Consider the following 98,348-nt stretch of genomic DNA (forward strand, 5'->3'; position numbering starts at 1 on the left):
TGGGCCAGTGCGGCCAGAGACGCCTTCTTGACGATGCGGTCGACCTGCTCCTGGGTGAAGTCGGCGTACTTCCGAAGAGCCGTCAGGGCGTCGGCGACCAAGGCGTCGACGGTGGAAACCGGGGTCTCGGCAGGAGGAGTCTGCTCCTCGGCCTGCGGGCGGCGGGGCATGGCGGGACCACCTTTCGGTTTGTCATCCGGGGATCGGGCGCCGGCGGGCATCGCCCGCGCTTCCACCGACAGCCTTCCCGGGCGGTGCTGGGCAGGGAGGTGGCCGTTGGGGTACGCCTGCGGGCCGAAGGTCCCCTCGTCCGACCGCGGCCGGGCCACACACGCCGGTGGCCGTGACAAGACCGGGTGCTGCCGGTCCTGCCACGGCCACTACGGCCTTACCTCTCAGTCGTGCGGCACCACCGCGACCGGGCTGTGCGTGTGATGCAGCACTGCGTTGGCCACGGCACCCAGCCCGGGCACGGCCGGCCGGACCCTCGGGGTCCGCCGACCCACCACCACCAACGAAGCGCCGCGGGATGCCTCCACCAGTGCCTTCCCCGCCGACCAGCCGGTCACCTCGGCCTCGACGCGCGCCTCGGGAAACTTCTCCCGCCAAGGCGCCAGCGCATCCTGGAGCCGGACCAGCGCAGCCGCCGCCAGGGCATCCGTGATCTGCGGCGGGTCTATCGGAGCAGCCGTCAGGTACCGCCCGGTGGGTATGTTCCGGCTCTCCAGCGCCCGCAGCTTCGCTCCCCGTTCGGCGGCCTGCTCGAAGGCGAAGGAGATGACCTCGGCACTGGGCCGGGCGCTGTCCACCCCCACCACCACGTCGGACTGCACACCGCCGTCGCCGTCCGCGCCGCCCCGGAGCAGGACCACCGGGCAGGCGGCGTGCGCCGCCGCGCGCAGCGCGACCGACCCGGCCAGCAAACCGGTGAGCCCGCCCTGTCCGCGTGTGCCGAGCACGAGCAGGCCCTCCCGGTCTCCGGCAGCGACAAGTGCGTAGGCCGGGTGACCGGGGACGTGCTCGCAGGAGATCTGCAGGCCCGGCAGCACGTCGGCGAGATGGTCCCGTAGTTCGAGCACCGGCCGGGGCAGCGACTGCTCCGGCTCCGCGGGCTCCACCGAGAACGGCTCCGCGGCACCGGCGTGGATCATCCGCAGCGCCCGGCCGCTCCGGTGGGCCTGGTAGGCCGCCCACTCGGCCGCGGCCGCGCTCTGCGCTGATCCGTCAACTCCCACCACCACTGTGTGAGACATGATCACGACCTCTTTCGTTCTGCGGTCGCGGACCGATGTGCGCGACCTCGTGTCTGATGGACAGGCTGGCGGCCAGCGACGGCCGGTCCCAGGGGCCGAGCAGCCCTGACCGGTCCCGAAGGTCCCGGTCAGGGCTGCGCTCATGCCTCGGGTACGACCGCCACCGGGCAGTCGGCGTGGTGCAGGACCGCATGGGCCACCGGTCCGAGCAGGCCGACCTGATCGGTCGGCCGGCGGCCGAGCACCAGCAACCGGGCCTTGGCCGACGCCTCCACCAGTGCCGGGCCCGGTGCGGCGCCCTCCGTGTCAGCGACCACCTCGACCTCGGGATAGGCCGCCTTCCAGGGCTCCAGGACCCGGGTGAGCAGCGCGGTCCCGACGCCGTGTCCCTGGTCGGCCCCCGCCGCTGCCGAACCTGCCTCGGCGTGCACGATCCGCAACGGCAGGCCGTAGCTTCGTGCGGCCAGGAACGCGAAGAGCAGCGCCGCCTCGGCAGGACGGCGGGCGTCCAATCCCACGACCACCTGCTCGCGCGGGTGCGCGCCCGGGCTGTCCACCGGCAGCAGCACCGTGGGACAGCCGGCCCGGGCCGCGACGTGCAGGGCGGTGGAGCCGACGCGCAGCTCCGGGAAACCGTCGCTACCGCGCGCCCCGAGCACCAGCAGCTCGGCGTCCTCCCCCGCGGCGACCAACGCAGCGGTGACGGCCTCGTGGACCTCGTCGGTGCGGACCGTCACCTGCGGGTGGCGCACCGCGAGGACGTGCCGGACCTCGTGGAGCAGGTCGTAGCTGGACTGGGTCGGCCGGCTCCAGCTGGGGAGCAAGTGCGGCATCAGGGGCTGGGCGTGCAGGACCCGCAACGGGCGGGCGCGCAACAGTGCCTCACGTGCGGCCCAGTCGGCGGCGGCCAGGCTGGCGTCGGAGCCGTCTACCCCGACGGCGATGGGCAGGTCCATGGTGGTGGTCTCCTTCGGGTGGAGCGCCTTCGGCCTGGGTCAGCTGCCAGGCTGCCAGTCGGTGATCTCGGGCAGGTCGTTGCCGTGTTCGCGGATCCAGTCGTGGTGGCGCAGGCGCTGGTCGGCCATCTGCTGGCGCAGGGCGGCGGCGCGGACGGCGAGTCCGGGGGTGCGGTCGATGACGTCCATGACCAGGCGGTAGCGGTCGAGGTCGTTGCGCACGACCATGTCGAAGGGCGTGGTGGTGGTGCCGGACTCCTTGTAGCCGCGCACGTGCAGGTGCGGGTGGACGGTGCGGCGGTAGGCGAGGCGGTGGATCAGCCAGGGGTAGCCGTGGTAGGCGAAGACCACCGGCTTGTCGCGGGTGAACAGGGCGTCGAATTCGGCGTCGGGCATGCCGTGCGGGTGCTCCTCGGCGGGCATCAGCCGGGCCAGGTCGACCACGTTGACCACCCGCACCGCCAGGTCGGGCAGGTGACGGCGCAGCAGCTCCGCGGCGGCGATCACCTCCTGGGTCGGGACGTCGCCCGCGCAGGCGAGCACGACGTCCGGCTCACCCGTGCCGTCGTCGGTGCCGGCCCACTCCCAGATGCCCGCCCCGCGGGCGCAGTGCGCTCGCGCCTGGTCCAGGGTGAGCCAGTCGAAGCAGGGCTGCTTGCCGGCCACCACCACGTTGACGTAGTCCCGGCTGCGCAGGACATGGTCGGCGACCGCGAGCAGGGTGTTGGCGTCCGGCGGGAAGTAGACGCGCACGGCCTCGGGGCTCTTGTTGAGGACGTGGTCGACGAAGCCGGGGTCCTGGTGGGAGAAGCCGTTGTGGTCCTGGCGCCAGACGTGCGAGGTGAGCAGGTAGTTGAGCGAGGCGACCGGCGCGCGCCAAGGGATCTGCCGGGTGGTGCGCAGCCACTTGATGTGCTGGTTGACCATCGAGTCGACGATGTGGACGAACGCCTCGTAGCAGGAGAACAGGCCGTGGCGGCCGGTCAGCAGGTAGCCCTCCAGCCATCCCTGGCAGGTGTGTTCGGAGAGGATCTCCATCACCCGGCCGTCGTGGGCGAGGTGTTCGTCGGTGTTCAGCACCTGGGCCTGCCATGCCTTGTCGGTGGCGGCGTAGACGGCCTGGAGCCGATTGGAGGCGGTCTCGTCCGGGCCGACGATCCGGAAGTCGCGGCGCTCGGCGGTGTCGGCCATCACCTGCTCGAGCAGGTCGCCGAGGATCCGGGTGGGTTCGTGCAGGGTGGCGCCGGGCTTGTCGACCGGGACGGCGAAGCGCTCCAGCGCGGGCAGGGGCAGGTCGCGCAGCAGCAGGCCGCCGTTGGCGTGCGGGTTGGCGCCGAGCCGGCGACGGCCTTCGGGAACGCAGTCGAGGACCTGCTCGGTGGGCCGTCCCCGCTCGTCGAACAGTTCCTCGGGACGGTAGGAGCGCAGCCAGGCCTCCAGCTGGGCGAGGTGCCCGGGGTTGTCGCGAACCTGGTCGAGCGGGACCTGGTGGGCGCGCCAGGTGCCCTCCACCGGCACGCCGTCCACCTCGGCCGGGCCGGTCCAGCCCTTGGGGGTGCGCAGCACGATCACGGGCCAGGCGGGCCGCTCGGTGACGCCGTCCTGGCGCGCGGCGTGCTGGAAGGCTGCGATCCGGTCGACCGCGGTGTCCATGGCGGCGGCCATCGCTCGGTGGATGGTCAACGGGTCGTCGCCGGTGACGTGGAGCGGGTCGTGTCCGTAGCCGCGCAGCAGGGCGTCCAGCTCGTCCTCGGGCACGCGGGCGAGCACGGTGGGGTTGGCGATCTTGTACCCGTTGAGGTGCAAGATCGGCAGCACGGCGCCGTCGTGGACCGGGTCGAGGAACTTGTTGCCGTGCCAGGAAGCGGCCAGCGGTCCGGTCTCCGCCTCACCGTCGCCGATCACGCAGGCGACCAGCAAACCGGGGTTGTCCAGCGCCGCGCCGTAGGCGTGCGAGAGCGCGTAGCCCAGCTCGCCGCCCTCGTGGATCGAGCCGGGCGTCTCGGGCGCCACGTGGCTGGGGACCCCGCCGGGGAAGGAGAACTGCCGGAACAGCTTCGCCATGCCCTCGGCGTCCCGGGTGATGTCCGGGTAGGTCTCGGTGTAGCTGCCCTCCAGCCAGGAGTTGGCGAGGACCGCCGGACCACCGTGGCCCGGTCCCCAGACGCAGATCGCCTCCATGCCGCGGGACCCGATCACCCGGTTGAGGTGGGTGTGCACCAGGTTGAGGCCGGGCGAGGTGCCCCAGTGGCCCAGCAAGCGGGGCTTGATGTGCTCCGGTCGCAGCGGCTCGCGCAGCAGCGGATTGGCCATCAGGTAGATCTGACCGGCCGCCAGGTAGTTGGCGGCACGCCAGTGGGCGTCGAGTGCCCCCAGCTCGCTCTCGGACAGATCTTCGGGTGTCGAAGCGGCGGTCACGGACATGACTGCGGTCTCCTCGGGGACGTCGGCTGGTCTAGCCGCTGGTGGCGGGCTGTGCCCCATCGTCACTCTGCGCAGACAACCAGGTACAGGGCCGATCGGGCCACGCCGCGCGGCACAGCACCGGGACCTGTGGCCCAGCAGAACGTTCCCGCGCTCGGCGCAGGGCCGACCGGCGGCCGCCATTGGGGACCACCGGCCCTGTAGCAGGGGTGTGCCGGCCCTGGTCGCCTGGACTGCCACGAGCGGAGGCTGACGGCGCAGCCTGCCGAACAGCGCAGGCACATCCGCCGGCGACTGGAACAGAACATGATCGACAGCGAACGCGCGACGAAGGCGTACCTGGTCGGCGGCGGGATCGCCGCCCTGGCGGCCGCGGCCTTCCTGATCCGGGACGGCGACATCCCCGGCGAGAACATCCACATCCTGGAGCAGCTCCCACTCGCGGGTGGCTCGCTCGACGGCCGGGGCTCACCGGAAGCGGCATACGTGACCCGCGGCGGGCGGATGCTGGAGGACGAGGCCTACACCTGCCTGTGGAACCTGCTGGAGACGATCCCGACCCTGCACGACCCGGAGGTCTCCGTCCGCCAAGAGATCGTCGACTTCAACCGGGCATGGCCGACCGACGCCAAGGCCCGGCTGATCGACCGCGACCACCGCATCATCGACGCCGCCCGGCTCGGCCTCGACACGCACGACCGGCTCGAGCTGACCCGGCTGCTGGTCATGCCCGAGTCGGTGATCGGCGCGCGCCGGATCGACGAACTCTTCTCCGCGCACTTCTTCACCACCAACTTCTGGGCGATGTGGCGCACCACCTTCGCCTTCCAGAACTGGCACAGCGCGATCGAACTCAAGCGCTACCTACTGCGCTTCCTCCAGGAGTTCCCGCGCATCCACACCCTCGCCGGTGTGCGCAGGACCCGCCTCAACCAGTACGACTCCATCGTCCGGCCGCTCACAGCCTGGTTGGTGGAGCACGGGGTGCGCTTCGAGCACGGTGTCACCGTCACCGACATCGACTTCACCGAGCACGACGGCATCCGCCGCGCCAGGCGCCTGCACCTCGACCGCGGGGGCCGACATGGAGAGGTCGAACTCGCCGAGCTCGACCTGGCGTTCATCACGCTCGGCTCGATGACCGCAGACGCCTCCTACGGCGACGACCGCACCGCACCCGAGGTGGTCCGCGACAAGCGCGACGGGAGCTGGACGCTCTGGGAGACCCTCGCGCGCAAGGCCCCCGACTTCGGCCGGCCCGCCGTCTTCAACGGCAGCATCCCTGAGGCCGCCTGGGAGTCGTTCACTCTGACCATGCGCAGCCCCGCCCTGTTGAAGCGGATCGAGGAGTTCAGCGGGAACGCCCCGGGGACGGGCGCGCTGATGACCTTCAAGGACTCGCCCTGGCTGATGTCGATCGTCGTTCCCCGCCCGCCGCACTTCGACGGACAGCCGGACGACGTCTTCACCCTGTGGGGATACGGCCTGTTCATCGACGCCCCCGGCGATTACACCGCCAAGCCGATGGCCGACTGCACCGGGCGGGAGGTCCTCACCGAACTCCTGGGCCAGCTCGGCTTCGAGGACCTGACCGACGACATCCTCGCCACCACGACCGTCACCACCGCGATGATGCCGTACATCACCAGCCAGTTCGCCCGCCGCGACGTGCACGACCGCCCGCGCGTGATCCCGCACGGCGCCCGCAACTTCGCCCTCCTCGGCCAGTACGTCGAGATCCCCGAGGACGTCGTCTTCACCGTCGAGTACTCCGTGCGCGGCGCCATGCACGCCGTCTACCAACTTCTCGGCCTCGACCTGCCCGTCCCGCCGGTCCACCACGCCCTGGCCGAACCCGCCACGGTCCTGCGGGCCCTGCGAACCGCCTTCGCCTGATCACCGGCGCAGAGCCGGCGCCCGGTGCGGGACCTTCGGGCCGGTCGCCGGGCGCCGGTCGGCCCTGGCCGGGAAATCCGTGCCCGCGAAGACTTGTCCGGCACGATCACCGCACCCCGGCCCATCCCGGAGAGGACATCTCATGGCCGATCACCTGCTCGCCGCCGTCGACGGCTCGGCGGAAAGCCTCGCCGCCGCCCGCTGGGCGGCCGACGAAGCCGCCCGCCACGGCGTGCCGCTGCGCCTGGTCCACGCACAGACCTGGCTCGACGACCTCCACACCGACTCCGGCCAGCCCGCCGACGTCCGTGCCCTGACCACGCGCATGCTCTCCGACGCCAAGCGAGCGGTGGAGGACACGCATCCTGGCCTGGAGATCCGCGCCGAGCTGATCGGGGGCGGCGAGCCCGTCGACGTGCTGGTCGACGCGGCCGCCGACGCCCGCATGCTGGTTCTCGGTTCCCGCGGGCTCGGCGGCTTCGGCGGGCTCATGGTCGGCTCCATCGGCCTGGCCGTCATCGCCCGCAGCGAGGTCCCGACCGTGTTGATCCGCTCTGGTGAGACCGACCGCCGCACCGGGCCCGGGGAACCCGAGGTCGTCGTCGGCGTGGACACCCGCGAGGCTGCCGCGGACGTCATCGACTTCGCGTTCCGCGAGGCCGCGCGGCGCGGGGCGGTGCTGCGCGCCGTGCACGGCTGGACGCCGCCTCCGGTCTGGGGGTACGCCGGCTGGGTGGCCCCGCAGCCCGAGGCCGAGCAGTTCCGGGCGATCGAGGACGAACTCCTCACGCTGGCGATGACCGGCTGGCAGGAGAAGTACCCCGATGTCCCGGTGGTCCAGGACAGTCGGATCGGCAGCGGCGCAGCGGCCCTGGTCGACGCCTGCGCCGATGCGGGCCTCGTCGTGGTGGGCCGCCGACGCCGCCCACAGCACCACGCCGGCCTGCGGATCGGGCCGGTCGCCCACGCCGTGCTCCACCACGCTCAGGCACCGGTCGCCGTCGTACCGCACGACTGACCCACCCCCACCGCATCGAGGGCGGTGGACCCCGGCACAGCCGGCGTCCACCGCCTTCTTCGCGTGCCCCTGCCCGCGCGCCGATCCTCTGGAGGAGTTCGCCGGACCCGGCACTCGGCGCGAGCCGCCCGGATCGGCACCGATCGTGAGCGGGTACCCGGCATCGGCGCTCACTGCCCCTGGGGGGCTCCGGACGGGTGGTCCGTTGTCCAGCGGGACCGCTGCCACGCCACCCGGTCGAACCCTCGCCTTCCGTGCTGGCATCCGGCGGATACGGGCCGAGCTGTGCCTGACCTGGTCAAGGAGCGGCGGCGCAGTTCCTCAGCGCACAGTGGCTGTGCTCCGCCGGCGCACGGTGCAAGCAGTGCACCGGGGCGACGAGGCCGGCTCCACCGCGCGAGTTCAGCTCGACCGTGCGGCGGAAGGCGGAAAGGCGAGAGCCGGGGACGGCCCCACACCGTCCCCGGCTCTCGCACTTCGTGCCCGGTCGAACCCCCACAGCCGCCGGGCCTGCCCCGCGCTCCCTACAGCGCAGGAGTGATGAGGCCGTAGTGGCCGTCGTAGCGGTGGTACAGCACGTTGCCGCGGTCGGTGGCGGCGTCGGTGAAGAAGACGAACGGCAGGCCGCTCAGGTCCAGGCGCGCGGCTGCGTCGGCGACGGTGAGCCGGGGCACGTCGAGTGTGCTCGCCGGCAGTCCCGGTAGCGGTTCGGCCTGCGGGCCGGTGGCGGCCAGCCGGTAGCCGTTGTCGGCCGGGTCGTGGTGGACCACGCTGTCGCAGCCGCTCACCGCGTCGGTGAACAGGTGGAAGTCGTAGTCCATGGCCTCCAGTTCGAGCACCGCTTCCCAGGCTGTCTGCCGCGCCAGGCTGTAGGACTTGTGCCGCACGATCCGCCGCTCCTGCGCAGGGCGGGCGTGGCGCTGCGGGCGGTGCGCGTGCCGAGCGCCGTCCGGCACGTCCAGCAGCACCGTCGTGTGGTGGCGGTGGTGGTCCCGGTGGCCGCGGACGCGGGCGATCCGGGCGTTCAGGCGGTCCTGGAGCAGGTCGACGGCCTCCTGCATGGTGGCAGCGGCCACGTGGGCCCGCACCGGTGTGCCGCCAAGGTCGACGACGGCTTGGGCGAGCGAGGGCTTCGCCATCGCGTGGTTGGCCTCCTGGGTGAGCTTCACCCGGGCGGCGAGGACCGGCTCGCCCAGCCGACCCAGTACGGCGAGCATCTTCGTCCTGGCGTAGTCCGGCGCGGCCAGGGTGACCTCTCCGCGGGTCTCCACCAGGACATCGGTGACGGGCCCGGTCTGCAGGCGGTTCATCGCAGTTCCCTTCCTCGTGAGTTCAGACTGTCGCGTGCGGTGCGGCCCGGTGGTGGGCCGAAGGTCCCGCCGGCAGGGCCGCAGGTCCCCGATCACCCGGTGCGGGCAGCGCGCGGACGGTGGTCCCGGTGCTGCCGAGCACGGTGCCGAGGGCGTCGTCCAGCGGGCCGATGGCGGCGAGGTTGCCGGTGTGCTCGGCGAAGGCGGCAGCGGCCTCGGCCTTGGGGCGCATCGAGCCGGCCGGCAGGTCGAGCTCGCGCAGTTGCTCGGGTGTGGCGGTGACCAGTGGCCCCGGGTGGCCGGCGCCGAACCGGGTAAAGACGTGGGTCACGTCGGTGAGGATCAACAGGGCGTCCGCGTCCAGGTGTTCGGCGAGCAGCGCCGCCGTGCGGTCCTTGTCCACGACGGCCTCGACCCCGCGGAGCAGGCCCGTGTCGCCGTTGCGGACGACCGGGACACCGCCGCCGCCGGCGGCGATCACCACGGCTCCGCCGGCCAGCAGCGCGCGGATGGCCGGCAGTTCGACGATCGCGCGCGGTTCGGGCGAGGGGACGACCCGGCGCAGGTGAGCACCGTCGCGGGCGCAGGTCCAGCCCCGGTCGAGTTCGGCCATCCTCGCCTGGTGGTCGGTGAGTTGTCCGCCGATGAACTTGTCCGGGTGCTCGAAGGCCGGGTCGTGCGCGTCGACTTCGGTGTGGGTGACCAGGGCGGTGACCATGCGGCCGGGCAGGCGGCCGGCGAGTTCGCGGGCGAGCAGGGTGCCGATCATGCCCTGGGTCTGGGCGCCGAGCACGTCGAGCGGATAGGGCGCGGTGAGCGCAGGGTCGCTTTCGCTCTCCTGGGCGAGCAGGCCGATCTGCGGTCCGTTGCCGTGGGTGATCACCACCTCGTGTCCGGCGAGGACGAGTTCGGCCAATGAGCGGGCGGCGTCGTGGACGTGGTGCTGCTGGACGGCGGCGTCGGGGTGTTCCCCGCGCTGGAGCAGGGCGTTGCCGCCGAGGGCTGCGACGATGCGCATGGTTAGTCCCTCCCGAGGGTGGCGACCAGGATCGCCTTGATGGTGTGCATGCGGTTCTCGGCCTGGGTGAAGACGAGGGAGGCCGGGGACTCGAAGACCTCGTCGGTGACCTCCAGGCCGGTGAGGGCGTGTTCGGCGGCGAGTTCGGCGCCGAGGTCGGTACGGGTGTCGTGCAGGGCGGGCAGGCAGTGCAGGAAGGCCGTGTCCGGATTGCCGGTGGCGGCCAGGACCTTGGCGTTGACCTGGTACGGCAGCAGCAGGTCGATCCGCTCCTTCCAGCGTCCGTGGTCCTCACCCATCGAGACCCACACGTCGGTGTAGAGGTAGTCGGCGCCCGACACCGCCTCCTCGACCTGGTCGGTGAGGGTGAACCGGGCACCGCTCTCCTGGCCGAGCAGCAGGCACTCCGAGACGAGCAGCGGGTCCGGCCACAGCTCGCGCGGGGCCGCGATCCGCACGTCCATGCCGAGCAGACTTCCCATCACCATCAGCGAGTTGGCGGTGTTGTTGCGGGCATCGCCCAGGTAGCAGAAGGAGATCCGCTCCAGCGGCTTGCGGCTGTGCTCGCGCATCGTGAACACGTCGCACAGGCTCTGGGTGGGGTGGCACTCGTCGGTCAGGCCGTTGAAGACGGGAACACCGGCGTGGCGGGCGAGTTCGGTGGCGGTCTGCTGGGCGAAGCCGCGGTACTCGATGCCGTCGTACATCCGGCCCAGCACCCGGGCGGTGTCGGCCACGGACTCCTTGTGACCGATGTGGGAGCTGTCGGGGCCCAGATAGGTGGTGGTCGCGCCCTGGTCGGCGGCGGCGACCTCGAACGCGCAGCGGGTGCGCGTGGAGTTCTTCTCGAAGATCAGTGCGATACGGCGGCCGATCAGCTGCTGCCGCTCGGTGCCGGCCGCCCTGGCGGTCTTCAGCTCGGCGGCGAGGTCGAGCAGGTGGTGGATCTCTGTGGCGGTGAAGTCGAGTTCGCGAAGGTAGTGGCGGCCGTGCAGGGTGCTGGTCATGATGTGGGCTCCTTGGGAGAGTGCGGGTCAGTTGGCGGGGTCGCGCTGGATGGGGCAGCTCATGCAGCGCGGACCGCCGCGGCCGCGGCCGAGCTCGGAGCCGGCGATGGTGACGATCTCGATGCCCTGCTTGCGCAGGTAGGTGTTGGTGGTGGTGTTGCGCTCGTAGCCGACGACGACGCCGGGCTCCAGGGCGAGGAAGTTGCTGCCGTCGTCCCACTGTTCGCGTTCGGCGGCGCGCACGTCCTGCTCGGCGGAGAGCAGGCGGACCTTGTCCAGGCCGAGTGCCTCGGCGAGTGACGCTGCGAGGTCGGTGTCGGGGGTGACGTCGAAGCCGGCCGGGCGCTCGGGCGCGGGGGTGAGGGTCCAGGAGCGCAACCGGTCGGCCAGGCCCGGGTACAGCGCGAAGGTGTCCTTGTCGATCATCGTCATGACGGTGTCGAGGTGCATGAACGCCCGGCTCTCGGGCAGCCGCACCGCGATCACCTGGTGGGCGACCCCGTGCAGGAACAGCTGTTGGGTCAGGGCTTCGACGGCCTGGGCGGTGGTGCGCTCGCCCATGCCGATCATGACCACGCCCGGGGCGAGCACGTTCACGTCGCCGCCCTCCAGGCTCAGCCCGGGAGCCGTCGTGGTGCCGTCCAGCAGTGCGGGCACGGTCTGGGCGAACAGCGGGTGGAAGCGGTAGATCGCGGCGGTGTGCAGGGTCTCGCGGCGGCGGGCCGGCTTGGCCATCGGGTTGAGGGTGTACCGGTTGCCGATCCAGCAGGAGTTGTCGCGGGGGAAGAGGTGGTTGGGCAGTGGCGGCAGGGCGAAGTCGTGCTCGCCGGCGGTGTTCCAGACCAGGCTGTGCGGGTTGCGCAGCGGCAGGTCCGTCTTGAGGACGCCGCCGATCAGGTACTCGGCCAGGGTGTGGCCGTCGAGTTGCAGGCACAGCTCGTGGACCGGTTCCATCAGCGCGGGGCCGACGGTGGCCGGGGTCACCACCTGCCCGAGCAGCCAGGCTCGGGCGGGTGCGAGGTCGAGGGTCTCGGCGAGCAGGTCGGCGTAGTGGTGCACGCGCACGCCGTGGTCGCGCAGCACCTGGGCGAAGGCGTCGTGCTCCTCGCGGGCGCGCTTGGCCCACAGGATGTCGTCGAAGAGCAGGTCGTCGACGTTGCCGGGGGTCAGCCGGGAGAGCTCCAGGCCGGGGCGGTGCAGGATGACCTGGCGCAGGCGGCCGGCCTCGGAATCGACGCGCAGGGTGGACATCGGTGGTCTCCTCGGGGTTCAGTGCTGGTGACGCGGGGTCAGCGCGCGGCGCAGGATGGTCGGCAGGCCAACCAGGCGCACGGCCCGGGCCGCGTGGGGCATCGGCGCCGCGGCGTCCGAAGTGGCGGCGCCGGTCGTGCTGTCGGGTTCCGTCACAGCCAGGGCGCCGCTTTCGGTGTGCGGGCGCTTGAGCCAGATGTAGACGGGGATGCCGAGCAGGATGGTGAACAGGCCGTAGTAGACGGTCTGGTAGCCGCTGCCTTGGATCGACCAGTAGGAGAAGGCCAGGGCGAGCAGTGCGATGGTGGCGTCCCGTGCGAAGCGGCGCCGGTCGAGTTGCTCGCGGCCGTGCCGGACCAGCCAGTACAGCTGGGCGGCCGCCGAGAGCAGGTAGGGGATCACCGCGGTGAGGACGCTCAGCAGCACGATCTCGGTGAAGACCTTGGTGAAGCGGGTGTAGCTGACCACGGTGAGTACCGAGGCGAGGACGGTGGCCGAGATGATGCCGAAGGCGGGCACTTCGCTGCGGCCCCGGGTGCCGGTGAAGGCCGCCGGGAAGAGTCCGTCGCGGGCTGCCGCCATCGGCATCTCGGCGCAGATGAGGGTCCAGCCGTTGAGCGCTCCGAGACCCGAGAGGATCGCCGCCACCGCTACCAGGTTCCCGGCCCAGTGGCCGCCCGCGATGTTGTTCATGGCGTCGGTGAACGGCGCGGTGGAAGAACCGAGTTGTGCGTGCGGGACGGTGCCGAAGACCGCCAGTGTGCCGAGCAGGTAGATCGCGGCGCAGGCCAGCGTGCCGTACACGGTGGCCCGTGGGACGTTCCGCTTCGGATCGCGGACGCGGCCGGCGGCCACCGAGGCGGTCTCCAGGCCGATGTAGCTGAACAGCGCGATGGCCCCGGCCGCTGACACCGCGCCGAGCGCGGATCCGCCGCTGGCGTTGAAGGCCCCGAAGTTCGCGGACTTCATGAAGAGCAGGCCGGCGGTGGCCATGAACGCCAGCGGCAGGAACTTCAGGACCGTGGTGACGACCTGGAAGGCGCCGATGTTGCGCACCCCGGTCAGGTTGACGATGGCCGGCACCCACAGGCCGGTCAGCGCGATCGCGATCGACCCCCAGGTGTGGTGGCCCTTGTCGACGAACACTTCCACGTAGCCGACCCAGGCCACCGCGATGGCCGCGTTGCCCGCCCATGCGGTGATCCAGTAGGACCAGGCGGTCAGGAAGCCGGCGAACTCGCCGAACGCCTCCCGGGCGTAGACGTACGGTCCGCCGCTGCCCGGCACCCGCTCGGACAACCGCCCGAACACGGCGGCCAGCGCCAGCGCGCCGATCGTCACCAGGACGAACGCCACCAGTGCGATCGGACCGAACGGGGCGAACGCCGACGGAAGCGCGAAGACTCCGGTTCCGATGATGCTGCCGACCACCAGCGCGGTCGCGGTGGGCAGCCCGAACCCGCCGGCCGATCCTGGCGGTTCGTCGGACGCCGGTCGCTGTGGACCTACACGGTCGGGTACGGACATCAGAGACTCCTTGTGCGATGCGCTCGGGGAGGTCGACCGGCACCGGTGTGCCGGTCGATCACGATGACGATCCTCGGGTCGCGGCCCCAGAGCCCCCCAGGGACCATCGGGCCCTGATCCCGGCGCCACGGGTCCCCACCCAGCGTCCTGGTGGTCCCGAAGGACCCGCCCGGGCCATCCGCCGCACCAGTGCTGACAGTGCCCTCCGGGACCAGTGGCCCCGCCCTCGGCCCGGTCGGTCCCTGTGCCCGCCCACGCCGCCAGGGACAGAGTTCTTCCGGGCGCCGGGCCTTCAGCGGTCCTGGCCACACGCACCCGACCGACACCTTCGGAGGAGGGCACCGATGACGCATTACGTCTTGACCGGAATCGATGGATCCCCGCGCAGCGAGGCCACGGCCCGCTGGGCCGCCGGGGAGGCGGTGCGCCGCGGCGTCCCGCTGCGGCTGCTGCACGCCTGGCCCTGGCTCAGTCCTCAGGACGGCGAGGACACCGGCGGCTTCCGGCCCGGCGACCTGCGCCCGGCCGCACTGCGGGCGCTCGCCGACATCGCCGACCGCATCCGCCAGGAGCACCCGGCGCTCGTCGTCGAGACCGCCGTGGTCGGCGACGACCGGGTCGACGCGCTGGTCAGGGCCGCCGAGCGGCAGGACCTCCTCGTCCTCGGCTCACGCGGCCTCGGCGGCTTCGCGGGGCTTCTGGCCGGCTCGGTCGCGCTCGCGATGGCGGCGCGCGTCACCACCCCGCTGGTGCTCGTCCGGGCCGAGGGGTCGGCTTCCCCCAAGGACGGAACGGCGGAGCGGGGCGAGGTCGTCGTCGGGGTGGACGCCCTTCAACCGCCGGACACCGTCATCGACTTCGCATTCGCCGAGGCCGCCCGGCGCGGCGCTCACCTGCGGGCCGTCCATGGCTGGGACCCGGTACCGCTGTGGGCCGCCACGAGCTGGGTGCCGCCGCGCTCGGAGATCGCAGCACGCGAGGCTGCGCTGCGGCGACTGCTCTGCGAGGCGCTCGCCGCGGCGGGAGCCGCGTACCCGGACGTCCCGGTGGTCACCGAGATCCGGCACGGCAGCGCGGCACACGCCCTGGTCACCGCCGGCGATGCAGCCGACGTGGTCGTCGTCGGCCGCCGCGACCGCCGCCACCCCCTGGGTATGCGGCTCGGCCCGGTCGCGCACGCCGTGCTCCACCACTGTGCCGTCCCGGTAGCGGTGGTCCCGCACGCCTGAGCCCGCCCCTCCTCGACCGCACACCGACCTCCGAAGGACCTTTTGACCATGACCAGCAATCCCCGCACCCGTCCCACCCGCCCATGGCGCCGCAGCCTGCTCCGAGCCCTCGGCACCGAACGCAACGAGCTGGCCCGCCCCGAGGACCGAGGTCGCAGCCGCGCATGGCTCCTCACCGCCGTCGCGACGGGCCTGGCTCTCCTGCTCGGCGGCACCGCCGCCTGGAGCGACTTCGACTCCGCCGAACACCGCGCCGCCGCCGCGGCATCGCGCCTGCACCACCTCGAAGCCGTTCTGCTCACCCCGGCCCGTCCCACCACCGATGACACCACCACACTGGCCGCCAAGTACCGGGCAACAGCCACCTGGACCTACCCCGTCGAGCAGTCGCACACCGGCACCGTGGAGATCAACCACCGCGCCAACGCGAACTCCACCATCGGACTGTGGGTCGGTGACACCGGCCAACTCGCCACGGCCCCGCCCAGCACCGCCGACCTGGTCTCCGACGCCGTATCTCTCGGCCTCTCCCTCCTCGGCTGCCTGCTCGTCCTCATCGCCGGCGGCCTGGGCCTGCGACTGAGCTCCCTGAACCGCCGCACCGGCGCCGCATGGCAGCACGCCTGGGCCGAGACCGAACCCCTGTGGAGCGGACGTGCCACCCAACGGCCCGGCACCGGCGACCCCCGGCTCGGCTGAACCCTCCACAGCTACGACCGCCTACCCGCCCGAACGGACGGCACTGCCTTGACACCCGCCACCCTCGACGACGACCTCGCCCACGCGCTCACCACCGCCGCGACCGAGGCACCCTCCTTCGGAAGCTCCCCGTCCTGGCGCTTACACCTCGACCAGACCGCAGAAACCCTCCACCTGCACGCCCAACCGCGGCGCACCCCGGCGCCAAGCGGGGCGGACATCCGCGCCCTGCACCTGTCGGCCGGCACTGCGCTCGGCAACCTCCAGGCCACCGCGGTCCGATACGACCGCGAGCCCGTCGTGCGCCTCCTGCCCCACTCGGGTCGGCCCGATCTGCTGGCCACCGTGCGCCTGGCCGGACGACCACGCGCTGCCCGGCTACGCCGCCCCGACCTTCACCGAGCGCTCCGCCACGGGCCCCCCGGCCCGTCGACGGCCTCTCCCTCAGCCCCGGTCGAGCCGGTGCCTGCGGCGGTGATCGCCGAACTCGCCGCGGCCGCGCGGCTCGACGGCGCCGAACTGCACCACCTGAGCCCCGGTCGGCGCCGTACCCTGCGCGACGGCCCCGACCACGAACGCTCCGCTTCGCCGGCCACCACCGATGTGCTGCTCACCACCGCGAACGATCGTCCGGCCGACTGGCTACGAGCCGGCCGGGCGCTGCAGCACGTCATGCTCTTGCTCACCCTGCACGGCCTCGGCACAGAACTGTCACTCCAGCCAATGGAACACCGCGACCTCAACGCCCGGCTGGCCGACACCCTCCCGGGTCGCCGCACGCCCCAGATCCTGCTGCGCATCGCCGACACCCAAGCCCACCGGCTCCCTCCCGTCCGCGGCGGCCACCCGCTGCCGGAGGAGCCCAACGCAGTCGGCGCGGTCCTGCCGGTCGCCACCTGAACGAACCACCCACGCCGTCCGACGATGCCCCTCGGCCCGCCGAACAGGGACCTACGGTCCTCGGCCCCGCACTCACTCCTCCGCTTTCCTGATGATGCGAAGACACCCCACGCACGGAAGGAACCGGAGATGACACACGCTCAACAGGTGACCTGCACGAGATCCGGTCCCACTGGGCTCCACCGGCAACCACAGGCGCCGGCTGCGGCCGCTGCCGAGTGATACCACCCACGTTGGCGGCGGCTGACCGCAGAGGCGGTGGGCACGTTCCTCCTGGTGCTGGTCGCCGCCGGCGGCGGTGTGGCCATGACGCTCTCCCACGGCGCCGTCGGACACGCGGCCGCCGCCATAGCGCCGGGGGCCATGGTGCTGGCCCTGGTCTACAGCCTTGGCGAGACCTCCGGCGCGCACCTCAATCCCGCCGTCACGCTGGCCTTCGCGGCCCGAGGCGACTTCCCCTGGCGGCGCGTGCCCGGGTACCTGCTCGCCCAGCTCGCCGGTGCGACGGCTGCCTCCGGGCTGCTCCGGGCCTTGTTCGGCACTGCCGGCCGCCTCGGCGCCAGCGCCCCGGAACCCGGGGTGGGTGACGGTGCGGTCTTCGTACTGGAACTGGTCCTCACGCTGGGGCTGGTCACCGTCGTCCTCGGCACCGCCTCCGGGGCTCGCAACATCGGCCACAACGCGGCCATCGCGGTCGGCAGCTACGTCGCGCTGGCCGGCCTGTGGGCCGGCCCGCTCAGTGGTGCCTCGATGAACCCCGCCCGCAGCCTCGCGCCGGCGCTCGTCGCTGGGCACCTCGACGGCCTGTGGATCTACCTCGCGGGCCCGCTGCTCGGTGCACTGCTCGCTGTCCCGCTGGCCTGGTTGTTGCGTGGCGCACCGTCACCCGCCGCCGCCCTCGCGGCCCAGGGCGTCCCCGCCTTGATGCTGATCGCTCTGGCCTGCGCCGGGGCGGGCGGCACCTGGGGTCTCGGCCGCCGCTGGGCCGCCCTGCCGGTGGTCCGCGACCACGCCTGGCTCCGCTGACTCCCATCGGCTCCACCGGCCGGCCGCGAGCACCATCGTCGCGGCCGGCCGTTCCGTCGTTGCGGGCGGTCGTCCGGGAGCGACCCCCATGGTCGACACACCAGGGATGACTCACTCGTGGCGGTCAGGCCGAGCCCCCAGCACGACAATCCGGTCCGGGGGACGGCAAAGGGCCGTTCGGCCCTATGCCGCCCCCCGGACACCCGGCAAACTACGCTCAGGTTCGACCCGACCGCCGCAGGGCGGGTCCTTGGATATGGAGCGGTGATGGCGGACAGCTCGGTGGCCGGTGTGAGCAACCCGGTGAAGGTGTTCCTCCTTGACGACCACGAGGTGGTCCGCCGGGGCGTGCACGACCTCCTGGACGCCGAGCCCGACCTGACCGTGGTCGGCGAGGCCGCGACCGCCGAGCAGGCGATCGCCCGCGTTCCGGCGCTTCGTCCGGACGTCGCGATCCTGGACATGCGGCTGCCCGACGGCGACGGCGTGAGCGTCTGCCGGGAACTGCGCTCGCGGATGCCCGGCCTGGCCTGCCTGATGCTCACCTCCTTCGACGACGAGGAAGCCCTGCTCGACTCCATCATGGCCGGTGCCGCCGGGTACGTACTCAAGCAGATCAGCGGCACCGACCTGGTCTCCGCCGTGCGCACGGTCGCCTCCGGGCAGTCCATGCTGGACCCGGGCGCCACCACCCGGCTGATGGCCCGGCTGCGCGGCGACGCGAGTCCGCAAGCTCCGGCCTTTCCCGAACTCACCGATCGTGAAAGGGAGATCCTCGCCCTGATCGGCGAAGGTCTGACCAACCGCCAGATCGGCGAACGGCTCTATCTCGCGGAGAAGACCGTGAAGAACCACATCTCCCGACTGCTGGCCAAGCTCGGTGTCGAGCGGCGCGTGCAGGCGGCCGTCATCGCCACCCAGGCCCTGGCCGCCCACGACCACGCACCCGGCCGTCCCGGGCGGTGAACCCCAGGGCTCGCGGCGGGCGCGATGACCGCCCCGCCCCGGGACCACCTGACGGCCTTCAGGGACGTTCGACCTCTCACCCGGGCACGGATCCAAGGCGACCATCAATCCCATGAAGCCAGATCAGATCCCACCGACCGATCACACGCCACTGGACGAGCAGCAGTGCATGAAGCTGTTGGCCACCGTGCCGGTCGGCCGCATCGTCTACACCGTGCACGCGCTGCCCGCCGTGCTGCCGGCCCGCTACCACCTCGGCGAGGACGGAAGCGTGCTGCTGCGCGCCGCCGCGGAGTCCGAGCTGGTGCGCGCCGTGTCCGGCGCTCTGGTGGCCTTCGAGGCGGGCGAGGTCAGCGGGTCGGACGGCACTGGTTGGAGTGTCACCGTGCTGGGCCAGGCCGAGGTCGCAGCAGTTCCGCAGCAGCACGACACCTGGCCCAGGGGGCCCGGCCAGGTGTCCATCCGGATCCGCCCGGAGCTCGTCACCGGCCGCCTGCTTCCGGCCGCCCCGACCGGCCGGATCTGACCACCGGCGCCACGCCGACACGATCGGCGCCGACGGGCGATCGTCCTCAGGAGCCGAGCGGCGCCGACCACACCAGCCGCGTCCCGCCGTCCGGCGGGCTCGCCAGCTCCAGCTCGCCACCCACGCCCTCGGCGCGCTCCGCTAGGTTGCGCAGGCCACTGCGCCGGCCCTGCTCCGGGATGCCCACGCCGTTGTCCTGCACCGTCAGAACGACCTTGGCCCCCGTCGCCTGCAGCAGCACCTCGACCCGTCCCGCCTGCGCGTGCCGGGCCGCGTTGCTCAACGCCTCGCCCAGCACCGCGACCACGTGGTCGGCCACCAGGGTCGGGACATCGGTGTCCAACAGGCCCTCCATGCTCAGCCTCGGCGCGAAGCCCAGCGCCGCCTGCGCCTCCTCGACCACCTTCACCGCCCGGGCCCGCAGGCCGTTGCCCGACGCCTCGTCCCGGGCCCGCAGCCCGAAGATCGTCGAACGGATGATCTTGATGGTCTCATCCAGGTCCCCCACTGCGCGCAACACCCGCTCCGAGGCCCCGGGGTGCTCGATGAAGCGGGCCGCGCTCTGCAGAGTCATCCCGGTGGCGAACAGCCGCTGGATCGCCAGGTCGTGCAGGTCCCGGGCGATCCGGTCCCGGTCCTCCAGCATCGCCAGCTGCTCGGCGTCACGGCGCCGGTTCGCCAGCTCCAGCCCCAGCGCGGCCTGGTCGGCGAACCCGAGCAGCGGAGCGATCTCCCGCTCGGTGAACAACGCCTCCCCGACCCCACGAGCCAGCAGCAGGACCGCGTCGATGTGGCCCTCGGCCCGCCCCAGCGGCACCGCCACCGCCGACCCCAGCCGCTCCAGCCGCCGCGGATCACCGGTCAGACGCGGATCGGTCGCCAGATCCGCGGTGCTGACCTGGGCGCCCTGCGTCCAGGCCGCCCCCGAAAGTGTGCCCTCCCGCGGCACCACCAGGCCCGACCGCTTGGGCGCGTTGCCCCCGAGCGCGAACTCCACCCTCAGCGTCTCACCGTCGGCCTGCGGCACGACGATGTCCGCCAGCTCGGCGCCGGTGATCTCCCGTGCCCGCTGCGCGATCAGCTCCACTACCTGGGAGTGCGAACTGCCCGACAGCAGACTGCGGGTGATCTCCGCACTCGCCCTCAACCACCGCTGCTGACGCTGCGCCTCCTCGTACAACCGCGCATTGTCGATCGCGACCCCGGCTGCCACCGCCAGCGTCGCGATCACCGACTCGTCGTCGGCATTGAAGTCCTCACCACCGTGCTTGTCGGTCAGGTACAGATTGCCGAACACTTCCTCACGCACCCGCACCGGCACCCCGAGGAAGGTCCGCATCGGCGGATGGTTGGCCGGGAAACCGTACGACGCCCCGTGCTGCGAGAGGTCGCCGAGCCGCAGCGCCTCGGGGTGGCTGATCAACTCGCCCAGCAGGCCCTTGCCGGTCGGATAGGGACCGATCCCGGCGATCTCCCCCTCCGACATCCCGACCGTCAGGAACTGCGACAGCGACTCACCATCCGGACCGATCACGCCCAACGCCGCGTAACGGGCGTCCACCAGCACGGCGGCGGCCTCCACGATCCGCCGCAGCACCTGCGTCAGATCCAGTTCCCGCCCGACCGACAACACGGCTTCCAGGAGGCTGTGCACCCGGTCCCGCGTCCCACGGGCCGCATCGATCCGCGCCTGCAGCTCCTCCAGCAGTTCATCGAGCCGCAGCTGCGGAATCCGCGAGCGCGCCACTTCGTCCCCGCCCACGCTGGCCTCCTCCGGTCCCGGCACCCGCACGGCAGCGGTACCCGCGAGCGATTCTCGCAGATGTAAGGGAGAGCGGTGAGACCCATGAACGGCTCGCACGGGACCGCATTCCTCGGCCTCACCGGTGCCGGCGCCACCCCGCGCGACGACTTGGGGACGACACCGACGCGGACGCCGAGGACTGGACCGACGAACAGGCCGAACAGCACCAGTAGCGCACCCGCGAAGACTCCGCCCGGCTGGTCCGCGCAACCACCGCCCGCCACCGCGACCGGCTCATCTGACCCCTCTCCCCCGGACACGGCAGCAACCCGGCGCCCCGCCACCCGCTCTGTTCTCCCCCACTCGCTGATCAAGGGAGATCAGCAGGTCAGCGGCGCTTTTATGAGCTTGTGATCGCACAGTGGTCGCCTCGCGAGCGCAGACTTGGGAGTGGAAGATCCCGCACGCTCGACCCTTCGAGGCGATCACCATGCGCCGCTCACCCACCCGCGCCGGCAACCAAGACCGCGGGCGCGTCTACCGGCGCTGCGGCTGCCGCGACGACCACCACCGCCAGCTCGGCACCCGCTGCCCGCACCTCGCCGCTGACCCTCGCCACGGCAGCGGGGATTCGCTGTCGACGCTCCCTCTGCAGACGGCCGCCGCCGCACCATCCGCCGCTCCGGCTTCCCGGACGAACTCGACGCTCGCATCGCGCTGAGGCGCTTCAACGAGTCCCTGCCCCTCGGCGTCGTCACAGACCCAAGGCAGAGCACAGCCGACTACCTCACCAGCTGGCTCGCCGAGAAGGAGCTCCACCGCAAGCCCACCACGATCGCCCGCTACCGCGACTACATCACCCAGGACCTCATCCCCGCCCTCGGCGCCATCCCTCTCGACGACCTCACCCGCCAGCACCTGGCCGCATTCGTCACCGACCAGCTGCGCCGACACCGGGGCAGGGTCACCGTCCACCGGATCATGTCCACCCTCTCCAGCGCCCTCAGCGACGCCGTCACCGGCGAACGCCTCCCTCGCAACCTCGCGAAGCCCCCCGCTCATCTCGCGCCCCGCCGCAGCCGAACGGCACCTGTGGACCGAGGAGCAGGCGGCTCGTTTCCTGCGCTTCACCCATCTCGTCGACCCGCTTTATGCCGACCTCGCTGAGCTGATGATCGGCACCGGCATGCGCAAGGGCGAGGTCCTGGCCCTGCGCTGGGACGACGTCCACCTGCCCGAGCGCACCCTGTTCATCGGCGCGACGCTCTCCGCGATCGACAACAACCAGCTCCTGCTCACCGCTCCGAAGACCAAGGGCAGTCGCGCCTGGGCCGCACTCTCCGACCGTGTCGTCGATGCCCTCGACGAGCGAACAGGGTCACGCGCCTTCGGCCAGATCACCCCCGCCGGCGGCTACGTCTTCCACCGCCACGGCCGTCCGCTCCATCCCAAGACCGTCCTCGACCGTTTCCACCTGCTCTGCGACAAGGCCGGCGTCCCCCGCATCGCCCTGCACGACCTGCGCCACCTCCCCGCCGGCTTCGCCCTAGCCGCAGGCGTCCCGCTCCCAGTCGTCTCCAAGACCCTGCGCCACCGCACCCTGTCCACCACCGCGAACATCTACGCCGAACTCACCCGCCTCGCGGAACGGGCGGCCGTCGACGCCATCGCCTGGACCCTCACCACCGCCGACCGCACCGTCCTCGGCGAGCCCGCCTGCCGCACCCGGCGCCCCTGGCACCAGAACCCGCGCCCCCACCACCGCCTGGCCGCCCATCAGACGCCACAGGAAAACGAACCGAATGCCGCCTGGCCGATGTGGCCCGGCGACCACACTGCGACCACCAGCCGACGGAACATCAAAAAGGCCGTTCCCGCCAGAGGCGGAAACGGCCTACGACCTGCAGTGATGCAAGTCGGGACGACAGGATTTGAACCTGCGACCCCTTGACCCCCAGCCCCGATGGTGTAGTCGTCGGGCAGAAGCTCGTCACCGAGGATCTCCAGCGCCGTGCGCTTCAGTTCAGCCGCCCCGGGGCGGAGTTCGAGTGAGCGAAGGTGCTGCTCGATCAGCCAGCTGACCCCCTCGGCCAGCGAGGCGTCCTCGTGGAAGAGGCTGGTGAGCCGGGCCACGGCGCCCGTCCCTGCCATGCGTCGTTGGACCTCGCCCGATCTGCCCGCGAGCCGGCGGAACGGTCCGTAGCCGGCACTGAACCATCCCACCGGGTTGTCCGCCCACGGCCCGCGCTGGGCAGCGGTCGGCGCGGTCTTGTAGGCCACGGCCCGAGGCCGACCGATGCAGACCACCTTGCCTGGGCGGGCGACCGGCGCGCCGATCCCCATCCCGGCCCGGTCGAGCTCGGCCAGCGCCTCCCGGACCCGCTCCGTCCCGCCGGAGGCGAGGAAGGCCCCGGCGATGTCGCCGGTCAGCTCGGAGAGGCGAAGACGCGTCCGTCCTCGCCGAGGACCGCCGGGATCTCTTCGCCCGGTGTCCCGATCCGAAGCGGTTTCTTGGGGACTGCCGTCGATGGAATAGGGTGACGTGTCAGGCGGTCGGAGAGGCCGTGCGCGGTACCTCCGGTCGGATCAGGCCCTCGGTGCGCAGCTGGTCCCAGAGGCCGGCCGGGATGGTCCGCCGGTGCAGTTCCGCGTTCTGCTCGACCTGTTGCGGGGTTCGCATGCCCAGGGTGACGTTGACGACGGCGGGATGCGTGTACGGGAAGGCTATGGCGGCGGCGGGCAGGGTGGTGCCATACGCCTCGCACACCTCCGCGATGGCCAGCGCCCGCTGGACCAGGTCAGCCGGGGCGTCCTGGTAGTCGTACTTCATCCCCTTGGTGGGCCGGTCGCGCGAGAGCAGACCGGAGTTGAACACGCCGACCGCGACGACGCTCTTGCCGTGCTCCTGCGCGGCCGGCAGGACGTCGTCCAGCGCGGACTGGTCGAGCAGGGTGTAGCGTCCCGCGAGCATCACCACGTCGGCGGCGGTCTCGCGCAGGAAGCGGGCGAGCATGGCGGACTGGTTCATGCCCGCGCCGATGGCGCCGATCACGCCCTGGTCGCGCAGTTCGGCGAGGACGGGCATGCCTTCGTCGGCGGCCTGGCGCCAGTGGTCGTCGGGGTCGTGCAGGAAGACGATGTCGAGCCGGTCCAGCCCGGTGCGGGTGAGGGTCTCCTCGATCGAGCGCAGCACGCCGTTGCGGCTGAAGTCCCACTGGCGGCGCAGGTCGTCGGGGACGGCGAAGCCGTCGGTGTCGGTGCCGCGGGGTTCTTCGTTGGGCACGAGCAGCCGGCCCACCTTGGAGGAGACGACGTACTCCTCGCGCGGCCGGTCGCGCAGGGCGGCGCCAAGGCGCCGCTCGGACAGGCCGAGGCCGTAGTGCGGCGCGGTGTCGAAGCACCGGATGCCCGCGTCCCAGGCGGCGTCGACTGCGGCCGACGCCTCCTGGTCGGAGGTCTCGCGGTAGAGGTTGCCGATCACCGCGGCTCCGAAGCCGAGCTCGGTGACCGCGACCGACGTGTTCTGGATCTTCCGGTGGTGCACGGGGAACTCCTGGGGATGCGGACGAGGGGTGCGGTTCAGCGTCTGACGTGGGCCGAGCCGCCCGCGATCAGCGCCTCCACCTCGGCGAGTGAGGCCATGGAGACGTCTCCGGGGGTGGTCATGACGAGGGCGCCGTGGGCCGTGCCATAGGCGAGGGCGTGCTCCAGGGAGGCACCGGTGAGCAGGCCGTGGATCAGTCCGGCGGCGAAGCCGTCGCCGGAGCCGATGCGGTCCAGGACGTGCAGTCCGGGCATGCGGGGGCCGGTGACGTACCCGGTCTGCGGTGACCAGGCCGCCGAGGTCCAGTCGTTCACCCCGGCCGAGGGCACCTCGCGCAGAGTGGTCGCGAGCACCTTCACCTCGGGCAGCAGCTCGGCCACCGTGGCGAGCGCGTCCGCCACCTCGTCGGCGCCGAACCGGGTGTCGCCGGGATGCCCGCCCGCCAGGCCCAGCGCTCCCACCACCACGTCGGCGTGCCGGGCGAGGCGCAGGTCGACCTCGCGGGCCCGCACCGGTCCGCCGCGGTCGGCCCACAGGCTCGCGCGGTAGTTGGGATCGTAGGAGACCGTGACGCCGTGCCGGCGGGCCGCGGTCATCGCCTCGTCGGCGACCTCGGCGGTGGTGTCGGACAGGCCGGCGAAGATGCCTCCGGTGTGGAACCAGCGCACGCCGCCCGCGAAGACGGCGTCCCAGTCGACGTCCCCCTCGCGCAGTTGGGAGACGGCGGTGTGGGCGCGGTCGCTGACGCCCAGTGCGCCGCGGATGCCGTAGCCGCGCTCGACGAAGTTGAGGCCGTTGCGTGCGGTGCGGCCGATGCCGTCGTCGGGCACCCAGCGGATCCACGAGGTGTCGACACCGCCCTGCAGGACCAGGTCCTCGACCAGCCGGCCCACCGCGTTGTCGGCGAGGGCGGTCACCACGGCCGTGCGCCGGCCGAAGCAACGGCGCAGCCCGCGGGCGACGTTGTACTCGCCGCCGCCTTCCCACACGTGGAAGGTGCGGGAGGTGCTGATCCGCCCCTCCCCCGGGTCGAGCCGCAGCATGACCTCGCCGAGGGCCACCACCTCGATCACGGCGCGCTCCTCGCGGCAACCGAAGCCGCGGCCACCGCCACCGCCTCGGCCGTCAGCCGACGGATCTGCGCGTAGTCGCCGCTCTCCAGGAGGGCGGTGGTCGCCATCCAACTGCCGCCGACGGCGAGCACCGCGGGCACGGCGAGGTAGCCGGCCAGCTCGGCGGCGCCGATCCCGCCGGTCGGCACGAACCGCACGCGCGGGAAGGGCGCCGCGAGCGCGCGCAGCGTGCCCAGACCGCCGATGGACTCGGCGGGGAAGAGCTTGACGGTTTCGAGGCCGTCCCGCAGGGCGCGCATCAGCTCGGTGGCGCTGGCGATGCCGGGCACCACGGGAACGCCCAGTTCGCGGCACTTCGCGACGACGTCCTCGTCGTAGCCGGGCGAGACCACGAAGCGGGCCCCGGCCGCCACGGCCCGCTCCGCCTGCTCGGGGGTGACCACGGTGCCGGCGCCCACGGCCAGGCCCCCGTGCGCCGCCATCACCCGCAGCGCCTGCTCGGCGTCCGGGGTCCGGAAGGTGACCTCGGCGCACCGGGCGCCGCCCGCCGCGAGCGCGTCGGCCAGCGATGCGGCTGCGGCCGGCTGACGCACCGTCAGGACCGGCAGGATGTGCGCGCCGTCCAGCACGGCGTCCAGGTCCGCGCTCATCGGCCCAGCCATCCGCCGTCGACGGGAAGGATCGTGCCGTGGATGTAGGCGGCGGCGTCCGAGGCGAGGAAGACGGTGGCGCCGCCCAGGTCCTCGGCCCGACCCCAGCGGCCGGCCGGGATGCGGTCCAGGATGGCCTGGCTGCGCACCGGGTCGTCCTGCAGGGCCTGGGTGTTGTCGGTGGCGATGTAGCCGGGCGCGATGGCGTTGACGTTGACGCCGTGCTGGGCCCACTCGTTGGCGAGCGCCTTGGTGAGGCCGGCGACGCCGTGCTTGGCGGCGGTGTAGCCCGGGACGGTGATGCCGCCCTGGAAGCTGAGCAGCGACGCCGTGAAGATGATCTTTCCCTGGCCGCGGGCCACCATGGCCGCGCCCACCGCCCGGGTCAGCGCGAACTGTGCGGTGAGGTTGACCTGGATCACCGACTCCCAGTCGGCGTCGGAGTGTTCGGCCGCCGGTGCCCGGCGGATGGTGCCCGCGTTGTTGACCAGGATGTCCACCGGCCGCTCCCGGCCCGCGAGGTCGGCGCCCAGGGCCCGGACGGCGCTCGGGTCGGCGAAGTCGGTCCGGATCGCCTCGAAGGTGCGGCCCGCGGCCAGGACGTCCTTCTCCACTGCGCTGCCGGACTCCTCCAGCGAGGCGCTGACGCCGATCACGTCCGCGCCGGCCTCGGCGAGCGCGCGTGCCATGGCCCGGCCGATGCCGCGGCGGGCACCGGTGACGACGGCGAGCCTGCCGGTCAGGTCGAAGGCGGTCATGCGACGGCTCCCTCGGTGTGGGTGCGGCAGTCCACCAGGATCTTCATCACGTCGCCGCCGCCCTCCAGGGCCTCGAACGCGGCAGGCGCCTCGGTGAGCGGGACGACCTTGCTGATCAGGCGCTCGGCCGGGATCGAGCCGTCGGCGACCAGCTCGACCGCCTTCTCGAAGTCCGAGCGGTCGTACAACCGGGCGCCCACCAGAGTGAGTTCGCGCCAGAAGAAGCGGTGCAGGTTGATCTCGCGGGGCCGCGGGTGGATCGCCACCAGGCACAGCCGGCCGCGCACGCCCAGCACCTCGACCGCGGTGTCGACCCCCGCCGCCGCGCCGGACACCTCGAAGGCGACCTCCGCGCCCGCGCCGCCGGTCCACTGCCGCACCGCCTCCACGACGTCCTCGGCCGCCGGGTCCCAGGTGGCCAGGCCCGACTCCTCGGCCAGCTTGCGCCGGTGGGCGCTCAGCTCCACCACCCGCACCTCGGCGCCGGCCGCCTGCGCCACCAGGGCGATCAGGATCCCGACCGGTCCGCCGCCCACCACGACGACCCGCTCGCCGGGCTGCACGCCGGCCCGACCCACGTCGTGGACGGCCACCGCGGTGGGTTCGACCAGGGCGGCCTGCTCCAGGGGCACGCTCTCGGGCAGTCGGACCAGGGTGTCGGCGGGCACGATCCAGCGCTGCTGCATGGCCCCCGGGGAGTCAATGCCGATGAAGTCCAGGTGCTGGCAGATGTGCTGATGACCCTTCAGGCACGCCGGGCAGCTGCCGTCCCAGCGCAGCGGCATCACCGTGACCGGGTCCCCCGCCTGCCAGTCGGCCACACCCGGGCCGACCCGGACGATCCGGCCGGACATCTCGTGGCCCAGGACGGCGGGCGTCTTGACCCTGGCATCCATGTCACCGTGGAAGATGTGCAGGTCGGTGCCGCAGATGCCGACGTAGGCGGGGGCCAGTTCCACCTGGCCGGGGCCGGGTTCGGGGCTCTCGGCGGGCGCCGTGTCCAGCGTGCGGGCGGCCAGGTAGCGGACTGCGAGTGTCATGGTGCTTCCAGGGTGTCGTCAGCGGAGGGGAGGCCGTAGAAGGCGGTCGCGGTGCCGGCGAGGATCGCCTGGATCTCGCTCTCGGCGAGGCCGCCCAGCAGTTCGTCCACGGTGGCGGCCCAGCGGTTCCAGCCTCCCGCAAGGTTCGCGACCGGCCAGTCCGACCCGAACATCAGCCGCTCGGGTCCGAAGGCGGCGAGCAGCACGTCCCACGCGGGGCGGATGTCGGCGGTGGTCCAGCTGGTGTGGTCGGCCTCGGTGATCAGTCCCGACACCTTGCAGACGACCTGCGGGTGGTCGGCCAGCTGGCGCAACTCCCGCTCCCAGTCGGACAGTTCGCCTCGGACGAGGTCCGGCTTGCCCGCGTGGTCCAGCACCAGCGGCAGGTCCGGCAGGCGTTCGGCGAGCCGGACCGCCTGGTCGAGCTGGTGGCTGCGGACCAGGACGTCGTACCGGAGCCCGCGGTCCCGCGCCGCCGCGAGGCCGCGTTCGACCTCGGGGCGCTGCAGCCAGGCCGGGTCCGTCTCGCCCTGCACCAGGTGGCGCAGGGACCGCAGGTACGCACCGCCCTCCCCGGCGAGCAGGCCGTCGAGCACCTCGCCGATCGCCGGGGAGGTCAGGTCCGCCCAGCCGACCACGGCCTCGATCAGCGGCTCCCGCGCCGCGAGCGCGAGCAGCAGCTCGGTCTCGGGCACCTCCGGCACGCACTGCACGGCCACCGTGCCGCCCAGCTGACGGCCCGCCACCTCCTGGGTGGCAGTGGCTCGCAGGTCGTCAGGGGTGAAGGTGCGGCGGACCGCTTCCAGGCCCGGCGCATCGAGCCAGGACTGAGGGTACTCGGCGAGGTTCCACAGGTGGTGGTGGGCGTCGACGAGCGAAGCGGTGTCGGTGGTCACGGGCGGTCCGCCTCGGCCGGCGGACCCAGGTGCCAGATCTCGGTGAGTTCGGTCCACTGGCGGGAGTCACCGCGGTCGGGCCACGGCTCCTGGCAGGGGTCGGTGAGCTTCCACCACTCCTGCGTCTCGGGGTCGGCTTCGAGGATCGCGATGTCGGCCTCGAAGTCCTCGCCGGTGTACTCCAGGTAGCCGAAGAGCACGTCGCCGTGGAGGAAGATGCTGAAGTTGTGGATGTTCGCCCGGTGCAGGGCGGCCTCGACCCCGGGCCAGACGGCGGAGTGGAGCCGGAGGTACTCCTCGCGGTGTTCGGGCCGCAGCCTGATGGTCTGGGCGAGGCGCTTCACGCGGACTCCTCCTGGTCGAACGGCGTGCGGTAGGTCGGGGTGTTGGCGCGCAGCGCAAGCCCGAGGGTGAGGCGTATCCGGGTGGAGGCGGGCAGCCGGACCGTCAGGAACGCGCCGTCGGCGGCCGCCTGCGCCTCGCTGACCACCGGCTCGGTGTGGCCGTAGTCGTACATGTCGCCGATCCAGGCGTCGTCCGCGCAGGTCGTGTACCGCACCGAGGTGATGGTGTGCTCGGCCATGGCGCCGGCCTGGACGATCACCGTGCGGTCCGCCTCGGGCGAGAGGTTGACCAGCTCGACGGTGGTGGCCTCGGGGTCGATGGAGCTGACCAGGGCGGCCACGTCCTGCGGGAGGCCAGCGCGACGGTCCTGGGCGTCGTAGTAGCGCACCCGGGCCTGCTGCAGGCCGCCCTGGTACAGCACCTGCGGACCGCCCCAGGTCAGCTGCACGAGGGCCTCGGTGGCGACCGGGTTGCACTGCTGCCAGACGTGGATGTCGGCCTCGGGCACGTCCAGGTCCTTGTACCGCTCGACGCGCCGCAGGCGGTGGCGGATCTGGGCCTGCGCGGTGGCCAGGATCCGCTCGGGGTAGCCGGGGTCGTCGCCGGCCAGGAAGGCGAACCAGGCCTTCTCGTGCGCGGACTCCTCCTTGGCGCGGAACGGCCGGACGGTGCGCCAGTCGATGCCGTCGGCCTCGCGCAGCTTCTCCAGGCGGTCGCGGTCGGCGGCGGAGGCCGTGTGGTGCCACAGCGCCACCGGGACGGGCGGGGTGGCGGGGTTGTAGTCGAACCAGCCCGAGTCCTTGTAGCGGAAGGGGAGGTGGAGGGTCGGGGTGTGCTTGTCCTCGGCCAGCTCGACCGCCCATTTGGTGGGCAGGCTGGAGTCGGCCTCGGTGTGCGGCATCACCTTGCCCTGGTCGATCATGGCGTCCAGCGTGCTGGAGACCATCGAGAGGTAGTCGTCGTCGCCGGTGACGGTGGCCGCCGCGAGCGCCGCTACGGTCGCCGCGTGGCCCACGCTGTGCCAGCCGTGCGGCCAGGACCAGCCGTAGTGGCCGCCGTACCAGCGGCCCTCGTGCAGACCGCCGACCACCCCGTCCGGGCTGACGTTGTCCGGGATCACGCCGCCGTTCGCCTCGGTGCGCTCCCGCCAGGCGCCGACGTAGTCCACGATCCAGTCGCGGTAGCGCTCCTCGTGGGTCAGGATCCAGGCGTTCAGGACCAGCCCGGCCGCGGCGAGGTTGACCGCGGTGTCGCCGACGCCCATCCGCTCGCGCATCTGCGCGCCCAGCCGCGGGTCCGAGTCGAGCGGGAACGGGCCGCCCTCGGCCTCCGGAAGCCACTCCAGCGGGTAGCCGTAGGTGTCCGCCTCCTTCTGCAGCCAGGGGTAGACGTCGCCGTCGGACAGGCCCGTGCGGTCCGGGTCGCTGCCATTGTGCGGCCGGGTGATGATCCGGTGCTGCGGGTCGTAGTTGCCGTGGGCCGGATCGACGTACAGCTCGGCGAAGCGCAGGGCGCGCTCGGACCAGCGGTCGGGGGCGGCCATGCACAGGAAGTAGAGCAGCAGCAGGCTCTCGCCCTGGTGGAACCAGTCGTAGCCGCGCTCGTACTCGTCCTTGAGCATGCCCAGCTCGGTGAGCTGGCGGGTCACGCCCTCCCAGTGCTTCTCACTGGCGGCAAGCACCTCCTCGGAGCCGCCGAGGAGGTACAGCTGCGGCCAGTTGAAGAACACCTCGTAGAAGTCGTCCACGCCGTCACGGGTGGTCAATTCGCCGTTGTAGTTCAGCCGGCCGTCCGGACCGGTGAACACCTCGGCGAAGCGCCGCCAAGCCTGGTCGAGCAGGTCGAACAGGGCCCGCTGGGCCACGGCCCAGCCGGGTGCTTCGAGCAGCGGCACGGCGGCCAGGATCTCCGGCGGCGCGCCCGGCGCATCCTCCGGTTTGCCGGGCTGTGTACCGGAGAGTGCGCCGGACGGTGCGGGGTCCTCGGTGGGGAGGAGGTCAGCGGAGCTGAAGGACATGGGAGGAATCTCCGATCGGTACGGCGGGATGGCGGATCTTGGGTGCGGCGGCCGGGAGCGGTGTCACTCCTTGGTGGCGCCGGCGAGCATCCCGCTGACAAGGAAGCGCTGGGCGAACAGAAAGATGATCAGGACCGGTGAGATGGCCACCAGGGTCGCGAGGGCCAGTTCTGGGCGTTCGATAGCGAGGGAACCTGCGGTCGGGTTGAACTGCGGCACGTTGCTGAGCAGGCTGCCCACACCGACCTGGATCGGCATCTGGCTGCTGTCGGGGAGCATGACGTAGGGCAGGAAGTAGTTGGTCCAGTTGGCGACGAAGCTGAAGAAGCCCACCAGCGCGACGACCGGGGTCGCCAGCGGCAGCGCGATGTGCCGGAAGACGCCGAACTCGGAGCAGCCGTCCATCCGCGCGGCCGCCAGCAGGTCCCTGGGGATCGCGGTGGAGAAGTAGATGTACGTGAGGTACACCCCGAACGGGTAGAACGAGTACGGCAGGACGATCGACCACATGGTGCCGATCAGGTGCGCCGCGTTGACCTCGAGGAAGAGCGGGACCACCAGGGTGGCGCTGGGCATGAGCATCACGACCAGGGTCGAGATCAGCAGGGTGCGCCGGCCGGGGAACTCGGTCATCGCCAGGGCGTAGCCCGCCGGGATGGACACGCAGAGCGTGATGACCAGTGAGACCACCGCGTACAGGGCGGAGTTGCCCAGCCACTGCAGGATCGCGTCGTCCTGGAATCCGGTGAGTGCGTCCCAGTTGGCCTTGAGCGCGCCCAGGGAGCCGAAGGAGAGCGGGTTGTCGTTGACCAACTGCTGGTCGGTCTTGGTTGCCGCGAGGAGCAGCCACAGCACGGGCAGCGCGAAGAAGAGCACGAACAGCGCCAGTACGGAGCCGGCCGCCAGCCGGGACGGTGCCTGCCGCAGGAATCGCTGCCGCCGCGAGTTGCGGTGTGGGGCTCGGGTCATGACGCTTGCTTCCCGTTCGGTGCGTGGTGCGGCGGCGGCCGGACTCGCGGAGGTGTCAGTCGGCATCGAAGAATCCTGACCGTGCGACGAAGATGCCGGCCGCCGCCACACTGACGACCAGGAGTTCCACCGACACCGCTGCGGCGCCGTTGATGTTGTTCATCTGGAAGGCGAAGTCGTAGGTCAGCTGGTTGAGCGAGTAGTCGGTCCCCGCCACGCCCACGCTCGCCAGGGAGAGCAGCTGCGGCTCGACGAAGAGCTGGGCGCCGCCCGCGAACGCGAGGATCACCATGTAGACGATCCACTTGCGGAGCATCGGGATCTGCACGTGCCAGGCGGTCTGCCAGGCGCTCGCGCCGTCGATCCGGGCGGCTTCCATGACGTCCGTGGGGATGTTGTTGAGCGCGCCGTACATGACCACGATCCAGCCGCCCGCGCCGGTCCAGAACGCGACCATCGCGAACAGCAGCGGCAGGTTGCCCGGCGCGATGACCTGGCCGAAGGTGTGGAACCCGAACGCGCCGAGCAGCGAACTGACCGGGCTCACGGTCGGGTCGAGCATGAACAGCCACACCAGCACACTCGCGGCTCCAGCGAGCGCCCCGGGGATGTAGTAGAGGAAGCGCAGCGCCTTGCTGATCCGGCCGGAGGCCAGGCGGTGCAGCACCAGCGCCAGACCCACCACGAAGACCACCAGCGACAGCAGCCAGAACACCAGGTAGATCGCGACGTGGCCGATGGCGTCCACGAAGCGGAAGTCCTGCGCCGTGGAGACGAAGTTGGAGAAGCCGGTGAAGCCGCCCCCGGCGTCGGTGACGGCGAAGTAGATCGCGTAACCCGTCGGCAGGACACCGAAGGCGATCAGCAGGAGCACGTAGCCGGCGACGAAAGCCATGCCGGCCCGGCTCTGCCCGCCGCCACTGCGGCGACGGCGGGCAGAGCCGACCGAGGAGGGGACGACGGTCACTGCGAGACCTTGTATCCGTTGGACTCGGCGTGCTTCACGATCGAGTCCTGCCAGGCGGGGAGCAGGGAGACGATGGTCTGGCCCTGGGTCAGGCCGGGCTTGACCGTGGCGGCCCAGATCGCCTCCTGGCTGAACTGGCCCGAACCCCACTCCGGCCACACCTGGGAGGACGCGGCCTTCAGCGGGCTGAGGTCGGTGGCGAAGTAGCCGGAGGCGTCCTGGGCCTTCAGCCAGTTGTCGGCGGCCGGGGCGTAGGCCGGGAACCCGGGGGCCTTCTCGCCCTGGTAGGCGTTGTCGGTGGTGACCCACGTCAGAAAGTCGGTGGCCGCCTTCAGGTTGGCGGAGTGCTGGGACAGCAGCCAGGTGCCACCACCGACGTTGCCCGTGGCCGGCGAGCTGTCGCCCTGCCACTGCGGCATCGGGGCCACACCGATCGTCTTCTCCGGGGTCTTCAGGGTCCCCTTGAACACCGCACCGCCGTACCACGCCGGGCCGGGCATGAGCAGGACCTTGTCCTTCTCGTTCTTGGCGAAGTCGGTGCTGAAGACACCGCTGATGGACATCGACTTGTTCTTGACCAGCACGTCCAGCAGCTTGGCCATCTTGGTGCAACCGTCACCGGAGGTGTTCACCGAGACGGCCTTGGGACCGGTGATGTGGTTGGCCCCGCACTTGCTCGCCCACAGGTAGATCTCCGGGGTGAACGAGTCGCCCGCGTCACCCACCAGGTAGCCCGGGTGCTCGGCAGCCACCTTCTCCCCCAGCGCCTGGTACTCCTCCCAGGTCGTGGGGACCTGGTAGCCGAACTGCTTCATCAGCGGGGCGTTGTACCAGAGCACCGTCTGCGAGAGGTCGTTGCGCAGGCAGTAGACGCTGCCGTTGACCGTACAGACGTCGTTGGCGCCCTTCGCGAACTGCCCCAGGGTGTCCGCCGGGATCAGGCCCTTGTCGAGCGGCGCCGCGAAGCCCGCGTCGACCGCCCAGCTCGTCTCGTTGTTCTGCGAGCTGAAGACGACGTCCGGCCAGCCCTTGCCCGTCCGGTTGAACAACTGCACCTTCGTCTGCAGGTAGTTCGACCCGTTCGCGTCACCGTCGTAGGAGACGATGTCCAGCTTCACCTCCGGGTGCAGCTGCTGGTACAGCTTCGCCGCATCCATCCGGGTGGCGTCCACCCAGACGGTCAGGGTGCTGCCGTCCTTCTGGGGCACCTGAGCGAAGCCGTCCTTGGTGGTCTTCTGCGAGGAGGAGCCACCGCAGGCGGCCACGGTCAGCGCCATGGCGGCCGCGCAGGCGGCCATAAGGGCCGTTCTTCTGGCAGGCACCGAGGGCTTGTTGACGAACATGAGCGACTCCACTGGGTTTGCAAGCGCCCGAACGGATCGGGGGGTGGGGGAGGATGACGACGCCGGGCCGTCCCGGTCGGGCGTCGGGTACCGAGGGCGGCCGCTGCGGGCCACCGTTGGAGAAGGGGTTGTCACCGAGCCACCAGTGAGGCCCCCGAGCTGGGCTCCCACGATGCGTTCGACGATCGGAGGGCCTACCCTGGCCGACCAAGCAGGACTTGGTTGGTCGGGAAATTCTTAAGTCGTCATACGAATGCTGTCAAGACGTACGGGGCGGTAGACTCGGCGATCGTCCACATCGGTGAGGGGGGAACCAGATGGCCAAGAGCGGTCGCAGCGGCGCCGAGGAACCGGCGGTCCTGAAGCCCTGGCCGAGGCGTCCGGCTCGACTGGCCCATGCGGTGGTGGAGTCCCTCACCGACACCATCGTCTCGGGTGCGATCCCACCGGGCTCCGCCTTGCCTGTCGAACCCGAACTGTGCGAGACGTTTGGTGTCAGCCGCATCACGATCCGCGAGGCGGTCAAGTCGCTGGAGGCCAAGGGGCTGGTTCGGGCCCGGCAGGGTTCCGGCACGACGGTCACCCAGTCCGAGGAGTGGAACCTTCTGGACCCGGTCGTGCTGGCGGCCACCGTCCAGCACGACGACGAGCTCGTCGTGCTGGACCAGCTCATCGGCGTGCGTTCGGCCCTCGAGGCGCAGATGGCGGCCCAGGCCGCCGAGCTCGCCACCGATGACGATCTCCGGGACGTGGAGCGGCTGCTCGCCCGCCTCGACGAGGAGACCGCCACCCCCGAGCGGTTCAACGAGACCGATGTGCTCTTCCACGACCGGATCATGCAGGCCTCCCGGAACAGGCTGGGTCGTTCCATCATCCGGATCGTCCACACCCAGGCCCGCAGCACGTTCCTGTACACCGGCACTCCCGACGGCCACGCGTGCGAACAGGCCAACGCCGAGCACCGCCGGATCACCGAGCGGCTCCTGTCCCGCGACCCCCAGGGCGCGGCGCAGGCCATGACGGACCACATCGAAGCGGCCTGGGGCCGCCGCCGTCACCCGCGCCCCGATCCCACCGTCTGAGCGCATCGCGCCCTCGGGTGCACCGGAACCGCCCCCGAGCCGTCAGGCCGGGGGCGGATTTCTTCGGCGGATCAGTTCTGCAGCACGTCTTGACGGCATAGGTATGACGACTTACGTTACATCGCCGTATCACCTCCGCAATCACCGCAGGGCGGCGGTACTCCCGTGAGTGACTGGGAGGACGCTCCGCTCCTGCCCTCTCGCATGATCGGAAGGTGTCAGATGCGCCCAACTCGCTTCCGCCCCGCGGTGCGTGACCGGATCAGACCAGGTCTGGCCGCACTTGCGCTCCTCACCGCCGCTGCCGGGGCTGTCGTCGTACCGGCCGTGCCCGCGTCCGCGGCCACCACCGCGACGCTCCATGTGTCCCCCAGCGGCACCGGTACCGCCTGCTCGACCAGCCAGCCGTGCTCGCTCACCCAGGCCAGGACCAACGTCCGGGCCATGAACGGCTCCATGACCGGGGACATCGTCGTGGAGGTCGCCGACGGCACGTACCGGCTGACGGCTCCGCTCACCTTCAGCGCGGCGGACTCGGGCACCGGCGGTTTCTCGGTGATCTGGAAGGCGGCGTTGGGCGCCCGACCGGTCATCACGGGTGCGCAGCGGGCCACGGGTTGGACCCTGCACGACTCGGCGAAGAACATCTGGCAGGCGAGCGTCGGGACCGGGTTCGACACCCGGCAGCTGTACGTCGACGGCGTCCTGGCGACCAGGGCCCGCTCCTCGGTCAACCGTGCCGACCTGACCGCGACCACCAGCGGCTACACGTTCACCAACACCGCGCTGAACTACCTCAACAGCCTTGCGAACCCCGGCCGGGCCGAGATCCACGGCGTCGGGTCGTTCACCGACCGCTACGCCCCGGTGTCCGGTATCAGCAACGGCACCATCACCATGGCGCAGCCGTCCTGGGACGACAACACCTTCGGCTACGACACCCTGACCAAACCGTTCCGGTCGGGGCCGCTCTACATCGAGAACGCCTACGAGTTCCTCGACACCGCCGGCGAGTGGTACCTCGACACCACCACCGGCACCCTGTACTACAAGCCGCTCCCGGGACAGAACATGAGCACGGCGGACGTCGAGGTGCCCAAGCTGCAGTCGCTGATCGACGTCGGCGGAAGCTACTCCTCCCCCGCCACCCACCTCACCTTCGCCGGGCTGCAGTTCTCGGGCACCAGCTGGCTGGGCCCCAGCACCACCGGCTACGCCAGCCAGCAGACCGGCGCCTACCTCACCGGCACCTGGGCCCGTCCCGCCGACGCGCTGACCTCCTGCCAGGGCGGCTGCCCGCTGTTCGAGGCGACGCGTCCGCACTGGAACCAGATGCCGGCCGCCGTCCAGGTCTCGGCCGCCGACCACATCACCTTCACCGGCGACCGGTTCACCCAGCTCGGGCAGGTGGGCCTCGGCATCGGCCAGGACGCCAACGCCCACACCACCGGCGTCGGCCTCGGTGCCGACACCATCACCGCGACCGGCAACGTCTTCACCCAGGACGCCGGCGGCGGCATCGTCGTCGGCGGGGTCCAGGCGGACGCCCACCACCCCGCCGACAGCCGGATGACCAACCAGAACATCACCCTGAACGACAACCTCATCCACGACGTGGCGATCGACTACCGCGACATGTCGGCCATCCTGGCTACCTACGTCACCGGCGCCACGGTGTCGCACAACGAGGTGTACAACCTGCCCTACTCAGGGCTGACCATCGGTTACGGTTGGGGCGTCAACGACCCGGGCGGCAGCCAGGACTACGTGAACCGCGGTCTGTACAACTACCAGCCCGTCTACACGACCCCCACCACCGCCGCGAACAACCACATCACCGACAACTACATTCACGACATCATGCAGCAGATGAACGACGGCGGCTGCCTGTACACCCTGTCGGCGTCGCCCGGCAGCACCCTCGAACGCAACTACTGCCACACCAACAACAACTACTACGGCTTCTACCACGACGAGGGATCCAGGAACTTCACGGACACCAACAACGTGTTCCGCGACGTCGGCCGGTGGTCCCACCAGAACGGCACCTCCACCAACAACACCGGCGCCCTCACCCTCCAGGACAACTGGTCGACCACACCCTCGACCGACGTCTTCAACGGCGGCCGCGGTGACGTGGTGAGCGGCACTGTGGTCGTCTCCGACGGCAACTGGCCCTCCGGCGCCCGCACGGTCATGGACAACGCGGGCATCCAGCCCCTCTACCGGCCCCTGACCACGGACCCCGTCACGGCCCCCTACCGCGGCTACTCCTCCACTCCCGCCCTGACAGGCCAGAGCGGCAGTCGCTTCACCGTCACCGACGCCGGAGCCGACATCTGGGGCGCCGGCGGACAGCACGACGACGCCTACGGCACCGCCTACCTGGCGAACTCCGCCGTTGACGGCACCTCGGTGACCGCGCGGGTCGACAACATCGACAACACCAACGCCTGGGCCAAGGCCGGTGTCGTGCTGCGCAACAGCCTCACCGGCAGCAGCTCCTCACCCGGCTACGCGGTCGCCGTGGCGACCCCGGGCAACGGCGTGTGCTTCCAGTGGGACTCCACCGCGGACGGCTACCTGGACCAGATGTCGTGCACGTCCTCGACGGTCACGGCGCCCGTGTGGGTACGGCTCACCCGCACCACCACCCAGGTGTCCGCCTCCTACTCCACCGACGGAGCCGGCTTCACCCAGATCGGCTCGGCGGTCACCCTGCCGTCCATGGCCGCCACCCAGGACGCCGGTGTCATCCACACCGCCCACAGCACCACCGCCGGCAGCGCGACCTTCAGCAACCTGCGGATCGTCACCTCCCCCTTCAAGGCCTACGCCTCCGTCCCCGCCGCGGTGGTCCAGAACCAGGGAGTGACCTCCCTGACCAACGCCGGCATCGACACCTGGGCCACGGGCACGCAACACGACGACGAGTACTCCGCCGCCTACCAGCCGGGAGCTGCGGGAACCTCGTCGACCGTCACCGTCCACGTCGACAGCCAGGACAACACCAACGCCTGGGGCAAGGCCGGCCTGATGCTGCGCAACGACATCACCGGCGCCGGCTCCGCCACCGGATACCTCGTCCTCGTCGCCACGCCCGGGCAGGGCGTCACGATGTCGTGGGACTCCAACGGCGACGGATACCTCGACTCCAACGCCACCCGGACCGGCAGCACCGCCATCTCCCCGGTCTGGCTTCGGCTGGTCAGGAGCGGCACATCGGTCACCGGCTCCTACTCGCCGGACGGGACCACCTGGACCACGGTCGGCACGGCGACGCTGACCGGCGCCAACAGCATCGAGGACGCGGGCGTGTTCTTCACCGCTCACGCCGGAGCGCCCGGCACCGCGAAGTTCAGCCAGTTCTCCGTGAGCTGACGAAGTAGTTCCGACCACGGTCTCCGGGTGATGTGTGGCTTCCGCACAGCCATCCGGAGATCCGTGATGTCCGTGCCGAACCTCGCGCGGCGCAACCTCCACGCCCGCGGCAACGGTGGCGCCCTGCCCATCTGTGAGCGCGGACCTGCCCGCCGCCGACTGAACGGCGTGGCAGTGTTCGGCGTGCCGATCTCCGCGGCTCATCAGGCGATCACAACTCGAAGTTCACTGCGAACTTCGACGGTGACGTCACGGCTGCGGGATCGGTCGGCGGCTCGCCCACGCCCGCGCGATGTGCTCGCGCATCGCGCGGGCCGCTCCCGCGGCGTCTCGATTTCGGAGCAGTTCGAGTATTGCCACGTGCTCGCCCAGTGACACGGTCAAGCCCTCGCGGGTCGAGTGACCAAAGTAGAGGCGTGACTGGCGGGCCTTGCCGTGAACGCTGCGCATGATCGCTTGACCCAGGAGGTTCCCGGAAGCGCCCATGATGATCTCGTGGAAGGCGGTGTCCCCCTCCTCGTAGCGCACCGGGTCGTCCAGTGCCTCCCGCAGCGCAGTGATCTGCTCCTCGAGTCCGGCGAGTTCGAGGTCGGTGATCCGGTCGGCCGCTTCGGCGGCCATCTCAGCCTCCAGGGCGATCCGCACGGTGACCAGCTGGTCGAGGATCGTCAGCGTCCGGTCGTGGCGGAGCTGGGCCTCCAGGACGACCGGGTCCAGAAGATTCCACTCCCGCGGCTCGTGCACCCAGGTACCGCGCCCTTGCGCCGCCCTGACCAGTCCCTTTTCTTCGAGCACCTTCACGGACTCGCGTACGACGGTCCGACTGACGCCGAACTCCTCGCACAGCACCGGCTCGATGGGCAGCGCGGAAGCCGGCGGGTAAGCCCCGCCCACGATCCGGTCGACGAGATAGGTCACCACGGTGTCGCTGAGCCGGCCGGCCTGGCGTCGGGGAACGGCTCCCAGCGACCCCTCCGACGGCGCAGGGGCCAGTCGTTGACGACCGGCCGGGGTACGGGGCACGGGCGCTCCTTGTGGTCGGTGAACAATTCAGCATACACCTTGCGAATTACGTCATTCGTATGATGAAGTAAAATTCCGGTGAAACACGGCCGCATGCCCGCCGGGTACGACCGGATGGGACCGGGCACGGTGCGCATCACCGAAGGAGCCCACGTTTACTCCGCAGAACGACCCCGTCACGCGGCCCCCGGCTGCGGATACGCGCCGTGGCTGCGGCGACAGCGCTCCTCGGAGCCCTGCTCTCAGCTGTCGCGTCCACCGGAACGGCGCAGGCGGCGACCGTGGCGATGCTCTACGCGTCCCCCACGGGTATCGGCACCTCCGGTACGCCCAGTTCCTGTGCCAAAATCTGGCCGACTCGACCGGCGTCTCGATCTACCGCAGCAACTGCCCGTAAGTGCGCGGGGCGGGAACCCGCTGCCCACGGCGAGCAGCAGCTTGGCGACGTCGCCGCTGCCCAGCCGGCGAAGATCGCGAACGGCACCAGCGGACGGGTGCTCGACAGCGGCGCCAACAGCATGGTCGTGGTGGAGGAGAAGAAGTGAAGTCCCCCTCCGGTGACTGAAGTCGTTGATGTCGAGAGCCTTTCTGCTGTTCCAGCCCAGGCTCTTGTAGAGCTGCCCGCTGGCCGGGGCGGTGCCAATTCCGGCCAGTGAGACGGCTCCGTTCCATCCCCGGCGTGGCGCAGGACCGCCAGGCGACGCTGGGCCTGGCGGTCCTGCCGTGGTCCGCTGAGGGGGCCTGTCGGATCGGTGACGGGCCCCCTTCCGTGTGGTCAGCTGATGGAGAACCGGCTGAAGCTCGCGGTGCCGGGTGTCGGGCTGTGGGCCGTGAGGAAGGTGCCCGCGTCCTCGCTGCCGTTCGCTCCGGTCAGCGTGGCGGTGCCGACGGTGGTCCAGGTGGTGGCGTCGGTGGAGTAGGAGCCGGTGACCGAACTGCCGTTCCTGACGAGCCGGAGCCAGAGTGGGGCGGAGTTGCCGGTCCTGGTGGTGATCTTGTCGACGTAGCCGTCGCCGTCGGAGTCCCACTCCAGGCTGACGCCGTTGCCGGGAGTGACGGCGATGGAGGCGTATCCGGTGGACGAGCCGGCTGCGGCGATGCTGTTGCGCAGCATCAGGCCGGCCTTGCCCCAGGCGTTGGTGTTGTCCTGGCTGTCGACGTGGACGGTGACGGTCGACGAGGTTCCCGCAGCTCCCGGCTGGTAGGCGGCGGAGTACTCGTCGTCGTACTGCACGCCCGTGGCCCAGGTGTCGATGCCGGCGTTGGTCAGGGAGATCACCCCCTGGTGTTGGTCCACCGCGGCGGGGACGGAGGCGTAGGCCTTGAAGGGCGAGGTGAGGATCTGCAGGTTGCTGAAGGTCGCGCTGCCGGCGGTGGTGCTGTGGGCGGTGTGGATGACACCGGCGTCTTGGGTGGCGGCCATGGACGGCAGGGTGACTGCGGAGCCGATCTGGGTGAAGGTGGATCCGTCGGTGGAGTAGGAGGCGGACACCTGGGAGGCGGTGCGGGTGAGCCGTACCCAGACCGGTGCCTTGACCGAGGTGGCCGCGGAGGTCAACTGGTCGAGGTAGCCGTCGCCGTTGGAGTCCCACTGGAAGCTGACGCCGTTGCCCGGGGTCACCACGACGGTGGCGTAGCCGGGCGAGGAGCTGCTGCCGGTGAGGCTGTTGCGCAGCACGACACCGGCCTTGGCCCAGGCGTTGGTGTTGTCGATGTTGTCGACCCGGGCGGTGACCGAGGTGCCGTCGACGGCGGCGCCGGCCTGGTAGACGGTGCCGTAGGTGTCGTCGTGCTGCCCGCCGGCGCCCCAGATGTCCGTGCCCGCGTCGGTGACGGTGAAGTAGCCACCGGTCTGCCCGGTGGCGGCGGGGGTGGAGGAGTAGGCGCTGTAGGGGCTGGCGACGGCGCCGGTGGTCAGCGGCCGGTACTGCGGCTCGATGCCGGCGTTGTTCATGACCGTCGACGCGCCGGACGGCCAGTTGCCGCCGGTGACGACGACGTTGCCGCTGACGGTGTCACCGTGGCCGTCGGTGCTACTGATGTTGGCGACGTCGTTGGTCGACCAGTTGCCGGTGGCGGTCAGGGCCCCGGTGTTGTGGGTTGAGCTGATGTGCGCGAAGAGCCACTCGCCGGTGTTGCGCACGACGTTGTTGGTGTCGGTGAAGTTCCGGGAGCCCTCGTCGTGGTAGAGGCCGTAGTAGTTGTTGGTGTTGTGGCAGTAGTTCCCCGTGACCGTGCTGCCGGGCGAGGCCGACAGGGTGTACACGCAGCCGCCGTCGGCCATCTGCTGCATGATGTCGTGGATGTGGTTGCCTGTGACGGCGTTGTTCTGGGCCGTGGTGGGCGTCGAGTAGACGGGCTGGTAGTCGTACAGGCCGCGGTTCGCGTAGTCCGGGCTGCCGCCCGGGTCGTTGACGCCCCAGCCGTAGCCGATGGCGAGGCCGGAGTACGGCAGGTTGTACACCTCGTTGTGCGAGACGCTCGCGCCGTTGACGTAGGTGACCAGGAGGCCCGTCATGTCGCGGTAGTCGATCGCCACGTCGTGGATGACGTTGTCGTTCAGGGTGATGTTCTTGTTGGTCATCCGGCTGTCACTGGGGTGGTGCGCGTCCGCTTGGAGCCCGCCCACGACGATGCCGCCGCCCGCGTCCTGGGTGAAGACGTTCCCGGTCGCGGTGATGGTGTCGGCACCGAGTCCGACACCGGTGGCGTGTGCGTTGGCGTCCTCGCCGATGCCGAGGGCGAGCTGCCCGAGGTCGGTGAACCGGTTGCCGGTGAAGGTGATGTGGTCGGCGGCCGAGACCTGGACGGCGGCCGGCATCTGGTTCCAGTGCGGGCGGGTCGCCTCGAACAACTTGCAGCCGTTGCCATTGCAGGAGGTGAGCCAGTCCGACGGGACGGTCCAGGTGCCGGCCAGGTAGGTCCCGGTCTGCTGGGCGGCGTAGCCGTTGCTGCCGCTCGGCCCCGTCCAGCTGGTGCCCGAGAACTGCAGCCCGGCGAAAGTGAGGTGGGTGGCGGGGGAGGAGTAGCTTCCGCCGACGTCGATCAGCGACTGCAGCTTGGGCACCTCGACGTCCGCGGTGCTCATGTCCTGCCCCGGGAGCGGCTTGTAGTACAGGGTGCCGGTGTTGGTGTCGAGGTACCACTCGCCGGCGGTGTCGAGGAACTCGTAGGCGTTCTCGATGTAGAGCGGGCCGACCCGGAGCGGGTGGGACAGGGTGTCCCAGCCGAACGTGTTGTTGGTCCATGAGGGCTCGGTCATGGTGATGGTGCCGTTGCTGATGCCGGATACCGGGGCGTAGCGGTCGGTCCAGGACCCTATGCCGTGGATCTCGGTCCGGCCGGGGTTCGCAAGGCTGTTGAGGTAGCTCAGCGAGCTGTTGGTGAACGTGTAGCCGCTCGTGGTCACGGTCAGGTCCGAGCGGTTGACCGTGGAGCGGGCCCGCTGCGCCAGGACGCCGTCGACGTACAGCTGCCGGGTGTCGAACCCGGTCCCGACGCTGGCCTGCCAGATGTTCTTCGCCGAGTCGTGCAGGGTCCAGCCGGTGGCCTTCTGCGCGCCGGTGATGACGGGGTGCGCGCCCAGCGCGGCTTGCCAGTTCACCGTGTGGCCGCCGGTGCCGGAGTCGGCGGCAGTGAAGGTGAGCGGAGCCGTCAGCCGGTAGGTGCCGTCGGCGAGCACGACGGTGATGTCGCCCGTCATGGAGCCGTTGACGGCCTGCACATTCGTTTTGGCCTGGGTGAGGGAGCACGGCTGGCTCGCGGAGCAGGTCGTGCCCGTGCCGTTCGGCGCGGCGTAGAACGTCGTGGTGGCTGCGAACGCGGGGCCGGCCTGGACGAGGACTGCGGCGGCCGAAGCGGTGAGGAGGGCGGCTGTGGCCAGCCACGATCTGAGTCGGTCGGAGACGGGGTGGCTGCGGGGTGGTCGCACGTGACACCTGCCGGGGGATTGGTTCGGAAGGCCTCGCGATGTCGCCGGAGTGGCGGGCCGGGCAGCGCGGGCACGAGGGGAAACAGCGATGCAACATTAGACGTCATATGAATTTCGTCAAGAGGTTCGCTGTGACGACTCAGCCGTTGCGCCCCCCGACATACGCGAACGCTCCTTTGATCACCGGCAGAGTCCCGTCTTGCGTGTGGGGCAGCCTTGGGTGCGACCGGTCCAGGCCCCCGCTCTCGCAGTGCCGTACTGGATCCGACAGGCCGAGGCTGACGCCGGAGAGCGCGACGACCGGCTGACCAGCGACAACCTCGAAGACCTCATGCAACTCCGCAGGGAGAGTGCGGAGTTGTGGCGAGTGTTCAGCAGAATTCGCTGCTCACACAGTCGCTGGTCCAAGTCGGTACGGCCCGCGATCGACATCAGGGGATTGGCCATTGACATCGACACGTCGCCGTACCTACTTTCTGACGAACCGGTTCGACAGTGAACCGCCGGAGATTCACACGCAACCTGAGTCCATCCCCGCAGACCTGTGTCCATCCCCAGCAGCTCTGCCGCCGCACTCGGATCCGAGACGGCCTGACGAACAACGTGCCCCCCTTCCCGCACACCGCCGACGCGCCGTGCGGCGACCCGGCACGCCCTGAAGCAACGACCGTGCCGAACCCATCCCCGTGTTCCGTCACTCTGAAGGCTGAAGGAAGCGACATGGCACAAGCCACGATCAAGAGATGGCTGGCGATCAGCGCGACCGCCGCCCTGGCCCTGCTGGCCGTCCCACCCGCCGCCAACGCCACGACCGAGACGCTCACCGTGGACCTGTCCACCACAGCCGGACCGATGACCGGCGTCGGCGAAGGGTTCCTGTACGGCCTCAGCCAGGACGGCAGCTCCCCCGGCAACAACTACCTGCAGCCGCTGAACCCCACCCTGATGCGCGGCGGCGGTGCGCGCATCGCCGGTGACGGCTGGATCGGCGACGGCTACCAGCCCGGGCCGGGTTATCAGGCGCGCATCAACGCGAGCATCGCCCAGGCCAAGCGCGTGACCCAGGCCCCCTACCACGCCGAGTACGTCCTGATGCTCAGCGACCTGTGGGGCGCCGACCTCACGCAGAACTCTCACGCGGTCTACCCGTGCAACAACGGCGACTGCTCGAACTGGATCACCTTCATCGACGACACCGTCGCCGCCATGCAGAACGCCGGGGTCACCGTCACCTACGAGCCCTACAACGAGCCCAACGGGGCCTCCGCGTTCTTCCCGCCGAGCATCGGCACGCAGTACTGGCAGATGTGGAACAGCGCCGTCAAGGAGATCCGGCGTGTGGCCCCCGGCGCGAACATCGACGGCCCGGCCTACGCCGGCGCCCCGGGGCCCGACTTCCAGACGTGGATCAAGACCGCGCAGGTGGCCGGTACCCTGCCCAATGTCCTCAGTTACCACATTGGTAACGCCTCCCAGGACCCGGTCGCCATTGTCAGCGAGGTGAACGGCTGGCTGGCCGCCGACGGGATCAGCGCGATACCACAGTCCACCAACGAATTCATCGGCTACCCAGAGCAGAACTCCGCTTTCACGGCGTGGTCGTTGGACCGGCTTGCGCAGTCGGGGATGGCCAGTGCCGCGCGGACAGAGTGGGTGAACTGCTGTATGTCGGGCGACTTCGGGGGCATCCTCACCCGCACCGGCGGGAACCTCGTTCCGTCGGGCCAGTACTGGACCTTCCGGGCCTACGCCGACCTGACCGGGACCAGGGTGGCCACCACCGGCAACGGCACGACCGCCATCACCGCCGCTGTCGACGGCACGAAGAAGCAGGTCGCCGCGCTCATCGGCGACTCCAGCGGCTTCGTCGGACAGGCGAACGTGTCCATCAGCGGATTCAGCGCCTACCCGTGGCTGACCTCCGGCGGCACCACCCACGTCGAGGTCGACCGCATTTCCGACGTCGCCTCGTTGAACAGCCCACAAACCGTCTACAGCGGCAATGTCACCGTCTCCAACAACGCCGTCACCGTGCCGGTCGCGTTGGGCGACAGCCACGGCGCCTACGTCATGTTCCTGACGCCGCCCGACAACGTCACCACCGACACCACCACCGATGACACCGCCACCTCCGGCACCGACCACTTCGGCTACAGCGCGAACTGGGGCACCGCCACCGGCGTCTCGGACCTGCATCAGGGCACCGCACACTGGAGCAACACCACCGGCGGCACCGCCACCTACACCTTCACCGGCAGCGGCGCGACCATCTGGGGTGTCAAGGACCACGACCAGGGCATCGCCGCCTTTTCCCTCGACGGAGGCCCGGTCACCTACGCCGACGACTACGCCACCACCCGCACCGCCCAAGCACCCCTGTTCTCCACCACAGGCCTGACGTCGGGAACGCACACCATCACGATCGCCAACACCGGAACGAAGAACTCCTCCAGCGCCAACGACACCGTCGCCATCGACTACGCCACCGTCACACCGAACATCACCACCATCGACGACGCGACGACCTCCGGCACCAACGCGTTCGCCTACGGCAGCAACTGGAGCCCCGGCGGCGCCGGCGACCTCTACGAGAAAACCACCCACTGGACCGCCACCGCCGGAGCCACCGCGACGCTGAACTTCACCGGCACCGGAGCCGTCATCTACGGCGTCAAGGACGTCGACCAGGGCATCGCCACCTACTCCGTCGACGGCGGCACCGCCCACAACGTCGATGATTACAGCGCCACTCGTGTGCCGATAGCCAGCCTGTTCACAATCTCCGGCCTGACCCTGGGAACACACACCATCACCATCACCGCCACCGGCACCAAGAACGGCGCGAGCTCCAAGGTCAATATCGCCGTGGACTCCGCCACCACCTTCTAGGCAGCTCCCACAGGCCCAGACGCACAACGCCACAACACGCTGCCCCTCGGCCCCGGACGAGACCACTCGTCCGGGGCCTTCGTCTTTCCCGACCCGGGCGGGCCCGACCGCGAGGACGCCCGGCATGACCGCAGCGATACCCGAAAAGCCGCCGTCCCCCACGTCCACGAGGACTGGAGACGCACCAAGGAACCCTTCCACGCTTCCCGAAAGGCCTGGCTCCACCGGGAAGGTGATCATCGCAGCCGCCGCCATCACGGGGCCGGCGCGCGATTTGCGACCAGGGCGGACAGCACCCGCTCAGTCGTGGTCATGTCCCGGCGCTGGCCCCGCTTCGGCTGCCCGACCCGGCCGACGACAAGCCTTCGACCGCGGCGTGGCACACAGCCCGGAACAGCTGCTCGGCAGCGGGCAGCTTCGGGCGACTGAGGAGCGAGGGAGGTGCAGCTCGCGGAAGCCTGGTGCACCGAGGGCTGCTGCGGCGCGCTCTACGTCACCATCGTCCGCGACCATGACACCGTGCTGTGGCACAACTGGCGCCGACCACCGGCCCCGAAGTCCGAACCACCGCTGCCTGAACTGCTCGACCTCCGCTTCAACGCCGCCCACTACGAGGCGGAGATCACCCGCGCCGAGAACGACCACAGCTGGGAATGGCCGGCCCGCACGCTCGCCCGACTGATCAGCGAACAACTGCGCGAGCAACCTGGACCTGTTGGCCCAGTGGAGCTGCCAACAGGGCTGGATCGGCACGCACTACGCGCAACGCAACCAGGTCGAACTGGGCTTCATCTATCCGGAGCGACCAAGCTTCGGCTCCGGCAGCAGCCCCTGGGTGCAGTTCATCTGGAGCATCCCGGACAACGGGACCCCACCGGAGGAACAAGCGAACGCGGTCCTCAGACAGCTCGCTGCGGCACGCCCCACCACCTACGCGTGCCTCGCCGGCGGCAGCCGCGAGGCCGCAGAGGCTCTCGGCTTCACCTGGCCACCCGGACCCGAGTGAACCCAACCTCCCGCCACCGTCGGCTCCCAGCCCAGCATGCGGAGCTGGGGCCGACGGTGGGCGTGGAATGTCTCGTGGCGCACTGCTACGGCCCGAACATCTCCCGGTCGAGTACCCGTTCGGCATAGTTGATCGTGCACTCTTGATCGTGCCACCACAGGCACCTGACGCCACGCCAGGAGCACTGCCCCTCAACGAAGGCAGCACGACTGCCTCATCGTTGCCCAGCCTGCCCCTTGGGGCTACTGGAACCTGCGGGCGCGCACTTGATCGATGGCAGATGCGTCAAGTGCGAACCCTCTTGCCAGAATCGCCGATCACGGCAAGCAACCATCCAACCCGTTGCAGTGATCGGCAAATCTGACATACAGGAGATAGTGCGCAGATAATCACCGAATCACGGTGCCAAGCAGTCCCCAGCCCGCAGCCGAACCATGGAGACCGTGAGACAAATGTGAGAGGCAGGCCCCGGAGCACGCCGAAGGCCGCTTCCTCGCGAACGAGAAAACGGCCTCTGACCTGCGACAATGGAGCGAACTCCAGTCGGGACGACAGGATTTGAACCTGCGACCCCTTGACCCCCAGTCAAGGGGTTCAACTATTGTCGGCAGCCGAGACCTTGAGGTCTCGGCTTGGGTCCGCTGGTGACGTTCGACCTGTCGAAATTCAAGCTGATGGACAGCATGGACGTGGTCGCCGGCCTCGACAGCCGCCCGGTTCTCATCGACCTCTCGCCCCTGGAGTTCGAGCACCTGGTCCGCCAGCTCTTCGAGGCCATCGGCATGGAAGGGTGGAACACCCAGCCGTCCAAGGACGAGGGGGTGGACGCCATCGTGATGAACACCGACCCGGCCATGAAGGGCCTGTGCGTCATCCAGGCCAAGCGCAGCCGCAACGTGGTGCCCTTCGAGACCGTCTCGGCCCTAGCCGGCGTTGTCGAACACAAGCGGGCGGCGAAGGGCATCCTGGTCACCACCTCCTGGTTCGGCCGGGCCAGCCAAGCGTTCGCCAATGACCACGGCCGACTCGAACTCCTCGACGGCGCCAACCTGGTCCACCTCTTCAAGGAGCACCTGAACCTCGACGTCATCCCCGGCCCGGTTCCCCCCAAGCGTCGCACCTAGCAACATCGTTGCAGCAGCTCGCCGGGGGCGGCTTGCGGCTGCCGTCGCCTTCCCGCGACTCGCGGGCGGCCGCGGCGGCAACGCCCTTGAAAGTGGCCACATCCAGCGTGGCGGCACGCGTCCGCTGCACAGCTCGGTTCACATGCGGCCTGGGACGGAACCGTGAGCCTAGGATGCCGACGCGGTCAGCTCCCGGTGCAGTCGATACCCAGGACGTCGTACAGGTGGTGGCCGGCGCTCCAACGGGCAAGGCGTTCGCGGTCGACCAGGTGGAGCCGGTGCTTCTGCGCGAAGTCGATGGCCGGTGCGGTGAAGCCGTTCAGTCGGACCATGACCGGGACGGCGGCCCTGTGCTCCGGCCGGGCAGTGCCGTTGAAGGTCTGCATCTCGCGGGAGCCGATCGGCTTCGCGTACCTCTTGCACTGCACCACGACCCGTCGCCCGAGCGTGTCGCGGGCCAGCACATCCGCCCCGAGGTCGCCGGCACCGCCTACGCGCACCGCGTCGGTGAACCCGTCCCGCTCGAGAAGCTCGCGGCACATGTCCTCGAACCGCTCAGGTGACGATCCGTCGAACGCCTCGAGGGTGTGACCGGCGGGCCGAAACGCGTACGACGCGGCCGGCTCGCGCTGCGGCGCAGGATGCAGCGGTCGGTTCGCCCACTGGGAGAGCCGTTCGGTGGCCGCGTCGGTGGCGGAGGTACTGGCGAGCGCGACACGACCAGTGATGCCGGTGCGAACCAGGGCCCACAGCGGGGAGAGGAAGCGGCGCAGCGGTCGGTCGAGGCCCGTGCGGACGAGGACCCAGCGCACGGCGACGATCAGCACAGCGGCGCTGGCCAAGACGACTGCGGCAGCAAGCGGGTTCGCCCAGGCCCAGACCGCCCCCCTGCCACACGGCTGCGGCCGCGGCGAGTACGGCGACGGGCAGTGCGACTCCGATCCGGTCGCTGTCCGCATCCGTGGTGCCGTCGCCCGGTGGCGGCATTGTGCTCTCCGGTTCCTGAGGGCTGCGTCCTGAACGCGGCTCCGCAGTCGTGTTGCTCTCGCTCGCGTCGCAGGGGGCGTCGTCTTCCTCGGCACTCCCCTGTGCTGCGGCCCTCAGGTCCCTCTGAGCGCGGCCTCGATGAGGTCGCGCGCGGCCTCGTCGTAGACCGCGGACAACTGGAGCCGGTCGAAGGCCTTGCGGAAGAGCGCGAGGCGGTCGGGATCGGTGATGGTCTCGCCGCCCCGGAAGCCCTCCACCTCCACCCTGCGGTCGTCGAAGATGGCGAACCCGTCACCCGGGTAGACCTGCAGCCGGGCCCTGGCCGGAATGATCCCGAGTCGGAGACCGGGCAGGGAGAGCGCCTCGGCCAGCCTGCGCAGCTGAGCGCGCATCACCTCGGGGCCGCCGATGTTCGTCAGCAGGGCCTGGTGCCCGAGCAGGACGTGGTAGGTGCGGCCCTCCTGCCCGATGAACTGAGCGCGGGCGGTCCGGGCCGCAACGCCGGCCTGGACGTCGTCAGGGATGTCGTGGAAGTCGACGACCAGGCGCAGCATGGCTTCGGCGTACTGGGGTGTCTGGAGATTGCCCCAGACGATGTCCGGCGAGTAGCCCGCGTAGTGCCGGGTCGCTCTGACAAGGTCCAGGAAGGACTGCTGTACGGGGCCGGTTCCCTGCTGGAGCAGGCCGTCCCAGTTGCTTTCGGCCTCGCCCGGTGCTGTCGCCATTGGCGAGATTCTTCCAGTAGCCGGCGCTGCCTGTCCCGGAGTTGGTCGCCCCCGCAACCGGTGCGGCCTCTTCGGAGTCGCCCACCGGCGTGACGCGCTGTCAGTGACACTTCATCCCAGTCGGAGCCACCCCTACAGATCGCGTCAGCTTGACGCGTACGGGTCGCGCAGCGGTCGCGGTTCGCGGACTCCGCGGGTGATCCCCTCGGGCAGGTCGGGGCCGGCGGTGTAGTAGCGGCCCTGAGCCTCGCCCTTGGCTGTGAGCCAGCCGGCGCGGACGAGTTCGCGGATGTCGCGCTGGGCCTGCTGCTCGCTCAACTCGGCGTCGGCCTGGTAGGTGGCGCGGCGGACCCGGTTGCCCATGGCGGCCGGATAGAGGGCGTAGAGCATGCGATCGGGCCAGCTGCGCTGCTCGACGGCTTCGTCGAGGGCGCTCCAGACCTCGCGGGTGGTGTTCACCTGACGCTCGACGGTCTGGGCCTGCTGGTGGTGCGCGCGCAGGCAGAACCGCACCCACGGCAGCGTGTCACGTTCCGGAGTCCAGACCGGGCCGCCGACCTCGGCCAGGACGTCGTAGTAGCGGTAGGTGTTGCGGGCCCGGCCCAGCCACTCCTCGATGCTGGAGAACTCCGGCGCCACGATGCCTTCACGGGCCAGCACCAAGGTGTGCAGAGCACGGGACATCCGGCCGTTCCCGTCCGACCATGGGTGGATCGCCACCAGGTTCAGGTGCGCCATCGAGGCCCGCACCAGGCCGGGCGCCTCCAGGTCGCCCGCGTTCAGCCACTCCACCAGCTCACCGGTCAGCCCCGGAACCTGCTCCACGTCCGGCGCTGTGTAGGCGGCGATCGTCGGATCCTCGGCGGAGGTCACGTACACCGGCCCCGAGCGCCACCAGCCGGGCCGCTTGAGCAGGTGGTGCCCCTGCATCATGAAGTGCAATGAGTTGAGCAGGCCCTTGCTGTAGGCGAAGTCGTCGCCGGCCTCGGCGAGGCGCTGGATGTACGTCATCGCCTGCCGGTAGCCCTCGATCTCGGACGTGACGGTCTCGGACGCTTCGATCGGCGCCTCGCCGACCATGATGTCCTCGACGTCCGACACGCTCGCCGCATAGCCCTCGATCGTGTTCGACCCGGCGATAGCCCGCGCCGTCAGATTCCGGCGCAGCTGTCCCTCCCACCGCCGAGGAGTACGCAGGTGCAGTCGCAGCCGCTCCCGCATCCCCTCGATCTCGGCGAGAACGGCCTGGTCGATGTCGTGCAGCGTCGGCACATCGTAAAGCATGATGCGATGACACCATGACGGTGTCATTCAGTCAAGCTGGGCGGCGTAATCCTGGGATATGGCTACTCATTCACCTCTACGGCGGTCCGCCTCGCTGGAATTCCTCGTGGAGCAGAACACAGCTGCTGGGTCGGCGGCAGCGCCGACCGTCCACAGCCTGAGTGGATCGCGCCCCGCCGCGGCCACGCACTCCCAACCGTCGGCCGCAGGAGTCGCAACTGCCCAGACACAGGCCTGGGCCGCGTTCCTCGCCGACGCCGTCCGCAACGGGCTAGACCCGACACTCGTAACCCAGTGGCTGACCATCGTGGCCGATGCGACCGGCAGCCCCGTGCTTCCATCCCTGGGATCGATGCCGCTGACCGAGTACGTCGAGCGGCGCCTGCCCGCCATCCTGACCGGGCTTGAGAGCACCACGTACGCCCCGTACCTGGCCGGCTGGCGACTGCGCCTGGAACCGGGCCTCGGCCACTTGCCCATCACCCTGATCACCGCAGGCGTTATCCTCGACGCCGTCTTCGGCTGGATCGCCGAGGGCTGCAGCCGATCCACCATCAAGAACACCCTCGCGATGCTCACCCGCATCCTCCAACAGGCCGTCGCCGACGGCCTCATAGACCGCCCCCCCGGCCCGCATCACCGGCTGGCAGCACGAATTCCAGCAAGCCGAAGACGAACTGCTGGACCCCCGTGCCCTGGCCCTGCGCGACTGGGACGCACTCGTCGAACTCGCCGATGCCCTCGTCGAAGCCTCCTACAACCACTACCGAGGCTGGGGCGACGTCGTCATCCACTGCGCCTGCACTGCCACCCGCATCGGCGAAGTCTCCGGAGTGCGGGCCCGCGACGTCAACGCTGCCAACTGGATCCTGACCTGCCGCCGGCAGACCACCCCAGCCCCGGGCGGCCTCGTCGACAAGCACACCAAAGGCGGCACGGCACGATTCATCCCCATCATCGAACCGCTACGCCCGCTGATCACCCGTCGGCTCCAGGCCGCCCGCGGCGACCCCGATGCCCGCCTCTACACCGGCCCCCGCGGCGGCCGCATCAGCACCGCCGTCCTGCGCGACGCCACCCACTGGAACGACGTCACCCGCACCCTCGGCTACGAGCACCTGCGGCGGCACGACCTGCGCCACACGGGCTTGACCTGGATGGCGGACGCAGGCTTCGCCCCGCACGTCCTCCAGGAGATCGCCGGCCACAAAGAATTCGCCACCACTCAGCGTTACCTCCACCCGGACCTGCGCGCCATCATCGGAGCGGGCGAGACCCTCACCCGCTACCTCCTCGAACAGCTCCGCGGCACGGGCCAGATCCCTAGGCGCTGGCAGCAGAGAGCAACCAGATTGCGATGGGAAAACCGGACCACCGTTGCCTTCTGGGACCAGAAACCATCTGACGATCCGCCAGCCCTTAGCTTTCTAGGGCAAGTTGCGCACTTGACCCCGGTGAAACCTGGTCAAGTGCGCTACGGGCCCCCCAAGTCTGCGATTCCATCGATACCCCCGCCGCCTGCCTTTAAATCGAAGGATAGCGGCGAGATAACTGCCCGAATCGGGGGTTGCACTTCATCAAGCGTGGGGCGAATGTCCCGTTATGCGATGTCCGAAAACTGCCAGAGGCGGCCTGCTCCTATGCGAGCAAACCGCCTCTGACCTGCGACTTTACAGTCGGGACGACAGGATTTGAACCTGCGACCCCTTGACCCCCAGTCAAGTGCGCTACCAAGCTGCGCCACGTCCCGTGGTCTCACTGCCCGCCCTGTCGGACCGGCCCTGCGACCTGTTGCCGATCTCTCGGCGACGTGGAAAACAATACAGCACGCCGGGGGGTGCTCGCTGCAAGGTATGCGGGCTGGTCAGGGGGTGGGGTGGCGGGAGTCGTAGCGGAGGAAGGCGGGGCGGCGGGCGGCGAGGAGGAGGATGCAGGCGACGCAGGCGAGGCCGCCGGTGATCACCGAGAGGGTGGGGTTGGTGAGGGCGGCCACGGTGCCGGACTCGAAGTCGCCGAGGCGGGGGCCGCCCGCGACCACCACGATGAAGATGCCCTGGAGGCGGCCGCGCATCTCGTCCGGGGCGGCGACCTGGAGCATGGTGTTGCGGAAGACCATGCTGACGGTGTCCGAGCAGCCGGCCACGGCGAGCAGGAGCAGGCCGAGCCAGAGGTGGCCGAGGGTGAGGCCGAAGGCGGCGATGGAGAGGCCCCAGGAGGCGACGGAGGCGAGGATCGCCAGGCCGTGGCGGTGGATCCGGCCGGCCCAGCCGGAGAAGAGGGCGCCGGCCAGCGCGCCGATGGCGGGGGCGGCGACCAGCAGGCCGACGGTGCCGGCGTGGCCGCCGTACTTGGTAGCCGCCAGGGCGGGGAAGAGCGAGCGGGGCAGGCCGAAGATCATCGCGGCCAGGTCGGCCAGGAAGCTGGTGCGCAGGTTGGGTTGCTCGCGCAGGAAGCGGAGCCCGTCGAGCACCGTGGCCCGGGTGCCGGGGGTGCCCAGCGGGCGCATCGAGGGCAGGCGCCACATCGCGTAGAGCACGGCGGCGAAGGCGGCGGTGTCGATCAGGTAGGCGGACTGCGCGCCGTAGGCGCCGATCAGCAGGCCGCCGAGCATCGGGCCGACGGTCATGCCGAGGTTGAGGCTCATGGTGTTGAGCGCGTTGGCGGCGGGCAGCTGATCGGGCGGGAGCAGGCGCGGGATCATCGAGGACCGGGCGGGGCTGGAGAGGGCGAAGAAGCCGCCCTGCAGCGCCACCGCGGCGTAGAGGATGCCGACCTGGTGCAGGCCGAGCAGGGCCTGGAGGGCCAGCAGCGCGGAGGCGGCGGCCAGGCCGGCCGAGCCGATCAGGCCCAGCCGGCGCCGGTCGACCCGGTCGGCGACGGCTCCGCCGTAGAGGCCGAAGCCGACCAGCGGGAAGAGCGAGAAGAGGCCGACCAGGCCGGTGGCGAAGGCGGACTTCGTCAGGGCGTAGACCTGGACGGCCACCGCGACGGCCGTCATCTGCTGGCCGATCGAGGAGACGGACTGGCCGAACCAGATCCGCCGGTAGTCGGCGCTGCTCCGCAGCGGGGTCAGGTCGGCGAGGACCCGGCGCCGCGGCGGATCAACGGGGGGCGGAGGTGCGGGGGCGGCGGTATTCGTTGGGTGATTGGTCGACACAGCGACCTATCGTCACCCGGATGGGTTAACAGCGCTCCCCCGGGGTGCCGGCTGCAGCCGGTTGCAGCCGCTTGCAGCCGGTTCCGGTCACCCGGCGGCCTCAGAGCACCGACTTCTCGCCGGCCCGGACCGGGATCGGCAGCCGGTTGCCGGGCGGCGGGAACGGGCAGATGAAGTGGTCGGCGAAGGCGCAGGGCGGCAGGTAGGCGCGGTTGAGGTCGAGCACGGTGCGGCCCTGCTCGTCCGGCGCGGGCAGCGTGATGAAGCGGAACCGGTAGGTGTCCGTCCCACTGCTCGCGTCGGCGAAGACGCCGCTCAGCCGGTCGCCGGACCGGCCGACGGTGAGGGTGTAGGGCTCGCCGGCCAGTTCGAAGGCGATCCGGCCGGAGAGGGTGAGCGGGCGGTCGCGGCCGTCGGCGTTGGGGACCTCCACGGCGGTGTCCCCGTCCTCGTACGGGGTGTAGACGGCGGGGACGGACCACTCCGGCGCGTACGGGTAGGCCGCGATGCCGGAGAACCGGGTGCGGGCCTCGGCCGCCGGGTCGAAGACCCGCAGCGCCAGTTCGCCCTCCCGCTCGATCGGGACCAGCAGCAGGTCGCCGTGGCGCAGCGTGTCCGCCTCGGGGTGGGTGTCGGGGTGGACCAGCGCCTCGCCGTCCACCACCCCACCACTCCCGTCCCCGCCGCCCCCGCTCCCGTCCACCCGCAGGCCGTCCGCGGCGGCCGCCGCCACTCGCACCCGGTCGGCCACCGCCGACCAGACGCCCGGCACGCCCGGGAGCGCGACCGGCTCGGAGCCCAGCCAGTGGGTCCCGATCAGCGCGAGCACCCCGTGCGGGGCGCTCGCCGCAGCGGTGCGGCCTTCGGTCCAACGCTGCCATTCATCGGCGTCGGTGGTCATCGATCGACTCCTTGGACGAGACGGGACGGGACGGGAGGGGACGGGAAGGAGCAGGGAGGGAACGGGACAGGGCGGGATAGGGCGGGACCGGGCTCAGAGGTCGGCGAGCGGGCGGAACAGGCCCTCCTGCACCACCGAGACCACCAACTGCCCGCTGCGGTCGAAGATCTCGCCGCGGGCCAGGCCGCGGGCGCCGTGCGCGATCGGCGACTCCTGCTGGTAGAGCAGCCAGTCGTCGGCGCGGAACGGGCGGTGGAACCACATCGCGTGGTCCAGTGAGGCCATGTCGAAGTTGCGCTGGCCCCAGAGCGGCTCCACGGGGGCGCGGACCGAGTCCAGCAGGGTCATGTCGCTGGCGTAGGTGAGGGCGCAGACGTGGATCAGCGGGTCGTCCGGCAGCGGGCCGTTGGTGCGCAGCCAGACGCCGCTGCGGGCCTGGACGCCGGCCAGCTCCTCCTTGGTCCAGCGCAGCCGCTCGACGTAGCGGATGTCGAACGGCTGGCGGCGGCTGATGAACGGCGGCAGCTCGCCGAGGCGGTTGCCCACCTCGTCCAGCGCGCTGGGCAGGTCCTCGGGCGGGGCGACCTGGGGCATCGGGTCCTGGTGCTCGATCCCGCCGGGCTCGGGGCGGTGGAAGTCGGCCGTCAGGGAGAAGATGCTGCGGCCCTGCTGGATGGCGAGCACCCGGCGGGTGGTGAAGGAGCGGCCGTCCCGGATCCGGTCGACCTGATAGACGATCGGCACGCCGGGGACGCCCGGGCGCAGGAAGTAGGCGTGCAGCGAGTGCACCGGGCGCTGGTCGGCGACGGTGCGGCCGGCGGCCACCAGGGCCTGGCCGGCGACCTGGCCGCCGAAGGTCCGCTGCAGCGACTCCTCGGGACTGCGCCCGCGGAAGATGTTCAGCTCGATCTGCTCCAGATCCAGCAGGTCAACCAACTGGTCGACGGGCGTTCCCATGGCCTCTCCCTCTCCGCGCGTGCACATCGGCAGGCCCGGCCGGCGCACCGACGCGGACACCGCTGCTGTCAGTCCAGAAGTCCGGCGACGGCCGGGGAATTCCCGGCCTCCCCTACACGGACGTCCATGGACATCCGTACCACCCGGCGCTCGCGTCACTGCGGACGCCGACGAGTCGGCCGGGCAGTCACCCCGGGCAGTCAACCCCGGGCAGTCAGCCCGGCAGGCCGGTGCGGCGGACCGTGATGTTGAGCCGGCCGGTCAGGCCGAGGGCGGGGTCGGCGGTGCCGGGGTGGGTGCGCGGCACGCCGTGGAAGGCGCGGCGGGCGGGGCCGCCGAAGACCAGCAGATCGCCGCTGCGCAGTTCGAGGTCGGTGTAGGGACGGTTGCGGGTCTGCGGGTTGCCGAGGCGGAAGAGGCAGGAGTCGCCGAGCGAGAGCGAGACGACGGGGGCGTCGGCCACCTCGTCGATGTCCTGGTGCATGCCCATCCGGGAGCCTTCGCCGTAGTGGTTGACCAAGGCGACGTCCGGTGCGTAGTCGGCCGCGCCGGGGATCCCGGGGGCCCGGGCGCCGTAGGCCTCGGCCACGGCGCGCCGGGCGAGAGTGCCGAGCAGGGCGGGGAACGGCTTCACCGGTGCGCCGTCGCCGTCCGCGACGGTGCGCAGGTAGGCGTAGGGGAAGGAGTGGCGGGGACAGTCGGCGGCCGCCTTGCGCGCGGCGCCGCAGGTGGGGCAGCGGGGGACGACGGCCCAGTGCCAGCCGAGGCAGACCGTGCGGACCGACATCTCGGCGCCGCCCGGCAGTCGCACCCGGCGCAGTCCGGCGGGCGGCCGGGCCCAGGCGCGGCAGGCCTCGACCAGCTCCCGCTGCTGCGCGGGGGAGAGCCAGTCGGGGACCAGCACGGCGCCGGGCGCCACCTCGCGGCGCTCGCGCGCGAAGAGCTCGGGGAACAGCTCACCGGTCATCCGCCAGCGCTCCCCTCACCCGCGCGCCGGGTCCCGCACTCCGATGCATCCGCCACGCGCCCATTCTCACCCCGGCGGCTCCCCGCCCCGCTCCCCCGCCCGTCAGTCCAGCAGCCCGAGGTCACGGGCGCAGCCGCCCCAGGCCTCCCAGCCCTGCTGCCGCAGGATCTCCCGGGCGACGGTGATCTGCTGCCGGCGCGTCGCCTTGTCGGGACGGGTGGCGTAGCCGAGTCCGCCCGCCTCACGCCAGGTCGGCGGCCAGATCTGCAGCCCGCCGTAGTAGCCGTTGCCGGTGTTGGCGGTCCAGTCGCCGTCGCTCTCGCAGTCGGCGACCTGGTCCCAGACGCTGTCCGGCACCGGCGAGGGGGAAGCGGTGGGGCGGGGAGAAGGGGCGGCGGAGGGAGAAGGAGAGGGCGACGAGGCCGCGAACGCCACCCCCGCACCGCCCAGGCAGAAGCCGCAGAGGCAGAGCACCGCACCTATTCGAGATCGCATCCTCCGACTGTGGCGGCGCCCGCACCGCCCGGCGAGCCGGGACGGCCGCTCCTGCGCCATCAGGGTCAGCGCCGACGGCGCACGCACCGGGGCGCGCGGACGCAGACCGCCGACCCCGAACGCCACGAACCGCCGCCCCACCCCCCAACGCGACGAACTGCCGCCCAACGCGACGAACCGCCGCCCCCGGCAAGGGGAGCGGCGGTTCGTCAGGTCCGACCGGACAGCACCGACCGGACCGCAGGCCTCAGCGGGCTCAGAAGGAGAGCACCTGGCCCGGCATGATCAGGTTCGGGTTGCCGCCGATGACGGAGGCGTTCTTCTGGTACAGGTCCTGCCAGTTGGTGCCGTGAGCGGCGGCGATGGCGCTCAGGGTGTCACCGCCCTTGACGGTGTAGCTGCCACCGTTGGTGTTGCTCTTGCCCTTGTGGCCGCCGTTGTGGTGGCCGTTGTCGGACTTCGGCGCGGCCGGGGCGGCCGGCTTCTGCACCGGGGCGGCCGGCTGGGCCGGGGCCTGCTGCTGCACGGGGGCGGCCGGCTTCTGGACCGGGGCGGCCGGCGCCGGGGCGCTGTTGTTCGAGCTGGAGGTGGTGTCGACCTGGGCCACGGCACCGCCGGCGCTCAGGCCCGCCTTGACGGAGCAGACCGGCCAGGCGCCGGGGCCCTGGTCGGCGAGCACCTTCTCGGCGACGGCGATCTGCTGCGCCTGGGTGGCCTGGTTGGCCTGCGCGGCGTACTGGGTGCCGCCGTAGGCCGCCCAGGTGGACGGGGTGAACTGCAGGCCGCCGTAGAAGCCGTTGCCGGTGTTGATCGACCAGTTGCCGGTGCTCTCGCACTGGGCGACGGCGTTCCAGGTGGAGACGGACGCGGCGGAGGCCGTGGTGGCCGTGACGAGGCCCGCCACCGGGAGGGCGGCGACAGCGCCACCCAGGACAGCCAGGCGCGCCCAGTTGCGCTTCTTCGGGGCGTCGGCGGTGGTGGCAGCGGCGTTCTCGTTACGGAAAGACATGGATTCCCTCTCGACAGCCCCGGGCGGGCGTGCGGAACCAGGCCCTGATGGGCCCCGTCACGCTGCCGCGTCCTGTGGACGGCCGAGTACGTGTCCGACGTACCGTGCCGCCCCGGCCACTCCGCCACGCACCGGACGGCCTGTTCGAGCGGCCGTGCGGCGGGCGCCCCGGTGAGGGCGCTCTGGGGGTGAACCCGGGTGGTGCTCGTTGCACCGGGGATGAAGGTAGGTGGCGGTCCGGTGCAGAATCAACAAATTCATGATCCGTTAAGGATCTGTCCAGGTCAGCCCATTGTTACCCAAGGTAACGATCACGCCTTTCCAAGGTCCAATGTCCGTTTTGATGTCATTTGCTCCAGTCAAACCTCTTTCCGGCGTGGCATCGGTCACGGCCGAAAAGCTGTGAGCCCGAGCACATCGTCCACATTCAGCGATCAGGCCTTCACCATCCGCAGTCGGACCGGCGGCAAAATCCGACACCGCCCGACCCAACCCGTGACCCCGGCCACACCCCGCCGTTGGTAATGGTTGGCCGGGCCCGCCCGCGCCGCCCCGGGCGTCCGTGCCGCCCAGCCAACACACCAAGGAGTCCTGTTGCCGCGCTTGCTCGATGTCAGCGACGAGGTCCGCGCCGAGATCGGCGACGACGAGGCCGACCGTCTGCTGGGCGGGGTCCACACCCCCGATACCTATGACTGCACCTCTTGCCGCACACCCGGCGACAGCCTCGCCGAGCCCACCAGCACGGTGCTGTTCGTGGGCGAGGAGACGGCCGTACTGGCCTTCGCCCACGCCCGGTGCATCCCGTCCCAGGTGGTCCCGGTCTCCGAGGAACAGCTGATCGGCGCGGTCCGCAGCATCAGCCAGACCCAGGGCACAAGCGCGGCGCCGGCCGCCTCCGCGCTCCCGGCGGCCGATCCGTACGGCAACCCGCTCGCCGGTCCGTACGGCAGCGCGCCGGCGCCGCACCCGCACGCCGCCGCGCCCGCGCACGACCCGCTGCGCGACCCGCTGCGCACCGACCCGTACGCGCCGCACCTCGCCGCGGCCCACACGGCCCCCCACACCGCCCCCCTAGGCAGCCCCCTCGGGAGCCCCCTCGCCGACCCCCTGACCGCCCCGCTCAGCGCCCCCGGCCTCACCGGCGGCCTCCCGGCCGGCTACCCGGCGCCGCAGGCCCCGGCTCCCGCGCCGGCCCTGCCCACCCCGCCGGCCCGGGTCCCGGCGCCGGGCGAGCCCGCCGTGCTCGGCGTCACCTGCGGGCTGGTGCTCTGCGGCGACACGGGGCACGCGGCCGTGGTGGTGGAGCCGACCGGCCCGGTCGGGCGGCCGGGCAGCACCAGCGGCACGGACGAGTTCCTGCCGCTGCTCGCCGACCACGGCTTCCTGCCGGTGAGCGACGTCAACCAGGTGCCCGGCCGGCTGCCGGGGTGGTCGGTGCTCTTCGCGATGGGCCTGCTGCACTCGATCCTGCAGCCCTCCTCGGCCGGCACCAGCGCCTGGTGGCAGGCGCACTCCCCGCTGGTGGTCACCGAGGCGTGGCGGAACGCGGCGAACAGCCAGTCCACCGTGATCATGTACGCCGCGCCGGCCGGCACCATCGGCCGCCAGCCCCGCGAGGACATGCTCCGCACCGCGCTGGACCGGGCCGCCGCCCGGGGCCTGCTGGTCGCCGCCACCCTCCCGCTGGCCGGCACCTGATCCCGCCTCACCACCCCGGCTGACCAACCCGCGTCACCACCCCGGGTCGCCGACCCGGCCCGCCCCGGGCCGTCGGCCGACGAAGCGTCAAGCCCCGCCGCGCGCCGGTTCCGCACCGGCGCGCGGCGGGGCACTGGCGCCGCCACCCGCCGACGCCCGACCCGCCACCCGCATCCCACCCCCCGTTGGCTCGTTGGGCCCTACGTGTACAGCTACGACGTGACCTCAGCCTTCCGCCAGACCAGCGCCACCCGGAGCATCCCGGCGATGAGGCCGTCGTACGACGGGGAGCATCAAGTCGCGCCCGACCCGACCCCGATCTACGACGAGCTGTACTCGGAGTACCGCCGGCTCTTCCGCGCCCTGCCCGGCGACCGCTCCGGCGAGGAGGAGCTGCGGTTCACGGGCTTCGCGGTCCGCCCGTACGACACCTACTCCCCCTATCCCGCCCCCGTGCAGCCGCCCGCCACCGGCCCCACGGGCGGCCCGGCGGAGCCGTACCCGGCGCCGGCGCAGCACCAGTCCTTCCCCGCCTACGCGGGCCAGCTCGCCGGCCCCCCGCAGTTCGTCCCCACCCAGCAGTCCACCCAGCAGGCCGCCCAGCACCCCCAGGGCTACCCGGCCCCGCACCACCACGCACCCCCGCAACACACCCATGCCCACACCCACCCGCAGTCCGCGCAGCAGCCCGCCACCGGCCAGGGCTGGGTCGCCTCCGGCTACCTCGCCCCGGTCACCGTCCCCGCCCCGGGCCGGCACCGCGGCACCCTGCTCTCGCTCCCCCCGGGCCGTCCCTGATCCCGCGGCAGCGCCCCCGCACAGCAGAACGGGCCCGGCAGCCGCCGGGCCCGTTCTCCTTATTACTTGCACTCACTATTACTTGCACTCACTTGCGCTTGCGCTTCTCCCGCACCCGCACCGAGATCGAGATCGGCGTCCCGGCGAAGCCGAACTCCTCGCGCAGCCGCCGCTCCACGAAGCGCCGGTAGCCGGCCTCCAGGAACCCGGAGGCGAAGAGCACGAACCGCGGCGGCCGGGTGCCCGCCTGGGTGCCGAAGAGGATGCGGGGCTGCTTGCCGCCGCGGATCGGGTGCGGGTGGGCTGCCACCAGCTCGCCGAGGAAGGCGTTGAGCTTGGCGGTCGGCACCCGGGTCTCCCAGCCGGCCAGCGCGGTCTCGATCGCGGGGACCAGCTTCTCCATGTGGCGGCCGGTCTTCGCGGAGACGTTGACCCGGGGGGCCCACTGGACCTGGACCAGGTCCTGCTCGATCTCCCGCTCCAGGTAGTAGCGGCGCTCCTCGTCGAGCTGATCCCACTTGTTGTAGGCGATCACCACGGCGCGGCCGGCGTCGACGGCCATCGAGATGATCCGGGTGTCCTGCTCGGCCAGCGGCTCGCTGCAGTCGATCAGCACCACCGCCACCTCGGCCTTCTCCAGCGCGGCGGAGGTGCGCAGCGAGGCGTAGAAGTCGGCGCCGGCGGTCAGGTGCACCCGGCGGCGGATGCCGGCGGTGTCGACGAACTTCCAGGTCTTGCCGCCCAGCTCGATCATCTCGTCGACCGGGTCGCGGGTGGTGCCGGCCAGCTCGTTGACCACCACCCGCTCCTCGCCGGCCACCTTGTTGAGCAGGCTGGACTTGCCGACGTTGGGCCGGCCGATCAGCGCGACCCGGCGCGGGCCGCCGAGGCCGGGGGTGCCGAAGGTCTGCGGCGGGGCCTCGGGCAGGGCGGCGAGCACGGCGTCCAGCAGGTCGCCGGAGCCGCGGCCGTGCAGCGCGGAGACGGGGTGGGGCTCGCCGAGGCCGAGCGACCAGAGGTAGGCGGCCTCGGCCTCGGTGGACGGGCCGTCCACCTTGTTGGCGCAGAGCACCACCGGCTTGCCGGAGCGGCGGATCAGCTTGACCAGCGCCTCGTCGGTGTCGGTGGCGCCGACGGTGGCGTCCACCACGAAGAGCACCGCGTCGGCGGTCTCGATGCCCAGCTCGGCCTGGGCGGCGACCATCGCGTCGATGCCCAGGACGTCGATCTCCCAGCCGCCGGTGTCCAGCACCTTGAAGCGGCGGCCGTTCCAGGTGGCCTCGTACTGCACCCGGTCACGGGTGACGCCGGGGCGGTCCTCGACCACGGCCTCGCGGCGACCGATGATCCGGTTGACCAGGGTCGACTTGCCGACGTTGGGCCGGCCGACCACGGCCAGCACCGGTAGCGGCAGGTGCGCGCCGTCCTCCAGGTCGAGGTCGCCGTCCTCGAAGCCCTCGCCCTCGGCGAGGGCCATCAACTCGGCGTACTCGGAGTCGTCCAGCTCGCCGTGACCGGCGAGGTGCTCGTTGCTCATTGTTCTCTGTGTCCATTTCCCGGACCGCCCCGCCGAGCGGGCGCGGGCCGTGCGTACCTGCCCGGACGGAGCGGCCGGGCAGCGCGGAACTGCTGGGTGTGTGGAAGAAAAAAGGTGTACGGCAGGCTAAACGGCCGTCAGATGGCCGGCCCGTTCGGCGACCAGCGCCACGATGGTGTCGATCACCTGGGGCAGCGTCAGCTCGCTGGTGTCCACCAGCACCGCGTCCTCGGCCTGGGTGAGCGGGGCGGTGGCCCGCGAGGAGTCGGCGGCGTCGCGCCGGCCCAGGTCGGCGGCCATCGCGGCGATGGTCGCCTCGTCCACGCCCCTGGCCCGCAGCTCGGCGGCGCGCCGCTCGGCCCGGGCCGCGACGGAGGCGGTGAGGAAGACCTTGGCGGTGGCGGCCGGGAAGACCACGGTGCCCATGTCCCGGCCCTCGGCGACGATGCCGCGCGGGGCGACCCCGGCGCAGCCGCGCTGCAGCTCGACCAGCCGGGCGCGCACGGCCGGCACCGCCGAGACGGCGCTGACCTTGGCGGTCACCTCCGGGCCGCGGATCGGGCCGGAGACGTCCACGCCATCCACCGTGATCGTCGGGCCGTCGGCGTCGGTGCCGGAGACGATCACCGGCTTGGCGCAGGCGATCGCGACCGCCTCCGCGTCCTCCACGTCGATCTCGTTGGCCAGCATCCACCAGGTCATCGCCCGGTACATGGCGCCGGTGTCCAGAAAGCTGAGGCCGAGCCGGGCGGCGACCGCACGCGAGACGGTCGACTTGCCGGAGCCGGAGGGTCCGTCGATGGCGACGACGACCGGGGCGTTCGCTCGGTCGGCTGTGTCCACAGGGGAACCTCTCTTCTCGACTGCCCGGGGGAGATACCTCAAGGTTAGACGACCCGGCGCACTCCCCCGCCCGCGCCGGCGGGCGGCCCCGGCCGCCGGGCCTGGCCTCAGTCCCGGACGTCCCAGCCGCGCTCCACCAGCGCGGCCTCCAGCTGGTGCACCGCCGAGGGCTCCACCGAGAGCTGCACCAGGCCGACCCGGCGGCCCGCGGAGTGGTCGATGGCGACGTCCTCGACGTTGACCCCGGCCCGGGCGGCCTCCCGGAAGAGCCGGCCCAGCTCGCCGGGCTGGTCGCCGATCGCCACCACCACGGTCTCGTAGCGGGTGGGCGGGGCACCGTGCTTGCCGGGGATCCGGGCCTGGCCCTGGTTGCCGCGGCGCATCACGGCCTCGATCCCGGCCGCGCCCTGCTCCGCGCCCTCGGCGCCGCCGGCGGCCAGCGCCCGCAGCGAGCCGACGGCGGTGTTGAGGTCGACGGCCAGCTCCTCCAGCACGTCGGCGACCACGGCGGCGTTGGCGGACAGGATGTCCAGCCACATCCGCGGGTCGGAGGCGGCGATCCGGGTCACGTCGCGCACGCCCTGGCCGGCCAGCCGCACCGCGGTCTCGTCGGCGTGCTCCAGCCGGGCGGCGACCAGGGAGGAGACCAGCTGCGGGGCGTGCGAGACCAGGGCGACGGCGCGGTCGTGCGCGGCGGCGTCCATCACCACCGGCATGCCGCCGCAGAGCGCGACCAGCTCCAGCGCGGCGTTCAGCACCTCGGTGGCGGTCTCGGCGGTGGGGGTGAGCACCCAGGGGCGGCCCTCGAAGAGGTCGGCCCGGGCGGCCAGCGGTCCGGAGGTCTCCCGCCCGGCCATCGGGTGGCCGCCGATGTAGCTGCCGGCGTCGCAGCCCAGCTTGGCCATCGCCTCGCGCGGCCCGGCCTTCACGCTGGCCACGTCGGTGTAGCAGCGGGCCAGCGAGCGGCGCTGGGCCTCGGCCAGCACCCGGCCGACCAGGGCCGGCGGGACGGCGATGATCGCCAGGTCCACCGGCTCGGTGCTCTCCTCGGTGGTGCCGGCGCCGAGCGAGGCGGCGGTGCGGGCGGCGTCCGGGTCGGCGTCCTCCAGGTGCACGGTGATGCCCCGGGCGGTCAGCGCGAGCGCGGCGGAGGTGCCGATCAGGCCGGTGCCGATGACGGCTGCTGTGCGCACGGTGGGACTCCCCTGACGGACCTCGCGGACGGACGGTGGCGCCCTCATCCTCCCGCACCGCCGGTGCCCGTGCTCCCCCGGCCCCCGGTCCGCGGGACAGCTGTCGGCACCACGGGGCAGACTGGCCCCGCACAGCCAGATCGCCTCCGCCCTCCCTTCACCCGGATCAGGAGTACCGCTCCGTGCCAGAGACCCCGGACACCCCGGCCGACGCCCCGTCAGCTGTCCCCCCGTCAGCGGCCGGCTGGCCGACCGTGCTCGACGCGGTGGTGGTGTACGCCGCCGGGGCGCTCTGCACCCGGCTGGCCACCGGTGTGCTCCCGGCCGCCGCCGACCCGGCCACCGGGGCGGTGCGGCTGCGGCTGACCGGCCTGCCGGCGGGCCTGGACGCGGGCGCCGTGCGCGCCCGGCTGGCGGCGGGCCCGGCGGGCTGGCGGATCACCGCGGTCCGGCCGGACCCGAAGGCCGCGCCGCGCCCGGCGGAGGACGCCGCGGCCCCCGCCGGCCTGCTCGGCCGCCACCGGGCCGCCGCCGCGCGGGTGGCCGCGCTGGAGCTGCGCGAGCGGCTGCTGGCCGAGCGGGCCGAGCGGATCGCGGGGCTGCGCGCCGTGCCGCCCAAGCCGCCGCGCGACGCACCCGCCGGGCTGCGCCGGGCCCCGGCCGCGGCGCTGCTGGCGCTGGCGGACTTCGTGGAGGAGCGGCTGGCCGGCCTGGAGCAGGAGGCCGAGCGGCTGCGCGGGGAGCTGGCCGAGGGCCGGCGCGAGCTGGAGCGGCTGGCGGAGGAGCTGGCCCGGGCCTCCGACGCGGAGCCGGCCGGGCCGGTCACCCCGGACCTCGCCGTGCTGGTGGTGCTGACGCCGGACGAGCCGGGCCTGGAGCGGCCCGCCGAGCCGGTGACGGTGGAGCTGGAGTACCGCATGGCGGGCGCCCGCTGGGTGCCGAGCTACCAGCTGAGCCACCGTCAGGGCGCGCCGAGCGGCACCCTGGCGCTGCGGGCGGCGGTCGCCCAGCGCACCGGCGAGGACTGGACGGGCGTCCGGCTGGCGCTCTCCACCGCCGACCTGCACCGCCCGTCCGAGCTGCCCCGGCTGCGCTCGCTGCGGATCGGGCGCCGCCAGCCCGCCCCGGCGCCGTCCGGCTGGCGGGAGCCCCCGGGCGGGCTGCCCGAGCTGTTCACCGACTACGACGGCGCGCCGGCCCGGCCCTTCCACGGGCAGCCGCTCGCGGTCGGCGGCCCGGCGCTGCGGGCCCGCCGCGCCCAGTCGGCCCCGCAGGCCGAGCCGCTGCCCTCCCCGCCGCCGCCCGCGCCGAGCGCCCCGGCCGCCTACGGCCTGCCGCGGAGCGCCCCGCTCGCCGCCCCCGTCCCGCCCGGCGGCCCGGCCTTCGGCTCCGCGGGCCCCGGCGGGCCGGCCCTGGACAGCGCGGCCCCGGACGTGCGCCGCAAGACCGCGGCGCCCGCCCAGCCCTGGCTGCCCCCGGAGCCGGCCGGGCCGCCCGCCCCGGCCGCCGACCAGCTGGACTACGGCGCGCTGGTGCTGGCCGGCCCGGAGGAGCCGCCCAGCCGGCGCGGCCGCCTGCACCCGCCGGCCCCGGACGCCGTCCCGGCACCGGCCGCCACCGCCCCGCTGCCCCGGCACGCCGTGCCGCCGCGGCAGTCGGCGGGCTCCTTCGACCAGCGCTACGAGGCGGCGGCCCGGGTCGACCTGCCCTCCGACGGCGCCTGGCACACCGTCACGCTGACCGAGCTGACGGTCCGGCTGGCGCCCGAGTACCTCTGCGTGCCCTCGCTGGACGACTCGGTCTTCGCCACCCTGCTGCTCACCAACGACACCCCGCACGCCCTGCTGGCCGGCCCGCTGGAGGTCACGGTGGACGGCACCCACCTGCTGAGCACGGCACTGCCGACGCTGGCCCCCGGCGGGGTGCGCCGGGTCGGCCTCGGCGTGGCCCAGGGCATCCGGGCGACCCGGCGGACCGAGACCCAGGAGTCGGCAGCGGGCCTGCGCGGCGGCACCACGGTGGTCGCCGAGCGGATCCACGTGGAGCTGGCGAACCACCTGCCGCGGCCGGTGCTGGTCGAGGTCCGGGAGCGCGTCCCGGTCGCCCAGGACCGGGACGTCCGGGTGGACGAGCAGCCGTCCTCCCCCGCCTGGGAGACCCCCGAGTCGCCGTACCACGCGCGCGGCACCCGCTGCTGGCGGGTCGAGCTGGCGCCGGGGGCCACGGCCGCGCTCAGCGGCGGCTGGGAGATCCGCTTCCCGGCCGGCAAGGGCCTGGTCGGCGGCAACCGCCGCAGCTGAACCCCGTCCACCCGCCGTCCCGCCCCGCCGCACGCCGAGGAGCAGCCCCGCCATGCCCCACCCCGCCGATCCCACCGATCCCGCCGTCATCCCGCTGCCGGTCACCGCGGTCACCTGCCTGGAGGACCGGGCCCAGCTGGAGCGCACCGCCCGCCTGGAGCTGGCCGCGGGCGTCCAGCGGCTGCGGCTGGGCCCGCTCACCCCGCTGGCGGTCGACCACACCCTGCGCGCCGAGCTGTCCGGCCCGGCGGGCGCCCGGGTGCTGGACGCCCGGCTGGTCCGCTCCTGGGAGCCGCGCCCGGCCGGCCCGCAGCAGGACGACTCACCGCTGCGCGCCCGGCTGCACGAGCTGCGGGCGGCCCGGCGGGCCGCCGAGGCCGAGCGGCAGCGGGCGGCGGCCCGGCTGGCGCTGGCCGAGCAGCTGACCGGCGAGCTGTTGCGCGAGGTGGCCGAGGGCGCGGGCCTGGGCGAGGCGGAGCCGGAGCGCTGGGCGGCCGAGCTGGACCGGGCGGGCGCGGAGCAGGAGCGGCAGGCGGAGCGCGAGCGGGCGCTGCGGGGTCGGGTGGCCGAGCTGGCGGAGCAGGAGCGCCGGATCGACGAGGCGCTGGACCTGGCCGAGCCGCAGCCGCCGCAGCTGCGCTGCTTCCTGGAGCTGGCGGTGGCGGCCGAGCGGGCCGGCACGGCGGAGCTGACGGTCGGCCACCTGACGGCCTGTGCACTCTGGCGGCCGGCCTACCGGGCGGTGCTGGCCGGCGCCACGGTGCGGCTCGCGCTGGACGCGGTGGTCTGGCAGGCCACCGGCGAGGACTGGTCGGGGGTGCGGCTGACCCTCTCCACCGCCCGCTCGGCCCTGGCCGCGGAGCCGCCGGCGCTGACCGAGGACCGGCTGGTGCTCCGCGAGCTCTCGGCCGGCGAGAAGCGCACGGTCGAGGTGGAGCTGCGCGAGGAGGAGATCAGCACGCTGGGCCCGGCGGGCCCGGTGACCGGCGAGGAGCTGCCGGGCGTGGACGACGGCGGCGAGGTCCGGGTGCTGACCGCCCCCGACCCGGCGGCGGTGCCCGGCGACGGCCGGGCGCACCGGGTGCCGCTGGGCGCCTTCGAGGCGGCGGCCGAGGTCGAGCTGGTCGCGGCGCCGGAGCTCTCCCCGCTGGTGAGCGAGGTGGTGTCGGTGCGCAACGAGTGGCAGCTGCCGCTGCTCGCGGGGCCGGTGGAGCTGGTCCGCGGCAGCGGCTTCGTGGGGCGCGGCGAGCTGCGCTACACGGCGCCGGGCGCGGTGGCGGAGCTGGGCTTCCCGGGCTCGGACGAGTTCCGGCTGCTGCGCGGGACCGAGGTGGTGGAGGAGACCCAGGGGATGGCCCGCCGCTCGGTGCGCACGACCACGGTGCGGGTGCACGTCACCCGGCTCTGCCCGCCGGGCACCACCGGGGAACGCACGGTGGTGCTGCGCGAGCGGATCCCGGTCTCCGAGGTGGCCGCGGTGGAGGTGCGGCTGGACGAGCAGGCCTGCGACCCGCGCCCGGCCGGCGTGGACGCGGAGGGCGTGGTCCGCTGGGAGCTGCCGCTGGCGCCGAACAGCCGACGCACCGTCACCCTGGTCCACCGGCTGTCGGCCTCGGCCAAGGTGGCGGGCCTGTGAAGCGGACCGCCGGGTACGGGACGCGGCGCGGCGGCGGAGGTACAACAGACACATGATCCTGCACCTCGCGCCCTTGGACGACTGGCTCCGTGATCCCGGCCGTCCGTACAGCACGGCCTCGCTGCTGACGGACGGCTTCATCCACTGCTCGCCGGACGAGCCGACCACACTGGCGGTGGCGAACCTGTTCTTCGTCAGGACGCCGGATCCGCTGATGGCCCTGCTGATCGAGGAGGACCGGGTGGATCCGATGGTCCGCTGGGAGGCGCCCTCCGGCGACCGCCCGCCGGGCACCGCCCCGGACGTGCTCTTCCCGCACATCTACGGCCGGCTGAACCGCAGCGCCGTGGTGGGCCTGGAGAAGGTGGAGCGCGGCCCGGACGGCCGCTGGTCCCGCCTGGTGCCCTGGAGCTAGCCGGCTCCTACAGCCAGCCGCGCTCGCGGGCGGCCAGCCCGGCCTGGAACCGGGTGGTCGCGCCCAGCTCGCGCATCAGCGCCTGCAGCCGGCGCTGGGTGGTGCGGGCGCTCCAGCCGAGCGAGCGGGCGATCGACTCGTCGGTCAGGCCGGCCGCCAGCAGGCCCAGCAGCTTGCGGTGGTCGGCATCCGGCGCGGCCGGGCCCTCGCCCTCCAGCGCGGCCTGCAGCGGCACGGCCCGCTCCCACTCGGCCTCGAAGAGCCGGTCCAGCGCCTGCAGCAGTGCGGACGGGTGGATCACGTAGGCGGCGTCCAGCACGCTGTCGCCGACGCTGATCGGCACGATCGCCATCCGGTCGTCCGACATGATCAGCTTCATCGGCAGGGTGGTGCGGACCCGCGCCTCCTCGCCGTCCTGGACGCCGATCAGGATCTCGTTCTCCAGCCGGCCCGGCCAGGCCACCGCCTCGCGGTCGTAGATGGTGCGGTAGCGCACGCCCTCGGTCAGCTTGCGGCGCTGCTGGCTGAGGTTGGCGGCCGGGTCCTGCACGTAGGGCGGGCAGTCGAACCCGCGGACCTGCTGCACGCTGGTGTCCTGCAGGTGCTCGATCCGCTGGGCGATCGCCTCGCCGCCGGTCAGCACCTCGACGGAGCGGGCCGGGTCGGTGAACCGGGAGGCCTCCCGGAAGGCGTCCATCAGCCGGTGCATCTCGGCGCGGGCGCTGCGCAGCTCGGCCTCGCGGTGGCCGATCAGGGTGCCGATCGCCACGTCGGGGGCGACGGCCAGGTAGTGGTCGCGCTCCACCGGGGCCCGGGTGGCCATGCCCTGCTGGGCGAGCCGGCTGAGCGACTTGCCGCTCTGCTGCACCGTCAGCCCGCAGCGCTCCGCCAGGTCGGCGGCCGTGGACCTGGGGGCGGCCACCAGCGCGGCGTAGACCTGGCCGTCCGGATCGGAGAGCCCGAGCGCGCTGAAGGCGTCCGACATGACGCTCCTCCCCCGGGTTTGGCGGTTTCACGCCAATTGATCGGTCCAACTTGCATGGCCATCCTCTGCCACCGAGTGGTGCCTTGACAACCCGGCCCCCTCAAGACCGCGTCCGGGCAGCGCGAAGGGCCGGGCACCGCGCTCGGTGTCCGGCCCTTCACCAGGGGTGCTGTCAGCCCGCCGCGGCCGTCACAGGCCGACCGCGCGCATCAGCTGGCCGACCTCGGGGTTGGTCAGCCGGCGCAGCCAGCCCGACTTCTGGTCGCCCAGCGCGATCGGGCCGAAGTGGGTGCGGACCAGCTTCTCCACCGGGAAGCCGGCCTCGGCCAGCATCCGGCGCACGATGTGCTTGCGGCCCTCGTGCAGGGTCACCTCGACCAGGTAGTTCTTGCCCACGTTGGAGACCACCCGGAAGCCGTCGGCACGGGCGTAGCCGTCCTCCAGCTCGATGCCCTTGGCCAGCTGCTTGCCAAGGTCGCGCGGGATCGGGCCCTGGATCGCGGCCAGGTAGGTCTTGGTCACGCCGTAGCGCGGGTGGGTCAGCCGGTGGGCCAGCTCGCCGTGGTTGGTGAGCAGGATGATGCCCTCGGTCTCGGTGTCCAGCCGGCCGACGTGGAACAGCCGGGTCTCCCGGTTGGTCACGTAGTCGCCCAGGCACTGGCGGCCGTCCGGGTCCTCCATGCTGGAGACCACGCCGACCGGCTTGTTGAGGGCGAAGAACAGGTAGGACTGGGTGGCGACGGTGAGGCCGTCCACCTTGATCTCGTCGTGCTGCGCGTCGACCCGCTTGCCCTGCTCGGTGACCAGCCGGCCGTTGACCTCGACCCGGCCCTGGTCGATCAGCTCCTCGCAGGCGCGCCGGCTGCCGACGCCGGCCCGGGCCAGCACCTTCTGCAGCCGCTCGCCCTGCTCATCGCCGCCGCCCTTGCCGGCGGGCTCGCCGGCCGGCCGCTCGTGGCGGCGCAGCACGGCGTCCTCGATCCGGGCCTGCAGCTCGCGGGAGCGCTGCGGGGCCGGGCGGCGCGGGCCGCCCTGGGCCGGACGGCGGGCGCCGGGGCGCGGGGCGGCGTTGGGGCCGCCGCTGTACTCCGGGCGGTCGTAGCGGCGCTCCTCGGGGCGCAGCGGGCGGTCGGGGTAGCGGCGGTCGTCGCGCCGGTCGTCCCGGCGGTCGCCGCCCTGGCGGCCGCGGTCGTCCCGGCCGCCGCCGTACGAGGAGCCGCCGCGCGAGCCGCCGGAGGACGAGCCGCCGCGCGAGCCGCCGCCGTAGGAGCCGCCGCCGCTGCCGCCGCGCGAGCCGCCGGAGGACGAGCCGCCGCCAGTGCCGCGCGAGCCCGCGGACGAGCCGCCGCGACCGCCCGCGGGGGACCCGCCGCGCCCGCCGGAGGACGAGCCGCCGCCGTACGAGCCGCCCCCGCGACCGCTGCCGCCACGACCGCCGCCGCCGGTGTTCCTGCCGTTACCGCTACTACGCATCAAATGTCCGTACGTCGTTGTTCCATCGGGAAGTGCTAGTCGTGCCGGCCGACCTCACTCCACTTCCCGTGCGCTCGCGGCGGCCACCGCGTCCGCGATCGCCGTGCCTTCGAGGGACTCCGCTTCCACGTCGTCGACCTCGGGCAGGAAGGGCGCCAGCTCCGGCAGTTCGTCCAGGCCGCGCAGCCCCATCCGTTCCAGGAAGTAGCTCGTCGTCCGATACAGGATCGCACCTGTTTCGGGCTCGGTCCCGGTCTCTTCCACCAGGCCTCGCTGTACCAGGGTACGCATCACACCGTCACAGTTCACACCGCGTACCGCGGAGACCCTGGATCTGGACACCGGCTGGCGGTAGGCGACCACCGCCAGGGTCTCCAGCGCGGCCTGGGTCAGCCGGGCCTGCTGGCCGTCCAGGACGAACCGCTCGACCACGGCGGAGCAGTCGGCCCGGCTGTAGTAGCGCCAGCCGCCGGCCACCAGCCGCAGCTCGAAGCCGCGGCCCTGGGCGGTGTACTCGGCGGCCAGCTCGCGCAGCGCGGCGGCCGCCTCGGCCCGGCCGCAGCCCAGCACCTCGGCCAGCCGGCCCTCGCCGATCGGTTCGTCGGCGACCATCAGCACGGCCTCCAGGCCGGGCTTCAGGGCGACCTCGGGAACCTCCCCCGGCTCCCCGGGCTCCTCGGCCGCGGCGGGCAGCGCCTCCGGGGAGACGGCCGGCTCGGGCACCACGGCCACCGGCTCCGGCACCGCCCCGGGCTCCTCCTCCGGCGGGTAGACGGGCTCCAGCCACTCGTCCTCCCGGACCTGCCCCGGCAGCCCCAGGCTGCGCCGCACCGGCGGCACCGGTCGCTCTGCGCTCACCGCTCCTCCTTCCCGCCCGGTCCGGCGTCCTCGCCCGGCGGCCGGTCGAACTCGTCCGTCACCTCGATCGCCGCCCGGTCCGCCTCGGCCACCCAGCGCACCTGCAGCGACCCCAGCGGCTCCGGCTGCTCGAAGGCCAGCGCCCGCTCCCGGTAGAGCTCCAGCAGCGCCAGGAACCGGGCCACCACGACCAGCTGGCCGTCGGCGTCGGCGACCAGCTCGGCGAAGCTGGCCGCGCCGCCGTGCCCGGCCAGGAAGTCGGCGACCAGCTGGGCCTGCTCCCGGACGCTGACCGGCGGGGTGTGGATGTGGTCCACGTAGACCACCGGCTTGGGCTTGGGCGTCATCGCCCTGGCCGCCAGCTGCGCGAACCGCTCCAGCCCGACGTGGATCACCACCTCGGGCAGCAGTGCGGCGTGCTGCGGCTCCAGGCCGACGGTGCGCGGGCGGCGGCGGGCCTCCTCGGCCCAGCGCTGCTCGAAGACCGCGGCGACCCGCTTGTAGGCCCGGTACTGCAGCAGCCGGGCGAAGAGCAGGTCGCGGGCCTCCAGCAGGGCCAGGTCCTCCTCGTCCTCCACCTCGGCGGCGGGCAGCAGCCGGGCGGCCTTGAGGTCCAGCAGGGTGGCCGCGACCACCAGGAACTCGGTGGTCTGGTCGAGGTCCCAGTCCGGTCCCATGGCCCGGATGTGGGCCAGGAACTCGTCGGTGACGGTGGAGATCGCCACCTCGGTGACGTCCAGCTTGTGCTTGGCGATCAGGCCCAGCAGCAGGTCGAACGGACCCTCGAAGTTGGCCAGCCGGACGGTGAAGCCGCCGCGCGGCTGCTCAGGGGTCCCGGGGGCCTCGGGGGTGGCGTCGGTGGGGGCGGTACTGGGCATGGCGGTCCATCTTCACACGGCCGCCGCCGGATCCCGGCGGTACGCGCTCAGCGTCCCCGCAACCGCCGCACCAGGATGCTGGCCTCGCCGCGCTGCTCCAGGTCGGCCAGCACGACGGCGATCGCCTCGCGCACCACCCGGCCGCGGTCCACCGCCAGCCCGTGTTCGCCGCGGAGCACCAGGCGGGCGTGCTCCAGGTCCATCAGCTCCTCGGCGGAGACGTACACGGTGATCTTCTCGTCGTGCCGTTCCCGGCCGCTGGGGCGGCGCGGCGCACGGCCACGAGGGCGGCGCCGCAGACCGCCGTCGCCCTGCTGGTCCTCCGCGGCCGCCGGGGCGGCCTGGGGGCCGGTCTGGGCCGCGCGCGGGGTGGCGGCGGGGCCCTCCGGGGTCCGGCCGGCCGGCACCCGCCCCCGACCGTCGGCCGGGGGGAGCCCCGCTCCGGTCCTGGCGGGCCCGGCGGGGGCGCCCGCCGAGGGAGCGTCAGCCGAGGCGGCGTCAGGCTGCTGGGCACCGCTGCCGTCCGCCGGCTCGGCGGCGTTCTGACGGCTGGCCAGGGAGGGCGAGAGCGCCATCCCCCCGGTGGTGCGGAACAGCTCGTCGGCCCCCGGGAGGCTCACTCGACGGGGCGGCACCGGTCGAGCACCTCCCTGGCGAGCTGGCGGTAGGCGGCGGCGCCCACCGAGTTGGTGGCATAGGTGGTGATCGGCTCGCCGGCCACGGTGGTCTCCGGGAACCTGACGGTGCGCCCGATGACGGTGTGGAAGACGTGCTCGCCGAAGGCCTCGACCACCCGGGCCAGCACCTCGCGGCTGTGCACGGTCCGCGAGTCGTACATGGTGGCCAGGATGCCGTCCAGCCGCAGGTCGGGGTTGAGCCGCTCGCAGACCTTCTCGATCGTCTCGGTCAGCAGCGCCACCCCGCGCAGCGCGAAGAACTCGCACTCCAGCGGGACGATGACGCTGTGCGCGGCGGTCAGCGCGTTGACCGTGAGCAGGCCCAGCGAGGGCTGGCAGTCGATGATGACGAAGTCGTAGTCCGGCAGCAGCGGCTTGAGCGCGCGGGCCAGCGCGGACTCCCGGGCCACCTCGCTGACCAGCTGCACCTCGGCGGCCGACAGGTCGATGTTCGACGGCAGCAGGTCCATGCCGGGCACGGCGGTCTTCAGCAGCACCTCGTCGGCCGTCAGGCCCCGCTCCATGAGCAGGTTGTAGACGGTGACGTCGAGCTCCATCGGGTTGACGCCCAGGCCCACCGAGAGGGCGCCCTGCGGGTCGAAGTCGACCAGCAGCACCCGGCGGCCGTACTCGGCCAGCGCGGCGCCCAGGTTGATGGTGGAGGTGGTCTTGCCGACTCCGCCCTTCTGGTTGCACATCGCGATGATCTGCGCGGGGCCGTGCTCGGCCAGCGGCGCGGGGATCGGGAAGTACGGCTGCGGGCGGCCGGTGGGGCCGATCCGCTCGCGGCGCTGCCGGGCCGCGTCGGGGGCGAGGGTGGCGGCGTACTCCGGATCGGGCTCGTACTCCGCGTCCGGGTCGTCGTAGGAGCCGTAGGCGAACTCGCTGTAGCCCAGCTGCTGCGCCGACAGGTCGGCTTCGTAGACCTGGGTGTGGGCGGCGGCGGCCTGGCGGGCTTCGAAGGTGCGCACGGCGACCGTGCCGATCTCCTCGGCGCCTACGGTGGTGTGAGCGGCCCCGGTGTCGTCGGTCGGCTGTCCGGAGCCGTGCTCCGCCAGGCCAGGCTGACCACCCCCGGGAGCAAATGTCGACTCATTCACAAGTCGTCTTACCTCCTTGGGCATCCAGGGCATTATGTCGATTCGTCAGCCTGACACCATGCCGACGGTTTGCGACTCTAGGCCGTTCCGGGCGTTCGCAGCAACACAATCCACGGTAGTGGGACGGATGTGTCGGCCATCCGACCGGGTTCTGTCAAGAGGCGGGTGACCCTCCCCACACGTGATTGACGCATGCCGAGGCCCCCGGGCGGCGGCTGCCGGCCGGGGGCCTGCGACGGATGGTGCGGGGAGTTGACCGAGGGTCAGGCGAGCACGCTCTCCAGCGCGACGGACGGCAGGCCGAAGGCCTCGGCGACCGCCGGGAAGGTGATCTGGCCCTCGTGCACGTTGAGGCCCTTGGCGAGCGCGTCGTCGCGGCGCAGCGCCTCCTTCCACCCGCGGTTCGCCAGCTCGACGACGTACGGCAGGGTGGCGTTGGTCAGCGCGTAGGTCGAGGTGTTCGGCACCGCGCCCGGCATGTTGGCCACGCAGTAGAAGACCGAGTTGTGGACCTGGAAGGTCGGCTCGGCGTGCGTGGTCGGGTGCGAGTCCTCGAAGCAGCCGCCCTGGTCGATCGCGATGTCGACCAGCACGGAGCCCGGCTTCATCCGGGAGACCAGCTCGTTGGTGACCAGCTTGGGGGCCTTGGCGCCGGGGATCAGCACCGCGCCGATCACCAGGTCGGCCTCCAGCACGGCCTTCTCCAGCTCGAAGCTGTTGGACATGATGGCCTTGATCTTCGTGCCGAAGATCTTGTCGGCCTCGCGCAGCTTGTTGATGTCGCGGTCCAGCAGGGTCACCTCGTAGCCCATGCCGATCGCGATGGTGGCCGCGTGCCAACCGGAGACGCCGCCGCCGATCACCACGGCCTTGGCCGGGTGGGTGCCGGGCACGCCGCCCGGCAGCACGCCGCGGCCGCCGGCCGGGCGCATCAGGTGGTAGGAGCCGACCTGCGGGGCCAGCCGGCCCGCGACCTCGGACATCGGGGCGAGCAGCGGCAGGGCGCCGTTGGCGGTCTGCACGGTCTCGTAGGCGATCGCGGTGGTGCCGGAGGCGACCAGCGCGTCGGTGCCGGCGCGGTCGGCGGCCAGGTGCAGGTAGGTGAAGAGGGTCTGGCCCTTGCGCAGCCGGTGGTACTCCGACGCGATCGGCTCCTTGACCTTCAGCAGCAGGTCGGCGGTGGCCCACACCTCGTCGGCGGTGCCGAGGATGGTGGCGCCGGCGGCCACGTACTCCTCGTTCGGGATGGACGAGCCGACGCCGGCGCCGTCCTCGATGTAGACCTCGTGGCCGTTGCGGACCAGCTCATGCACGCCGGCCGGCGTGATGGCCACGCGGTACTCGTGGTTCTTGACCTCGCGGGGGATGCCGACCTTGGTCACGGTTAAACACGTCCCTCTTGCCATGGGAGTCCCAACCGGAAGGAAGACCGGCGGGTGGGCACGCGGGCATGCCTCCGGCATGGGCACGGCCTGGCCGGGACACGCTTCACTGCGCGACTAAGACGAGTGTAATGAAGCCCAGTGCTTCCGTCAGCCTTCCAATCTGAATAAATCTCCTGAACGCATTGGCAGATTCGTAGGCTTGCCACGGAACCTTCCTGGCAAACGGCGCTGAAACGGGCGAATCTCCCATACCGTCCATGGCACGCGGCACATGCGGCGGTGCGGGATCGTCCGGGCCGGTTCGCGACGATCCTGCGGCAGGCCCGGGGAGCGGCGCTGGTCAGCCGGCCGAGAGCCGCTCGAGCGCCCGGCCGACCGCGCCCGCCGCCCGCTCGTCGCCGAGCCGGCGCAGCAGGGCGAGCGCCGCCCGGTACTCCCGGACCGCCTCGTCGAACCGGCGCTGGGCGGCGTGCGCCTCGGCCAGCCGGGTGAGCAACCGGGCCTGCCCGGCGGTGTCGCCGAGGCCCTGCCGCAGGGCCAGCGCCCGCCCGTACGCGTCGGCGGCGCGCACCGCCTCGCCGAGCGCCCTCCGGCACTCCCCCACGCCCTCGAGGGCGCGCGCGGCGGCCGCGTCGTCCCGCGGCTCGCGGGTGTGCGCCACCGCGGCCTGGTAGTGCTCGGCCGCGGCCGCCGGGTCGCCCGCGGCGGCCCGCAGGTCGGCCAGGTTGAGCAGCGCGGCGGCGGCCCGGCGCGGCGCGCCCTGCCGCTCGGCCAGCGCCAGCACCAGGGTGTGCAGCCGGTAGGCCTCGGCGGCGGGCAGCCGGCCGGCCTGCTCCGGCCGCCCGGCCAGCGGCAGGGTGCGCAGCAGGGCGCCCACCAGCCGGCCCACCGAGCCGTCCAGGTCGGCCTGGTCCAGCGCCTGCTCGGCGGCGTCCAGCAGCGTCTCGCGCTCCTCGGCGAGCCACTGCCGGGCCTGCTCGGCGCCGCGCAGCCGCAGCGGGCCGGGCAGTGGGTCGGGGGCCGGCACGGCCGGGTCCAGCAGCGCCCGGGCCGAGTCGGTGAGCCGGATCAGCCGCTCCAACAGCCGGGCCCGGGCCAGTTGCACGGCCGCCGGGCGGTCGTGCAGCTCGCGCAGCGCCAGCAGCCGCTGGAAGCCGCGGCCGGGCAGCCGGTAGCGGGCGGTGCCGTCGGCGGCCGGCTCGGCCGGGTCCAGCAGCTCCTGCTCGGCCAGCGCGTGCAGGGTGGCGACCGCCTCGGGGCCGGGGCAGCCGGCCAGCGCGGAGGCGGTGCGCGGGTCCACCCGGCCGCCGGGGGCCAGGGTGAGCATCCGCAGCATCCGGGCCTGGGCCACCGGCAGCGCCTGGTAGCGGAGCTGCAGCGCGGCCGCCAGCGGCTCGCTCTCGCCGGCCACCCCGCGCAGCGCAGTGACCGCCTCCGGCACGGCCGCCTTGGGGTGGGCGCGCAGCCAGCCGGCCATCAGCCGCAGCGGGGCCGGGCGCTCGGCGCAGGCCTCGGCCAGGCCGGCGGCGCCCACCGGGTCGCAGCCGATCCGGGTGCCGCCGACCAGCGTGGTGAGCAGGTCGACGGCCGCCGCCTGGTCCAGCCCGCGCAGGATCACCGGGTCCACCGGGAAGCGCGCGGCCAGCGCGGTCAGCGGCCCGCCGGAGACCGCCAGCACCAGGCAGCGCGGCTCCTCGGGCAGCAGCGGGGCCAGGTGCTCGGCGTCCGGCACGTCGTCCAGCAGCAGCAGGGTGTCCCGGCCGGTGAGCGCGGTGCGCAGCTCGGCGCAGGCCGGATCCTCCTGGCCGGCGGCGGCCGGTGGGAGCGCTTCCGTGGGCAGGCCGAGCAGACCGAGCAGCCGCCGGGCGACCGCGCCGGGGGCCTGCGGGGTGCCGTCGGGATCGGCGAGGTGGGCGGTGAGCAGCTGCCGCCCGCCCAGCGCCGTGGCGGCGAACCGGCGGGCCAGCACCGACCGGCCGGAGCCGGGCCGGCCGGCCACCAGCAGCACCCGGCAGCCGGGCCCGGGCGCGGCGGTGCGCAGCTGGGCGGCGAGCGCGGCCAGTTCCGCGCTCCGCCCGGCGAACGGTTCGGGCCCGGCACCCCGCGCGGGGGCGGGCCGAGCGTCCATCGTCGCCGTCTTCCTCGCCACCAGCGCCACTCCCGACCAGTCGACCGGCTTCCCGTCTGCGAAGCGTAGTTCGCGCCGGACCCGCTGCCGAGGGGACACCGGTATGACCAGGTGTCGAATCACCCGCCCGGCGGCCCGGGGGGGGCGTCCCGGGGCTCAGGCCGGGAACGGACGGGCCGGCCAGGGGGCGTCGGCCTCGCGCAGCGAGTCCGGGCCGGGCCCGGCCAGCGCGGCGCTCACCGCCAGCACGCCGGTGACCAGGGTGGGGTTGTGCAGCCGGCCGGCCAGCACCAGGGCGACCAGCTCCGCCAGCGGCACCCGGGCGGTCTCGATCTCCAGCTCCTCGCCGTGCGCGTCGAAGCGCTCGCCCTCGGCCTCGGCCAGCTCTGTGGCGAGGAAGAGCCGGATCGCCTCGTCGCTGCCGCCGGGCGAGGTGTAGAAGTCCACCAGCACCCGCCAGTGGCCGGCCTTGCAGTAGGCCTCCTCGAAGAGCTCGCGCTGGGCGGCGTGCAGCGGGTTCTCGCCCGGCACGTCCAGCAGGCCGGCGGGCAGCTCCCAGAGCCGCTGGCGCACGGGGTGGCGGTACTGGCGCACCAGGAGCACCCGGCGCTGCTCGTCCAGCGCGAGCACGGCCACCGAGCCGGGGTGGGTCTGGTACTCCCGGCGGGCGAAGGAGCCGTCCGGCATCCGCACCTCGTCGGTCCGCACCCCGGTGATCCGGCCGGTGAACGGCCGCTCGGTGGCCCGGATCTCCCACTCCTCCGCGATGTCCTCGATCATGCCGCCACTCCCCTTCTCGTCAGTACGACACAATCTATACGCCGAACGGCGGCCGCCCGGGCGATCGGGCGGCCGCCGTCCGGTGAACGGACCGTGCGGGTGGCTACTGCTGCCCGGTCTTGATCTTGATCGCCGCGGCCACCAGGCCCGCGAAGAGCGGGTGCGGGCGGGTCGGGCGGGACTTCAGCTCCGGGTGCGCCTGGGTGGCGACCAGGTACGGGTGCACCTCGCGGGGGTACTCGACGTACTCCACCAGGTCGCCCTTGGGCGAGAGGCCGGAGAACTGCAGCCCGGTCTTCTCCAGGTCGGCCCGGTAGGCGTTGTTGACCTCGTAGCGGTGGCGGTGGCGCTCCTCCACGTACTGCTCGCCGGCGTAGACCTCGCGCACGATCGAGCCCTCGGCCAGCTTGGCCGGGTAGAGGCCCAGGCGCATGGTGCCGCCCAGGTCGCCCTTGCCGTCCACGATCGCCAGCTGCTCCGCCATGGTGGAGATCACCGGGAACTTGGTGGTGGAGTCGAACTCGGTGGAGTTGGCCTCCGGCAGGCCGGCCAGGTTGCGGGCCGCCTCGATCACCACGCACTGCAGGCCCAGGCAGAGGCCCAGCAGCGGGATCTTGTTCTCCCGGGCGTAGGTGATCGCACCGACCTTGCCGTTGACGCCGCGGTCGCCGAAGCCGCCGGGGATGCAGACGGCGTCCACGTCGCCCAGCTGCTCGCGGGCGCCCTCGGGGGTCTCGCAGTCGTCCGAGGTGACCCACTTGATCTCGACCCGGGCGTTGTTGGCGAAGCCGCCGGCCCGCAGCGCCTCGGTCACCGACAGGTAGGCGTCCGGCAGGTCGATGTACTTGCCGACCAGCGCCACCTTGACGATGTGCTGGGGCTCGTGCACCCGGCGCAGCAGGTCGTCCCAGGTGGTCCAGTCGACGTCGCGGAACGGCAGGTCGAGCCGGCGCACCACGTAGGCGTCCAGGCCCTCGCCGTGCAGCACCTTGGGGATGTCGTAGATCGACTTGGCGTCGATGGCCGCGACCACGGCCTCCTCGTCCACGTCGCACATCAGCGAGATCTTGCGCTTGATCGCCTGCGGCACCTCGCGGTCGGCACGCAGCACGATCGCGTCCGGCTGGATGCCGATGTTGCGCAGCGCGGCCACCGAGTGCTGGGTGGGCTTGGTCTTCAGCTCGCCGGACGGCCCGATGTAGGGCAGCAGCGAGACGTGTACGAAGAAGACGTTGTCCCGGCCGACCTCGTGGCGGACCTGGCGGACCGCCTCCAGGAACGGCAGCGACTCGATGTCGCCGACGGTGCCGCCGACCTCGGTGATCACCACGTCGACGTCCTCGGTCGCCATCCGGCGGATCCGGGACTTGATCTCGTTGGTGATGTGCGGGATCACCTGGACGGTGTCGCCCAGGTACTCGCCGCGGCGCTCCTTGGCGATCACCGTCGAGTAGACCTGGCCGGTGGTGACGTTGGCCGAGCCGTGCAGGTTGGTGTCCAGGAACCGCTCGTAGTGGCCGATGTCCAGGTCGGTCTCGGCACCGTCGTCGGTGACGAAGACCTCGCCGTGCTGGAACGGGTTCATGGTGCCCGGGTCCACGTTGAGGTACGGGTCGAGCTTCTGCATCGTCACCCGCAGGCCGCGCGCCTTGAGCAGCGCACCGAGGCTGGAGGCGGTGAGCCCCTTGCCGAGCGAGGAGGCGACACCCCCGGTGACGAAGAGGTGCTTGGTCGTCACGGCGCGGCCGTGTGCCGCCTTGCCGGAATGGGGCTGTGCCAAGAGGGGGCTCCCGTGGTTCGCGTGTCGTAGCTGACGCTGGTGGATGCGGACGCCTGATCCGACCCACCGGCTCGGAGCCGGGGTCGTCGGTTCGGCGGATCCGGGGCGGTTGATCCCACCAGTCCACGGGGTACCAGGGTATCAGCGAGGTGAACGGCACGCGGTCGCGCACCTCCGCACTGACCCGCCCGGGTGATCGGCGGGCCGCCCGGGGGGCCACTCGGCGCAGTCCGGACTGACCCGGAATGATCACCACCGGATGCCGCGTCGACCAGGGGACCTCACCCGCCAGAGCTACTTTCCGGAAAAGACCCTGGGCAGACGGCGGTACCTGATCGTTTCCGGGTGCTGAGGCCCCGGCAGTCGTCGTATTCTGCACGGACGCATCGCCGACAGCAGAGCATGCCGAGGACGCGGGGTCCGGACGACTCCCTCCCGTCCCCGCTGCGCGACCGGACTCCCCGCTCCACCAGTTCCCCGCAGTGCCCAGGCCCAGGAGCCCAGACCGGCTCCGCGCGGCCGGTCCCCGGCCGCCGCCACCAGCGGAGCCGCCGGGGACCCCCGGTCCGGGCCCGCGTCCCCCGGTTCCGCAGTATCCGCTCCCGCCCGTGTCGGCGACCGCCGAGCACTACCGCGAACTGGAGATTCACGTGGCCGGCCGTATCGAGGACTACGCACTCATCGGGGACATGCAGACCGCCGCCCTGGTCAGCAGAGACGGGGCGGTGGACTGGCTCTGCCTGCCCCGCTTCGACTCCCCCGCCGTCTTCGCGGGCCTGCTCGGCAGCGACGAACACGGGTTCTGGCGGATCGGCCCGGCCGAGGCCGCCCCGGCCGGGCCCGCCCCCACCGCCCCGGCGCCGCGCGCCCCCTTCACCGATACGGGTGACGGGCGGGCCGTGCCGAGCAGCGCCGCCGCCCCGGCGGTGCCCGCCGACCGGCGCCGCTACCGCGACGACTCGCTGGTCCTGGAGCACGAGTGGGACTCCCCCCGGGGCACCGTGCGGGTGATCGACTTCATGCCGCCGCGGCACCTGAGCGACCAGGAGCCGGTGCCGCAGATGATCCGGATCGTGGAGGGCGTCTCCGGCCAGGTGCGGATGCGCTCGGCCCTTCGCATGCGGTTCAGCTACGGCAAGGTGGTGCCCTGGGTCCACCGGGTGGAGCAGTCCGACGGCGGCCACCGCACGGTGGCGGTGGCCGGCCCCGACTCGGTCTGGCTGGACGGCGAGGCCGAAACCTACGGCCGCGACCTGACCACCTACGCCGACTTCACCGTCTCGGCCGGCGACCGGGTGGCCTTCGCCCTCACCTGGCAGCACTCCCACCTGGCCCCGCCGGAGGCCCCGGACCCGGAGGACGCGCTCGCGCTGACCGAGCAGTTCTGGCGGGAGTGGGTCGACCAGTGCACCTACCAGGGCCCCTACCGGGACGCGGTGGTCCGCTCGCTGGTCACCCTCAAGGCGCTCACCTACGCCCCGACCGGCGGGATCGTCGCCGCCCCCACCACCTCGCTGCCGGAGGACATCGGCGGTGAGCGCAACTGGGACTACCGCTACACCTGGCTGCGGGACGCCGCGATCACCCTCTCCTCGCTGCTGCGCACCGGCTACCGGGAGGAGGCCCGGGCCTGGCGCGAGTGGCTGCTGCGGGCGGTGGCCGGCGACCCGGAGAACCTGCAGATCATGTACTCGATCACCGGCCAGCGCGAGTTGAACGAGTCGGTGCTCGACTGGCTGCCCGGCTACGAGGGCTCGGCCCCGGTCCGGGTCGGCAACGGCGCGGCCGGCCAGCTCCAGCTGGACGTCTACGGCGAGGTGGTGGAGGCGCTCTACCTGGCCCAGATGACCGGGCTGTCCCGCAGCGACCACGCCCACCTGCTGCAGCTGCGGCTGATCTCCTACCTGGAGGAGCACTGGAAGGCCCCCGACGAGGGGATCTGGGAGGTGCGCGGGCCGCGCCGGCACTTCGTCCACTCCAAGGTGATGGCCTGGGTGGCGGTGGACCGCACCATCAAGCTGATCGAGCAGACCGAGACCGAGGGCCCCCTGGACCGCTGGCGGGCGCTGCGCGAGGAGATCCACGCGGACGTCTGCGAGAAGGGCTACGACCCGGAGCGCAACACCTTCACCCAGTACTACGGCGGCCGGGAGCTGGACGCCTCGCTGCTGCTGATCCCGCAGGTGGGCTTCCTGCCGCCGGACGACAAGCGGGTGATCGGCACCATCGAGGCGATCCAGCGCGAGCTCTCCACCGAGGACGGGTTCGTGCTGCGCTACCCGACGCACGACGACCAGGGGCACAACGTCGACGGGCTGTCCGGGCACGAGGGGGCGTTCCTGGCCTGCTCGTTCTGGCTGGCCGACGACCTGGCGATGATCGGGCGGGTGGGCGAGGCCCGGGAGCTGTTCGAGAAGCTGCTGGCGCTGCGCAACGACCTGGGGCTGCTGGCCGAGGAGTGGGACCCGCGGCTGAAGCGGCAGGTCGGCAACTTCCCGCAGGCGTTCAGCCACGTGCCGCTGATCGACACCGCGCTGCGGCTGACCGCCTGCGGCGCCGCCTACCTGGCCCCGCAGGGCCAGCCGGCCGCGCGGGCGGTCAGCCAGGCGGTCTGAGCCGCCCTCAGGGGTGCTGGACCAGCTCGTCGTAGGTGCTGAGCACCTGCGCCACGGTGGCCGCCTCGTCCGGCCAGGTCTCGGCCTGGACCGGGCCGGCCGCGGCCAGCGCGGCCCGGCGGGCGGGGTCGGCCAGCAGTTCGCGAACGGCGGTGCCGAGCGCCGCCGGGTCGCCGGCGGGCACCAGCACCGCCGCGTCGCCGACCAGCTCCGGGATCCCGCCGACGGCCGTCGCGACCAGCGGCACGCCGGCCCGCAGCGCCTCCTGGGCGACCGCCGAGCGGGCCTCCCAGCGGCTGCTGATCACCACCGCGTCGGCGGCGGCCAGCAGCTCCGGCACGTCGGTGCGGTGGCCGAGCAGCCGCACCGGCAGCTGTTCGGCCTCGATCCGCTCGCGCAGCTCGGCCGCCTCGGGGCCGTCCCCGGCGAGCAGCACCAGCGGTGCCGGGCCGGGGCCGCCGAGCAGCCGGGCCGAGCCCTCCAGCAGCTGGCCGAAGCCCTTGTGCGGCACCAGCCGCCCGATCGCCAGCACCAGCGGGCGGTCGCGCTCGCCGGGGGCCAGCAGGGCGGCCCTGGCCTGATCCTGGGTCAGCTCGCCGGGCGCCAGCGGCGGGGCGGCCACCGGGCCGAGCCGGGCGTCGGTGGCGCCCAGCTCGCGGGCCCGGGCGACCAGGTCGGAGGAGGCGCCGAGCACCAGGTCCGCGGACCGGGCCACCCGGCGCTCCATCAGGCGCTGCAGCCGGCGCTCCAGGCCGGTGGCGAGCAGCGCGTGATGGAACGTCACCACCAGCGGCGTCTCCGGGCGCAGGCCCGGCAGCCGGCCGGCGGTGCGCAGCGCCAGGTCGGAGAGCAGGCCGGCCCGCAGGCCGTGCGCGTGCACCAGGTCGGCGCCGGTGAAAGCGCGGCGCAGCTCGCCGATCGCGGTGGCGTCGCTGCGGGCGCCGGAGGTGGCGGTGATCTCCACGGGGTGGAAGACCGCGCCGGTGCGGGAGAAGCCGAAGAGCTGGTCCGAGTCGGCCGGTGCGCAGAGCGTCACCTTGACCCCGTGCGCCGTCAGGCCCTGGGCCAGGGAGCGCACATGGGCGCCGATCCCGCCGCTGCCGGCGGACAGCACCAGCACCACGTGCAGCTGGCCCGTCTCCCGGCCGGCCGCGCCGTTCCGGGCGATGGAAAGGTCCACGTCGTCTCGCTCCGACTCGCTCTGTTGGGGACCCGTTGGATCACGGTCCGGTCGCCACCATGCCAGGTGCCGAGTGGTCTTGGACAGTCGGCACCACGGGAGGCGTCACCCCTGCCTGGGCGCCCGGGCGGTGGCGAGAAGTTCCTCGGCGTGCGCACGGCCCAGCTCGGAGTCCTCCAGGCCCGCGAGCATCCGGGAGAGTTCGCGCACCCGCTCCTCGTCGGTCAGGGTCTTGACGCCGCTTCGGGTCACCGTGCCGTCGTTGGTCTTCTCCACCACCAGGTGCCGGTCGGCGAAGGCCGCCACCTGGGGCAGGTGGGTGACCACCACGACCTGGGCGGAGCGGGCCAGCTTGGCCAGCCGGCGGCCGATCTCCACCGCGGCCTTGCCGCCGACGCCCGCGTCCACCTCGTCGAAGAGGTAGGTCGGCACCGGGTCGGCACCGGCGAAGACCACCTCGACGGCGAGCATCACCCGGGACAGCTCACCGCCGGAGGCGCCCTTGGCGATCGGACGGGGCGGGGCGCCGGGGTTGGGAGCGAGCAGCACCGCGACCTCGTCCACGCCGTGCGGGCCGTAGGCGACGGTGCGGCCGTCCAGCTCCAGGCCGTCCGGGTCGTCCAGCCGGGTGAGGCCGAAGGTGACCCGGGCGTGCGGCATGGCCAGCTCGGTCAGCTCCACCGAGACCGCCTCGGCGAACTCCCCGGCGGCGGCCGCGCGGGCCGCGGAGACCTCGGCGGCCAGCTCGGCCAGCTCGGCCCGCAGCCGCGTGTGCTCGGCGGACAGCTCCTCGACCCGGTCGTCGTCGCCGTCCAGCTCGGCCAGCCGCAGCGCGCCCTGCTCGGCCCAGGCCACCACCTCGGCGACGGTGCCCTCGGCGCCGCCGTACTTGCGGATCAGCTGCGCCAGCACCGCGCGCCGCTCCTCGACCGCGGCCAGCCGGGCCGGGTCGGCGTCCAGGTCGTCGGCGTAGAGCGCCAGGTCGCCGGCCACGTCGGCGAGCAGGTAGCCCACCTCGGTCAGCCGGTCGGCCAGCGCGGCCAGCCGCTCGTCGTGCTCGCGCACCGCGTCGACGGCCCGGCGGGCCTGGCCGAGCAGGGTGCCGGCGTCCACCAGGTCCGGGTCGGCCGGGTCGCCGGCCAGCGCGGCGTGCCCGAGCACGGCGGCGGAGGAGAGCGCGTCGGCGTGGCCCAGCCGCTGGGCCTCGGCGGCCAGCTCGATCTCCTCGCCGGCCACCGGCTCGGCGGCGGCCACCTCGTCCAGGCCGAACCGCAGCAGGTCGGCCTCCTGGGCCCGCTCCCGGGCCCGGGTGGTCAGCTCCTCCAGCGTCTCGGCGACCTCGCGCAGCCGCCGGTAGCCGGCGCGGTAGCGGGCCAGCGGCCCGGCCACCGCCTGCCCGGCGTAGCGGTCCAGCGCGCCGCGCTGGCGGGCCGGGCGGAGCAGCCGCTGCTGGTCGCTCTGGCCGTGCACGGCGACCAGGTCCTCGCCCAGCTCGGCGAGCAGGCCGACCGGCACCGAGCGGCCGCCGACGTGCGCCCGGGAGCGGCCCTCGGCCGAGACGGTGCGGCTGATCAGCAGCGCGCCCTCGTCCAGTTCGGCGCCGGCCTCGACGGCCCGGGCGGCCACCGGGGAGTCGGCCGGCAGGGCCAGCCGGCCCTCCACCACGGCCCGCTCGGCGCCGTGGCGGACCAGTCCGGGGTCGGCCCGGCCGCCCAGCAGCAGGCCGAGGCTGGTCACCACCATGGTCTTGCCCGCACCGGTCTCGCCGGTCACGACCGTGAAACCGGGGGCCAGCTCCACCACCGCGTCGTCGATGACGCCCAGATCCCGTATCCGCATCTCGTCCAACACGGTGACGACCTTAGACCCTCCGGCTGCCGGGGCGTGGGAGGAGGAGCGGCCCCCGGCGGCCCCGCGCGGGCGGGGCGGGCCGCGGGGGGCGTGTCTTCCGAACGGGTGTCGCGGGTCAACCGGGCGCCGCCTGGTTCATCCGTTCGGGCGGGCGGGTCGGGTGGACCGGGCACCTGTCATCATGAGGAGTCCACCCGCCGGTCCGGCGGGGCCAATCCGAGCGAACTGGACTGGTCGAGATGGCCGAGTGGCAGAGCACCATCGCCCCGCCCGCGCTGGCCCGGCTGCTGGGCGCCCCCGACGGCGCCCGGCCCGCCTACCGGGCGCTGGCCGGGCAGCTGCGGCAACTGGTCGCCGAGGGCCGACTGCCGGTCGGCACCCGGCTGCCCGCCGAGCGCGAGCTCTCCGCCGCCCTCGCGCTCAGCCGCACCACCATCGCCGCCGCCTACCAGGAGCTGCGCCAGTCCGGCTTCCTGCACAGCCGCCGCGGCGCGGGCAGCTGGACGGCGCTGCCGGCCGGCTGCCGGCCACCCGCCGACGGCCTCTTCCCCGTCCCGCCCGACGCCGCCGGGCAGCCGGTCGACCTCGGCGCCGCCTCCCCCGCCGCCCCGCAGGCGCTGCTCGGCGAGGCCGCCGCCCGGGCCGTCGAACAGCTGCCCGCCTACGCGCTCGGCCACGGCCACTACCCGAGCGGCCTGCCGGTGCTCCGCGAGGCCGTGGCCCGCCGGTTCACCGCGCGCGGCCTGCCCACCACCCCCGACCAGGTGCTGATCACCTCCGGCGCGATGAGCGCCCTCGGGCTGGTCTTCCACACCCTGCTGCGCACCGGTGAGCGGGCCGCCGTGGAGACCCCCGGCTACGCCCACGTGCCGCGGGCCCTGCGCACCGCCGGCGCCCGGCTGGTCGCCGTGCCGCTGCAGCGCGAGCGGCCCACCGAGCTGCCGCGCTGGGACCTGGCCGGCTGGCGGCAGGTGCTGCGCGGCGCCGCCCCGCGGCTGGCCTACCTGGTGCCCGACTTCCAGAACCCGACCGGCGCACTGATCGACGAGGAGCAGCGCCGCGGCCTGCTGGCCGCCGCCCGCACCGCCGACACCCTGCTGGTGGTGGACGAGACCATGGCCGAGCTGGCCTGGAACGTGCCCGCCGCCGAGCTGCCGCGCCCGCTGGCCGCACTGGACCGGGACACCCGGGTGATCACCGTCGGCTCGGCCAGCAAGCTCGCCTGGGGCGGCCTGCGGATCGGCTGGCTGCGGGCGGCGCCCGCGCTGGTCCGCCGGCTCGCCGCCGCCCGGCTGCACCACGACCACGGCACGCCGGTGCTGGAGCAGCTGGTCTGCGCCCAGCTGCTCGACGACCGGCTGGACGAGCTGCGCGAACTGCGGCTGGCCGAGCTGCGGGCGGCGGCCGGGGCCCTGCTGCCCGCACTGCGCGAGCGGCTGCCGCAGTGGCGGTTCGCCGAGCCGGCCGGCGGCATGACGCTCTGGCTGGACACCGGCGGGCTCTCCGGCGGCGCGCTGGCCCGGGCCGGCGAGCACACCGGCGTGCGGATCGCGGCCGGCTCGCTCTTCGGCCTGGACGGCGCCTTCGAGGGCTATCTGCGGCTGCCGCTCACCGTGCCGCCGCAGGCCGCCGCGGCGACCGTCGAGCGGCTGGCCGCCACCGCCGAGCTGGCCCTGCGCGACGGCGGCCGGACCACCGGGCCGGCCCCCGCCGCCTTCTGACCGCGGGCGCTCAGCAGTTGCCGGTGCGGCCCCGCCAGCCGGTCACCGGCAGCGCGAACTTGGCCACCAGCCGGTCGGTGAACGGCGCCCGGTGCAGCCGGGCCAGCCGCACCGGCACCTGCCCGCGCCGCACCTCCACCCGGGCCCCGGCCGGCAGCTCCGAGGAGCGCCGCCCGTCGCACCAGAGCACCCCGTGCGGGGTCTTCGGCATGACCTCCACCGCCAGCACCGAGTCCGGCGAGGTGACCAGCGGGCGGGCGAACAGCGCGTGCGCGCTGATCGGCACCATCAGCAGCGCCTCCACCTCCGGCCAGACCACCGGGCCGCCGCCGGAGAAGGCGTAGGCGGTCGAGCCGGTGGGGGTGGAGAGCACCACGCCGTCGCAGCCGAAGTTGGAGACCGGGCGGCCGTCCACCTCGGTCACCACCTCGAGCATCCGCTCCCGGGAGGCCTTCTCGACCGAGGCCTCGTTCAGCGCCCAGTCCTGGTGCACCACGTCGCCGTTGGTGCGCACCAGCACGTCCAGGGTCATCCGCTCCTCGACCTCGTAGGTGCGGTCCACCACCCGCTCGACCACCACCGCCAGGTCGTCCCGCTCGGCCTCGGCCAGGAAGCCGACCCGGCCCAGGTTGATCCCGAGCATCGGCAGCCCGCTGTCCCGGGCCAGCTCGGCGCCGCGCAGCAGGGTGCCGTCGCCGCCGGCCACCAGGATCAGCTCGCAGCCGTCGGCCGCGCCGTGCCCGGGCGGCACGGTCTCCACCCCGTCGGGCAGATCGAGATCGACCGCCTCGGCCTCCAGCAGTCTGATCTTCAGGCCGGCCTTGAGCAGGCCCTGCACCAGCTGCTCCACGCTGCGCAGCGCCGTCTCACGGCCGGTGTGCGCGATCAGGAAGACCGTACGTTCCTCGCTCAATTGCCCTCTCCCAACGTCTACCGGTCGCCCTCGACGTGCCAGGTCGGCAGCCTATCGAGGGCCCCGCCCCCTACTTGGGTCCTTCAGCGACGGCCCGGTCGGCCTCGGCCGGATCGAGCGGCCCGGCGTCCCGGCGCAGCCACAGGAAGTACTCGACATTACCCGACGGCCCCGGCAGCGGGCTGGCCGTCACGGCCCGCACTCCCAGGCCCAACTCCCAGGCCTGCGCCGCCACCTGACGGACCATCTCGGCCCGCAGCTGCGGGCTGCGGACCACCCCGCCGCTGCCCAGCCGCTCCTTGCCGATCTCGAACTGCGGCTTCACCATCATCACCAGATCGGCGTCCGGCGCCGCGCAGGAGGCCAGCGCCGGGAGCACCAGGCCCAGCGAGATGAACGACAGGTCGCCCACCACCAGGTCCACCGGCTCGCCGCCGATCAGCTCCGGGGTCAGCTCGCGGACGTTGGTGCGGTCCATCACCACCACCCGCTCGTCGCTCTGCAGCGACCAGGCCAGCTGCCCGTAGCCGACGTCCACCGCCAGCACCCGGGCCGCGCCGGCCCGCAGCAGCACGTCGGTGAAGCCGCCGGTCGAGGCGCCCGCGTCCAGCGCCCGCCGCCCCTCCACCACCAGGCCCTGCGGCACGAAGGCCGCGAAGGCGCCGGCCAGCTTGTGGCCGCCGCGGGAGACGTAGTCCGGGTCGTTGTCGTCCTTGGCGACCACCACGGCGGCGGAGGTCTCCACCTGGGTGGCGGACTTGGACGCCACGGCGCCGCCCACGCTCACCCGCCCGGCGGCGATCAGCTCGCTGGCGTGCTCGCGCGACCTGGCCAGGTTGCGGCGGACCAGTTCGGCGTCGAGTCGGCGTCGTGCCACGGCCACGGGGGGTTCAGCTCCTAGCGTGCTCGTCCAGTGCGGTGAGGATGGCGTTCAGCCTCTGCTGGACATTTTCGTACACCGCCGGATGCTCGACGGTCGGCACCCCGTCCAGTCGGTCGAGACCGGCCAGCTCGGCGTCCACCTCGGGGTGGCCGGTGGGCTCCACCGGCACGCCCAGCGGCTCGGGCTCGGGGGACCAGAGCAGGGCGGAGTCCTCGGGCGCGGCGGGGGCGGCGGGGGCTTCGGCGGCTTCGGCGGCTTCGTCAGTCATCCTGCTCGCCCGTCTCCTGCTTCTTCGGCGCGGCCTTGCGCGGGGTGGTCTTCTTCGCCGCGGTCTTCTTGGCGGCGGCGGTCTTCTTGGCGGCCGCCGCCTTCTTGGTGGCGGCGGTCTTCGTAGCGGCGGCCTTCTTGGCCGCGGTCTTCGTGGCCGCGGTCTTCGTGGCCGCGGTCGTCGTGGCCGCGGTCTTCGTGGCCGCGGTCTTCGTGGCCGCCGGAGCCTTCTTCACCGCGGTCTTCTTCGCCGCAGCCTTCCTGGCCTGCGCCTCGCCGTCCGCCGCGCCGGGAGTCTTCTCCGCTGCCTTCCGCGCCGCCTTCTTCACGGGCTTCGCGGCCGCCGGCTCCCCCGCGTCCACCACCGTGACCGGCACCTCGAACGCCGCGTCCGCCCCCTGCGCGTGCAGCGGTTCCGGCTCCGGCCCGGGCTCCCGGTCCTGCTCGGGCGCCCAGTCCGCGGCGAACAGCCCCTCCGCCCGGGCGGGCGGCCGGCTCTCGGCGGGCTCCGCCGTGCCGCCCGGGTCCTCCAGGCCGCGCAGCTTGCCCTCCAGGTACTCCAGGACGACGCCGACCTTCACCACCTGGTCGCCGAGCTTGCCGACCCGCTCGACCGCCTTCTCCGCCTCCGCCCGGACCAGCCCGACCGCCAGGTCGATGCCGCCGCGCGAGACGGTGACCACCTCCTGGGCCAGCGTGCTGACGTTCCGCTCGGCCGCCGCCACGTCCACGCCGGCCTTGTCGAGCAGCCCGGCGGCCGTGACCACCACCCGTTTGCCGGCCTCCTCCGCCAGGCCGGCGGCCAACTCCACGTACTGCCGAAGCACCTGCCGCATTCCCGCTGCCTCCTCCACCGACCGTTGCCCGCTGCTGACGCTACCTCCTGACCCGGTGGGCGTGCGGCAGCAATCGGTCCAGCCGGTGCGTTAGCGTGACCCGGTCCACCCGGCAGCCCGACACAGGGAGTGCGAGACCATGGCCGACCCCGACGAGTGCCGCGCCGCGCTGGAGCAGCTGAGCCGCAACCTGTCCGTCGCCGACGGCAAGGTGCGCAGCGCCGCCGCCCTCGACCGCTCGCTCAGCTGCCGGCTGACCGACCTGGACCTGACCTTCACCGGCACCCTGCGCGGCGGGCGGATCGAGGACGTGGTGCAGTCGCCCGGCGCGCCGGACGGCAAGGCCGCCATTCGGCTCACCATGACCAGCGACGACCTGGTCGCGCTGGTCGACGGCCGGCTGAACTTCGCCAAGGCCTGGGCCGCCGGACGGGTCAAGCTGGAGGCCGGCATCCGCGACCTGCTGCGGCTGCGCACCCTGCTCTGAGCTCCGGAGCCGCCGCTCAGAACCCCAGCTCGGCCAGCGCCTTCCGCCCGTCGGCCGGCGCCCCGTCGCGGTCCAGCGCCGCCCAGGCCGCCGCGCAGAGCGCCCGCAGGCCGTCGTACCGGTCCGCCGAGCCCGAACCCGTGAGCCGCAGCTCCCCGTCGACCACCACGGCCCGGCTGCCCCGGCAGTCGAAGCCGCCGTCCGCCAGCGCCGTCACCCCGGGGTGCGGCTCCAGCAGCCCGCGCAGGTCGGCGGCCAGGTAGGTCGGCCGGTGCTGCGCCGGGGCGGCGAGCAGCTGGGCCGGGGTGGCCACGCCGGTGAAGACCAGCAGGCTGTCCACCCCGCCGTTGAACGCGCCCTCGATGTCGGTGTCCAGCCGGTCGCCGACCACCAGCGGCCGCTTCGCACCGGTCCGCAGCACCGTCTCCCGGTGCATCGGCGGCAGCGGCTTGCCCGCCACCTCCGGCGTCACGCCGGTGGCCGCGCTGACGGCCGCCACCAGGGTGCCGTTGCCGGGGGCGGTGCCGCGCGCGGTCGGGATCGACATGTCGGTGTTGGAGGCCACCCAGGGCAGCCCCGCCTGCACCGCGTACGCCGCCTCGGCCAGCCGCTCCCAGCCCACCGAGGGGTCGAAGCCCTGCACCACGGCCGCCGGCCCCTCGTCCAGCCGCTCCACCGCGACCAGGCCGCGCTCGGCCAGCGCCTCCACCAGGCCCGCGCCGCCGATCACCAGTACCTTCGACCCGGCCGGCACCTTCTCGGCGACCAGCCGGGCGGCGGCCTGCGCGGAGTTGATCACGTCGGCCGGCTCGGCGGGCACGCCCAGCTCGGTCAGGTGCTCGGCCACCACCCGGGGCGGCCGGGAGGCGTTGTTGGTCACGTAGGCCAGCCGCATGCCGCCGCCGCGCGCCTCGGCCAGCGCCTCCACCGCGTGGTCGATCGCCGCCGCGCCGGCGTAGACCACGCCGTCCAGGTCGAGCAGCGCCGTGTCGTAGGCCGCAGCGAGCGGCTGGTCACTGGCTCCGGGCAGCTGGGCGGTCGTCATGCGTCTTCGTCCTTCGGTCGGTCCTGCGGCGGTACGTAGCCGGGGGCGCCGGGCAGCAGCGGGCCGTAGGCGCCCGCGCGGGCCGCCAGGGTGGCCCGCGACTGGCGCAGTGCCCGGCGGTACCGCTCGTCCTGCGGCCGCATCGCCACCGCCAGCGCCAGGTGCTCCACCGAGGTCTCGAAGTCGCCCAGCCGGGCGGCCGCGACGCCCCAGCCGAACTGAGCGTAGTCGTCCGCCGGGTCGGCCTGGGCGACGGCCCGGAAGTTCTCCGCCGCCGCGGCGTAGGCGCCCGCGTCGAACTGCGCCCGGGCCAGCGACTCCCGGATCCGCTTGGAATCGGGCTCGGCCTCCGAGGCCCGGGCCAGCAGCTGTTCGGCCGCCGCCGGATGCCCCTCCGCCAGCAGCTGCTCGCCGCGCCGGAACCACTCGTAGACGTCACCGGCCGGGCGGCCCGAGCCCGCCACCGGTCCCTCGCCCGCCCCGCCGGCGGCCTGCCCCTGTCCACCACTCATGCCCGGCCTCGTCCCGTTCCGCTCCCGTGACCACGGATTGTTCCCCAAGATCGGGGAACAACCCCTGTCCCCGATACCCTTCCCAGATTGACCACTGCCCACCGGAGTCGACGCCCCGCGCACCCTCCACCCCCGGCGCCGCACCAACCCCGCGGCCCGGACCGACTGAGTCTCCACCGGCCCACCCGCCGGACACCCTCGGGAGAGATCACATGAGCGCACGAAACGCCGAGCCCGCCCCAGCGTCCGCCGGCGGTCCCGGCGACCCCGGTCACGTGGCCACCGCGGGACTGTCGCTGTCCCCGTTCCGCGGCCTGCGGTACGTGCCCGAGCGGGTCGGCACCCTCGCCTCCGTCACCTCGCCGCCCTACGACGTGGTGGACCCGCACCGCCGGATCGGCCTGGAGACCGCCGACCCGCACAACGTGGTCCGACTGATCCTGCCGCGCCCCGAGCCGGAGGACAACGGCGAGCGCCCGGACCGCGACACCCGCTACCGGCACGCCGCCCGGCTGCTCGCCGCCTGGCGCCGCGAGGGTGTGCTGGCCGCCGACCCGAGGCCCGCGCTCTACGTCTACGAACAGCGGACCGCCGCCGACAGCCCCTCCGGCGAACTGCTGCAGCGCGGCCTGATCGGCGCGCTGGCGGTCAGCGGCAAGGAGGGCGGCGTGGTGCTGCCGCACGAGGACGTGATGCCCCGGCCGGTCGCCGACCGGGTCGGCCTGATGCGCACCACCCGGGCCAACCTGGAGCCGCTGCTGCTCACCTACCGCGGCAAGGGCGGCGCCTCCGGCGTGATCGAGCGCACCGTCACCGGCGAGCCGCTGCTGACCACCACCACCTCGGACGGCACCCGGCACCGGCTCTGGGCGGTCACCGACCCGGCCGAGCTCGCCGAGATCGGCCGCGACCTGGCCACCTGCCGGGCGCTGATCGCCGACGGGCACCACCGCTGGGAGATGTACCTGCGGCTGCAGCGCGAGCACCGCCACCTGCCGTTCAGCCCCTGGGACCGGGGCATGGTGCTGCTGGTGGACACCGCCCGCTACCCGCTGCGGGTCCGGGCGATCCACCGGGTGCTCTACCGGCTGCCGCTCGAACAGGCCGTGGCGGCGCTCAAGCCGGAGCAGGACGGCTGGCGGCTGCAGCGGCTGGACGGCACCCTGGCCGACGCGCTGGCCGCGCTCGCCGAGGCGAACCGGCAGGGCGGCAACGCCTTCGTGCTGACCGGCGGCACCGGCGAGCGGTTGCTGCTGACCGGGCCGGACCAGCCGCTGCTGGACAGCGCCGTCCCCCGGGACAAGCCCGAGGAGTGGCGGCGGCTGGACGCCACCGTGCTGCACGCCGTGCTGCTGGACCGGGTCTGGCGGGTGCCGGACAGCGCCGAGGAGATCGGCTACCTGCACACGGCCGCCGCGGCCGAGCGCGAGGCCGCGCAGGCCGGCGGCACGGCGGTGCTGCTCCACCCGGTGGACGAGGGCGTGGTGCGTCGGCTGGCCGAGCAGGGCGTCACCATGCCCCGGAAGTCGACCTCCTTCGGCCCGAAGCCGGCCACCGGGCTGGTGCTGCGCAGCCTCGACCTGGGCTGAACATGCCGAAGGGGGTGGCCCCCGGCCCGCGTGCGGCGGGTCGGGGGCCACCCCCTTTCAGGTGGCACCGGTTCACGTGCCCAGGTCAGTCGCGGTCCTCGCGACGGCCCTCGCGGTCCTCGTCGATCCGGTCGAGCTCGTCGGCGGAGGCGTCCTCGATCTCGAGGTCGTCCTCGTCGTAGTACTCCTCGACGTCCTCGTCCTCCTCGAAGATCACCGAGTCGTGGCCCTCGTCCGTCCGGGTGTCCCGGGCGGGGCGGCGGGCCGGCTCCTCCTCGGCCGCTTCCTCGTCCTCCTCGTCGGCCGCGGCCTCCGGGTCCAGCGCGTCCACGAACTCCAGGCCGTCGATCTCGGCCAGGCGCTCGGAGGCGTTGGTCATGCCCTCCGGGTCGGCGTCGGCGGCCTTGGCGAACCACTCGCGGGCCTCGTCGGCCCGGTCGGCGGCGATCAGCGCCTCGGCGTAGGCGTAGCGCAGGCGGGCGGTCCACGGCTGCACCGAGTTGGAGGCCAGCTCCGGGCTCTGCAGGGTCACCACGGCGGCGTCGAACTGGCCCATGTCACCGCGCGCACCGGCCGCGACCAGGCGCATCTCGACCTGGCCGGCCTTGTCCAGCTGCTTCACCTCGGGCTCGCCGGCCATCGCCAGCGCCTTCTCCGGGCGGCCGAGGCCGCGCTCGCAGTCGGCCATCACGGGCCACAGGTCGGCGCGGCCGGTCATCCGGCGGGCGGCGCGGAACTCGGTCAGCGCCTCGGAGTACCGCTGGGTCATGTAGGAGGCGAAGCCCGCCGCCTCGCGGACCGAGGCGACCCGGGAGGCCAGCCGCAGCGCGACCCGGGAGTACTTGTAGGCCTCCTCCGGCTCGGTGTCGAGCAGGCGGGCGACCATCACCAGGTTGCAGGCGACGTCGTCGGCCAGCGTCTTCGGCAGGCTCTTCAGCTCCTGGCGCACATCGGAGTCCAGCTCCGCCCCGGTGACGTCCTCCGGGATCGGGAGGCGGTGCACCGGCTCCTGGGTGCCCCGGCGGTCGTCGTACCCGCCGCGGTCACGGTCGCCGTAGGACGGACGGTCGTCACGACGGTACCCGCCGCGGTCCCCGCCCCGGTCGCGGTCACCGTACGGACGGCGCTCGCCGCCACCCGGGCGGCCGCCACGGTCGCCGTAGGAGGGACGGTCGTCGCGGCGGAAGCCGCCACGGTCGCCCGAGGGACGGTCGTCGCGACGGAAGTTGCTGCCGCGGTCACGGTCGCCGTAGGACGGACGGTCACCGGAGGGACGGTAGCCACCCCGGTCGCCACCGCGGTCGCGGTCGCCATAGGACGGACGGTCGTCGCGGCGGAAGCCGCCACGGTCGCCCGAGGGACGGTCGTCGCGACGGAAGCTGCTGCCACGGTCGCCGGACGGACGGTCGTCGCGACGGAAGCCGCCGCGGTCACCGCCCGGACGGTCGCCGGAGGGACGGAAGCCACCCCGGTCGCCACCACGGTCACGGTCACCGTAGGACGGACGGTCGTCACGACGGAACCCGCCACGGTCGCCCGAGGGACGGTCGTCCCGACGGAAGCTGCTGCCACGGTCGCCGGACGGACGGTCGTCGCGACGGAAGCCGCCGCGGTCACCGCCCGGACGGTCGCCGGAGGGACGGAAGCCACCCCGGTCGCCACCGCGGTCGCGGTCACCGTAGGACGGACGGTCGCCGGAGGGACGGTAGCCACCACGATCACCGGAAGGCCGGTCATCGCGACGGAAGTTGCTGCCACGCTCGCCGCCACGGTCACGGTCACCGTAGGACGGACGGTCGTCGCGACGGAACCCGCCGCGGTCACCGCCCGGGCGGTCGTCACGGCGGAAGCTGCCGCCACGGTCGCCGCCACGGTCACGGTCGCCGTACGAGGGACGGTCGCCGGAGGGACGGTAGCCACCCCGGTCGCCGCCACGGTCGCGGTCGCCGTAGGACGGACGGTCACCGGAGGGACGGTAGCCACCACGATCACCGGAAGGCCGGTCGTCGCGACGGAAGTTGCCGCCACGGTCGCCACCGCGGTCGCGGTCGCCGTAGGACGGGCGGTCGCCGGAGGGACGGTAGCCACCCCGGTCGCCACCGCGGTCACGGTCGCCGTAGGACGGACGGTCACCGGAGGGACGGTAGCCACCACGATCACCACCGCGGTCACGGTCACCGTTCGACGGGCGGTCGTCGCGGCGGAAGTTGCCACCGCGGTCACCACCGCGGTCGCGGTCGTCACGGCGGTTGCCGCCGTCACGGTCGTCCCGGCGCGGGCCACGGTCGTTCGACCACCCACCACGGGAGCGCGGCTCGTAGCCTCGGCCGTCGCCGGATCGGCGCTCGGGGCGGTCCTGGGGCGGGTTCGACATCGCGGTAACTCCTTCTACATCATCAGCGGCTGGGGCCACGGGCACGCGGCCGAACGGCGAACCGTTCTTCCCAGCTGGGTGCCGGCCGCGAGACAGGCACCACTTTCATTGTCGAGCATCGGGTCCGGCCTCGCGCCTGGAGCGGCGCCGGCCGGATCTCATCGGTCCTGCGGATCCCATTCGATCCGGAAAAGCAAAAAGGCCGTGGCCCCAGCTCATCGCTGGGGCCACGGCCTTTGAATAATTGTTCGGCGGCGTCCTACTCTCCCACAGGGTCCCCCCTGCAGTACCATCGGCGCTATGAGGCTTAGCTTCCGGGTTCGGAATGTAACCGGGCG

The 98,348-nt window shown here is 72.7% G+C and carries 80 protein-coding genes, 1 tRNA gene, 1 rRNA gene and 1 pseudogene (1 of these 83 only partly in view); 26 read left to right on the forward strand and 57 right to left on the reverse strand.

Translation table 11 applies throughout. The features are described 5' to 3' along the window. From adhE to ACFYNO_RS22730, 4 genes are all read right to left on the reverse strand, one after another. On the reverse strand, window positions 1–170 hold the 5' end (the start) of the coding sequence (gene adhE / locus ACFYNO_RS22715; protein ID WP_388015225.1) for a bifunctional acetaldehyde-CoA/alcohol dehydrogenase. Its footprint begins 2,473 nt before the window's first position; only the first 170 of its 2,643 coding nucleotides appear in the window; the start codon lies at window positions 168–170; its stop codon lies off the left edge, out of view. Between the two features lie 225 nt (window positions 171–395). After that, a complete protein-coding gene (locus ACFYNO_RS22720; protein WP_388015228.1) occupies window positions 396–1,253 on the reverse strand; it encodes a universal stress protein in 858 nt (285 codons plus the stop codon). A gap of 140 nt (window positions 1,254–1,393) precedes the next feature. Beyond that, on the reverse strand, window positions 1,394–2,209 hold the full coding sequence (locus ACFYNO_RS22725) for a universal stress protein (protein WP_388015231.1): 816 nt from the start codon (window positions 2,207–2,209) through the stop codon (window positions 1,394–1,396). Window positions 2,210–2,248: 39 nt separating this feature from the next. Beyond that, on the reverse strand, window positions 2,249–4,633 hold the full coding sequence (locus ACFYNO_RS22730; RefSeq protein WP_388015234.1) for a phosphoketolase: 2,385 nt from the start codon (window positions 4,631–4,633) through the stop codon (window positions 2,249–2,251). Between the two features lie 306 nt (window positions 4,634–4,939). Between ACFYNO_RS22730 and ACFYNO_RS22735 the strand changes: the two genes are divergently transcribed. Together ACFYNO_RS22735 and ACFYNO_RS22740 are read left to right on the forward strand one after the other, a co-directional pair. Next, window positions 4,940–6,529: an oleate hydratase gene (locus ACFYNO_RS22735; protein WP_388015237.1), complete on the forward strand. Its 1,590-nt coding sequence runs from the start codon at window positions 4,940–4,942 to the stop codon at window positions 6,527–6,529. Between the two features lie 142 nt (window positions 6,530–6,671). Then, window positions 6,672–7,547, forward strand: coding sequence for a universal stress protein (locus ACFYNO_RS22740; protein ID WP_388015240.1), 876 nt, complete (start codon window positions 6,672–6,674; stop codon window positions 7,545–7,547). Window positions 7,548–8,071: 524 nt separating this feature from the next. Here ACFYNO_RS22740 and ACFYNO_RS22745 read toward each other — a convergent pair. The 5 genes from ACFYNO_RS22745 to ACFYNO_RS22765 are packed head-to-tail and all read right to left on the reverse strand — an operon-like array spanning window position 8,072 to window position 13,660. Beyond that, on the reverse strand, window positions 8,072–8,857 hold the full coding sequence (locus tag ACFYNO_RS22745; protein WP_388015243.1) for an HPF/RaiA family ribosome-associated protein: 786 nt from the start codon (window positions 8,855–8,857) through the stop codon (window positions 8,072–8,074). Between the two features lie 22 nt (window positions 8,858–8,879). Next, window positions 8,880–9,875, reverse strand: coding sequence for a carbamate kinase (locus ACFYNO_RS22750; protein ID WP_388015246.1), 996 nt, complete (start codon window positions 9,873–9,875; stop codon window positions 8,880–8,882). Window positions 9,876–9,877: 2 nt separating this feature from the next. Beyond that, the gene (gene argF, locus ACFYNO_RS22755) at window positions 9,878–10,882 is read right to left on the reverse strand and encodes an ornithine carbamoyltransferase (RefSeq protein WP_388015249.1); all 1,005 of its coding nucleotides are present in this window, start codon (window positions 10,880–10,882) and stop codon (window positions 9,878–9,880) included. A gap of 27 nt (window positions 10,883–10,909) precedes the next feature. Continuing rightward, window positions 10,910–12,133 (reverse strand): arginine deiminase, encoded by a 1,224-nt coding sequence (locus ACFYNO_RS22760; protein ID WP_388015252.1) that lies wholly within the window; start codon window positions 12,131–12,133, stop codon window positions 10,910–10,912. 18 nt (window positions 12,134–12,151) lie between these two features. Further along, the gene (locus ACFYNO_RS22765) at window positions 12,152–13,660 is read right to left on the reverse strand and encodes an APC family permease (RefSeq protein WP_388015255.1); all 1,509 of its coding nucleotides are present in this window, start codon (window positions 13,658–13,660) and stop codon (window positions 12,152–12,154) included. 344 nt (window positions 13,661–14,004) lie between these two features. Between ACFYNO_RS22765 and ACFYNO_RS22770 the strand changes: the two genes are divergently transcribed. The 6 genes from ACFYNO_RS22770 (at window position 14,005) to ACFYNO_RS22795 (ending at window position 19,006) form a co-directional block, all read left to right on the forward strand. Next, on the forward strand, window positions 14,005–14,889 hold the full coding sequence (locus ACFYNO_RS22770; RefSeq protein ID WP_388015258.1) for a universal stress protein: 885 nt from the start codon (window positions 14,005–14,007) through the stop codon (window positions 14,887–14,889). Between the two features lie 48 nt (window positions 14,890–14,937). Further along, on the forward strand, window positions 14,938–15,588 hold the full coding sequence (locus ACFYNO_RS22775) for a hypothetical protein (protein WP_388015261.1): 651 nt from the start codon (window positions 14,938–14,940) through the stop codon (window positions 15,586–15,588). Window positions 15,589–15,636: 48 nt separating this feature from the next. Continuing rightward, window positions 15,637–16,488, forward strand: a complete 852-nt coding sequence (locus ACFYNO_RS22780) for a hypothetical protein (RefSeq protein ID WP_388015264.1) — start codon at window positions 15,637–15,639, stop codon at window positions 16,486–16,488. A gap of 243 nt (window positions 16,489–16,731) precedes the next feature. Further along, window positions 16,732–17,514, forward strand: coding sequence for an MIP/aquaporin family protein (locus ACFYNO_RS22785; protein WP_388015439.1), 783 nt, complete (start codon window positions 16,732–16,734; stop codon window positions 17,512–17,514). 267 nt (window positions 17,515–17,781) lie between these two features. Continuing rightward, window positions 17,782–18,480, forward strand: coding sequence for a response regulator (locus tag ACFYNO_RS22790; protein WP_388015267.1), 699 nt, complete (start codon window positions 17,782–17,784; stop codon window positions 18,478–18,480). 112 nt (window positions 18,481–18,592) lie between these two features. After that, entirely contained in the window at window positions 18,593–19,006 is a 414-nt protein-coding gene (locus ACFYNO_RS22795) for a pyridoxamine 5'-phosphate oxidase family protein (protein WP_388015270.1), read from the forward strand. 46 nt (window positions 19,007–19,052) lie between these two features. Here the strand turns inward: ACFYNO_RS22795 and ACFYNO_RS22800 are convergent, their stop codons facing one another. After that, complete coding sequence (locus tag ACFYNO_RS22800) at window positions 19,053–20,768, reverse strand: GAF domain-containing protein (RefSeq protein WP_388015442.1); 1,716 nt, start codon at window positions 20,766–20,768, stop codon at window positions 19,053–19,055. An 816-nt stretch (window positions 20,769–21,584) separates the two neighbouring features. Here ACFYNO_RS22800 and ACFYNO_RS22805 point away from each other — a divergent pair. Both ACFYNO_RS22805 and ACFYNO_RS22810 read left to right on the forward strand, forming a co-directional pair. Next, the gene (locus tag ACFYNO_RS22805; RefSeq protein ID WP_388015445.1) at window positions 21,585–21,917 is read left to right on the forward strand and encodes a hypothetical protein; all 333 of its coding nucleotides are present in this window, start codon (window positions 21,585–21,587) and stop codon (window positions 21,915–21,917) included. Then, window positions 21,871–22,701 (forward strand): site-specific integrase, encoded by an 831-nt coding sequence (locus tag ACFYNO_RS22810; RefSeq protein WP_388015448.1) that lies wholly within the window; start codon window positions 21,871–21,873, stop codon window positions 22,699–22,701. The genes ACFYNO_RS22805 and ACFYNO_RS22810 overlap by 47 nt, the downstream gene beginning before the upstream one ends. Before the next feature lie 594 nt (window positions 22,702–23,295). On the opposite strand, the gene ACFYNO_RS22815 is transcribed toward ACFYNO_RS22810, so the two are convergent. From ACFYNO_RS22815 to ACFYNO_RS22865, 11 genes are all read right to left on the reverse strand, one after another. After that, window positions 23,296–24,294 (reverse strand): aldo/keto reductase, encoded by a 999-nt coding sequence (locus ACFYNO_RS22815; protein ID WP_388015273.1) that lies wholly within the window; start codon window positions 24,292–24,294, stop codon window positions 23,296–23,298. Window positions 24,295–24,329: 35 nt separating this feature from the next. Next, entirely contained in the window at window positions 24,330–25,367 is a 1,038-nt protein-coding gene (locus tag ACFYNO_RS22820; RefSeq protein WP_388015276.1) for a PfkB family carbohydrate kinase, read from the reverse strand. Beyond that, on the reverse strand, window positions 25,364–26,017 hold the full coding sequence (gene eda / locus ACFYNO_RS22825) for a bifunctional 4-hydroxy-2-oxoglutarate aldolase/2-dehydro-3-deoxy-phosphogluconate aldolase (RefSeq protein ID WP_388015279.1): 654 nt from the start codon (window positions 26,015–26,017) through the stop codon (window positions 25,364–25,366). The genes ACFYNO_RS22820 and eda overlap by 4 nt, the downstream gene beginning before the upstream one ends. Then, window positions 26,014–26,775: an SDR family NAD(P)-dependent oxidoreductase gene (locus tag ACFYNO_RS22830; RefSeq protein ID WP_388015282.1), complete on the reverse strand. Its 762-nt coding sequence runs from the start codon at window positions 26,773–26,775 to the stop codon at window positions 26,014–26,016. The genes eda and ACFYNO_RS22830 overlap by 4 nt, the downstream gene beginning before the upstream one ends. Then, window positions 26,772–27,815, reverse strand: a complete 1,044-nt coding sequence (locus ACFYNO_RS22835) for a zinc-binding dehydrogenase (protein ID WP_388015285.1) — start codon at window positions 27,813–27,815, stop codon at window positions 26,772–26,774. Before ACFYNO_RS22835 ends, ACFYNO_RS22830 begins: the two co-directional genes overlap by 4 nt. Continuing rightward, window positions 27,812–28,711, reverse strand: a complete 900-nt coding sequence (locus ACFYNO_RS22840; RefSeq protein WP_388015288.1) for an amidohydrolase family protein — start codon at window positions 28,709–28,711, stop codon at window positions 27,812–27,814. The genes ACFYNO_RS22835 and ACFYNO_RS22840 overlap by 4 nt, the downstream gene beginning before the upstream one ends. Continuing rightward, complete coding sequence (locus ACFYNO_RS22845; RefSeq protein WP_388015291.1) at window positions 28,708–29,055, reverse strand: L-rhamnose mutarotase; 348 nt, start codon at window positions 29,053–29,055, stop codon at window positions 28,708–28,710. The genes ACFYNO_RS22840 and ACFYNO_RS22845 overlap by 4 nt, the downstream gene beginning before the upstream one ends. Next, window positions 29,052–31,073 (reverse strand): hypothetical protein, encoded by a 2,022-nt coding sequence (locus tag ACFYNO_RS22850; protein WP_388015294.1) that lies wholly within the window; start codon window positions 31,071–31,073, stop codon window positions 29,052–29,054. Before ACFYNO_RS22850 ends, ACFYNO_RS22845 begins: the two co-directional genes overlap by 4 nt. A gap of 63 nt (window positions 31,074–31,136) precedes the next feature. Continuing rightward, window positions 31,137–32,042 carry a carbohydrate ABC transporter permease gene (locus ACFYNO_RS22855; protein WP_388015297.1) on the reverse strand — a complete coding sequence of 302 codons (906 nt, stop codon included), beginning with the start codon at window positions 32,040–32,042 and terminating at the stop codon, window positions 31,137–31,139. Between the two features lie 55 nt (window positions 32,043–32,097). Then, on the reverse strand, window positions 32,098–33,009 hold the full coding sequence (locus ACFYNO_RS22860; RefSeq protein ID WP_388015300.1) for a carbohydrate ABC transporter permease: 912 nt from the start codon (window positions 33,007–33,009) through the stop codon (window positions 32,098–32,100). Beyond that, on the reverse strand, window positions 33,006–34,352 hold the full coding sequence (locus ACFYNO_RS22865; protein ID WP_388015303.1) for an ABC transporter substrate-binding protein: 1,347 nt from the start codon (window positions 34,350–34,352) through the stop codon (window positions 33,006–33,008). Before ACFYNO_RS22865 ends, ACFYNO_RS22860 begins: the two co-directional genes overlap by 4 nt. Before the next feature lie 317 nt (window positions 34,353–34,669). Here ACFYNO_RS22865 and ACFYNO_RS22870 point away from each other — a divergent pair, with 317 nt between their 5' ends. Beyond that, window positions 34,670–35,434, forward strand: coding sequence for a FadR/GntR family transcriptional regulator (locus tag ACFYNO_RS22870; protein ID WP_388015306.1), 765 nt, complete (start codon window positions 34,670–34,672; stop codon window positions 35,432–35,434). A gap of 327 nt (window positions 35,435–35,761) precedes the next feature. Next, entirely contained in the window at window positions 35,762–38,815 is a 3,054-nt protein-coding gene (locus ACFYNO_RS22875) for a DUF1349 domain-containing protein (protein WP_388015309.1), read from the forward strand. 249 nt (window positions 38,816–39,064) lie between these two features. Here ACFYNO_RS22875 and ACFYNO_RS22880 read toward each other — a convergent pair whose 3' ends face one another. Next, window positions 39,065–39,838: a FadR/GntR family transcriptional regulator gene (locus ACFYNO_RS22880; RefSeq protein WP_388015312.1), complete on the reverse strand. Its 774-nt coding sequence runs from the start codon at window positions 39,836–39,838 to the stop codon at window positions 39,065–39,067. A gap of 281 nt (window positions 39,839–40,119) precedes the next feature. Here ACFYNO_RS22880 and ACFYNO_RS22885 point away from each other — a divergent pair, with 281 nt between their 5' ends. Continuing rightward, on the forward strand, window positions 40,120–40,383 hold the full coding sequence (locus tag ACFYNO_RS22885) for a hypothetical protein (protein ID WP_388015315.1): 264 nt from the start codon (window positions 40,120–40,122) through the stop codon (window positions 40,381–40,383). 230 nt (window positions 40,384–40,613) lie between these two features. On the opposite strand, the gene ACFYNO_RS22890 is transcribed toward ACFYNO_RS22885, so the two are convergent. Further along, complete coding sequence (locus ACFYNO_RS22890; protein ID WP_388015318.1) at window positions 40,614–43,541, reverse strand: right-handed parallel beta-helix repeat-containing protein; 2,928 nt, start codon at window positions 43,539–43,541, stop codon at window positions 40,614–40,616. A gap of 897 nt (window positions 43,542–44,438) precedes the next feature. On the opposite strand from ACFYNO_RS22890, the gene ACFYNO_RS22895 reads away from it, so the two are divergent. The 3 genes from ACFYNO_RS22895 to ACFYNO_RS22905 all read left to right on the forward strand — a co-directional run bounded on the left by ACFYNO_RS22895 (window position 44,439) and on the right by ACFYNO_RS22905 (window position 48,788). Continuing rightward, on the forward strand, window positions 44,439–46,658 hold the full coding sequence (locus ACFYNO_RS22895; protein WP_388015321.1) for a hypothetical protein: 2,220 nt from the start codon (window positions 44,439–44,441) through the stop codon (window positions 46,656–46,658). A 715-nt stretch (window positions 46,659–47,373) separates the two neighbouring features. Continuing rightward, window positions 47,374–47,664, forward strand: a complete 291-nt coding sequence (locus tag ACFYNO_RS22900; RefSeq protein ID WP_388015324.1) for a hypothetical protein — start codon at window positions 47,374–47,376, stop codon at window positions 47,662–47,664. Window positions 47,665–48,308: 644 nt separating this feature from the next. Continuing rightward, window positions 48,309–48,788 (forward strand): restriction endonuclease, encoded by a 480-nt coding sequence (locus ACFYNO_RS22905; protein WP_388015327.1) that lies wholly within the window; start codon window positions 48,309–48,311, stop codon window positions 48,786–48,788. A gap of 185 nt (window positions 48,789–48,973) precedes the next feature. Here ACFYNO_RS22905 and ACFYNO_RS22910 read toward each other — a convergent pair whose 3' ends face one another. The 3 genes from ACFYNO_RS22910 to ACFYNO_RS22920 all read right to left on the reverse strand — a co-directional run bounded on the left by ACFYNO_RS22910 (window position 48,974) and on the right by ACFYNO_RS22920 (window position 51,784). After that, window positions 48,974–49,615, reverse strand: a complete 642-nt coding sequence (locus ACFYNO_RS22910; RefSeq protein WP_388015330.1) for a restriction endonuclease — start codon at window positions 49,613–49,615, stop codon at window positions 48,974–48,976. 273 nt (window positions 49,616–49,888) lie between these two features. Further along, a complete protein-coding gene (locus ACFYNO_RS22915; protein WP_388015333.1) occupies window positions 49,889–50,500 on the reverse strand; it encodes a DUF5753 domain-containing protein in 612 nt (203 codons plus the stop codon). A gap of 144 nt (window positions 50,501–50,644) precedes the next feature. Then, window positions 50,645–51,784, reverse strand: a complete 1,140-nt coding sequence (locus ACFYNO_RS22920) for a Fic family protein (protein WP_388015336.1) — start codon at window positions 51,782–51,784, stop codon at window positions 50,645–50,647. Between the two features lie 833 nt (window positions 51,785–52,617). Here ACFYNO_RS22920 and xerC point away from each other — a divergent pair. Next, window positions 52,618–53,445 (forward strand): tyrosine recombinase XerC, encoded by an 828-nt coding sequence (gene xerC, locus ACFYNO_RS22925; RefSeq protein ID WP_388015339.1) that lies wholly within the window; start codon window positions 52,618–52,620, stop codon window positions 53,443–53,445. 15 nt (window positions 53,446–53,460) lie between these two features. Here the strand turns inward: xerC and ACFYNO_RS22930 are convergent. The 7 genes from ACFYNO_RS22930 to ACFYNO_RS22960 form a co-directional block, all read right to left on the reverse strand. Then, window positions 53,461–53,534: transfer RNA gene (locus ACFYNO_RS22930), tRNA-Pro, on the reverse strand. Between the two features lie 114 nt (window positions 53,535–53,648). Next, window positions 53,649–54,941 (reverse strand): MFS transporter, encoded by a 1,293-nt coding sequence (locus ACFYNO_RS22935; RefSeq protein ID WP_388015342.1) that lies wholly within the window; start codon window positions 54,939–54,941, stop codon window positions 53,649–53,651. A gap of 100 nt (window positions 54,942–55,041) precedes the next feature. Then, entirely contained in the window at window positions 55,042–55,842 is an 801-nt protein-coding gene (locus tag ACFYNO_RS22940; RefSeq protein ID WP_388015345.1) for a DUF1684 domain-containing protein, read from the reverse strand. Window positions 55,843–55,935: 93 nt separating this feature from the next. Continuing rightward, a complete protein-coding gene (tesB, locus tag ACFYNO_RS22945) occupies window positions 55,936–56,799 on the reverse strand; it encodes an acyl-CoA thioesterase II (RefSeq protein WP_388015348.1) in 864 nt (287 codons plus the stop codon). A 214-nt stretch (window positions 56,800–57,013) separates the two neighbouring features. Further along, entirely contained in the window at window positions 57,014–57,766 is a 753-nt protein-coding gene (locus tag ACFYNO_RS22950) for an alpha-ketoglutarate-dependent dioxygenase AlkB (protein WP_388015351.1), read from the reverse strand. A 102-nt stretch (window positions 57,767–57,868) separates the two neighbouring features. After that, window positions 57,869–58,261 carry a transglycosylase family protein gene (locus tag ACFYNO_RS22955; RefSeq protein ID WP_388015354.1) on the reverse strand — a complete coding sequence of 131 codons (393 nt, stop codon included), beginning with the start codon at window positions 58,259–58,261 and terminating at the stop codon, window positions 57,869–57,871. Between the two features lie 256 nt (window positions 58,262–58,517). Then, window positions 58,518–59,270 carry a transglycosylase family protein gene (locus tag ACFYNO_RS22960; protein WP_388015357.1) on the reverse strand — a complete coding sequence of 251 codons (753 nt, stop codon included), beginning with the start codon at window positions 59,268–59,270 and terminating at the stop codon, window positions 58,518–58,520. Between the two features lie 603 nt (window positions 59,271–59,873). Between ACFYNO_RS22960 and ACFYNO_RS22965 the strand changes: the two genes are divergently transcribed. Both ACFYNO_RS22965 and ACFYNO_RS22970 read left to right on the forward strand, forming a co-directional pair. Beyond that, on the forward strand, window positions 59,874–60,971 hold the full coding sequence (locus ACFYNO_RS22965) for a hypothetical protein (RefSeq protein WP_388015451.1): 1,098 nt from the start codon (window positions 59,874–59,876) through the stop codon (window positions 60,969–60,971). 219 nt (window positions 60,972–61,190) lie between these two features. Continuing rightward, on the forward strand, window positions 61,191–61,769 hold the full coding sequence (locus tag ACFYNO_RS22970) for a hypothetical protein (RefSeq protein WP_388015360.1): 579 nt from the start codon (window positions 61,191–61,193) through the stop codon (window positions 61,767–61,769). Window positions 61,770–61,857: 88 nt separating this feature from the next. Here ACFYNO_RS22970 and der read toward each other — a convergent pair whose 3' ends face one another. The 3 genes from der to ACFYNO_RS22985 form a co-directional block, all read right to left on the reverse strand. Then, window positions 61,858–63,306, reverse strand: coding sequence for a ribosome biogenesis GTPase Der (der, locus tag ACFYNO_RS22975; protein WP_388015362.1), 1,449 nt, complete (start codon window positions 63,304–63,306; stop codon window positions 61,858–61,860). 126 nt (window positions 63,307–63,432) lie between these two features. Next, on the reverse strand, window positions 63,433–64,149 hold the full coding sequence (gene cmk / locus ACFYNO_RS22980) for a (d)CMP kinase (protein ID WP_388015365.1): 717 nt from the start codon (window positions 64,147–64,149) through the stop codon (window positions 63,433–63,435). 107 nt (window positions 64,150–64,256) lie between these two features. After that, window positions 64,257–65,342: a prephenate dehydrogenase gene (locus tag ACFYNO_RS22985; RefSeq protein ID WP_388015368.1), complete on the reverse strand. Its 1,086-nt coding sequence runs from the start codon at window positions 65,340–65,342 to the stop codon at window positions 64,257–64,259. Window positions 65,343–65,524: 182 nt separating this feature from the next. Between ACFYNO_RS22985 and ACFYNO_RS22990 the strand changes: the two genes are divergently transcribed. The 3 genes from ACFYNO_RS22990 to ACFYNO_RS23000 are packed head-to-tail and all read left to right on the forward strand — an operon-like array spanning window position 65,525 to window position 69,693. Continuing rightward, window positions 65,525–67,642: a DUF4139 domain-containing protein gene (locus ACFYNO_RS22990; protein ID WP_388015371.1), complete on the forward strand. Its 2,118-nt coding sequence runs from the start codon at window positions 65,525–65,527 to the stop codon at window positions 67,640–67,642. Window positions 67,643–67,694: 52 nt separating this feature from the next. Continuing rightward, entirely contained in the window at window positions 67,695–69,278 is a 1,584-nt protein-coding gene (locus ACFYNO_RS22995) for a mucoidy inhibitor MuiA family protein (RefSeq protein ID WP_388015374.1), read from the forward strand. 52 nt (window positions 69,279–69,330) lie between these two features. Beyond that, window positions 69,331–69,693, forward strand: coding sequence for a DUF952 domain-containing protein (locus ACFYNO_RS23000; protein ID WP_388015377.1), 363 nt, complete (start codon window positions 69,331–69,333; stop codon window positions 69,691–69,693). Between the two features lie 7 nt (window positions 69,694–69,700). Here the strand turns inward: ACFYNO_RS23000 and ACFYNO_RS23005 are convergent, their stop codons facing one another. The 10 genes from ACFYNO_RS23005 to ACFYNO_RS23050 form a co-directional block, all read right to left on the reverse strand. Then, window positions 69,701–70,678: a helix-turn-helix domain-containing protein gene (locus tag ACFYNO_RS23005; protein WP_388015380.1), complete on the reverse strand. Its 978-nt coding sequence runs from the start codon at window positions 70,676–70,678 to the stop codon at window positions 69,701–69,703. A 189-nt stretch (window positions 70,679–70,867) separates the two neighbouring features. Then, window positions 70,868–72,151 (reverse strand): pseudouridine synthase, encoded by a 1,284-nt coding sequence (locus ACFYNO_RS23010; RefSeq protein WP_388015383.1) that lies wholly within the window; start codon window positions 72,149–72,151, stop codon window positions 70,868–70,870. Between the two features lie 54 nt (window positions 72,152–72,205). Beyond that, the gene (locus tag ACFYNO_RS23015) at window positions 72,206–72,763 is read right to left on the reverse strand and encodes an SMC-Scp complex subunit ScpB (RefSeq protein WP_388015454.1); all 558 of its coding nucleotides are present in this window, start codon (window positions 72,761–72,763) and stop codon (window positions 72,206–72,208) included. Between the two features lie 242 nt (window positions 72,764–73,005). After that, the gene (locus tag ACFYNO_RS23020) at window positions 73,006–73,887 is read right to left on the reverse strand and encodes a segregation and condensation protein A (RefSeq protein WP_388015386.1); all 882 of its coding nucleotides are present in this window, start codon (window positions 73,885–73,887) and stop codon (window positions 73,006–73,008) included. Window positions 73,888–73,934: 47 nt separating this feature from the next. Beyond that, window positions 73,935–74,507 carry a hypothetical protein gene (locus ACFYNO_RS23025; protein ID WP_388015389.1) on the reverse strand — a complete coding sequence of 191 codons (573 nt, stop codon included), beginning with the start codon at window positions 74,505–74,507 and terminating at the stop codon, window positions 73,935–73,937. Further along, window positions 74,504–75,688, reverse strand: a complete 1,185-nt coding sequence (locus ACFYNO_RS23030; RefSeq protein ID WP_388015392.1) for a ParA family protein — start codon at window positions 75,686–75,688, stop codon at window positions 74,504–74,506. Before ACFYNO_RS23030 ends, ACFYNO_RS23025 begins: the two co-directional genes overlap by 4 nt. 239 nt (window positions 75,689–75,927) lie before the next feature. Beyond that, window positions 75,928–77,046 (reverse strand): alanine dehydrogenase, encoded by a 1,119-nt coding sequence (ald, locus tag ACFYNO_RS23035; protein ID WP_388015395.1) that lies wholly within the window; start codon window positions 77,044–77,046, stop codon window positions 75,928–75,930. A gap of 343 nt (window positions 77,047–77,389) precedes the next feature. Next, a complete protein-coding gene (locus tag ACFYNO_RS23040; RefSeq protein WP_388015398.1) occupies window positions 77,390–79,177 on the reverse strand; it encodes a hypothetical protein in 1,788 nt (595 codons plus the stop codon). A 156-nt stretch (window positions 79,178–79,333) separates the two neighbouring features. Next, window positions 79,334–79,957, reverse strand: coding sequence for an NUDIX domain-containing protein (locus ACFYNO_RS23045; protein WP_388015401.1), 624 nt, complete (start codon window positions 79,955–79,957; stop codon window positions 79,334–79,336). Window positions 79,958–80,060: 103 nt separating this feature from the next. Further along, window positions 80,061–81,695: a CTP synthase gene (locus ACFYNO_RS23050; RefSeq protein ID WP_388015404.1), complete on the reverse strand. Its 1,635-nt coding sequence runs from the start codon at window positions 81,693–81,695 to the stop codon at window positions 80,061–80,063. A 692-nt stretch (window positions 81,696–82,387) separates the two neighbouring features. On the opposite strand from ACFYNO_RS23050, the gene ACFYNO_RS23055 reads away from it, so the two are divergent. Then, window positions 82,388–84,352: a glycoside hydrolase family 15 protein gene (locus ACFYNO_RS23055; protein ID WP_388015457.1), complete on the forward strand. Its 1,965-nt coding sequence runs from the start codon at window positions 82,388–82,390 to the stop codon at window positions 84,350–84,352. A gap of 7 nt (window positions 84,353–84,359) precedes the next feature. Here ACFYNO_RS23055 and ACFYNO_RS23060 read toward each other — a convergent pair whose 3' ends face one another. Together ACFYNO_RS23060 and recN are read right to left on the reverse strand one after the other, a co-directional pair. Then, window positions 84,360–85,532, reverse strand: a complete 1,173-nt coding sequence (locus tag ACFYNO_RS23060; RefSeq protein ID WP_388015407.1) for a glycosyltransferase family 4 protein — start codon at window positions 85,530–85,532, stop codon at window positions 84,360–84,362. Window positions 85,533–85,637: 105 nt separating this feature from the next. After that, on the reverse strand, window positions 85,638–87,371 hold the full coding sequence (recN, locus tag ACFYNO_RS23065; RefSeq protein WP_388015460.1) for a DNA repair protein RecN: 1,734 nt from the start codon (window positions 87,369–87,371) through the stop codon (window positions 85,638–85,640). Window positions 87,372–87,622: 251 nt separating this feature from the next. On the opposite strand from recN, the gene ACFYNO_RS23070 reads away from it, so the two are divergent. Then, window positions 87,623–89,104, forward strand: a complete 1,482-nt coding sequence (locus tag ACFYNO_RS23070; protein WP_388015409.1) for a PLP-dependent aminotransferase family protein — start codon at window positions 87,623–87,625, stop codon at window positions 89,102–89,104. 10 nt (window positions 89,105–89,114) lie between these two features. On the opposite strand, the gene ACFYNO_RS23075 is transcribed toward ACFYNO_RS23070, so the two are convergent. The 4 genes from ACFYNO_RS23075 to ACFYNO_RS23090 all read right to left on the reverse strand — a co-directional run bounded on the left by ACFYNO_RS23075 (window position 89,115) and on the right by ACFYNO_RS23090 (window position 92,003). Further along, complete coding sequence (locus ACFYNO_RS23075) at window positions 89,115–90,017, reverse strand: NAD kinase (protein WP_388015412.1); 903 nt, start codon at window positions 90,015–90,017, stop codon at window positions 89,115–89,117. Window positions 90,018–90,087: 70 nt separating this feature from the next. Further along, entirely contained in the window at window positions 90,088–90,894 is an 807-nt protein-coding gene (locus ACFYNO_RS23080) for a TlyA family RNA methyltransferase (protein ID WP_388015463.1), read from the reverse strand. Between the two features lie 13 nt (window positions 90,895–90,907). Continuing rightward, window positions 90,908–91,168 (reverse strand): hypothetical protein, encoded by a 261-nt coding sequence (locus ACFYNO_RS23085; protein ID WP_388015415.1) that lies wholly within the window; start codon window positions 91,166–91,168, stop codon window positions 90,908–90,910. Next, window positions 91,161–92,003, reverse strand: a complete 843-nt coding sequence (locus tag ACFYNO_RS23090; RefSeq protein WP_388015418.1) for a hypothetical protein — start codon at window positions 92,001–92,003, stop codon at window positions 91,161–91,163. Before ACFYNO_RS23090 ends, ACFYNO_RS23085 begins: the two co-directional genes overlap by 8 nt. Window positions 92,004–92,142: 139 nt before the next feature. Here ACFYNO_RS23090 and ACFYNO_RS23095 point away from each other — a divergent pair, with 139 nt between their 5' ends. Then, window positions 92,143–92,490: an SCP2 sterol-binding domain-containing protein gene (locus ACFYNO_RS23095; RefSeq protein WP_388015421.1), complete on the forward strand. Its 348-nt coding sequence runs from the start codon at window positions 92,143–92,145 to the stop codon at window positions 92,488–92,490. 16 nt (window positions 92,491–92,506) lie between these two features. Here the strand turns inward: ACFYNO_RS23095 and ACFYNO_RS23100 are convergent, their stop codons facing one another. Both ACFYNO_RS23100 and ACFYNO_RS23105 read right to left on the reverse strand, forming a co-directional pair. After that, entirely contained in the window at window positions 92,507–93,535 is a 1,029-nt protein-coding gene (locus tag ACFYNO_RS23100; RefSeq protein WP_388015424.1) for an HAD-IIA family hydrolase, read from the reverse strand. After that, window positions 93,532–94,047 carry a tetratricopeptide repeat protein gene (locus ACFYNO_RS23105; RefSeq protein WP_388015427.1) on the reverse strand — a complete coding sequence of 172 codons (516 nt, stop codon included), beginning with the start codon at window positions 94,045–94,047 and terminating at the stop codon, window positions 93,532–93,534. Before ACFYNO_RS23105 ends, ACFYNO_RS23100 begins: the two co-directional genes overlap by 4 nt. A gap of 212 nt (window positions 94,048–94,259) precedes the next feature. On the opposite strand from ACFYNO_RS23105, the gene ACFYNO_RS23110 reads away from it, so the two are divergent. Further along, window positions 94,260–95,636: a DUF1015 family protein gene (locus ACFYNO_RS23110; protein ID WP_388015430.1), complete on the forward strand. Its 1,377-nt coding sequence runs from the start codon at window positions 94,260–94,262 to the stop codon at window positions 95,634–95,636. An 85-nt stretch (window positions 95,637–95,721) separates the two neighbouring features. On the opposite strand, the gene ACFYNO_RS23115 is transcribed toward ACFYNO_RS23110, so the two are convergent. The 3 genes and pseudogenes from ACFYNO_RS23115 to rrf form a co-directional block, all read right to left on the reverse strand. Then, entirely contained in the window at window positions 95,722–96,585 is an 864-nt protein-coding gene (locus ACFYNO_RS23115; protein WP_388015466.1) for a hypothetical protein, read from the reverse strand. 237 nt (window positions 96,586–96,822) lie between these two features. After that, window positions 96,823–97,656: pseudogene (locus ACFYNO_RS23120) on the reverse strand (hypothetical protein); the annotation flags it as partial. Window positions 97,657–98,256: 600 nt separating this feature from the next. Continuing rightward, a 5S ribosomal RNA gene (gene rrf, locus ACFYNO_RS23125) occupies window positions 98,257–98,348 on the reverse strand; the annotation flags it as partial.

This window comes from Kitasatospora sp. NPDC006697 (assembly GCF_042869935.1).
Classification (GTDB): domain Bacteria; phylum Actinomycetota; class Actinomycetes; order Streptomycetales; family Streptomycetaceae; genus Kitasatospora.

Excerpts from the sequence above, each read along its gene's own strand:
- ACFYNO_RS22745 (WP_388015243.1), bottom strand. The coding sequence starts at position 8,857 with ATGAACCGCCTGCAGACCGGGCCCGTCACCGATGTCCTGGTGGAGACC.
- ACFYNO_RS22870 (WP_388015306.1), top strand. The coding sequence starts at position 34,670 with ATGGCCAAGAGCGGTCGCAGCGGCGCCGAGGAACCGGCGGTCCTGAAG.
- ACFYNO_RS23005 (WP_388015380.1), bottom strand. The coding sequence starts at position 70,678 with ATGTCGGACGCCTTCAGCGCGCTCGGGCTCTCCGATCCGGACGGCCAG.
- ACFYNO_RS22940 (WP_388015345.1), bottom strand. The coding sequence starts at position 55,842 with ATGACCACCGACGCCGATGAATGGCAGCGTTGGACCGAAGGCCGCACC.
- ACFYNO_RS23045 (WP_388015401.1), bottom strand. The coding sequence starts at position 79,957 with ATGATCGAGGACATCGCGGAGGAGTGGGAGATCCGGGCCACCGAGCGG.
- ACFYNO_RS22995 (WP_388015374.1), top strand. The coding sequence starts at position 67,695 with ATGCCCCACCCCGCCGATCCCACCGATCCCGCCGTCATCCCGCTGCCG.
- ACFYNO_RS23085 (WP_388015415.1), bottom strand. The coding sequence starts at position 91,168 with ATGACTGACGAAGCCGCCGAAGCCGCCGAAGCCCCCGCCGCCCCCGCC.
- ACFYNO_RS22775 (WP_388015261.1), top strand. The coding sequence starts at position 14,938 with ATGACCAGCAATCCCCGCACCCGTCCCACCCGCCCATGGCGCCGCAGC.
- ACFYNO_RS23020 (WP_388015386.1), bottom strand. The coding sequence starts at position 73,887 with ATGCCCAGTACCGCCCCCACCGACGCCACCCCCGAGGCCCCCGGGACC.
- ACFYNO_RS23000 (WP_388015377.1), top strand. The coding sequence starts at position 69,331 with ATGATCCTGCACCTCGCGCCCTTGGACGACTGGCTCCGTGATCCCGGC.
- ACFYNO_RS22830 (WP_388015282.1), bottom strand. The coding sequence starts at position 26,775 with ATGACCGCCTTCGACCTGACCGGCAGGCTCGCCGTCGTCACCGGTGCC.
- ACFYNO_RS23030 (WP_388015392.1), bottom strand. The coding sequence starts at position 75,688 with ATGCCCAAGGAGGTAAGACGACTTGTGAATGAGTCGACATTTGCTCCC.
- tesB (WP_388015348.1), bottom strand. The coding sequence starts at position 56,799 with ATGGGAACGCCCGTCGACCAGTTGGTTGACCTGCTGGATCTGGAGCAG.
- ACFYNO_RS22865 (WP_388015303.1), bottom strand. The coding sequence starts at position 34,352 with ATGTTCGTCAACAAGCCCTCGGTGCCTGCCAGAAGAACGGCCCTTATG.
- ACFYNO_RS22720 (WP_388015228.1), bottom strand. The coding sequence starts at position 1,253 with ATGTCTCACACAGTGGTGGTGGGAGTTGACGGATCAGCGCAGAGCGCG.
- ACFYNO_RS22790 (WP_388015267.1), top strand. The coding sequence starts at position 17,782 with ATGGCGGACAGCTCGGTGGCCGGTGTGAGCAACCCGGTGAAGGTGTTC.
- ACFYNO_RS22960 (WP_388015357.1), bottom strand. The coding sequence starts at position 59,270 with ATGTCTTTCCGTAACGAGAACGCCGCTGCCACCACCGCCGACGCCCCG.
- ACFYNO_RS23105 (WP_388015427.1), bottom strand. The coding sequence starts at position 94,047 with ATGAGTGGTGGACAGGGGCAGGCCGCCGGCGGGGCGGGCGAGGGACCG.
- ACFYNO_RS22920 (WP_388015336.1), bottom strand. The coding sequence starts at position 51,784 with ATGCTTTACGATGTGCCGACGCTGCACGACATCGACCAGGCCGTTCTC.
- ACFYNO_RS22730 (WP_388015234.1), bottom strand. The coding sequence starts at position 4,633 with ATGTCCGTGACCGCCGCTTCGACACCCGAAGATCTGTCCGAGAGCGAG.
- ACFYNO_RS22735 (WP_388015237.1), top strand. The coding sequence starts at position 4,940 with ATGATCGACAGCGAACGCGCGACGAAGGCGTACCTGGTCGGCGGCGGG.
- ACFYNO_RS23095 (WP_388015421.1), top strand. The coding sequence starts at position 92,143 with ATGGCCGACCCCGACGAGTGCCGCGCCGCGCTGGAGCAGCTGAGCCGC.
- recN (WP_388015460.1), bottom strand. The coding sequence starts at position 87,371 with ATGCGGATACGGGATCTGGGCGTCATCGACGACGCGGTGGTGGAGCTG.
- ACFYNO_RS22760 (WP_388015252.1), bottom strand. The coding sequence starts at position 12,133 with ATGTCCACCCTGCGCGTCGATTCCGAGGCCGGCCGCCTGCGCCAGGTC.
- eda (WP_388015279.1), bottom strand. The coding sequence starts at position 26,017 with ATGAGCGCGGACCTGGACGCCGTGCTGGACGGCGCGCACATCCTGCCG.
- ACFYNO_RS23010 (WP_388015383.1), bottom strand. The coding sequence starts at position 72,151 with ATGCGTAGTAGCGGTAACGGCAGGAACACCGGCGGCGGCGGTCGTGGC.
- ACFYNO_RS23090 (WP_388015418.1), bottom strand. The coding sequence starts at position 92,003 with ATGCGGCAGGTGCTTCGGCAGTACGTGGAGTTGGCCGCCGGCCTGGCG.
- ACFYNO_RS22725 (WP_388015231.1), bottom strand. The coding sequence starts at position 2,209 with ATGGACCTGCCCATCGCCGTCGGGGTAGACGGCTCCGACGCCAGCCTG.
- ACFYNO_RS22855 (WP_388015297.1), bottom strand. The coding sequence starts at position 32,042 with ATGACCCGAGCCCCACACCGCAACTCGCGGCGGCAGCGATTCCTGCGG.
- ACFYNO_RS22955 (WP_388015354.1), bottom strand. The coding sequence starts at position 58,261 with ATGCGATCTCGAATAGGTGCGGTGCTCTGCCTCTGCGGCTTCTGCCTG.
- ACFYNO_RS23015 (WP_388015454.1), bottom strand. The coding sequence starts at position 72,763 with ATGGTCGCCGACGAACCGATCGGCGAGGGCCGGCTGGCCGAGGTGCTG.
- ACFYNO_RS23100 (WP_388015424.1), bottom strand. The coding sequence starts at position 93,535 with ATGACGACCGCCCAGCTGCCCGGAGCCAGTGACCAGCCGCTCGCTGCG.
- ACFYNO_RS22770 (WP_388015258.1), top strand. The coding sequence starts at position 14,005 with ATGACGCATTACGTCTTGACCGGAATCGATGGATCCCCGCGCAGCGAG.
- ACFYNO_RS22765 (WP_388015255.1), bottom strand. The coding sequence starts at position 13,660 with ATGTCCGTACCCGACCGTGTAGGTCCACAGCGACCGGCGTCCGACGAA.
- argF (WP_388015249.1), bottom strand. The coding sequence starts at position 10,882 with ATGACCAGCACCCTGCACGGCCGCCACTACCTTCGCGAACTCGACTTC.
- ACFYNO_RS22750 (WP_388015246.1), bottom strand. The coding sequence starts at position 9,875 with ATGCGCATCGTCGCAGCCCTCGGCGGCAACGCCCTGCTCCAGCGCGGG.
- ACFYNO_RS22890 (WP_388015318.1), bottom strand. The coding sequence starts at position 43,541 with ATGACGGGCGACATCACCGTCGTGCTCGCCGACGGCACCTACCGGCTG.
- der (WP_388015362.1), bottom strand. The coding sequence starts at position 63,306 with ATGAGCAACGAGCACCTCGCCGGTCACGGCGAGCTGGACGACTCCGAG.
- ACFYNO_RS22950 (WP_388015351.1), bottom strand. The coding sequence starts at position 57,766 with ATGACCGGTGAGCTGTTCCCCGAGCTCTTCGCGCGCGAGCGCCGCGAG.
- ACFYNO_RS23110 (WP_388015430.1), top strand. The coding sequence starts at position 94,260 with ATGAGCGCACGAAACGCCGAGCCCGCCCCAGCGTCCGCCGGCGGTCCC.
- ACFYNO_RS23040 (WP_388015398.1), bottom strand. The coding sequence starts at position 79,177 with ATGGACGCTCGGCCCGCCCCCGCGCGGGGTGCCGGGCCCGAACCGTTC.
- ACFYNO_RS22740 (WP_388015240.1), top strand. The coding sequence starts at position 6,672 with ATGGCCGATCACCTGCTCGCCGCCGTCGACGGCTCGGCGGAAAGCCTC.
- ACFYNO_RS22835 (WP_388015285.1), bottom strand. The coding sequence starts at position 27,815 with ATGACACTCGCAGTCCGCTACCTGGCCGCCCGCACGCTGGACACGGCG.
- ACFYNO_RS22915 (WP_388015333.1), bottom strand. The coding sequence starts at position 50,500 with ATGGCGACAGCACCGGGCGAGGCCGAAAGCAACTGGGACGGCCTGCTC.
- ACFYNO_RS23070 (WP_388015409.1), top strand. The coding sequence starts at position 87,623 with ATGGCCGAGTGGCAGAGCACCATCGCCCCGCCCGCGCTGGCCCGGCTG.
- ACFYNO_RS22795 (WP_388015270.1), top strand. The coding sequence starts at position 18,593 with ATGAAGCCAGATCAGATCCCACCGACCGATCACACGCCACTGGACGAG.
- ACFYNO_RS22850 (WP_388015294.1), bottom strand. The coding sequence starts at position 31,073 with ATGTCCTTCAGCTCCGCTGACCTCCTCCCCACCGAGGACCCCGCACCG.